This window comes from Propionibacterium acidifaciens (genome assembly GCF_003798325.1).
Taxonomy (GTDB): domain Bacteria; phylum Actinomycetota; class Actinomycetes; order Propionibacteriales; family Propionibacteriaceae; genus Propionibacterium; species Propionibacterium acidifaciens.
This window is the reverse complement of record NZ_CP033719.1, coordinates 2,011,610-2,126,952: the sequence shown is the minus strand read 5'-3', so window position 1 is coordinate 2,126,952 and position 115,343 is coordinate 2,011,610. Positions and strand designations below refer to the sequence as shown.

Sequence of the window (115,343 nt, the reverse complement as noted above, 5' to 3'; positions counted from 1 at the left end):
GAAGTCGCCGGCCATCCGCACCGTCCTCGGCGCCGGTCTCATGACCGACGTCGTCGTGGACGCGGCGACGGCGCAGGCCGTCGTCGAGGCCTGAGGGGCCCGACGGCTCAGACGCGGGCCGCGAGGAACTGGAGGACGGACTCGAAGAAGCGGCGCCCGTCGAGCGACGTGCCGATGAGCTCGTCGACGTTGTGCTCGGGGTGGGGCATGAGGCCCACGACGTTGCCGCTCCGGTTCGTCACACCGGCGATGTCGGCCCGCGAGCCGTTCGGGTTGTCGAGATAGCGGAAGACGACCTGCCTGTTGTCCTCGAGGGCCTCGAGGGTGTCGTCGTCGCACATGTAGTTGCCCTCGCCGTTCTTCAGCACGATGCTGATCTCCTCGCCGGGGACGAAGGCGCAGGTCCACGTCGTGTCGTCGGTCTCGACGCGCAGGCGCTGCTCGCGGCAGATGAACCTGCGGCACTCGTTGCGGATCATGGCGCCGGGCAGCAGGTGCGACTCGCACAGCACCTGGAAGCCGTTGCAGATGCCGAGGACCGGCACGCCCCGCCCCGCCGCCGCGATGACCTCGTCCATGACCGGAGCGAAACGGGCGATGGCGCCGCACCGCAGGTAGTCGCCGTAGCTGAAGCCTCCGGGCAGGACGACCGCGTCGACGTCCTGGAGATCGTCCGAGGCGTGCCAGAGGCCGACCGGTTCGGCGCCGCAGATCCTGATGGCGCGCAGCGCGTCCTGGTCGTCGAGGGTACCGGGGAAGGTGACGACGCCGATCCGCGCCATGTCAGTCCTCCTCGACGCGGACGGCGAAGGCCTCGATCACGGTGTTGGCCAGGAGCTTCTCAGCGGCCTCGTGGATCTGCGCCAGACGCTCGTCGGTGATGGCCCCGTCGACCTCGATCTCGAAGCGCTTGCCCTGCCGCACCGACAGGCCGTCGAAGCCGAGCCGCGCGAGCGAACCGGTGATGGCCTTGCCCTGGGGATCCAGGATCTCGGGCTTGGGCATGACGTCCACAACAACTCGTGACATGATCAGAACCTTATCGTGCGGGGCCGCTCAGACGGCCAGCCGCTCGCCGGTCAGCCGCCCGTAGGCCTCGAGGTAGCGGGCCCGGGTGGCCTGGACGATCTCGTCGGGCAGCGCAGGCGGCCGGGCGCCGGAGCCGCGGTCCCAGCCGGAGTCGTTGAGCAGCCAGTCGCGCAGGTACTGCTTGTCGAAGCTCACGAGGGAGCCGTCCTCGTCGTAGGCCCCGGCGTCCCAGAAGCGGGACGAGTCGGGCGTGAGCACCTCGTCGGCGAGCACGATCGTGCCGTCCGGGAGCTTGCCGAACTCGAACTTCGTGTCGGCCAGGATGATGCCCCGCTTGCGGGCCACCGGCGCGGCGGCGCGGTAGAGGGACAGCGTGAGGTTGCGGACCCGCTCGCCGTCGTCGGGCACCTCGAGGCGATCGACCATCTCGTCGAAGGTGACGTTCTCGTCGTGCTCGCCGACGGGGGCCTTCATGGCGGGCGTGAAGATCGGCTCGGGCAGCTCCGAGCCGTCGTGCAGGCCCTCGGGCAGCCTCACGCCGCAGACCATGCCGGTGCTCCGGTACTCCTCCCAGCCGGATCCGGTGAGGTGGCCGCGGGCGACGCACTCGACGGGGATCATGTCGAGCTCCTGGACGATGACGGCGCGGCCCTTGACGGCCTCGGGGACGTCGGTACTCGCCACGTGGTTGGCGACGATGCCCGAGAGGCGGTTGAACCACCACAGGGAGAGTCGGGTGAGGATGATCCCCTTGTCGGGGATCGTGGAGTCGAGGACATAGTCGAAGGCCGAGATGTTGTCGGTGGCGACCATGAGGATCCGCCCGGGGCGGTCCGGCAGCGAGTAGAGCTCGCGGACCTTGCCGGCGTGGAGGAGGGGAAGACCGAGATCTGCATACTGGGGGTCAGTCACGCGCCCATCCTATGCCGGAGAGCGCCCCCGGGGACGGCGGTTCACGGGCCGGCGCGATCGCGACGGGGCCATCGACGCCGTGTCGTGATGCGGACGCCGCAGACCGGTCGACCCCGGGGAGCGAACAGACCGGCCAGAGCGGAGCCGGGCGGGCTCCGGCCGACCGGGAAGAGGGCCCGGCCTGCGGCACGCACGGGCCGGTGCGGTCATCCGCGAGCCGGCTCACGCCCCCGGGCGCCGGACGCCCCGCGGAGCAGGGCCGCGGACGCCGCAGGAGCGGCGCCCGTCCCGTCCCAGCGGCCCGCGGGGCCCGGCGCGGTGCAGCGGTCGATGCCCAGCCCGTTGAAGGGGCCGATCGTCTCGAGCAGCTCGACGAGCGCGCCGGCCCCGAGGAGGAAGCGGGCGGCCTCGATCGTGTAGCGCCCGCACAGCCGACGCGGTTCGTGGACGATGCGCCAGGCCCAGCCCAGGCGCATGCGGTGCACCCAGCCGGGGAAGTACTGCTCGGCGTGGTCGAGCTGGTCGAGCCAGCCGCCGGCGGTGACGACCGCCGCGTCGGGCAGCCACTCGTGGATCTGCAGGGCGACCCTCTCCTGGAGTCCGGCCCCCAGTCCGATGACGACCAGGCGCGGCGCGACGTCGACGAGGGCCGACGGATCGGCCAGCAGGGCCTCGAGCCCCCCGTAGCCGTCGAAGACGATCGCGGGGTGCCGGCCGAGGCGCCCCGCCGCGGCGGCCGCGACGCCGGGGGCGGCCCCGATGAGGGCGACCCTGTCGTCCGGGGCGAGGACCTCGTCGAGGACGATCGGCAGCACCAGGTCCGCGGAACTCCGCCCGACCCGGTGGCCGTGGTGGTGCAGCACCATCTGGAGGAGGGTGCCGTCGAAGCCGATGAGCCGCATCCGGGACAGGGCGGGCCAGTCGGCGTGCAGGAGCGACCAGTGGTTGAGCCAGGTGACCACCGCACCGGGGCGCCCGGCCTCGCGCGCGAACCGCTCGAGGAACTCCCGGTCCAGGCCCCCCGGGCACCGATCCGTCATCGCGCTCAGCGCTCCAGGGTCGCCGTCGCGTCGAAGGTGAGCGAGGAGGCCATCCGACTGTTGGAGTGGGTCTCGACGCCGATGCGGTTGACGCCGTCGGTCAGCTGCGAGCGGTCCAGCTCCACGGTGAACATGTTCTCGTCGGCGGACGCGCAGGCGGCGGTGACCTCCTGCGTGGCGCTGTCGGTGAAGCTGATCACGTTGTCGGGCCTGCCATCGTGGTCGACGTCCCGGGACTCCATGCGCAGGCGCCCGACCTCGGTGCCGTTGACGCGGATCACGGCGCCGTCGTCCACGCGGACCCTGAGGGTCAGCCTCGTGGAGTCGGTGAGCGCGCCCAGGTCGACGTCGCGGCTGAAGTACGCGGTCCTCGCCACGCCCTTCTCGAGCGGGGTGTTGATCGTGCTGTTGCGGGAGTCCCAGCCGAACGGGGCCCTGCCGGTCCGCCAGCCGCTCAGATCGGCGTCCTTGCTCCAGCCGTCGTCGGCAGCGGTGGTCTCGTAGCGGTAGGACCACTCGGAGCCCGCCGGGACGATCTCGCCGGTGGCGGTGGTCGCGTCGACCGGGACCAGGGGCATGCCAGTCGCCGGAGCGGCGCCCGGATCCTTCGCGGAGCCGGTGCCGCCGTCGGCGCCACGGGCGTCGGCGGCCTCCCGGTCCCCAGCCCCCTGGTCGTCGGCGGCCCGGTCGTCGCCGGTCCGGTCATCGGCGGCCCGGTCATCGGCGCCGGCGGGATCGGTGGCCTGGTCGGCCTCGTCGGCGTCCTGACCGGCCTGGTCGGAGGCCCCGGCGCGGTCGGCCGCCCCGTCGGCGTCCTGGGCCCGCTCGATGCGGGTGACCCGGGCCTGCATCGTCATGGAGGCGCTGGAGCGGTAGTTCACGTGCTCCTCGACGGCGATGGTGTTCTCGCCAGCGACGAGCGAGTCGGCGGGCACGGTGACGACCGTGCGGTGGGCGCGCGCGTCGGAGGTCCTGGCGATCGCATTGGCGCGGGTGTCGGCGCGCACGGGGCCGGCGTCGATGCGGGTGCGGCTGACCTCGGTGCCGTTGACGTAGACCACCGCACCGTCATCGGCGACGTACGAGACGGACACCCCGGCGAGCGACGTCGTGTCGGGCACGGTGAAGGAACTTCGGAAGTACGTCGTGATCGGTCGACGCGAGGCGGCCCCGGGGGTGATCGTCGTGGTCAGCGCCGAGTCGCCGTAACCGATCGGGGCCGCGCCGGTGCTCCAGGCCGAGTCGTCGTAGTCGGCTGCCGTCCAGTCGTCGGCGGGGACGGTGGCACTGGGCAGGTAGGACCAGGTGCCGGTGTCGTCGAGCAGGACCGGGGTGGCGGGTTCGGCCCCGCCGGAGCCGGAGGCGGTGGCCACGGTCGAGGAGGCGCTGATGTTGCCGTTGTCGTCGACGGTGCGGACGAAGTAGCGCTGGTCGCCGCCGCGCGGAACGGTCAGCGAGGTGGCCGTCGTCGTGGCGATGGTGCGGTCGTCGCGCAGCACCTCGTACTTCGTGGCGCCGGGGACGGCGTCCCAGGCGAGGTTCACGGTGTCGGAGGCGGAGCCGGTGACGCGAAGCCGACCCGGGGCCTCGGTGGGCTCGTCATCGCGGGGGCCGTAGAGGGCGAAGCCGCCGTTCCACTGCCGGCCCGTGAGCGAGGTGTACGAGTTGGTGAAGTCGCCGCCGACCCACAGGGTGCCGCCGTCGGTGACCTTGAGGGCCCAGGCGCCGGTCGCGCGCTTGGAGCTCAGGTTGTAGGGGGTCCAGTTCAGCTGCTTGCCCGTGGCGGAGTCCCAGGCGCCGACCCAGCGGATCGGGTCGGCCTCGGTCCAGTCCTCACCGGGCAGGTTGTCCCAGCTGTAGGCGTCCTGGTAGGCGAAGTCGGAGCAGTGGCAGGACGCGTAGGTGACGCCGCCGTGCGACTCGATGGCCTGGATGTCACCGCCGTTGGCCAGCGTGACCGAGCCGGACTGACGGGTCATCGAGGCGATGTCGTAGCGGAACAGGCTGTGCTCGGAGCCGCCGAAGAAGACGTTCCCTCCGACGGCGTTGACGGACTCCTGGTACATCTTCTTCGGACGGGTGTACTTGTAGTAATCCGTCGTGACCGAGCCGACGAAGGTGAACGAGGTGTCGACCGCGGCGCCCGGGCTCGTGAGGATCGAGGCCGCCCACTTGACGGGGGTGCTCCGCGACTTCGAGAAGAAGCCGCCGGCGAAGTACTTGCCGCTGGACGGATCGACCGCCGAGCCCCAGACGCTGCCGTTGAACTCGGGGTTCCACGAGCGGTCGGGCCGCCCGCTCAGCGAGACGCGGGCGGCGGAGCGCCCGTAGGAGTTCGAGACGCCCTGACCGGACAGATGGGTGAAGGCGCCGCCGAGGTAGATGTTGGCGCCGTCGGTGGCCAGCGTCTTGACGGACAGGACGCCACTCGACAGGCGGTTGACGACCTGGAGGTCCCAGGACTCGTCCACGGCGCCGGTGGTCGGGTTGATGACGACCGTCCCGGAGTGCGCCGAGCCGTTGACAGAGGTGAAGTCGCCTGCGACGAGGAGCTCCCCGTTGGGCAGGGCCAGCAGGTCGTGGATCTGGTTGTTGAAGTCGAAGGAGAGCGCGCTGTTCCACTCGCCCGTGCTCGCGTCGAAGGCGGCGAGCGCCTTCGAGGGATGCACCTGGCCCGACGAGCCCTGCTGGACGCCGGTGAAGTTGCCGCCGACGAACATGGTGCCGCCGACCTGGGCGAAGGCCTGCACCTGGATACTGCCCTCGGCGACCGAGCCGGTGAGATTGCCGCTCACGCCCCAGCTCGTCCGCTGGGCGTACTCGGACGCGGCGTTGTCGGTGCGCGAGGGGATCGCGCTCGTCCCGGTGTCGGGGATGGAGGCGAAGCCGGAGTCGTCGGAGCTGATCCGCGGGCGGACGTACACCTCGGAGAACGGGAAGCGGTTTCCGCCGCTCCTCAGCTGGCGGACGAAAGTGCCGTCACCGGTGCTCGCACGGCTCGAGTAGGCCCAGCCCGTCTCGTAGTTGTTGGCCGAGGTGGAGCGCACGTCGAGCGAGGTGGTGCATCCGCCGAAGCTGTACCACTTGCAGTTCCTGTTCAGCGGCTGGTCCATGGTCTGCTGCGCCCCGGTCCAGGAGTCGTTGCCGAAGCGGTAGTCATAGGTCGTGTAGGTCTTGAACGGCCAGACCCAGCCCTGCGTCTGATGGGGCTTGATGTCGAGGGTCTGCCACTGGGAGCCCTTCGCGTCGGCCGCCCGCACGACGCGGTAGCCGTCGGGCAGGTCCGAGACCGGCTGGTCGTTCAGCAGCCCGTCGACCGTGGCAGCCGGCAGCTGGGCGACGTCGACGTTGCCGCCGGAACGGTCGCGGGTCAGTAGCAGCGACTGGTCGCCCCAGCCCTGGGTGTGGGTCTGCCATCCGTCGCGGCCGCGACCGATCATGACCCAGCCGCCGCCGTCCGTGCTCTGGTCGCAGAAGAACTGGCCGGGGGCGTCCATGGCGGGCGTCTGCAACCAGTAGGTGCCATCAGGGGAATCAGGGTCGTGCTGCTTGATCTCCCAGCAGGAGGCCGCTGCGGTTGCCTCGGTGCGGCCGTCGTGGGCGGTGGACTCGGAGCCCGCAGCGGCAGGCGCGGCACCGCCCTGGTCGGCGGCCGGATCGGCGACCGCAGGAGAGAGGCCGGACACGGCCATGGCGACAATCATGAGCGGCGTGACAAGGGCGGACACGCACATGCGATGGGGGCGCATATCTTCCTCGGGGTGGAGGGCGGCGCAGTGTCGAAACTGCATGACGGCCACCACTATGCCACGTCAGCGCTGCCACGAGAAGCTGTCGGAAGGATTGGACGATGCTGAGGATCGACTGTGAAAGACCCCTACGGGTCACCCTTGTCGTCTCCCGATCTTTGACCCTAGCATTGAACCGAGCCCTGACAAGTGCAGGGGTTCGCGCATGAGGCGGCACATGGCGCCGAGGCAGACTCCGGAGACGAGGATCCCGAGCCCGAGACCGAGGAGGGAGTCCCGTCCGAGGGCGAGGGCAACAAGACCTGACGGGATGCCAGCGCAGGCCCCGACGCCCAGCAGCGGGCGCAGCACGTCGGCGACGGCCGGGCGGACGTCGAGGAAGTGGACGACCTGGACCGTGGCCAGCGCGGCGTCGACGACCATGCACACCGCCCAGCTGAGCGCGGCACCGTCGATCCCCATGATCGGGACGAGCACGAGGTTGCCGAGGACGTTCACCACCAGGACGACGGCCTTGTTGAGGGCCGCCCAACCGCTGCGCCCGCTCATGATGAGCAGAGAGTGGATGTTCCCGGCGCAGAAGGTGACCATGGCGCCGCAGCACAGGATGACGAGCACCCACGACCCGGGCTGGAACTCGGGGCCGAGGATGAGCATGAGGCAGGGCGAGAAGATCGCCATGAGCAGGTGGATCGGGGTGGCGAAGAGCACCAGCCAGATCGTCGCCGTGGAGTAGAGGGCGCGCAGCTCCCCGATCCGCTCCATGTGCATGAGTCTGCTGAACTGCGGAGAGACGACGATGCGCAGGGCGGTGTCGACGATGAGACCCGCCTGGATGTAACGACTGGCGCCGCCGTAGACGCCAGCCGCGCCGTTGCCGGCGAGCAGGCCGACGATGAGGACGTCGAGCCAGGTCAGGCCCTGCTCGAGGGCGGCCGAGAGGGTGCGTGGCAGGGCGAATCCCATGATGGCGCGCCGCCGCCCCCGCCCGGGCCAGCGCTGCTGCGGCCCGGTCCGGTCCTCGGCGGGCAGGTGGCGGACCAGGAGGAACCAGCTGAGGACCAGGACGACGGCGAACGGCAGCGCCCACGAGAGGGACACGACGGTCAGCGAGCCGCCCATCGCGACCGCCGCGGCGACGAGCACCGGCCGCAGCACCGGCAGGGTGACGTTCTGCACCAGGACGTACTCGCGCATGTTCCCGAGGGCCCGCAGCGCAGCGGCGGCGACGACCGTCAGCGCGCCGACGGGGATGAACCACAGGATCGCACGGATCGCGTCGCGCACCGACGGATCGTCCCCGCCCCAGATGAGGGGCGCGACGAGCTCGAGGACGAGCACGACGACGAGCGAGATGACGACCGTGAGGGTGCCCATGTAGGCGAGGCAGGGGCGGATCTCCTCGGGACGGTCGACGCGCAACCGCGGCATGAGGTAGATCGCAGCCGAGTCGAAGCCCAGCTTGGCCATGGCCATGACGAGGGAGAAGACGCCTGTGGCCTGGGTCACGACGCCCGAGCCGGCCGAACCGAGGAGGCGGGCCAGCAGCACCGAGAGGAGGAAGCCGAGGACGGCGCTGAGTGCCGCCCCGACGAAGCCGACGATCCCGCCGCGGGCCAGCGCGACGCGGCTCTCCCCCTGCCCGCTCACCCGAGCGCCCCGTTCGGGGGTAGCATCACCCTGACCCGCCCGCTACACGTCAGTTGGTGCCCCATGCCCCTCACAACCGTCCGTTCCCGCAGAACGCTGCTCGTCGCGGCGATCGTCGCCGTGGTCCTGCTGCTCGTCGTGGCCGTCGCCGCCATCCGGTCGAGGACCCGGGCGACCGAGGAGGGCACCAGCGGCGCCTCCCCGGGCACCACAGCGAGCTCCTCGCCCGGGGTCTCCGCGTCGGCCTCGCCGTCCGAGAGCGCCTCGAGCGCGCACACCGAGCCGGCTCCGCCCCTGTCGCAGGACGAGGCCGCCGCCACGACCCGCGACGCACTGACCCGCACGGCCGCGGCGCTGTCCGACCCGGGCAACCCGGCGGATCTGTCCGGCGTGCTCACCGACGGCGAGCTCGACTCGTACGAGGCGCAGGCCGACGAGTTCGCGAGCACCGGCGTGCACCAGAACGGCGCCCCGACCATCGAGAACCCCGGCATCGTCGGGGTCTCGGACGATGGCGCGACGGTCTCGGTGCAGGCCTGCGTCGACTCCTCGTCCGTCCATGTGCTCGACGACCAGGGAACCGATCTGCACGCCTCCCAGCCGAAGCGCTCGCTCACCATCTTCATGCTCACGAACTCCAACGGCTCCTGGAAGATCTCCGGAGAGAGCTTCCCCGACGATCCGACGTGCTGACCGGCGGCGAGGGGGCCGACGCACCGCCCCCCTCGCGCCAGCGCACGAGGAGCGCGACGGCAACGAGCGAGACCATCATGCCCGTCGTCATCCCGTAGTAGAACGACTCCACGAGCGTGGCCAGGGCGATCCCGCCGAGAACCGCGCCGACGAGGTCCCGGCAGCGCCACGCGTAGCAGACCGCGGCGGCGAAGGTCCCCATGAACAGCACCGCACCGACGACGCCGTGCGAGAACAGGACCGTCCAGAACTGGCCCTGGGTGCCCAGCGAGGGGAGCCAGGGCGCCGCGGCCGGACGCGGGGCCCCGAAGCCCAACAGCGGCGAACCGCGCAGCTCGCTGAGCGTCTCGACGTAGTTGACGAGTCGGTCCCCCGTCGAGGTGCTCGCCCGGACGCGGCTGAGCAGTGACTGCCCCATCGGCGAGACGAACCAGACCAGCGCGGCGACCACGACGACGCCGGCGCCGGCGAGCACCTGGGGCAGGCGTCCGGAGCGGGTCCTCTGGAGACCCACCCACAGGGCGACGACCCCCAGACCGACGAACATGCCGCGGTTCTGGGTGGCCGCCGCCGGGACGATCGAGACGGCGACGAGGGCCGCCACGGGCCAGCGTCGCGGCGAGCGCTCCCGCCGCAGCAGCGCGGCATGGGCGAGCACGACGGGCAGGATGAGCGAGTAGACGTTGCCCCAGGTGTTCGCGTAGACGAACGGGGCGCTCGGACGCGGGTCGGTCCTGATCCACGCGTTCCGGTCCCACTGGGTCGTGGAGCGGTGGACGAAGTCGTGGATGAAGCTGTTGGAGGTCAGCGCGCCGGGCAGGACGTGGGACAGCGGCGTGTCGATCTGCAGGTTCGGGGCGAGTATGGCCAGGTAGCCGCCCAGGACGGTCGACAGGAGGAACCAGGTCATCGTCCCCCCGTAGACGCGCAGCGTGAGGGTGCGTCGGGCGTTGTAGGCGTAGCAGGCGAAGACCGTGGCGGCCAGGAGCATGGACAGCCGGTAGAGCGCGCCGATGACGCGCCCCGAGGTGTCGCACTCGACGATCGAGACCGCGGCCCAGACCAGGAAGAAGGCCCAGACCGACCAGCCGCGGGGGAAGTCGAGCCCCCGACGGCGCGCCATGAGGGCGAGCATGACGAGGGCCATGACGGGCCAGATCATGTCGCCGATGCCGAGGACCCACCAGAGGATGTAGCCGGCGAAGGGCAGGACGAACGGCCAGACCGGCAGCGCGGACGCCTCGGGGCGCAGCGTGGCCCGCGCCGGGTCGTCCCCGGTGCGGTGCCAGCGGCCGGCCGCCGGGGCGCTCCGCCAGGCCCCCTCGGCGGATCCGCCGAGGGGGCTCATCGCAGCCCCTTCGCGGCCCTGGCCGCCCTCGCGTAGCACCACGGCCCCTCGAGGAAGCCCCTGATCTCGGACCGCGTGAGGGAGCCCGGGGTGTCGTCGTCCGAGCCGGCGACGCGCTCCGAGCCGGGTCTGAGCCGGGCGGCGACGCCGGGCACGCGCCCGGCCAGGACGAGCAGCGTCGCGGGGCGCTCCAGCACCGACTTGACGATGAGCGCCGACATGCCGGAGCCGTTGCCGCGGATCTGGGCGTCCAGGCCGGCCGCGGTGCGGCGATGGCGGTGGTGCAGCACCGCATCGGGGGTGTGGACGATGACCCGCCCGGTGCGCAGCAGACGCGCGAACATGTCGAGGTCCTCGCCCCCGCGGGTCGGGGTGCCGGCACCGAGCCGGACGTCGAAGTCGCCGGCGTCGGCGAGCGCCTCGGCGCGGTAGGCCATGCTCACACCGGCGCCGACGCGGGCCGTCGTCACCGGGTAGAGGGGGCCGCCCTCGCCGGGCGCGCCGAAGCGGCGCACCGAACGCGGGGCCGGGCCGATCGTCCACACGCGCGGGACGTCGTCCTTGGGGAAGCCGCCGCGGGACTCGAACCAGCGCTGCGCCCGGTAGCGCAGCTCCGCCGGCAGGACCATGCCCGTCGTCGCGCCGATGACGCGGTCGGGGTCGGAGGCGAGGGGGTCGAGCAGGGCGACGAGCCACCCGGGATCGACGAGGGCGTCGTCGTCGGTGAAGGCGATGACGGGGCGCCGCGCCGCCGCCACGCCGGTGTTGCGGGCCCACGACAGGCCCGGGACGGCCTGCTCGACGATGCGCAGGCGCGCGTCCTCGAGACCGGCCAGCGCGGCGCGGGTGCGCCCCGTGGCCGGGGCGTTGTCGACGACGATGAGCTCGAAATCGGGGTGCGTCTGGGCGAGCAGCGCCTCGACGGCGGAGCGCAGCAGCTCGCAGTCGCCCGTCGTGCACAGGACCACGGAGGCGCCGAGCGAGGCGCCGGCGCCCTCGTCCCAGGCGCGCCGGGGAGCGGGCGGCAGCGCCAGAACCCGGGGGGCGGAGGCGGGTTCGGAGTCGGAGTCGACGGTGACGACCCCGGCGGTGCGTCCGCCGTCGCGCACGAGCACGAGGGCGGTGGCCTGCCCGGCCCCGCTGATGGTCCTCACCAGCCCGGTCGTCCGGTCCAGCTGGACGATGCGCGAGCCGGCCCCGTCGATCTCGTCGCGCGGGACGTCGGTGTCAGGCATACCCGCCCCTGGTCGCCTGGGCGAAGTAGAACCCGCCGTCGAGCAGGATCACGCCGACGACGTCGCGTTCGGCGACGTCCAGCTGGTCGAGCAGCTGGTGCAGCTCGGCGAGGGGGTCGCCGACCGCGGCGCCGATGAGGATGCGGCCGCCGGAGCCGAGGCGCTCGATGACCTCGGCGAGGGGCATGCGCCGATCGACGAGGACGGGGGCCGCGGCGCCCTGGACGCCGCGGGCCCGGCCGATGGCCTCGGCGAAGGCGAGCGCCCGGGCGTCGGCGCCGTCGGCGAGGACGATGAGCTCGTACTCCTTGCCGACGGCCAGGGCGGACACCTGGGCCGGGGCGTCCCAGCGCGCCACCGGGGCGACATCCTGGTCGGCGCTCCACACGGGCAGGCCGGTGAGGTCGGAGAGCTGGAGGGCAGAGAGCACGCGCCGCTCCCGGCGCTCGCGGACGAGGCCGATGGCCAGGCCGAGGACGACGCCGACGGCCAGCCCGGCCGCCAGGATCTTCTTCCGGGGCGGCGTCGTGTCGTCGGGCGAGTCCGCGGCACCGGTGAGCACCCGCGCCGCCGTGGTGTGGTAGGCGGCCAGCTGGTCCTGCTGCTTGGCGAGCTCGGTCAGCTCGGTCTGGATCGCCTCGGCGCGGGCCTGGCCGCCGGAACCGAGCCCGGCCGCCTCGGCGTTGAGGGCGTTGATCCGGTCGGTGATGGCGGCGGACAACTCGTCGGCGCGCTGCTCGATGAGGCCGGTGCGCTGGTGGATGTAGGCGGCGGTGATCGCATCGGTCACCGCGACCGCCTTCTCGCGGGTGCTCCCCGACCAGGAGATCGACACGATGGTGCCGTTCGTGTCGCCCTCGACCGTGAGGGCGCCCTTGAGGTCGTCGAGCGTGAGGTCGGTGCCGGGCATCGAGTCGAGCGCCTGCTGGAGGGTGACCGCTGACTTGGCGATGGCCTTCTCGGTCACCATGTCGGTGCTCGACAGCGAGGTGCGGGCGGCCGGCTCGAGGGTCGAGGACGGGGTGGTGATCGTCACCGTCGCGGTCGCGGTGTGCGAGCCCGGCAGGACGATGAGATACAGCACGGCGAGCAGGCCGCCGAGGACGATGCCGGCGACGACGGATTTCCAGCGGCGCGCCAGCTCGTGCCCCAGGATCTGGGGGCCGCCGGTGGGCGGCGGTGTGAGGATGCTCATGCGGTCTCTCCTTCGGAGGTACTGCTCGAAAAGACTCTACTGGGCGCGCAGCCAGGACCGGCGCGCCGCGAGACGTCTCGTGAGGACGGCGGCCCGGCGGGGGCCGAGGGCGGCGATGGCCGGCTCGACGGCAGCCGCGAAGCGGGCGAACCCGGCCTCGCGCTCGGCCGGGGGGAGGACGGCCATCGAGACGATCCGCTGGAGCCGGACGCCGGTGAGGCGCTCGGACAGCTCGGCGAAGGCGTCCTGCTGCCGCTCGTCGGCCCAGGAGGCGCTCCGCCAGCGGGCGGAGGCGGTGGTCTGCGCGGGGTGGACGCGGTAGACGAGGCCCCAGCGGCCGAGCCTGCGGATGCGGGCTCCGGCGCTGGCCGAGCGCAGCCACAGATCATAGTCCTCGGCGGGGACGTCGCGGTAACCGCCGACCCGCTCGAGCAGTCGGCGGGAGGCGACCATCGTGGGATGGCAGACCGGGTTGGTGAGGAGCAGGTGGAGGGCGAACTCGTCGGGCCCGATCGGGTAGGGCGCGCGCGGGACGACCCGGCGGAGGCCTCCGCCGGCCGATTCGCGGAGCTCGACCTGCTGGAGGAAGACCATGTCGTCGCCGTCGTCGAGGCGGGCCAGCGCGGCGCCGAAGCGGCCCGGCAGCGAGATGTCGTCGGCGTCCATGCGCCCGACGAGTTCGGAGTCGGTGGTCTCGAGCAGCTGGGTGAGGACGCGCGTGATGCCGCCCGGGCCCGGGGCGGCATCGACGAGTCGCAACCTGCGGTCGACGACGCCCCGCCGGGCGGCGCCGGCCAGGACCCGCTCGGCGGTGCGATCGGTGGAGCCGTCATCGGCGACGACCAGCTCGGCGTCGGGGGGCAGGGCGGCCAGCGTCGAGCGCACCGCCCGGGTGACGGTGCGCTCGGCGTTGTGCGCCGGCAGGAGGACGGACAGTCGCGGCACGTCAGCCCTCCCGGGCGGCTGCGTCGAGGGCGCGCAGATCGCGGTAGCGGCGCGTGAGGGAGAGCATCGAGTGGGCCAGGGCGATGACGGCGAGCAGCGTGTAGACCACGCGGAAGGGGGCGCCCAGACCGTACAGGAGGAACGACCAGCACAGCGTGCCGGGGTCGGTCGGCAGCAGGACGATGGAGCGCAGGGTGCCGCCGCGGGTCTGCTTGCGTCCGGCGGCCCGTACGAACTGCTCGGCGAGGATCTGGGAGAGGAACTGGCCGGAGGTGACCCACGCGTGGACGACGGCCACGAGCGCGAACCAGGGACGTCCGGAGTGCAGGACCGTGGTGACGGCCAGCGACAGGTGGATCGCCGGGGAGCGGAAGGCATCGGCGACGTGGTCGATCCACTCGCCCGTCCTGCTGGCGGCGTGCGTGACGCGCGAGACCTGGCCGTCGGCCGAGTCGAACAGATAGCCCAGGGCGAGCAGGACGGCGACGGGCAGTCCGACCCAAGCGGCCGGGCGGCAGACGAGGAGGACGACCATGCCGAGCGCCGACAGGAGGAACGACAGGGCGCTCACGGCGTTCGGCGTGAGCCCGGAGGCCGCGGCGAGGGCCGCCACGAGGCGGGCTCCGCGGCGGTTGACCCAGCGCGTGTAGGCGGGGACGCCGTCGCCCGGCTTCTGGGCCGCGTCGAGCTCGGCGCGGTAACGGCGGACGCGCCCGCCCCAGCCGGCGCGGGCGGCCACGGGCCCGGCGGCGCTCACCTGGCCCCCGCCTCGTGCGCGACCGCTCCGCGCTCGGCGTCCGCCGTCCCGTCGACGTCCTCGTCCGCGAAGTCCTCGGGGGCGATGAAGCGGCGCAGTTTCGTGCTGGAGGTGCTGGGCGTGTAGGGCAGGTAGAACACGGTGGCGCCGACCTCGGCCATCTCGGACTCGAGCTGGTCGCCCTTGGGGGTCCCCTTCCAGTCGTCCCCCTTGAACAGGACGTCGAACGGCTGGAGGCGCCAGGCCAGGCGCTTGTCCTGGTCGAGGTCGACCACGACGGCGTCGACGAAGCGCAGCGAGGCCACGAGCTCGCAGCGCTCGCGCAGCGGGATGACGGGCATGCGTCCCTTCATGCGGTAGAGGGACTCGTCGGCCGCCACGCCCACGACGAGGCGGTCGCAGTGCTTGCGTGCGGCGCGCAGCACGTTGAGGTGCCCGATGTGGAACATGTCGAAGCCGCCGGGCACGTATCCGGTGATGCGATCATTCTTCTCATGAGGGGTGTGCACGCACCCATTCTGCCAGGTATCAATTACCTCATTGACAGTCCTCCCACAGACAATTCCCAGAATTGTCGTGATCAGCGCGAACACCGGCATTCCTCCCCGGATGGCCGACTCTCGGGCGCGGCGCCGGCGGCGCGGAGGGCCCGTCGACGCCCACCCGACCGGAGCCCCGCCGGGGCGACGGCTCCCGCCCGGGTCGAGGGCGGCTCCGGGCCGGGGACCGGCCGTCCGTCCGCGGGTCCCGGAGTCGGCTGCCGCAGCGGGTTCGACCGGCCCCGGCGCCGGATGCCCGTCCCGCACGGGAGCAGACCCGACCGGACCCGGGACGCGCATCACCATCGCCCGCACGTCCGTCCCGCACGGGGGCGGGCCCTGCCGATAGGCTGGCCGCGGAGGTCGCATCGTGGACACACCGGCACTCATCGTGCTCATCACCGGCGTCGCAGCCGTCCTCGCGGCGAGCATCGTGGTCGCCCGCGCCCGCCGGCTCCGCGCGGACGATCGGCGCGCCCCGGCGCCCCGCCCCGGTCTCATCGAGGACGACCCCGTCACCGCCGCCCCGAGGGGCCTGACGCCCGGCATGGTCGACGCGCTGCTCAACGGGGAGACGACCAGCAGGGACGTCCTCATCACGCTCATCGACCTCGCCCAGCGCGGCTTCCTGGGCATCACCGCGCTCGCCCGCCCCGACCGGCCCGCGCACGACTGGGTGCTCACTCGCACGGCCAGGCCCGCCGGGGGCGAGGGCCTGCACGGCTTCGAGCACTTCCTGCTCGACCAGCTCTTCGTCGGGCCGGACGAGCCGATCACGCTCTCGAGCGTCGTCATCTCGGCGGAACGGGCGCTGCCGCGCGCGAGGCGGCAGCTGCACGACGACGCGATGGACCGCGGCTGGTTCCAGCACGGTTCGACGCGCACCGACCGCTGGGGCCGGGCGGGCGGCGTCGTCATCGTCGTCGGTCTCGTGCTGGCGGTGCTCGGCGTCATCCGGGTCATGGCCACGAGCCACTGGAGCGTCGTGGTCGGCCCGGTCCTCATCGCCGTCGCCGGTCTCGAGCTCGCCTCCCTGGGTCGCCTCCTGGGCAGGCGCACGGATGAGGGCGCGAGCACCCGCGACGAGCTGCTCGCCTACCGGCGGCACCTCGACTCGATGGGGCCCGAGCGCGTCCTCGTCGAGGACGCCCCGGCGGTCCTGCGCGACTCGCTCGGCTATGCGCTCGCCTTCGGCGGCGCCGAGAGGCTGGGGCGGGTCATCGAGCAGGTCGTCGACCGCGCCGAGCGCTGGGGCCGGGCGGTCGACCTGGATCTCGGCTGGTTCCGCACCCCGGGCGGGGAGCGCCCCGTGGGCGCCTTCGTCGTGGCGGTCACCGGCTTCGTCGACGCCGGGGCGCGTCTGGCGGACGAGGGCGACGGGGAGTTCTGAGGCGGCCCGGCCTCACCGCGCCCGGAGGGGCCCGAGGCTGCGCAGCAGGTGCGGCATCGTCGTCGAGGGGCAGGGGCCCCGGGCGTTCGCACCGGGAACCGAGGTGCCGCGCAGAGTGCACCGGGTCTCCGCCTCCACCGCCCGGTCGAAGGGGAAGTCACCGGGCAGGTCCTTCGCGCTCCTGCCGCTCAGCCCGGTCAGGCGCTCGTAGTGCCGCTGCGCGTCCTTCTGGTCCCGATAGTTCTGCACCTGCTCGTAGTGGGCATTGAGCCAGACCTCGAAGCAGGGCACGGAGACCACCCCGACGACTCTGCTCCCGGAGTCCTTCGACACCTTCCCACACCGGGCGAGGAAGTCCCGACGGTCGGCCCCGTCGTGGTCGACGACGATCCAGGTCTCGTCGTAGGCGCGGAGATCGGTCTCGCCCCGGACGAGGTTGCGCAGGATCGTCTCGGGTTCCTTGCCCTCCTGGCAGATGACCATGATGCTGAGGTTCGCATCGCGTGGAACCCTTCCCTTGAGCTTCCCAAGATAAGTCTTCTCGGTCCTGCCCCCCATTGGTCACCAGCAGGACGGTCCGCCGCTCGGGGCGGGGACGGGACGAACGACGGATGCGCCTGCCCATCGGGTCACTCCGCCCCGTCCGGGTCGGACACGATGCCGAGCAGACCCGAGAGGTCCACCCTGGGAAGCGCGCCGAAGCGGCCCGTCAGATAACGCTTCTGCTCGTTGTCGCCCCGGCGGGTGGCGTACGCCGAGAGCGGGACGAGCTCGCTGGCGCCGGCGTCGTCCTTCTCGCAGAACCAGACCTCGTCGCGGCCGAGGAGGCGGCTCGGCGCATTGCCGAGCAGGGCCGTGTCATGGCTGCTGAACAGGAGCTGGGCGCCGCGCGGGTTGACGTCCCGGTCCTTGAACATCGTGACGAGTGCCGAGCTGAGCGCGGGGTGAAGACTCGCGTCGAGCTCGTCGACGACGAGCAGACCGCCCCTGCGCAGGACGTCGACGGCCGGTGCCGCAGCGGCGAGCCACGCGACGGTGCCGTCGCTCTGCGAGCCGAGGGGGAGCTCGAAGGACTCCCCCGCCGGACCGGAGTGCGTGAAGACGAGGGACCGCGCCACCGGGGCGATCGCGTCCGCTGGGATCTCGGCGGGATCGTCCCCGGAGCCCGCGGCGAGGACGGCCCGCATTCTCTCCAGGATCTTCTGCGGGACCTGCTTCTCCTCGACCCGCACCGACGCGACCCCGAGGTCGGCGACGTGGGCCAGGACGTCGACGATGCCGTTCCAGCGTTGCGGGTCCTCGATCATGCGGGACATGAGCCACTGGAGGCGCACCTGCTGGTCGTCGTCGCTGCGGCCCACGACGCTTGTCGAGGCGCCTGTGCGCAGGCCACGCGCGATCGGCTGCAGGGCGTCGTGCCGGTACCGGGCGGCGACCGCGAGCAGGAGGTCGCCGGGGGTCACCAGCCTGCGGACCTCGGCAGTGGGGCCCTTGAGCGAGGAGCCCGCACGCACCACGATCGGGGCCTCGGGGCCGGTTTGCTCGCGGACGAAGAGCCTGCGCCGGGTTCCCCTGGGACAGGAGTGGAGGGACTCCCTGCGGATGCCCCAGGCCATCGCCTCGAGCTCGTAGTGGTAGCGCACCTCGTCGACGGTGAAGTCGACGTCGTAGGCCGTGGGGGTCTGCGCCGCGGCCGCCGCGGCGTACGGCCAGTGGAGGCGCGTGCCCGGCTCGGCGATGGCCCGGCCGAGCAGGCCCACGGCCGAGAGGATGGTCGACTTGCCGGAGGCGTTCGGACCGAAGACCGCGGCGACCCGGCTCGTGACGTCGCTCCAGGTACGGCCCGCTCCCGGGGTCTGCGTCCTCAGCGACGGGCTGACGAAGGAGAGACCGGCCTCGGTGGCGAAGCACTGGTGGTTGGAGACGGTGAAGTCGAGCAACATGCTGACAGACCAGCGCGAGAAGTGAATCCAAAGCCCTTCTTGGGAAAAATTTTTCATATGAGTTCGAAAAACAGCCCCGCGGCACCGCTCATGCGGCGCCATGGGGATGGGTGGATCCGACGGCGCGCACGCGGGGTTGCGGATCGACGGCCGCGCCCCCGCCCGAACCTCATCCGGTCGGCGGGCGCGGCAGAACGCCGGGGCGCGCCCTCGCACCGCCCCCGCCGGGCCCTCGCCGACGCCGGGCCTACAGCAGCGCGCCGGGCCGGTAGGCGGCCGCGTCCGGGTCGGCGGCCACGATCGGCTCGATGCGGGCGACGAGCCGCCCGACCTGGTGGCGGGCCGCCCCGGTCAGCTCCAGCGGGGCGCTCACCAGCTCGGCGAGCTCGTCGCGGCTCAGCCGGAGGCGGCCGTCGGCGGCCAGCCGGTCGAAGAGCGGGTTCCCCCGGGCGCCGGTCTCGCGCAGCTCGAGGGCGACCGCCACGGCGTTCTCCTTGATGGCCTCGTGGGCGTCCTCGCGTCCGACGCCCTTGCGGACGGCCGCCATGAGGATCTTCGTCGTGGTGAGGAAGGGCAGGTAGCGGTCGAGCTCGGCGGCGATCATGGCGGGGAAGGCGCCGAAGTCGGCGAGCACGGTGAGGAAGGTCTCGAAGAGGCCGTCGAGCGCGTAGAAGGAGTCGGGCAGGGCGACGCGGCGCACCACCGAGCAGGAGACGTCGCCCTCGTTCCACTGGTCGCCGGCCAGCTCGCCGATCATCGAGGCGTAGCCGCGGAGGACGACCGACAGGCCGTTGACGCGCTCGCAGCTGCGGGTGTTCATCTTGTGGGGCATGGCCGAGGAGCCGACCTGGCCGGGCCTGAAGCCCTCGGTGACGAGCTCGTTGCCGGCCATGAGGCGGATCGAGGTGGCCAGGTTCGAGGGGGCCGCCGCGGTCTGCGCCAGGGCGGTGAGCGCGTCGAGGTCGAGGCTGCGCGGGTAGACCTGACCGGTGCTCGTGAGCACGTGGTGGAAGCCCAGGCCGGCGGCGATGCGCCGCTCGAGCTCGCCGAGCCGTTCGAGGTCGCCGCCGAGCAGGTCGAGCATGTCCTGGGCGGTGCCCATCGGGCCCTTGATGCCGCGGGCCGGGTAGCGGTCGATGAGGTCGTCGAGACGGGCGTGGGCGATGAGCAGCTCGTCGGCGCAGGTGGCGAAGCGCTTGCCGAGGGTGGTGACCTGGGCGGCCACGTTGTGGCTGCGCCCGGCGATCGGCTGGTCGGTGTAGCGGGCGGCGAGCTCGGCGAGACGGGCCAGGGCCGTCACGACGCGCGAGCGGATGAGCCGCAGGCCGTGCAGCACCTGCATCTGCTCGATGTTCTCGGTGAGGTCGCGGCTCGTCATGCCCTTGTGGATGTGCTCGTGGCCGGCCAGCGCGTTGAACTCCTCGATGCGGGCCTTCACGTCGTGGCGGGTGACGCGCTCGCGGGCGGCGATCGAGTCGAGGTCGACCCGGTCGGTCACCGTGCGGTAGTCGGCGATGACGGCGTCGGGGTCGTCGCCGCCGAAGTCGACGCCGAGATCGCGCTGGGCCTCCAGCACGGCGATCCACAGCCGGCGCTCGGAGACGATCTTGTGCTCGGGCGACCAGATGCGGCGCATCGCGTCGGAGGCGTAGCGGGTGGCCAGCACGTCGGGGACGGTCATGTTCCCTCCTTCTCAGCCCAGTCGGGCGGCGATGGCGTCGAGTCGGGCCTGCGAGGCGATGTCGGAGCGGGCGAAGCCGTCCGTGAAGTCGATCCGCGCGATGTGGGCGTACGCCCGCTCGCGGGCGTCGGCGATGTCGGCGCCGGTGGCGACGACCACGAGGACGCGCCCGCCGGCCGAGACGAGGCGGCCGCGATCGTCCAGCGCTGTGCCGGCGTGGATGACGTGGACGCCGTCCGGGGCGGGGGGCAGCCCGATGACGCAGCCCTTGACCGGGGAGCCCGGATAGCCCCTCGCCGCCAGGACGACGCCGACGCAGGCCTCGTCCGAGACCTCGGGGGCGCCCCGGTCGGCGAGCGCGCCGGTGGCGGCCGCGTGGAGCAGGGCGCCCAGGCCGGTGCGCAGACGCGGCAGGATCGCCTCGGTCTCGGGGTCGCCGAAGCGGGCGTTGAACTCGACGACCCGCGGGCCGGCCTCCGTGAGGGCGAGGCCGACGTAGAGCAGGCCGGCGAAGGGCGTCCCGAGGGTGCGCATCCGGGCCAGGGTGGGTTCGACGACCTCGGCCATGACCTGCTCGACGGTGCCGGCGGGCAGCCAGGGCAGCGGCGTGTACGAGCCCATCCCGCCCGTGTTGGGCCCCTCGTCGCCGTCGCCGACGCGCTTGAAGTCCTGGGCCGGCGGGAGCGGGACGGCGGTGGTCCCGTCGGTGATGACGAACAGGCTGGCCTCGGGGCCGTCGAGGTACTCCTCGATGACGACCCGCCCGCACTCGGCCGCATGGTCGAGGGCGGTCCGGCGGTCGTCCGTCACGACGACCCCCTTGCCGGCGGCCAGACCGTCGGCCTTGACCACGTAGGGGGCTCCGAACTCGTCGAGCGCGGCGGCGGCCTGGGCCGGCGCCGTCGCGACGCGGGAGCGGGCGGTCGGCACCCCGGCGTCGGCCATGACCCGCTTGGCGAAGGCCTTCGAGCCCTCGAGACGGGCGGCGGCCGCGCTCGGGCCGAAGCAGGCGATGCCGCGCCCGCGCACGGCGTCCGCGACACCGGCGACGAGCGGGGCCTCGGGGCCGATGACGACGAGGTCGACGCCCAGCTCGGCGGCCAGGGCCGCGACGGCCGTCCCGTCGAGGATGTCGACCCGGTGGTTCGTCGCGAAGGAGGCGGTGCCGGGATTGCCGGGGGCCACGTGGACGGCGGCGACCGCCGGATCCTGGTCGATGGCCAGGGCCAGGGCGTGCTCGCGGCCGCCGGAGCCCACGACGAGGACGGTGATGGGATCGGATCCAGAGCTCACGGCGGCAGTCTACCGGCGGGCCAGCCCGTGGTCGCGCGCTCGTCCGGCGGCGCGACGGCCCGGTCGTCCTCGTGGGGCCTCGCGGGGACGGGCCCCTCAGCCGATCACGCGGCGCGGCGCGCGCCAGAGCCACGGCAGCCAGCGCCGGGTCGCCCACCACAGGGCGATCGAGCCGGCCAGCGCCACGAGCGTCCCCGCGACGAGATGAACGGCGACGGATCCGATGCCGAGGCGCACGAGCACGATGCGGGTGGCGGCCAGGGCGAGGGTGTGGGCCAGGAAGATGACCATGGACCGGCGCCCCAGGTAGCCGACGAGACGGGAGACCGGGCGCACCCGGTCGAGCAGGATCGACAGGGCCCCGACGGCGACGACGCCGGCCCAGGCGCAGACGAGGCCCTCGCCGATGCTGACCGGGGTGCGTCCGAACTGGGTGGTCGTCGGGGCGGCGGGCCGGCCGAGGGCGACGAGGAGCCCGTAGCAGAGGGCCGACACGACGAGGACGGCGGCGACGCCGCCGGTGCCCAGACGCGCGCGGGCCCGCGCGTAACCGGCAAGGGTCACGGTGGCGGCGGCGAAGAAGAAGAAGCTCAGGCCGAGCCCCTGGAGGAAGATGCACGGCCCGAACAGGCCCCAGCAGCCGATGCTGAGCGCCGCCGCGCCGAGCAGCGAGCAGAGCCCGCGCAGCCGGGAGCGCCAGGGCTGGGCCGCCGTGACGAGCACCGTCATGACCATGATCCACGGCAGGAACCACATCTGGTTGGCCGGCCGCCACAGCGCGAAGACCGAGCCGAGGGTGCGCTCGCTGTTGACCGAGCCGGCCAGGGCGTACTGCATGAGGCCCTGGACGACGCTCCAGAGGACGTAGACCCAGGCGAAGTCGCCGAGACGGGCGCGCAGATAGCGCACCGGCCCGCGCCTGGCGAGCGCCGCCTCGACCATGAGGCCGGCGGCGGCGGCGAACAGGGCGACGTGCACCATGTAGACCGCGCGATCGGCGGCGAGGTAGGCCGACGACCCCCCGTCGACGAGGCCGGCGCTGCGGACCCCGCGAAGCACGTGCCCGAAGGCGATGCCCGTGATGGCCAGCCCGCGGGCGACGTCGACCGATCCGTCGCGCCGGTTCGCGGGCAGTGGGGGTGTGCTCACGGGGCGTGAGGCTAGCACGGGGCGGCCCCCGACGGATCGCGCGGACCGCGGAGGATGGACGCCGGAGGAGCGGGCGCGGGCCGGTCCGGCGGGACTCGCCCCTGGGCACGACGAACCAATGTTATTAAGAACAATTCTTAATTGAGAACAGGTTAGTGTATACTTATCCTCACTGTGCTGCAGGACACTTCCCGGACTCCGGATCCATACGTCGAGGAGCATGGAGCATGACCGGTTCGACGATGCATGACGACACGCTCGGCGCGCCCTCCGACGGCCGGACCACCGAGACTTCGGCGAGCCCGCGGAGCCTCCCTCTGGCGCCCATCCAACGCGCCTACACGATCGGACGCGCGACGGACCAGCCCCTGGGCGGGGTCGACTGCCTGTCCTATTTCGAATTCGTCGGCGGCAGCATCGACACGGCCGCGCTCCAGACACGGGTGGACCGTCTGCGCCGGCACCCGGCACTGCGCGCATCGATGGACCTGTCAGCGGGCCTGCTGCGCGAGAACGACCTGACCGCCCCGACGGTGGTGGTGCACGATGCGACGGCCTCGCAGCAGAAGGCCGACCGCGTCCGGAGACGGGTCCGCGACCGCCTGAACCGCAGCGTCCTGGACGTCGAGCACGGCCAGGCCTGGGCCGTCGAGGTGACCCGGGCGCCGCACGAGTCGATCATCCACATCGTCATCTCGCTGGCCGTCACCGACATCCACGGAGTCATCCGGATGATCGAGGAGCTCGCGAACGACGAGGAGCTCCCGCGCATCGGGTTCGCCGAGCTCGGGGAGAAGCTGGCCCCGCCCCGGAAACGCAGGCTGCACGCGGTCGAGGAGGACTCCGGACCGCTGCCCGAACCACCGGATCTGTGCGTGGCCTACGACAGCGTCCCCGGCACGAGGATCACCCGCCACCGCAGGAGGCTCGACAGGGAGCACTGGGAGCGCTTCGGCCGACTCGCCGCACGGCTCGGCACGAGCAAACCGGTCCTCCTGCTGACCCTCTACGAGACGATGCTGGCGCGCTGGTCGACCACCGACGAGTTCATCGTCTCGCTGCCCGGTCTGGACGTGCGTCGCAGCAGGGGCCAGATCGCCGACCGCACCCGCGTCCACGCCATCCGGGCAGCGGTCGACCCCGGCAGGGATCTCGACGAGGCGACCACGGCTGTCGCCGGGGAACTGCGCCGCCGACTGCTGAGCGGCACCAGCGCCCTCGACGAACTGCGGGAGGCCCGCGCGCACGGGCACAGCGGCATGTCGCCCTTCGTCTTCACCTACAACGCCGAGGCCCCGATCTTCTCCCCCGCCGTGACCCGCGTCCTCGGCAGGCAGGAGGTGACCCGATCCTCCACCCCGCAGGTGGCCCTCGACGCCCAGGTGATCCAGTTCGACAGCGACGGGGCGGAGATCTCCTTCGACGTGCGCGACGGCGCGCTCCGCGCGGGCGACCGCGCCGGGGCGCTCATGCTCGACAGCTTCTACGAGTCCATCGTGCGGGTCGCCGAGCTGGACCCGCAGCGGCCCTGGCCGAGCCTGGACGAGCTGGTGCGCCTGCCCGCCGAGCTGGAGGCCCGGCGCGAGGCGCTCAACTCGACCGATCCCCTGCCCGGGCGCCGACTGCACGAGCTGTTCATGCGTCACGTCGAGGAGGAGCCGCGGGCCACGGCGCTGCTGTGGCACGACGATGGGGGCGCCCACGAGATGAGCTACGGGCGGCTCGACGAGGCCGCCCGCCGGATCGCCCATCGGCTGGCACCGGTGACCCGCCCGGGCGAGCTCGTCGGCATCAGCCTGCCGAAGGGCCCCGAGCAGGTCATGGCCGTCCTCGGCGCGCTCTACAGCGGCTGCGCCTATCTGCCGTTGTCCGTCGAGCTGCCGCCGGCGCGCAGGCGGGCCATCGTCTCCTCCGCCCGGCTCGGCGTCACCATCGACCGGGGGCTCGTCGAGGCGGCGATGCGGGCCGACGCCCCCGCCGGCGACCCCGTCCGCCCGACCGGGCCCGACGACAGCGCCTACGCGATCTACACCTCGGGCTCCACCGGGGAGCCCAAGGGCGTGCTCATGAGCCACGCCGCCGCCGCCAACACGGTCCAGGACGTGGCGGGGCGGCTGGCGCTGGGTCCACGGGACCGCGTCCTGGGCGTCTCGTCGCTCGACTTCGACCTGAGCGTCTTCGACATCTTCGGCCCGCTGTCGACCGGCGGCGCCCTGGTCTGCATCGACGAGGACGAGCGCCGCGACGCCTTCGCCTGGTTGCGGCTCGTCGCCGAGCACCGCGTCACCATCTGGAACTCCGCGCCCGCCCTCGCCGAGATGCTCTGCGCGGCGGCCGGTCCGGACGAGCGGCTGCCGCTGCGGGCCTGCCTGTGCTCCGGCGACTGGATCGACCCGGGGCTGGGCGAGCGGATGGCGGGGATCGCGCCCGGCTGCGTCCTGGCCGCAATGGGCGGGGCCACCGAGGGGGGCATCTGGTCGAATCTGCACCTCGTGACCGGCCCCGACGACCTGAGCCGGGACTGGCGGGCCGTGCCCTACGGCCAGCCGCTGCGGGGCCAGGCCTACCGCGTGGCGGACCGGCACGGCCGGGACTGCCCGCCCGGGGTGGCGGGCGAGCTGTGGATCGGCGGCGCCAGCCTCGCCACCGGCTATCTGAACCGGCCCGAGCTCACCGCGGAGCGCTTCCCGACGCTCGACGGCCGACGCTGGTACCGCACCGGGGATCTGGGCATGTGGGACGAGGACCTGCTGCTGCACTTCCTCGGGCGACGCGACAGCCAGGTCAAGATCCGGGGGCACCGCATCGAGCTCGGCGACGTCGAGCAGCATCTGCGCTCCATCGACGGCGTCCGCGAGGCGGTCGTCGTGCCCACCGCCGACAGGACGGCGCTCATCGGGCTGATCAGCCCGGCGGGGGGCCACCCGGTCGATCCGGACCGGATCGTCGAGGCCCTCGCCGAGCGGCTGCCCTCCTTCATGCTTCCCCGCCGGATCAGGACGATCGACCGCATGCCGCTGTCGGCCAACGGCAAGATCGACCGCGGGAGGGCGGCCGCCATCGCCCTCGACGACCGGGAGCGGGCCGGCTCCCCCGCGCCGTCGGGGGACTCGTCGGCGCCGCCGGAGGACGACGACGCACGGCGGATCGGCGCCGCGTGGAGCCGGGTCCTGGGGGTCCCGGTCACCGGGGACACCGACTTCTTCGCCGTCGGCGGCGACTCCCTCGACGCCACGAGGGTCTGCGCGCGGCTGCGCGCAGACGGCTACGGGGTCACCGTCGCGAGCCTGTTCACCAGGCCCCTGCTGCGCGACTTCGTCGCATGCTGCCGACGGAGCGCGGCACCGTCCGAGCCGTCCCCGGACGACGCGGCGCCGCTCGGCGGGGAGGCCTTCCCCCTGTCCCCGCTGCAGCGGGGCTACGCGCTCGGGATGGACGGCCTGCCCGGCACGGTACGGGCGCGCACCCAGTACGCGGTCGTCCTGGCCGGCGACGGCCCCATCGACGGCGCCGCATTCGCCGACGCCGTCACGGCGCTCGTCCACGACTGCGCCGCGCTGCGCTGCATGCGCGAGGGCGACAGCATGCAGCGGGTGCGCGCCGACGCGCCCGTGCCCGTGCTCACCGCCAGTGGGCCCCTGCGCGAGGACCTCGAGCGCAGAAGGATCGGGGCCGGGCACGTCATCGAGGTGGTGCTGCCGGACGGCACCGCCACGCGGTGCGAGGAGATCGGGCTCCTGGTCGACTACCTGTGCCTGGACGCCCCGAGCCTGTCCCTGCTGATCGGCGCGATCTCGGAGCGCCTCAGCGGCGGCCCGGGGCGCCTCGGGAGCTCCGCCGAGGACTTCGCCCGCTTCTGCACCCGGTTGGAGCGCGCCGCCCGGGACGACGGGTCATCGGCCGCCGGCCGCCGGCTCCCCGACGGGCCGGACGTGCCCGCCCCGGGACTGTCCGGGCAGGAGGTCGGCTTCACCAGCCTGCGCGCGGCGCTCCTCCGGGACTGCCTCGCCGCCCGGCGGGCCGCCGAGCAGCAGGTGACGCTGAGCGCCCAGGTGCTGGCCGAGCTGGGGGCCGCGCTCACCGCCGCGAGCGGCCAGGAGTCGGCCACCATCACCCTGCCCATGCAGCACCGCCCCGATGACGCCCCGGAGACGGCGCTCGGCTGCTTCACCAGGCTCGGCCACTTCGTCTGCGGCCCCCGGCCGCAGCCCCGGGCCTCCCACCGGGCCATCGGCGAGGCGCTGTCGAGCACGAGGACCGGCGTGGAGGCCGGCGCGACCGGGCGGCGCAGCGCGTTCGGGGTGGTGTTCACCTCCACCCTCGGTCTCGGGGCGAGCGGGCGGACCGGGCTCCGCCCGGTCTGGTCGCTCACGAGCACCCCCGGCGTCCTCATCGACTGCCAGCTCACCCAGGGCCCCGGAGGCGCCGAGGTGCGCTGGGACCACCCCCGCGACACGCTGGACGAGGACTGGCTGCGCGCCGCCTTCGAGGACTTCTGCGCCCGCATCGGCGCCCGCCCCGAGTCCTCGGGGCGCCACCCGCGCACCGGGCGGAGCTCGGTGCACCGGCTGCTGTCGGCCGCTCTCGAGCAGCTGGGGGACGTCGACTCGGCCGTCGTCGGGGCCTGGCGCCGGGCCACGGCGGGGCACGGCCCGGCGGACGCCCCACTGGACTGGCAACCGCAGGACGCCCTGCTGCTGGCCGACTGCGCGGCCGGCCGCCGACCCGTCGAGGAGCTGCTGCGCAGCCCCAGGCTGTCACCGGTCGGGCTCATGCGCTCCCATCCCCGGACCGGCACCATCCTCCAGGGCCTCATCGGCGAGATCCGCGACGACGCCCGGTCGCGCAATCGACCGCTCGTCGTGGTCGAGCTGGGCGCGGTGGCCAAGCCCTCGGCCATGGCCGCCCTGCGCGAGCAGGGGGTCGATGCGCTGTGGGTGGTCGTCGAGCCCGACGATCTGCTGCGCGAGCAGGCGGCCCGGGAGGGCATCGACGCCGTCCGCCGGGTGCCGCCGCTCGTCGCCGACGTCGTCATCGGGCTGGGCGTGCTGCACCGCGACCGCCGTCTGCTGCACGAGCTGGCCCACGTGCGGCGCGGCCCCTCCAGCTGGGCCCTCATCGCCGAGCCCACCGAGCTCACCGCGCACGGGCTCGTCTCGGCCGGGCTGCTCGACCCGGGCCTGCTCGACGGCACGGCCCTGCACGACGGCTCGCACTGGTGGATGCGGCTCCAGCAGGCCGGCTGGTCGCCCCGCTCGGCGCGCGTGCTCGACGACGGGCTGCTCGTCGTCCGAGCCCGCGCCGGCGCCGACCGCGCCGACCCGCCCGGGACCGACGGCCCGGCCCCGCTCGGGGCCGCCACCGCCGAGCAGCCGCCGCGACCCGCTCAGGACGACGCCGGGTCGCCGGCCGCCCCTCGGCCCGGCTTCGAGAAGACGCATGCCGCGGCTCTGGCCGACGCCACCCGGCTGTGGCGCGAGAACCTGCCGCTCGGCGAGGACCCCGATCCGGGCACCGACTTCTTCGCGGCAGGCGGCGACTCCCTGCGCGCGACCCGTGTCGTCAGGGGGCTGCAGGCCCTCGGCTGGCGGCGGATCCGCATGGTGGACGTCTTCACCACGACCGATCTCGACGAGTTCGCCACCCGCATGGCCGAGAGCGGGCGCGAGGCCGCAGGCGGCGCCCCGGCCGGCCCCGACCCGACGTCCGCCGCGTACCCCCTCAACGCGGTGCAGCGCGCCTATCTGACCGGACGCGACCCCGAGCAGCTGCTCGGCGGCGTCGCCGCGCACTGCTACTTCGAGTACGAGGCCGAGCGCCTCGACCCTCACCGTCTGGAGACGGCGGTGGGCGCCCTCGTCGCCCGCCATCCCGCGTTGCGCACCGTCACGAGGAGCACCGGGAACGGGCCCGTCGCGACGGAGCTGCCGGCCGCCGACTGGCCGCTGGTCGAGTCCAGCGCCGATCCCCGGGACGAGACCCTCGCCGAGGTGACCGATCCGTCGGCCCACGGCCCGCTGACTGTGCGCGTCCACGAGCACGGGGACGGAGCCACCATCGGCATCGGCATGGACAATCTGATGCTCGACGGCGCCTCGATGATGATGGCGCTGCAGCAGCTCGGGGAGCTCTACGCCGACCCGCCCGAGCACGTCGACCCGATGCCCGGTCCCGCCGCCTACCGGAGAGCGGCCGACCAGACGGACGGGCCCGAGATCCAGCGGCTCGACCGCCGGCTCGACAGACTCCCCGCCGTGCCCCTCCTGCCCTCACGCGACCAGCTGCTGGGGCTGCGCAGCCCCTCCTTCGAGCGCGTCCGGGCCGAGCTCGACGGGCGGGACTGGCGAGCCGTCGTCGAGCGCGCCGCTGAGCTACGGGTCACGCCCGCGGCCATGACCCTGGCCGCGTACGCGGCCGAGCTGGCCGGGCTCAGCGGCCTGGACTCGGTGACGGTCAACGTCACCCGCTTCGACCGCGATCCCGCCCTGGCCGGCATCGAGCAGGTACTCGGCGACTTCACCAGTCTGAGGCTCATCCCCTGCCTGGACACGGGCGACCCGCTGCCCGAACTCGCCCGGCGCGTCCAGACCGAACTCGCCGATGCGGCGGACGACCCGGCCGCCGGCACCACCGCCCTGCAGCGGCGCATCGTCGCCCGTACCGGCGACCCGACGGCGGCCATCCACCCGATCGTGTTCACCTGCGGCCTGGGCCTCGGCGCTGCCGGGGGGACGGACGTCCCCGACCCCCGCGAGCTCGGCTTCGCCAGCCTGCGCCATGCGCGCTCCCAGACGCCCCAGGTCGTCCTCGACCTGCAGGTCTTCGCCGCCGACGACGGCCTGCACCTGAGCGCCGACCACGTCGTCCAGCTGGTCGAGCCCGCGCTGGCGCGCCGTCTCGTCGAGGGCGTCGCGAGGCGACTCGTCTCGCTCGTCGACGCCCGGCGCGGGCCCTCCCGGGCCCCGGCCGACGAGCTGACCCGGACCGTCACCGAGGCCTGGCGCGCTGCCCTGGGCACCGAGCAGGTCGACCCGACCACCGGCTTCTTCGCGGCCGGGGGCGACTCCCTGCGCGCCACCCGCTGCATCCGCGAGCTCCACGACCGCGGCCTGGGACAGGCCGGCCTGCGCATGCTGCTGGCCAGTACCGATCTGGCCGGCTTCGTCGAGCTGCTGCGGCGGGCCGGCGCGGGCCAGGACGGCGGGCACCGGACCCCGCCACCGCTCCCGGACCGCGCGGATCGGCCCGTCACGCCCGATCCCGGGGAGGCCCGGGCGGCGGGCGCCGCCGGGGCGACGTCGTCCGAGCCCGCGGAGGGCACGCCGTTCCCCCTCACCGAGGTGCAGACCGCCTACCTGGTGGGCCGCACTGGCGCCTACAGCGACGGCGGGCTGGGATGCACCGGCTACGTCGAGTTCGATCTCGACCTCGCGGGACTGGGCATCGGCGATCTGCGCGACCAGGGCGAGCGAGCCGCCGTGATGGACCGGCTCACGCAGGCCTGGGACCGGGTCTGCGCCGCCCATCCGATGCTCCGGGCCGTCATCGGCTCCGACGGCACGCAGTCGGTCCGCCCCGGCATGCAGGTCCCGATGCAGATCGAGCTCGACCCGGACGACGAGCGCGGCGAACGGCTGCGCCGCGAGCTGTCGGCCCGTCAGTACCAGATCGACTCCGACCGTCCGATGATGGACATCGTCGCGCGCATCACCGACGAGGGCGTCGTCGTGCACCTGTCGATCGACCTGCTCATCACCGACTACACCGGAATCCGCTCGCTGCTGCACGATCTCGACCGCGCGCTGGACCACCCCGATGAGCGCATCGCCCCGCCCAGCCTGAGCTTCGCCGCCTACCAGAGGCTCCGCCAGGCCCGGGCGGCCACGAGCGGGGCCCGCGCAGAGCGCGAGCGCGACCTGGCCTGGTGGCGCGAGCGGATGACCCGGGCCCCCGAGCCGTTGCGCCTCGCCGCGCCCCTCGAGAGGCCCGAGGAGGGGGCCGTCAGCCGACGCCGCAGCCATCACCTGCCCGGGCCCGCCTGGGAGGCCTTCACCGCCGCCTGCACCGAGCACGCCCTGACCCCCTCGTCGGTTCTGCTGGCGCTGCTGGGCGCCGTGGGCCGCCGCTACGGCTCCCAGGAGGAGTCGCTGGTCACCGTGACGGCCGTCCAGCGCGAGCAGCTGGCCCCCGACATGGCGCGCATCGTCGGCGACTTCACCACCGCGGTGCTCGCCCGGGTCCGATGCACGCATCACCTGCTCGAGGACGCACGGGCCACCCAGCAGGAGATCTTCGACGCCCTCGAGCACGGCTCGGTCTCGGGGCTGGAGGCATCCCGGATGATCGGGGCCCGGGACGGGGACGGGGCCCGGCGGGCACGGACCGTTCCGGTCGTCTTCACCTCGACGGTCGGCGCCAGTCCGCTGCCCGGGCCCCGTCGGCTGCGGGTCCGCCCCGGCAGTGGCATCAGCGCGACGCCGCAGGTGCTCCTCGACGTGCAGATCACCCCGGCCGGCGACGGCGTCACCGTCGACTGGGACAGCCGGGTCGGCGGTTTCGACGAACGCCTTCTCGACGAGGCCTTCGCCGACTACTGCGCCGCCGTCGACGCGCTGTGCACCGGCGATCGGTGGCCCGACGGGCCGGCACTGCCGCAGCGGGCCCCGCAGCCGGTCGAACGGGTCGGGCGCGGGTCCGCACGGCTGGAGGGCTCCGTCGTCCTGCAGGCCGACGCCGACCCGGAGGCCGTGGCGCTCATCGACGGGTCGGAGCGCCTCACCCGGGGCGAGCTCGTTCAGCGCGCCAACGCGCTCGCGACGAGCCTGCTCCACGGGGGCCTCGGCGTCGGCTCGCCGGTCATGGTGCGGCTCGGGCCCGGCGCCGGGCAGATCGTCGCCGAGCTGGGCGTCCTGCTGGCCGGCGGCTGCTTCGTCCCGATCGACCCGCAGTGGCCGCCGGCCCGGACCGCCGAGATCAGTGCCGCGCTCGCCAGCGCCTGGGGGGCCGCCCCGCTCGTCGTGGACGACGACGCCGTCCAGGCCGCCTGCAGCCCGCAGGCCCCGCCCGCCGCCGGGGCCCCGTCCGCCGTGGACGCGGGCCCCGAGGAGACCGCCTACGTCATCTTCACCTCCGGCTCCACCGGCACGCCCAAGGGCGTGGCGATCAGCCACGAGCAGGCGCTCACCACGCTCTCCGACATCGCGGGACGACTGCGTCTGGGGCCCCGCGACCGCGTCCTGGCCGTGTCCCGGCACAGCTTCGACCTGTCGGTCTTCAACGTGTTCGGCGTCCTGGGCGCCGGCGGGGCGATCGTCGTGCCGCGCTGCGGACAGTCGGCCGACCCGCAGATCTGGGCCGAGGAGATCGCGACGAACTCGGTGACCCTGTGGAACTCCGTCCCGGCCCAGCTCACGATGCTCCTGGACGAGGCCGGGGCCGCCCCGTCCAACCCGCTGGGCAGCATCCGGGCCGCCCTCGTCTCGGGCGACTGGATCCCCGTCGACCAGCCCGCACGGCTGTGGTCGCTGGTTCCGGGAGCGCGCTTCCTGGCCCTCGGCGGCGCCACCGAGGCGTCCATCTGGTCGAATCTGCACGAGGTGGCCCCTGGCGAGCACCACGAGCGGTCCATCCCCTACGGACGGGCTCTGAGCAACCAGGGCCTGTGGGTGCTCAACCCCGACGACGAGCCGACGGGCGTCGCCCAGCCCGGAGAGATCGTACTGGCCGGGGACGGCGTGGGGAGGGGCTACATCGGCGTCCCCGCGACGGCGGACGGCGCCTTCTTCACCCACCCGGTCGCCGGCGAGCGCTGTTATCGCACCGGCGACCGCGGACGCCTGCTGCCCGACGGCGAAGTCGAATTCCTGGGACGGCTGGACGAGGGGCAGGTCAAGCTCAACGGGCACCGCATCGAGCTGGGCGAGGTCGAGCGTGCGCTGCGGCTCGTCCCGGGCGTGTCCGATGCGCTCGCGGCGGTCGCCGGGGACGAGGACCGGCAGGGCCGCTTCCTGGTGGGCGCCGTCGTGGCCGAGAGCCGGGCCGATGAGTCGGACCGGCTCGTCGGACGGGCGCTGGCCGCCTCGCACGAGGCGGCGCGGATCGACGAGCAGGCCCTTCGTCGGCTGGCGGCGCTCGTCAACGACACCGTCCACGCCGTGATGGCCCACCACCTGGCGAGGGCCTGTCACGGTCCGGCCACGGTCGAGCGGATCGCCGACGCGCTGGGGGCCTCGGGCCGGATCGACCTGCTGCGCCGCTGGGTCGCCAGCCTGACCGGGGCCGGGCTGGCCAGCACCGCCCCGGACGGGACCGTCTCGTTCGGCCCGACCAGGCCGCTGGAGAGCATCTGGCCCCAATGGGACGAGGTGGAACGACTGGGCCGCGAGCAGCACTACGGCGAGAAGATGCTGGACTACGTCGGGCAGTGCCTGCGCCGGATGCCCGGACTGCTCAACGGCAGCGTCGACGCCCTGTCGCTGTTCTTCCCGCAGGGGCGCACCGATGTGGCCGCCGACTCCTACCAGGGCAATCTGGTCAGCACCTATCTCAACGGCCAGTGCTGCGCCGCGATCACCGCCATGGCGGACCGCGCCGTCCGGGACGGCCGGGCACTGCGCATCCTCGAGATCGGCGCCGGCGTCGGCGGGACGACGGCGCCGGTGGTCGAGGCGCTCGGCGGGCGGCCCTACGAGTACCTCTTCACCGACCTGTCCGAGTTCTTCCTGCACGACGCCCGACGCCGCTGGCCGCAGCTGCGCACCGCGATCCTCGACATCAACGATCCTCGGCAGATCGACGCCCTCGGCAAGGACTTCGGCAAGGACTTCGACGTGGTGCTGTCGGCCAACACGCTGCACAACGCCGTCGACATCCCCGCCTCGCTGCGCGCGCTGCACGAGCTGCTGCGCCCGGACGGGGCGATGGTGGTCATCGAGTCCACCGCGCCCCTGCCGGCGCTCATGGCGTCGATGGAGTTCAAGTTCAAGGCCGGCCCCTCGCAGATCCACGACGAGCGCCGCCTCACCGGGTCTCCGTTCCTGACCCGCGACCAGTGGGAGCGGGTGCTGGGCGAGATCTTCGCGGGCGTCCACTCCTACCCGCCACGGGGTCACGGCCTCGAGGCGGGCGCGCAGAGCATGTTCTGGGCAGGCGTCCACCGGACCGGGCTCGATCTGGAGGCGGTGAGCGCCGGCGCGGCCGAGCGCCTGCCCGCCTCGATGCGACCCCGCCGGCTCGTGGAACTGCCCGGGATCCCCCTCACCGCCAACGGCAAGCGCGACCGCAGGGCCGTCGCGGGGCTGGCGACGGGGCCGGGCGGCCCGACCGTCGACCCCGGAAGGAGGCAGGGCGCGACCGGACCGGGCACGAGAGCCCCGGATGGGCCGACGACCGCCGCGCAGGCGACGACCGCCCTCCCGGCGCCGGGGAACCCGCCGTCCGCGGCGCCCGACGCGTCCGTCGCACCGTCGCCGACCCAGGACGTGACGGCCGATCCGTCGGAACGGATCAGGATGGTCTGGCGGGAGGTCCTCAACCTCGACCCGTCGAGCGCGATCGCCGAGGACTCCGACTTCTTCGCCCTCGGCGGCGACTCACTGCTCCTCGCACGCGCCGTCGGCCAGGTCCGCAGGGCCCTGACCGATCCCGAGACGACCACCTGGGACCACGTGCTGCGCACGGTCGTCGACGATCCCACGCCGCGCGGCTTCCTGAGAGCCGTCACCGCCTCCGGTCCCGGCCCCCGGCTCCCGGCGACGCCCGGACCCGCCGTCGGGCAGGAGCGGCCGAGCGCGCCGGTCACCACGCCGGTCGACGGCCGGGGGCGGCCGAGCACGCCGACGGGCCCGACGGTCACCACGCTGGTCGACGGCCGGGGGCGGCAGGCCCGCGGGCGGCCCGTGCTGGTCCTCGTCCATGACGGCTCGGGCGGGCTGGGCCCCTACGAGGATCTGGTCGAGCAACTGCGCGCCGACGGGAGTCACGAGGCGATCGGACTGAGTCGCTCCACCGACGACGGCTATCTGCGGACCCCGCCCGAGCGGCTCTTCGGCGAGCTCGCGGACCGCTACGCCGCCGAGATCGCCGCCCGGGGCGACCGGCCGGTGCACCTGGTGGGCTACTGCATGGGCGGTCTTCTCGCCACCGGCACGGCCTCCCGGCTGCTCGCCCGGGGACTCGACGCATCGGTCACCGTCATCAGCTCCTACCGGATGCCGTTCACCGTCGGCAGCGAGCTGCTCATGGACTTCGCCCTGGCCAGGCTGCTCCACCGCGAGCCGGCGCAGGCCGGCATCGTCCTGGCCGAGGACGAGCTGGGCAGGGCCCTGACCGCCGCCCGCGAGGCCGGCAACGAGGTCATCACCGACGAGCTGCTCGCCCGCCACGGGGACCCCTCGCTGCGCGAGGCCCTGGCCCGCGCCCCGCGCACGGTCGACGAGCGGCTGGCCCTGCTGGCCGCGGACTCGGACGGCCAGTGGTCGACCGATTCGCTGAGGGGCGCCCGGCAGGTCTTCGCCCAGTCGATGGCGGCCGTCGCGGCCTGGGACGAGCCGGCCTTCCTCGGCCGGATGCAGTTCATCCGCCAGCGCGGGCGCATCGGCTTCCTGCCCGGACTGGGCGCCGACATGACCCGGTTCTGGCAGGAGCAGTGCCTCGGCGAGCTGCGCATCGACGAGGTCGAGGACAATCACTTCGACTGCCTGAGCGGCCCGCGCGCCGCGCGCATCGCCCGGCTGGTCATCGAGGAGAGCGGTTCATGAGATTCCTCGTCATCGGGGCGACCGGCACCGTCGGGCGCGCCGCGGCGGCCGAGTTGGCCCGTCTGTGCGGACGCGGGGACGCGATCGTCCTGGCGGCACGGGACCGGGAGCACGCGGAGGAGCTGGCCGCCGCGCTCGCCCCCGGCAGCCCCGCGGAGCTGTCGGCAACGACCGTGCGTCTTCCGGCGGCGCCCGACGAACCGGCGCTGGGCGGGACCGACGCGGTGCTGTGCTGCGCCGGGCCGGCGGTTCGTCTGGCGGAGGATCTGGCGCGGGGCTGCATCGAACGCGGCATCGCCTATGCGGACGCGGGCGGCAGTCGGCGCCTGCTCGACGCCCTGGACGGGCCCGCCCGCGAGCGCGCAGTACCGGTGCTGCTGGGTGCGGGCGTCCAACCGGGCCTGCTCGGCGCGATGATCCGTTGGGCGGGCCAGGAGGGATCGCGGCGGATCACCGTCCACTGCGGCGGGCGCCAGCGGCTGACGCGGGCCGGCGCCGAGGAGTACCTCGCCTCGCTGTCGAACGATCTCGGCTGGCCCCGCGGCCGGTGGGTCGACGGCTCGATCATCGCAGGCGACGACCCCGGCCGGGCCGTCCTCCCGTCGATGTACGGCCCGGGGGCCTCACGGCATCTCCATCTCGACGAGGAGTGCGCCGACGCGGCCCGGGAGCTGGCCCTCACCGAACTGACCGCCTACACCGTCATCGGCGACCCGGTCACGGCCTCGGCGCTGCGCGCGGTGATCGCCGGTGAGACGGATCTCGGCGAGGCGATCGCGGCCGCCTCCCCCGCCGAGCCCGTCTTCGCCATCCACGTGGTCGGGGAGCAGGGCGCCCTGGAGTTCTCGTGCACCGACAGCTACGCCGCCAGCGGGCGCATCGCGGCCCGCACCGTGCGCCGCATCGGCGACGAGGAGCCCGGAGCGCGCTGGGCCTCGACCAGCCCCGCCTGCGAGGACTGGCGCGAGGGGCTCGGAATACGCAGTGCGCCCGCCGTCGCAGAGCCGAGGAGAACGGGCCCCGCCGTCACCGCGCGGACGGCCGAACGGGACAACCGCCCGCGCGCGATCGTCGTCGGCGGCGGCTTCGGCGCCCACTACGCCAGGGCGCTGGCCCGGAAGGACTCCCCGGCGCGGCTCGTCGGCGTCGAGGGAAGGGGAGGCGCCCGCAGCAGGGCGCTGAGCGAGGAGCTCGCCGTCCCCCTGCTGCCCGGGGCGGACGCGGCCGAGGCCGAGCTGGCGGTCGTCGCGGTGAGCAGCGACATGATCGGCGGCCCCGGCACGGACATCGCCCGAGGTCTCCTGGAACGAGGGATCCGCGTCGTCCAGGAGCACCCCGTCGACGGGCGGATCGTGGCCGAGCTCACCCGGACCGCCCGCGAGAACGGCTCGGTCTACCTGCCCACGGGCTTCTACGAGCACCTCGACAGCTCGCGCGAGTTCGTGAGGGTCTGCACACGGCTGCGCGCCGACGGCAGGCTCATCCATGTCGAGGCCCGTACGAGCGTTCAGCTGCTCGAGCGCTGCCTGCTCGTCCTGGCCGAGGCGATCGGCGCCGCCCCCACCGGCGCGCCCTCTGCCGCCGCAGCGAGCGGCCCGGAGCGGATCCTCGTCAGCGGGCTCTGGGGGCCGACACCGGTCGATCTCATGGTGCACAACCGCTGGGACCCCGAGGACCCCGACAACCACTGCCAGCCGGATCTGCACGCCGTCGTGACGACCCTGGACGGGGAACTGCGCTGGGACCATGTGCACGGCCCGCTGCACTGGCTGCCGCGCATGCACCTGAACTCGGGGCGCCTGCACGACCCCGACTCCCCGATGTGCTCCGCACTGGGACCCGACGAGCCGATCCGCGCCCGGGAGATCCTCGGGCGCCTCTGGCCGGCCGCGATCCACCGTGCGGTGAACCGTCTGGTGCAGGCCCCAGCCGGCCGCCCGCTGGTGGACCAGCGCACCCTCCAGACCCTTGCGTGGTGGGCGCGGCTGCGCTCGGCGATGCCCATCCCGACTCCGATCGCCTCGGTCGATCCCGAGCCCCTGGAAGTGGGGCGTCCCTGCTCATGATCGTCGTCCTCGAGTTGTTCCCCCATGCCGGCGGCATGGCCCACCAGTACGCGCCCCTGAGCAGGCGTCTTCGCGGGCTGTGCGCCGGGTACGGGGCGGAGGTCGACATCCGGGTGGCCGACTACCGGGCCGACGGCCCGGCGCGCGACGTGCAGCAGATCGCGCGCTCGTGCGCCGAGGAGCTGGCCCGCGGCGACGGCCCCGTCGTCCTGGCGGGCCATTCCCTGGGGGCCTTCGTCGCCTACGAGACGGCCCTGCTGCTGGCCCCGACCTCCGGGACGCTGTCGCTGGTCGTCAGCGGTCAAGTGGCGCCGCAGCTGCACCGCGGGGGCTCGCTCCACCTGGCCTCCGACGAGGCGCTGGTCGAGGAGCTGACCCGCGTCGACGGCGGGAACCGGGAACTCTTCGCCGATGCGCAGATGCGTTCGGCCTTCCTGCCCTCGATCCGCGACGACTACCGGCTGGTCGAGACCTACACGCCCTCCGAACCGGGCGCTCCGCTCCAGCGGATCGTCGCGGTCAAGGGGGACCGGGACGGGGAGCTCGACGTCCACACGATGGCCCTGTGGCGCCGCCACGCGCGCCAGTGGTGCGGACCGATCATCGTCCCGGGCTCGCACATGCACCATCTGAATCCGCGGGGACACCTGGCGGAGATCCTGACGGGGGAGGTTTTCCGATGCCTGACAAGGCCGGTTCCGGAAACGGCATGACCGGTTCGACCGCACTGCGCGAGGTCCTGGGCCCGCACCTGAGACCGCTGGCGATCGCCGCGCTGATGCAGGTGATCGCCTCGGCCGCCTCGGTCGTTCCCCTGTGCGGGCTGCTCGTGCTCATCGGGCGCCTCACCGGGACGGCGCCGGGCTCGCCGTGGAACGCCCTGCTCGTCTTCCTCATGGGGCTGGCCTGCTCCGCGGGGCTCAACTCGCTCGCGCTGCTGGTCTGCCACTTCGTCGACACCGGCGTGCAGGCGCGGCTGCGCCGCGCGCTGGCCGACAAGATGGGACGTCTGCCGCTGTCATGGTTCGACGAGCGCTCGACGGGCCGGGTGCGCCAGCTCGTGCAGAACGACGTCGGCTCGATCCACCAGCTGGTGGCCCACACGATCGTCGACACGCTCGCCGGCGCGCTGACTCCGGCCGCCGGCCTCGTCTTCTGCCTGTGCATCGACTGGCGCCTGGGGCTGGCGAGCCTGGTCCCCTTCGCGACGTACCTGCTCCTCTACTCGTTGCTGGCCGCGCGCGGCAACCAGGAGACCGTGGCCGCCATGCACCGCGGCCTGGAGCGGGTCTCCAGCGCGATCGTCGAGTACGTCAACGGCATCGGCGTGCTGAAGATCTTCGGTCGTCCCGACGAGGGCTCGGCCCGCTTCGCCAAGGAGTCGGCCGACTTCCGCGAGGAGTTCGGCGCCCTCGTCGCACCGCAGATGCGCGCCCACGCGATCGCCGTGACGGCGATCTCGGCGCCGTTCGTCGCGCTCGTCATGCTCGCGGTGGGCGCCTGGACGGTGCACTCGGGCGCCACGAGCCCGTCGGAGGTGCTCGTGACGCTCGTCGCAGCGCTGCTCATGCCGGCCGGCTTCCAGACCCTGGCGGCCTCCGGACAGGCCCGTTCCCAGGCGATGGACGCGGCGCGGCGCATCACCGAGATCCTGCACGGCCCCGAGCTGGCGGCACCGGACCGCCCGGTCCGGCCCGACGGCACGGACATCGAGCTGCGCGGGGTGTGCTTCGGCTACGGCGAGGACGACTCGGACGCCATGGCCCTGCAGGACATCTGTCTGAGCGTGCCCGCCGGCAGCGTCACCGCCGTCGTCGGCCCCTCCGGCTCGGGCAAGTCGACCCTGGCCGCGCTGCTGGCCCGCTTCCGCGACGCCGACTCGGGCTCGATCAGCATCGGCGGGGTCGACGTCCGTGAGATCGACGAATCCGTCCTGCGCGCCACGGTCGGCACCGTGCTGCAGGACCTCCAGCTGCTCGGGATCTCCGTCGCCGACAACATCCGGCTCGGCAGGCCGCAGACCCCCATGGAGAGGGTCGTCGAGGCCGCCCGGGCCGCGGCGATCCACGACGAGATCATGGCGCTGCCGCGCGGTTACGACTCGGTGATCGGCCAGGACGCCCGTCTGTCGGGCGGCCAGGCCCAGCGGGTGTGCATCGCCCGGTCGATCCTGGCCGACGCCCCGATCCTCATCCTCGACGAGGCCACCTCGGCGACCGATCCGGAGTCCGAGACCCGCATCCAGGAAGCCCTGGACAGGCTCGCGACGGGCCGCAGCGTCGTCGTCATCGCCCACCGGCTGCACACCATCGCCGGGGCCGACCAGATCGTCGTCCTGGACCGGGGGCGCGTCGTCGAGCGGGGCACCCATGCGGAGCTCATGGCCGCCGACGGCCTCTACCGCAGCCTGTGGGACAGCGCGAACGCCTCGTCGGAGGAGACCCGGGAAGGAGCGGAGGCACGATGATCCGCAAGCTCAGCCTCATCGCGGGGCCCGGCGGCAGGAACCCGCTCGGCTCCACGATCGTCCTGGCGGTGCTCGCGGCGATCGCCCAGGGCACCGCCGCCATTCTCATCGTCCCGACCATCCGGGCGCTCTTCGCCTCGCCGACCGGCGCCGTGCGCTGGCTCGTCGTGCTGGCGGTCGCCTTCCTCGTCCAGGCGGTGCTGCTCTCCCTGGCCACCTGGGACGGCTTCAAGGGATCGCTGCGCATCATCGACGTCATGCACGAGCGCCTCGGGCATCGGCTGGTGAAGCTGCCGCAGAGCTGGTTCGACGGCCGGGCCCCGGCCAGGGCCTCGCAGATCACCGTCAGCGGCACGATGTTCGTCGCCACCGTTTCGATGGACGTCATCGTGCCCCTCATCGTCGATCTGGCCGTGCCGGCGACGATCGCCGTCGGCGCGCTGGTCATCGACCGGCGCCTGGGGCTGGCCCTCATCACCTCCTGCCTGGTCGTGTGGGTCTCGGCGCGGCTGAGCTCCTGGGCGGAGACCCGCGCCGAGGAACGGGTCCGGGTCCAGCAGCTGGACACCGACCAGCGCCTGCTCGAGTTCGCCCGCAACCAGGTGGCCCTGCGCTCGGCCGGCGTCAGAGGCACCGCCTACGAGCCGCTGGCCGACGGCATCGAGAACCAGCGCCGCGCCATGCGCAGGGCGGTCGCGGCCTCGATCACCGGTTCCATCGTGCAGAGCGTCGTCACCGACTGCGTCTTCGGGGCCACGGTCTCCCTGGCGGTGTGGCTGCTGCTCGGCGGCGCCGACACGGCCACGATGATCGCCCTCATCGGACTGGTCGCCCAGTTCATCGGCCCGCTGCGTCTGCTGGCCAGCTTCGCCGTGACGCTGCGCAAGGCCGAGGAGGAGGTCGGCGCGGTCCAGGAGCTGCTCGACACCCCGGTCATGCCCGAGCCGGACGAGCCGAGGCCCGTGCCGACCGACGCCCGGCTGAGCTTCGACGACGTGCGCTTCGGCTACGACGCGGACGCCCCGGTCCTCGACGGGCTCAGCGCGCAGATCCCGGCCCGGGCCATGACGGCCGTCGTCGGCCCCTCCGGCTCGGGCAAGACCACCATGCTGCGCCTCATCCCGCGCTTCTGGGACGTCGACTCCGGCTCGGTGCGCATCGGCGGGGTGGACGTGCGCGAGATCGGCGAGGACGCGCTGCACCGCTCCATGTCGATGATCTTCCAGGACGTCTACCTCTTCGACGACACGCTCGAGGCCAATGTGCGCTTCGGCGACCCCGAGGCCTCCCCCGAGCGGTTGACCGAGGCGATGCGCCGGGCGCGGGTCGACGAGATCGCCGAACGTCTCCCCGAGGGGGCCCGGACCCGCGTCGGCGAGGGCGGCCTGCTGCTGTCCGGCGGCGAGCGCCAGCGGGTGTCCATCGCCCGTGCGCTGCTGCGCCGGGCCCCCGTCGTCCTGTGCGACGAGCCGACGAGCGCCCTGGACTGGTCGACCCGGCGCGCCGTCCAGGACGCCCTGGAGCAGCTGCGCAGCGGCTCCACGCTCGTCGTCATCGCCCACGAGCTGAGCACGATCCGCGGCGCCGACCAGATCCTGGTGCTCGACCGGGGACGGATCGTCCAGCACGGCCGGCACGACGGGTTGATCGCCGAGGGCGGCATGTACGGCCGGTTCTGGGACGAGAGGGCCCGCTCGGCGTCCTGGCGGATCGGCCGCCACGAGGCATCCGCGGACGAGCGGACGCCCAAGGACGAGCAGACGCCCAAGAACGACCAAGCGCCCGAAGACGAGCAGACGTCCGCGGGCGAGAACGAGAACGAGAACTGAACAGAGGCACCGCATGACCACCACCCACAACCCGACGAACGACTCGCCGACGAATGACTCGCCGAACGCCCTGACGACGCGGGACATCCTCACGGCCGCCGCCATGCTCGTCCTGGCGATGGCCGCCAACTCACTGGTCGGCTCGATCCTCCTGCCCATTCCATTCATGTACCTGTACGTCTCGGCGGCCGGCGAGATGTTCCTCAGCGCCATCTTCTTCACGGTCGCCGCCCGACGGATCGACAAGCACGGGCTCTTCCTCATCTGGGTCACCGTGCAGGGCCTCGTCTACGGGCTCTTCGGCTACCCCTTCCTGATCCCCTATTTCCTCGCGCTCGGCGCGCTCTGCGAGCTGACGATGATCGGGGCGGGGAGCTACCGCTCCCCGCTGCGCATCGGGATCGGCTGGTCGGTCCTGTCGGCCGGCATGGTCTTCGGCAATGCGATCCCGCTGTGGTTCGCCTGGGACAGCTTCACCCAGCGCGCCGCGACCAGCGGTTTCTCCCAGGAGCTGTTCGACATGCAGGTGCGCATGGTGCACAGCCCGCTGCACATCTGCGCGGCCATGCTGATCTCGATCGCGGGCGGCGCCCTCGGCATCGGCTTCGCCGACCGGATCATGCGCCGTCATTTCCGCAGGGCCCGGATCGTGGCATGAGCCGGAATCCGTGCGCCGGGGCGGACGGCGGGCACGAACGGCTGGTCAGGATGGACGTGCGCGCGGTGCTCTGGCTCGTCCTGTGCACCATGGTCGCGTCCTATCTGACGCCGGGCCTGCAGGCCCACGCCGGGCTCGCCGTCGCCCTCGTCGCGCTGGCCTGCGCGTTCGGGCGGGCGGCCCTGGGACTGAAGCTGCTGCTGGCCTACGTCCTCGTCACCGTCTGGCTGCAGGTCGACGTGCGCTTCGGCATCATCGTGCCCCCTCCCCTGGCGCTGGCCCTGGTCCACCGGCTGATCCCGATATTCGTCGCGCTCGGGCTGCTGTTCGCCCTGCCCGCCGCCAAGCTCACCGCCGGCATCCGGCAGCTGCCCATCCCGGCCGGCGCCCAGCTCATGCTCACCGTCATGCTGCGCTTCGTGCCGACCGTGATCGCCGAGACGGCCGGGATCCGCGACGCCATGAGGGTGCGGGGCCTGCTCGGCTCGCCGCTGACCGTCCTGCGGAGTCCCCTGCGCACCGTCGAGTACGCCGTCGTCCCCCTCATCTTCCGCGAGCTGAAGCTGGCCGACGAGATATCGGCGGCGGCGGTGGTGCGGGGCATCGAGAGCCCCTGCGTCAAGCACGGCTACTACGTCAACCGGATGCGCCCCGCCGATGCCGCCTTCATGTTCGTCTGCCTCGCGTTCACGGCGGCCGCCGTCGCGGGCCCGCGCCTCATCGCCCGCTGAACAGGAGCCGTATCCCACCATGAACGGATCGATCGCCTTCGACGGGGTCCGCTTCGAGTACCCCGGCCGGCCCGAGCCGGTCGCGGATCTCTCGCTGCGGATCGCCGCCGGCGAGCTCGTCGTGCTGACCGGCCCGTCCGGCAGCGGCAAGACCACCCTCACCAGGCTGGTCAACGGGCTGCTGCCCCACTTCCACCCGGGACGGCTGACCGGGCGCATCCTGCTCGACGGGCGCGACCTGGCGGAGCTCGAGAACTGGGAGCGGGGCCGTTCCATCGGCAGCGTCTTCCAGGACCCCCGCAGCCAGTTCTTCTCGAACGAGGTCGCCGGGGAGATCGCCTTCGGCTGCGAGAACTACGGCCTGCCCCACCGCGAGATCGTCGAGCGGGTGCACGAGACGGCCGGGGCGCTGCGGCTGGAAGGCATCCTCGGGCGGGCCCTCCGGGGACTCTCCTACGGCATGCGCCAACGGGTCGCCATCGCCTCGGCCCGGGCCGTCGACCCGCGGGTCTACGTGCTGGACGAGCCCTCGGCGAATCTGGACCTGGACTCGACCGAGGACCTGCACGAGCTGCTCCGAGGGCTGAAGGAGCGGGGCAGGACCGTCATCGTCGCCGAGCACCGCCTGCACCACCTCATGGACCTGGCCGACCGGATCGTCTGCCTGCGCGAGGGGCGGATCGAGACCGAGTTCACCGCGGACGAGTTCGTCGCGCTGCCCGAGCAGCGGCTCGTCGAGATGGGCCTGCGCATGCCCTCGCTGGAGGCGCTGCGCCCCCGCCCCTGCGAGCGACCCGAACCGCCGGCCGCGGCCTCGCCGATCGTGGAGGCCGTCGGGCTCCGGCGCCGCTACGGCCGGACCAGGGCCCTCGACGGCGTCGACCTGCGGCTCCTCCCCGGGCAGATCACCGCACTCGTGGGGCCCAACGGGGCGGGCAAGAGCGTGCTCGGCAGGACCCTGGCCGGCCTCGTCAGGCCCGACTCGGGCGAGGTGAGGTTGCGGGGCGGGCCCGCCCGCCGCTCCCGGCGGCGCCACGAGGTCTGGTACATCGGGCAGGACCTCGACAGCCAGCTCTTCGGCGAGAGCGTGCTCGACGAACTGCTGACCGGTCGTCGCCACCGCGACCGGCTGCACGGGAGGGCGACGGGGATCCTGCGCGAGCTCGGTCTTGACGGACTCGCCGGGCAGCACCCCTCGACGCTGTCCGGCGGGCAGAAGCAGCGGCTCGTCCTCGGCGCGGCGCTCATGGACGAGGCACCCGTCCTCATCCTCGACGAACCGACCAGCGGCCTGGACGGGCGCACGATGCGCTCGGTCAGCGCTCTGCTGCGCCGCCTGGCCGGGCAGGGACGCACCGTCGTGCTCATCACCCACGACGTCGAGTGCGCGCTCGAATGCTGCACGCGCGTCGTGCGCATGGAGGCCGGACGCATCACCGACGACACGGCTCTGCGCTCGGTCGGGCAGCTGCTGGCGCTGGCGGGCCGGCGCGCCGCGCCGGGGCCGGAGCCCGAGAGGGGGCCCGGCCGATGAGCGGGGCGATCGGGGCCCCGGGGCGCGGCGGGCCGGGGCTCAGGACCATCCTGATCCACGGCGGGATGCACGACTCGTCGTCCCGGCGCCTCGGGTGCCGGGCGGGGCGCGACGAGCACCGGGGGGAGCACGGCCCCGCCCGATCCCGCTGATGCCGCGGTTCCCGGTCGACGACCGATCAGGGCCGCAGGATCAACGGCTCCCGGAGACGAGCTCCTCGGGCCGCCTTCAGATGAGCTCGTTGATGATGATCGTCTGGTCGCGGCCCGGGCCCACCCCGATGCCGGAGATGCGGCAGCCGATGCGCTCCTCGAGGTGGCGCACGTAGGCCCGGCAGTTGGCCGGCAGCTCGTCGAAGCAGCGGGCGCCCGAGATGTCCTCGGTCCAGCCGTCGACGTACTCGTAGATCGGCTTCGCCCCCGTCAGCTCGTTCATGGTGGCGGGCCACTCGTCGAAGCGCTTCCCGTCGACGTCGTAGGCCACGCACACCGGGATCCTCTCCCAGCCGGTGAGCACGTCGAGCTTGGTGAGGAAGATGTCGGTGCAGCCGTTGATCTTCGCAGACTGGCCGACCACGAGCGAGTCGAACCAGCCGCAGCGGCGCGGACGCCCGGTGGTGGCGCCGTACTCGCCACCGTCCCGGCGCAGCCTCTCCCCGTCCTCGTCGAACAGCTCGGTGGGGAAGGGGCCCTCCCCGACACGGGTGATGTAGGCCTTCGAGATGCCGATGACCCGGTCGATGCGCGTGGGGCCGACGCCCGAACCGGTGCAGGCGCCGCCCGCGGTCGGGTTGGAGCTCGTCACGTACGGGTAGGTGCCGTGGTCGACGTCGAGGTGGTGCGCCTGGGCGCCCTCGAGGAGGACGACCCTGCCCTCGTCGAGGGCGTCGTTGAGCAGACGGCCCGTGTCGACGATGGAGGGGGCGAAGCGATCGGCGTACCCGAGCAGCTCCTCGGTGACCTGCTCGGCGTCGATGGGATGGCGGTTGTAGATCTTCGTGAGGATCTGGTTCTTCTGGTCGAGGCTGGCCTCGACCTTGTCGTGCAGGCCGGCCGGGTCGAGCAGGTCCTGCATGCGCAGGCCGATGCGGTTGACCTTGTCGGAGTAGGCCGGGCCGATGCCGCGACCGGTCGTGCCGATGCGTCGTTTGCCGGCGAAGCGCTCGCTCACCTTGTCGAGCGTGCGGTGGTACGGGGCGATGATGTGCGCGTTGGCGCTGATGAGCGGGGGGGCGACGTGCACATCGCGCCTGACCAGCTCGTCGAGCTCGGCGGCGAGCACCCCGAGGTCGATGACGACGCCGTTGCCGATGACGCAGGTGCAGTCGGGGTTGAGGATGCCCGAGGGCAACAGGTGCAGGACGAACTTCTCACCGTTCACGACGACGGTGTGTCCGGCGTTGTTGCCGCCGGAGTAACGGACGCAGTAGTCGACCCGCTCCCCGATCTGGTCGGTGGCCTTGCCCTTGCCCTCGTCGCCCCACTGGGCGCCGATCACCACGATGCCTGGCATGTATGCCTCCCTGGTCGGTGGTCGGGGCGTCCGCCCCGACGCACGAAAGCCCGCTGTGCTGCGCAAGCGCACCGCATCCGCATCGCATCGGGCTCTTGCACAGGGATTCTAAGGGCCGCCGGGCGGCACCGTCGCGGCCGCCCCGCATCTGGACGCCCGACCGGTGCGCCGCGGCGCGGGCGCCCGGGCCACAATGGGGGCCGAGGACGACGGCAGGAGGACGAGGATGCGGCTCATCGCCGACGTGGACACCGGCATCGACGACGCGCTGGCCCTCGTCCTGCTCGCCGCCCGGCCCGACGTCGACCTGGTGGGCGTCTCGACGACGACCGGCAACACGACCGCCGCCCGGGCCGCCCGCAACAGCGCCGCCGTCCTGGCGCTGGCCGGCCGCCCCGGGGTCCCCGTCTGGACGGGCTCGGGCCGCCCCCTCGTCGTCGAGCCGGAGACGACGCCGCAGACCCACGGCGACGAGGGCCTGGGCCGTGCGGCGCTGCCGGACGCGTCCGGCGCCCTGCACCCCGGCGACCCGATCACCGGACTGTGGCTGCCGCAGCTGCGCGCGCACCCCGGGGAGACGACCCTGCTCGTCACCGGCCCCCTGACGAACCTGGCCCTGGCCCTGCGCGCCGAGCCGCGCCTGCCGCGGCTGGCCCGTCGGGTCGTCATCATGGGCGGGTCGTTCAACCACCCGGGCAACACGCTGCCGACCTCGGAGTGGAACGCCTGGTGCGATCCGCACGCGGCGGCGGAGGTCTACGCGGCCTTCGAGGGCCTGCCCGCCGAGCGGCTGCCGCTCGTGTGCCCGCTCAACGTCACCGAGACCGTCGAGCTGCGCCCCGGCGTGCTCGACGGGATCGCCGGGCGGATCGGGGTCGACGCCCCGCACCTGGGCCCGGACGCCCCGCGCCCGGGCGCGCCGAGCCGCACCGGCAGCGCCCTGTTCGATCTGCTCATCGACGCGCTGCGCTTCTACTTCGAATTCCACGCCGACCACGGCTGCGGATACCTGGCGCAGGTCCACGACCTGCTGGCGGCCGAGGTGGCGGTGGGCGAGCCGCTCGGCGCCCGGGCCGAGGCGCTGTGGGTCGGCGTCGAGACAGGCGCGGGCATCACCCGCGGCACGACCGTCGCCGACGTGCGCCGCCTGCTCGGCCGCGCCCCCAGCGCCCGGGTGCTCACGGACGTCGACCCGGCGGCTGCGATCGACGCGCTCGTGAGGGCGGTCGTCTCGCTGTCCACCCGCGGAGGGGGTGCGGGGACGGGCCGTGGGGCGTCAGCCGTGGCCGAGGGCCTTGCGACGTAGTCGCCGGGCTCCTCCCCACGTCCCCATGGCCCCGGCCCGGGACCGCGAACCGGTCAGGACATGGCGGGGCGCACCCGCCAGCGGGTCCGGCCCGCGGCCCGCCGGTCCATGCCGGGGGCGGGAGGGGCGACGGGTCGAGGGGCCGGGGGCCTCGACGTCGGGCCGGGATCAGTTCCACCGGTAGCCCGGGAGCTGCCCGGCCCAGGCCGTGAGGAACTCGGCCGAGGCGTCGAGGGCGCTCTCGGTGGACTTCTCGACCTTCGCCTCGAGTTCGCGGCCGAGCTCGCGCAGCTCCTGGGTGGAGCGCAGCGAGTCGAGGACCTGACCCTCGATCTGGGCCCACATCCACTCGATCTGCTGGTCGGCGCGGTAACGGGCCAGGCCGGTGGTCCCGTCGATCCAGGCGCGATGCTCCTCGACGGCCTTCCAGACGTCGTCCAGGCCGTCGCCGGTCAGGGCCGAGCAGGTCATGACCGGGGTCCGGCGGCCGGTGGACTCGTCGTTGATGAGCTTCATGGCGATCGACAGGTCCCGCGCCGTGACGCGGGCCTCGCTCGCATTGTCGCCGTCGGCCTTGTTGACGGCGATGACGTCGGCGAGCTCGAGGATGCCGCGCTTGATGCCCTGCAGCTGGTCACCGGAGCGGGCGAGGGCGAGCAGGAGGAAGGTGTCGACCATGCCCGCCACCGCGACCTCGGACTGGCCGACGCCGACCGTCTCGACGATGACGGTGTCGTAGCCGGCGGCCTCGACGATGATCATGGCCTCACGCGTGGCGCGCGCCACACCGCCCAGATGGCAGCCGGACGGCGAGGGGCGGATGTAGGCCCGGTCGGACTCGGCGAGCTTGCCCATCCGCGTGCGGTCGCCGAGGATCGAACCGCCCGTACGGGTGCTCGACGGGTCGACCGCCAGCACGGCCACCCTGTGGCCGCGTTCAATGAGGCGGCATCCCATGGCGTCGATGAAGGTCGACTTGCCGGCGCCGGGGACACCCGTGAGGCCGACGCGCGTGGCCCCGCCCGCATGGGGGAGCAGCTGCGCGAGCAGCCTGCGCGCCAGGGGACGATGGGCCGGCAGGGCGGACTCGACCAGCGTGATCGCCCTGGCCATGCCGGCGCGCTGGCCGGCCAGGACCTGGCCGACCAGCGCATCGACGTCGATGCTCCTAGGCATTCGCCGGAACCTCATCGCCGAGGGCCCGGAGCAGCTCCTTGAGCAGGCGCACCGCCGAATCCGGGATGACCGTGCCCGGCGGGTAGATGTCCACGGCGCCCGCATCGCGCAGCGCCTGGAAGTCCTGCTCGGGGATGACGCCCCCCACGACGATGAGGATGTCCTTGCGGCCCAGGGCGTCGAGCTCGCGGCGCAGAGCCGGGACGAGCGTGAGATGGCCCGCGGCCAGCGAGGACACGCCCACCACGTGGACGTCGGCCTCGATGGCCTGCCGCGCCGTCTCCTCCGGCGTCTGGAACAGCGGGCCCACGTCGACGTCGAAGCCGAGATCGGCGAAGGCCGTCGCGACGACCTTCTGCCCGCGGTCGTGACCGTCCTGGCCCATCTTGGCCAGCAGGATGCGGGGGCGACGGCCCTCGGCCTGCTCGAACCGCTCGACGAGCTCGCGCGCCTCGTCCACCTCGGGGGACTCCTTCACTTCCTTGGCGTAGACGCCGGAGATCGTCCGGATCTGCGCCGTGTAACGACCGAAGCTGCGCTCCATGGCGTCGCTCATCTCGCCCACGGAGGCCATCGCGCGACCCGCCTCGATGCAGAGCTTGAGGAGGTTGCGATCGGGATCGGTGGGATCGGGGTTCGCGGCGGCCCAGGCGAGCTTGTCGAGGGCCGCCCTGGTGGCCTCCTCGTCGCGCTCGGCGCGCAGCTTGACCAGCTTGGCCTTCTGCTCGGCGAGCACCTGGGAGTTGTCGACCTTGAGGACGTCGATCGGGTCCTCGTGCTCGAGACGGTACTTGTTCACACCGATGAGCGGCTGACGGCCGGAGTCGATGCGCGCCTGGGTACGAGCCGCGGCCTCCTCGATGCGCATCTTCGGGATCCCCTGCTCGATGGCCTTGGCCATGCCGCCGGCCGCCTCGACCTCCTGGATGTGGCCCCAGGCCTTGAGGGCGAGGTCCTTGGTGAGTTCCTCGACGTAGGCCGAGCCGCTCCACGGGTCGATGACGCGGCAGGTGCCCGACTCCTGCTGCAGGAACAGCTGGGTGTTGCGGGCGATGCGGGCCGAGAAGTCGGTCGGCAGGGCGATGGCCTCGTCGAGGGAGTTCGTGTGCAGCGACTGGGTGTGCCCCTGGGTCGCGGCCATGGCCTCGGCGCAGGTGCGGACGACGTTGTTGTACACGTCCTGGGCGGTCAGCGACCAGCCGGAGGTCTGCGAATGCGTGCGCAGGCTCATCGACTTGTTGTTCTTCGGCCCGAACTGGTGGACGAGCTTGGCCCACAGCATGCGGGCCGCGCGCATCTTGGCGACCTCCATGAAGAAGTTGGTGCCGATGGCCCAGAAGAACGACAGGCGCGGGGCGAACTGGTCGACCTTGAGGCCGACGGACTCGCCGGCGCGGATGTAGTCGACACCGTCGGCCAGCGTGTAGGCCATCTCGATGTCGGCCGTGGCACCGGCCTCCTGCATGTGGTAGCCGGAGATGGAGATCGAGTTCCACTTCGGCATGTTCGCGCTGGCGAACGCGAAGATGTCGGAGATGATCCTCATCGAGGGCTGCGGCGGGTAGATGTAGGTGTTGCGAACCATGAACTCCTTGAGGATGTCGTTCTGGATCGTCCCCGCCAGCTGCTCCATCTTGACGCCCTGCTCCTCGGCCGTCACCACGTAGAGGGCGAGGATCGGCAGGACGGCGCCGTTCATCGTCATCGACACGCTCATCTGGTCGAGCGGGATGCCGGCGAACAGCTCGCGCATGTCGTAGACGGAGTCGACCGCCACACCGGCCATGCCGACGTCGCCGCCCACCCTCGGGTTGTCCGAGTCGTAGCCGCGGTGGGTCGGCAGGTCGAAGGCGACCGACAGGCCCTTCTGGCCGGCCGCGAGGTTGCGGCGGTAGAAGGCGTTGGACTCCTTCGCCGTGGAGAAGCCGGCGTACTGGCGGATCGTCCACGGGCGGAAGGCGTACATGGTGGCGTACGGGCCGTGCGTGAACGGCGGCAGACCGGCGTAGGTGTCGAGCCAGTCGACGCCCCGGTAGGCGTCCTCTCCGTAGAGTGTGCCGACCGGGATCTGCTCGGGGGTCAGCCACTTCTCGCCGGTGCCGGCCGCCTCGGCCAGTCGTGCGAAGTCCTCGGCGGCGGAGCCGGGAACCGGGCTGTCGCCGAGACCGATGGAATCGAAACGAGGAAGAGTGCTCACTTGGCCACCCCCATGACATCGAACGTGCGGGTGAGGATGTCGACGACATCCATCCCCATGAACAGCCGGCCGTCGAAGATTCCGGCGGCCTCGTCGTCGGAGATGCCCAGCTCCTTGTAGGCGCCGGACAGGTAGACGGCCCTGGCGCCAGCGTCGCGAAGGGCCCTCGCGACCTCGACGCCCTGCTGCGCGTAGACCTTGGCGGACGAGCACAGGTCGGCGACCTGGGCGCCACTGGCCTTGAAGGCGGCGACGATCTCGTCGACCGTGCCCCCCTCGGCCTCCGGGGTCTCCATCCCGGCGACGTGCCAGATGGGGGCCGAGAAGCCCTCGCGCCCGCCGAAGTCGCGACGGGTGCCCAGGCAGGCAAGGAAGACCTTCGGACGCTCGCCGTTCGCGGCGGAGCGGTCGACGAGCCGCTCGAAGGGCTCGGCGTCGCGGTGCCACTCCAGGCCGCCGCGTGCGGGCGCCGGCGGATAGGGCTTGACCTCGATCGTCCGGGCGTCCAGCATCGGGAACTCGCTCACCGCGGTGATCGGCTGCTTGCGGTTGGCCAGACGCTTGGCGCGCTCGGCGTTGCAGGCCGCCAGGACCTCGGCGACGTGGCCTCCGGCGAGGGCCGCGGCCATGCCGCCGGCGGCCTCGACCTTCTGGAACTCGGCCCAGCCGGCCCTGGCCAGCGAGTCGGTCAGGGACTCGACGTAGAAGGAGCCGCCGGCCGGGTCGTTGACGCGCCCGATGTTGACCTCCTCGGCGAGGATGATGCCGGTGTTGCGGGCGATCCTGCGGACGAAGTCGTCGGGCAGGCCGAAGGCGGCGCAGAACGGCAGGGTCGTGATGGCGTCGGCGCCGCCGACAGCGGCGGCGAAGGTGGAGATCGTGCCGCGCAGGATGTTGACGTAGGGATCCTCGCGGGTCAGCTCACGCCAGCTCGTGACGGCGCTCTGACGGGCGCCGCGCTTGTCCTCGTCCACGCCGAAGACCTCGCCGATCCGCGACCAGCACGTGCGGAGCGCGCGCAGCCGGGAGATGGTGAGGAACTGGTCGTGGGTGGCGGTGACGCGGAACTCGATCGCCCGGAAGGCCTCGTTGACGTCGACGCCCTGCTCGACGAGTGCACGCACGTACTCGGCGCCGGTGGCCAGCGCCCAGGCGAGCTCGGCCACGTCGCCGGCGCCGGCATTGTGGTAGATCGTCGAGTCGACGGTGATCGCATTGCCGTTCGGGTAGGCGGCGGTGCGCCGGACCCATTCGCCGAGCCCCGACAGGTCGGCGGCGGAGCCCCGGAGGGCGGCCAGGCCGGTGGGGTCGATGCCGAGGTTGAAGAAGACGTGGTCCTTGGGCCTGTCGGAGGCCTCGTAGACGGCCAGGAGCGCCTCGGCGGCGGCCTTCTGGTCCTCGCGGGAGGAGACCTCGATCTTCGCCATCTCGAGGAGCACGTCGGAGAGCACCTCGGCCACGTCGGAGGGCCCGACGGCATCGGAGCCGACGCGCAGCCAGATGGAGGTGACGCCGCGCTCGAGATCGGTGAGGACCGCCTTGCGGGTGAAGGCCGCATCGGAATCCTCGTGGAGAGCGCGCACGTCCCAGGCGTCGGCCTCGCCGTTGCGGACGGCGGCGCCGCGGGTGAAGGGGGCGACCCCGGGATAGCCCAGTGGACCGGGGACGTCATCGCGCCTGTACATCGGCTTGACGTCGATGCCGTCGACGGTGTGGACCGTCAGACGCTTCATGCACTGCTCGAAGGTCAGCTGCTTCTCCGGGGGACGACCACGGTTGAGAACCTTGGCCACCTCGATCTCCCACTGCTCCTCGGTGGCTGCCGGGAAATCGCCGGCGAGACTGAGCTGCGTGGGCGTGGCCTCTTCGGCCGCGGGGGCGCCCGATTCGGTGTTGCTCATTCGACTCCTGCTCCTGAAGGGTCAAGGTGCGCTCTGCGGTAGGGCGCACCGGGGACTGGCTGCCGACCGGTCATCGGCGGGCGCCGAGCACGGGACCCGAGCGCCCGTCCGCGGCCTCGACTCCCGGACCTGCGGGTCCGCCGGTGACTCCCACCGGCTCGCCCGGCAGACGCTCGCCGGAACCGCTGGCACTGATCCGAGGGAACCGACGCCGACGATGATGCGCATCGCCGGGCACCGATCGCCTCGATCCGTGGACCCTCCGCGGGGCACGTTCCGCAGCAGCTGGCGCTGCTGCGGCTGGCAGGTCTTCGGGCTCATGGGCATTCGGGATCGCTCCCGGTTCCTACGCCACCGCTTCCCAGGCCGAGCGGCCCAGTGCCCGTTGTGGCGTTGTTCCCATATACCGCTGCGGGACAGCTCCGGCCTCTCACCGGAATTCCCTCTTGCGACGACCCACCTGACGATGGGTCGAACCAGCACTTCTCAATGTACACAAGACGACGCCACCGCATACCCCCGGGGCCCATGGATTCGGCCCGTGCACACCTCGGCGGGCAGCGGTGAGCGCCCGGCTCCGTACGGGCAACGGCGATCGTCCTGCGGTTTCCGGGAGAAGTGCGGTCGGGAGCGGACGGCCCCGGATCACGACCGGCGGGAGCGGCTCCCCGCCATCATGACCGCGCGGGAAGGCGGTCGGGCCGCGTCTTCGAGACGCCGACCACCTGGTCGAGACCATGGCCGCGCGGGAGGGCGGTCGGGAACCGCCGGCCTCCGGACCCGCCCGCCCCGCGGTGAGGCCGCACGAGCACCGCAGGGCGGACGCCCGTCACCGCACCGGCCCGCCCGGCCCTGCGGTCGTCGTGCGAAGACGCCCGGGAGCCGCGGGAGTCCACCGGCGGAAGCCCTGCCTCACCTTCTGAGATGGCAACGAATTTCCTTGTGGAGTTCGCAAAGAATTTCACACAAAGGTCTTGTATTTTTCAGTCCGTTCATGGGTATGGTGACCGCGTCCGCACCATCGCAGGAGGCCGTCATGCCCATCACCAGTCGTCGTCACCGCCGGGCCGGCAGGACACTCGCCCTGGTGCTGTGCGCGGCGATGTCGGTGCTCGGCGCGAGCTGCTCGAGCGGTCAGGGCGCACCGTCGCCGAGCGAGCCGCCGCCGACCTCGACCGGCGCCGACCCGATGCCCATGACGGGCACCGAGTTCCCGCTGAGCATCACCGACGTCAGCGGCCGGAGCGTCGACTTCGAGTCGGCGCCGCAGCGGGTGTGCATCCTGGCCGGCACCGCCATGAACATCTGGTACGACGTGGGCGGCACGGCCGTCTGCTCGGTGCAGATCACCGACAACGTGAAGACGGTCCCGGAGAACGACGCGGCGATGCGGGCGGTGCCGACCGTCGGCGCCACCTCGAACGTCGACATCGAGGCCGTCAGCTCGTACGAGCCCGACCTGGTCATCGTCATGGGCAGCGCCCAGGACACCGTGCTGTCCCGGCTGCGCGAACTGGGCATCCGCGGCCTTCAGGTGCGGGCGCGCTCCCAGGCCGAGCTCGACTCGATCTACCGGGCGTTCGGCGTGCTCACGGGCCACCAGGACACGGCCGCCGAGCGCATCGACCGGATCAGCGAGCAGGTCGACGAGGTGGTCGGCCGGCTGCCGGACGAGTCGACGTCGGTCGTCATCGTCTACGTCACGGCCGCATCGCTGGCCGTGAAGCTCGACGACTCGATCGCCGGGCAGATCGCCCGCACCCTGCGCCTGACGAACATCGCCTCGGGGTCGACGCCCGACAACCCCGACTCGGAGACGACGCCCCTCGACATCGAGGCCATCGTGGCCGCCCAGCCCGACCACGTGCTCGTCACGAGCATGGTGGACACCGACGCCGACGCTCGGGCGCGCATGGCCGAGGAGTTCGCCTCCAACCAGGCCTGGCAGGCGGTCGACGCCGTCCGGGAGGGGCGCGTCTCCTATCTGCCCCAGGAGTACTTCCTGCTCAACGGCGGCCCCTACTACGGCGACGCGGTGGCCTACCTGGCGGCCTGCGTCCATCCCGACGTCTACGGCGACGCCGAGCAGTACGCATGAGTGCGGCGACCGCCAGCGGGGGCGGGCGCTCCCCCGGCACGACCCGCCGCAGCCTCCCCGAGCGCAGCTGGTTCCGCACCGGCGTCTTCGTGGCACTGGCCGTGCTGCTCGTCACCGGGGCCCTGTACGCCATCGGGGCGGGGTCCGTCCACCTGTCGATCGGCCAGATGCTCGACGCCCTGACCGGGCGCGACGCCTCGCTGCGGCGGATCGTCTGGGACATCAGGCTGCCGCGCATGCTGCTCGCCGCCCTGGTCGGCATGAACCTGGCCGTCAGCGGCCTCATCCTGCAGGCGGTCATGAGCAACCCCCTGGCCGATCCGAGCATCATCGGCGTCTCCTCGGGGGCCGGGCTGCTCGGCATCGGCGTCATGCTCGTCGCCCCCAGTCGTCTCGCGCTCGTCACGCCGGCGGCCTTCGCCGGTGCGATGGGGGCGGCTGCCGCGATCTTCCTGCTGGCCTGGGAGGGCGGCATCCAGCCGCTGCGGATCATCCTGGCCGGGGTGGCCGTCTCGGCGCTGTGCGGGGCGGGCATCTCGGCGTTCATGGTGCTCTTCTCGGACCGGGTGGCCGGCGCCCTCATGTTCATGAACGGTGCGATGTCGATGCGGGGGTGGACCGAGGTGCGCGGCCTGTGGCCGTACTCGCTGGTCGCCCTGGCGCTGGCCCTGTGCTTCGCGCGGCGGCTGAACGTTCTGGTGCTGGGGGACGACGCGGCCGGTTCGATGGGCATGAACGTGCAGGCCAACCGCGTCTTCTTCACCGCCCTGGCGGCGGTGCTCGCCGCGAGCGCGGTCAGCGCCGTCGGGCTGCTGGGCTTCGTCGGGCTCATCGTGCCGCACCTCGTGCGCATGGTGCTGGGCCCCGACCACCGGCTCACCGTGCCCGGCTCGATCCTGGCCGGCGCCGCCCTGCTCGTCGCGAGCGACACCCTCTCGCGCACGGTCTTCTCGCCGATCGAGATCCCGGTCGGCATCACGATGACCGCCCTGGGCGTGCCCTTCTTCCTCTTCCTGCTGAGGAGGGCCCTGTGAGCAGCGCGGGGAACCCGGCGAGCGGCCCGGGGAACCCGGCGAGTGCCGGCCTGTCGGTGCGCGGCCTGGTCGTCGAGCTGGGCGGGCGGGAGATCCTGCACGGCATCGACCTCGACCTGGCGCCGGGGCTCGTCCACGGGGTCGCCGGGCCGAACGGCTGCGGCAAGACGACGCTGGTGCGCGCCCTGTGCGGCACCGCCCCCGCACGGGGCCGGGTGCTGCTCGACGGCGAGCCGGTCGCCTCGATGAGTTCGCGGCGGCGCGGCCGGGCGATGGCCGTGGTCTGGCAGAACGCGCAGGCCGGCCCGGATGCGCGGGTGGCCGACATGGTCGGATACGGGCGCTACGCGCACCAGAGCTGGTTCGCGGCGCGCGACACCGGCGGACGGGCCGCGGTGGAGGCGGCGCTGGACCGCACCGGGCTCGCTCCGCTGGCCGACCGGCGGATCGGGACGCTGTCGGGCGGCGAGCGGCAGCGCGTCTGGCTCGCCGCCGCCCTGGCGCAGGAACCGCGGGTGCTCCTGCTCGACGAGCCCACCACCTACCTGGACGTCGCCCACCAGCTCGAGATCCTCGATCTGGTCCGCGAGCTCAACGACGAACGCGGACTGACCGTCGTCATGGTGCTGCACGACCTGACCCAGACGGCGCGCTACTGCGACAACGCCGTCCTCATGACCGACGGGCGCGTGCGGGCCACCGGCGCCCCGGCGCGGGCGCTGGACGCCGAGACCATCGAACAGGTCTTCGGCGTGGACACCTGGATCAGCGCCGACCCGGTCAGCGGGCAGCCGGTCGTGGTGCCGCGGTCGCATCGGGCCACCGGCCCAGGAGCCCCACCGGACCCCGCCCACCGGGCGGGGGGCCATCACGGCGAGGAGAAACGATGAGAGCAGGGATGCCACTGGTCCCCCTTCTCGCAGCGGCCCCGGCGCTGCCCCTGTCGGCCTGCTCCGGGTCGTCCGGCGACAGTCGGGACAGCGCCTCGGCGCAGCGGAGCAGCGCTCGGGCGGACACGACGAGCGCGGCGTCGAGCGCCTCCGGCGGGTCCCCGGGCACGGCCGCTGGGACTCGGCGCAGACCGAGACGGCCGAGCTCATGACCGCCACGCAGGAGTACTTCCAGAGCACGTACGGCGTCACGATCGAGGAGGAGGTCACCGGCTGAGCCGGAGTCACCACGTGCCGCCCGGCTCGGGGCGGACCCCCGCCGCGCTGTTGCCGTCACGGGCGGGGCCGGCGGCATCCCCACGTGCCGGCCGGCCCGGGGCGGGCCGGCCGGGAGGCGCCATCGCCACGGCCCGGTCCGGCGGGCGGCTCCGCCGGCCGCCTGCCGGACTCAGGCCGCGGCCAGTGCCGCCCGGTAGCTCGGCTCGCGTCTCTTGATCGCCGCGATGACGCGTCCGGTGAGCGGCACGAGGGCGTACTGCAGGGCGATCTTGTACAGATAGCCGACGATCGTGTAGTTCACGACCTGCCCGACCGCGGTCAGGCCGATCGCGTGCGCGGCGATGAGGCAGAACAGCAGCGTGTCGATGAGTTCGCCGGCACCGGTCGACGAGACGAGTCGGCCGTACAGGCCCTTCTCGTGGTTGCGCCGCTTGCCGAGCCACATGATGAGGGAGTTGGTGCTCTGCCCCCCGGCGAAACCGACGACGCCGGCCAGGACGACCTGCCACACCGGGCCGAGGGCCAGCCGGAAGGCGGCGTCGCGGGCTGCGTTGCTACCGTCCGACAGGCCCGGCAGCACGATGATCACCCAGTAGATCGACGAGCTCACGATGTTGACGGCGAAACCCGTCGTGATGGCCTGGCGGGCGGCCCGGGGCCCGTAGATCTCGGTGATCGAGTCGCCGAGGACGTAGCTGAACGGGAAGATGAAGAAGGCGCCGTCGGTGAGGATCGGGCCGAGCTGGACGGCCTTCGATCCGCCGATGCCCGACAGCACGATGACGACGGCCATGGCGGCCAGCATGATCGGGTAGAACCGGGCGCCCGTGCTCGCATAAGCCGGCTCCGCGGCTGGACGCCCGGTGGCGGAGGCGGGGCGTTCGCCGCCCGCGTCGGGGGGCTGAGCGGATCGGGCTCCAGCGGGTTCTTCTGCCACGGGCGGCAGTGTATTCGCACCCGCCCGGGGCCGCGTCGTGTCCGGCGCTCGGACGCGGCCGCCGTCCCGCCGGGTCGGGAAGGAGCCCCGGCGGAGTCGCCACGATGGCGGGCACTGATGCCGTCCCGCCGGGTCGGGGAGGGAGCCATGACGCGGTCGAGGAGGCCGCGCGGGGCCCGCCCCGACCATGGCGAGCGGCGCGGCCCCGCAGCACGATGCGACCGCCCCCATCGGCGCCCCGCGCACCGAGGCCGTGCTCGGTCCCCGGGCGAACACGGCACGGCCGCACACCGCCCGGGGCGGGGCGCCGGTCCGGAGCCCCGGGCGGGGCCCGGACACGGGACGCGACGCCGTGTCATTCAGGCGACGCCATGCCGTTCAGGCAAGGCTAAGCTGATGACGTGAAGATCCGTCCTGCTGCCGGCGGGGCACGGCGGCCGCTCGGCCGACGCGGGCAGCCCGGGACGAGGCGGCGGTCGATCCAGGGGGAAACGGTCTTGCGCATCACGATCATCAGCGTGTGTCCCGATCTGCTGTCGGCCTTCATCGCGGCCGACCGGAAGCTGGCTCGGACCCATCCCGGGGCCTGCGAGCTCCGGCTGTTCAACGCCACCAGTCCCCCATCGCCGCAGGATGCGGCGCGGCTGCCCGGGGCGGTGGCGAACAGCGACTTCCTCGCCATCGACCTGAGCGGCGCGCCGCGGGCCTGGACCGACGCGCTGGCCGGGCCGGTGGCGGCCTACGAGGGCGACCTGCTGCCTCCGGGGCATCTGTTCACCGACAGGCTGCGCCTGGGCGCCGTGCGACCCGCCCCCGGCGGCGTCCCCATCGGGCCCGCCGGCCCTGGTGCGCAACCGACCAGCGCCGAGGGCGCCGAACCAGAGCGGTTCCGGGCCGACCTGGCCAACCTGTCAACGCTGCTGCGGTGCTTCCACGCGATGACCCCGGTGCACACCATGGCCTTCCTGACGCTGCTCCTGCACGAGTACGGCGGGCACCCGGAGATCGCCGTGACACCGGCCGAGTACCCGGGTGACGGCATCGTCGCGGTCGACCTGGCCGGCGGACGCGAGTTCACCGACGTGCGCCGTTACGCCGAGGCCGTCGGCGGGCCCGGGCGGCGGCAGGTGGCGCTCGTGCTGCATCCCGGCAACGGGTACCCGATCGACTCGACGGCGGCGACGAGGGCGGTCGTCGAGGCGCTCGGCGAGCACTGCTGGGTGCTGCCGCTGGCGGTGCGCGACGCCACCCGCACGGTCGACGACCTGCGTCGCCTCATGGCCGACGCCGGCATCGTGCCCGATGTCGTCGTGAACATGCTCAGCCTGCGGCTGGGCACGAGTTACGGCGGCGGCACGGGCGGCGCCGGGGCCGAGCTGCTCGACGAGTGGGGCGCCGCGCACGTGCACCCGATCCTGCTGACCCGCATCACGATCGACGACTGGCTCCGGCTCCCCTCGGGGCTGAGCCCGGCCAAGGTGATGGTGTCGATGATGCTGCCGGAGCTCGACGGCTGCATCGACGAGATCCCGGTGGCCGCGATGAGCGCCCCACGGGTCGACGAGCGCTACGGCGTCGCCCTCAACGCGCTCACCCCGATCCCCGAGCAGGTCGACCGCCTGGCCGGCCGGGTCGCCGGGCTGCTGCGGCTGAGGCGTCTCGACCCGGCCGAGGCGCGCGTGGCGATCATCGGCTACGACTACCCGGCCGGCGAGAGCAGGCTGCTGGGCGGCTCCTTCCTCGACGTGGCCGCCTCGATGTCGGCGGTGCTCGCCGAGCTGGCCCGCACCGGCTACCGGGTGGGCACGCCCGGTCCCGACGAGCTGCTGGACCGGTTGCTGGCCCGCGCCGTGAACTCGCCCCGGTTCGGCGCGCCGGACGCCCCGTTCGTCTATCCGAGGGCGCAGGCCCGGGCCGACCTGGGGGACGAGCGGGCCTGCGCGCAGGTGGACGAGGCGTGGCCGGCCGACGGGCCGAGCGCCCCGATGACGACGCCGGAGGGCGACTTCATCATCCCGGCGCTCGAGTTCGGCAACGCGCTCGTCGGCATCCAGCCCGGGCGCGGCGGCGGCGCGACGGCCGATGCGCAGGCCCATGACAAGACGGCCCCGCCCCACCCGCAGTACCTGGCGTTCTACACCTGGCTGCAGAAGGTGTGGCGCCCGGACGTCATCGTCCACGTCGGCACGCACGGGACGATGGAGTTCCTGGGCGGCAAGGAGAACGCGGTGAGCACCCGCTGCTACCCCGACATCATGATGGGCTCGGTGCCGCACGTGTACCTCTACTACGCCGGGAACCCCGCCGAGGGCCTCATCGCGGTGCGCCGCTCGCACGCGCAGATCGTCAGCCACCAGCCGGTGGCGATGGTGCCCGGCGGGCTGCACGACACGCTCGCCGAGCTGGACGAGCTGGTGGCCGAGTACCGGCGCAGTCTCGCGCTGGCGCCGGCGACGAGCGCGGAGCTGCTGGAGGAGGTGCGCAGGCGCGCCGAGGCCGAGCACCTGCCGACCGACCCCGACGAACTGGAGTCCCGCCTGGACCGTCTGGCGCAGTCGCTGACGCCGATGGGGCTGCACGTCTTCGGCCGGACGTGGACCGCGGCGCAGACGCGCACGATGGTGCACGGCGCCCTCGGGCACGGCACCGCCGAGCTGCCGCCGGCCGTCGAGGTCGTCGCCGAGGCGGAGGGCCTGGACCCGGCCACGGTCGACGAGCTGCCGCGCACCGAGCTGACCAGGCTGCGGGAGCGGGCGACGCAGCTGATCGACGCCGCGCTCGACGAACCCGAACCGGCCCGCCCGGCCGCCGGCCCCGGGCCCCGGACCGGAGCTCCCGCAGACGGCATGCCCCCGCAGATCGCCGAGCCGCTCGGCCTCGCCGCCGCTGCGGCACCGGCCCGCCCACGGGGGGACGAGGCGCTCGGCGCCCTGGCGGCACGGGCCCGCGAGCTGAGATCGGTCCTCGGCGGCAACGACGAGTGGGATGGACTGCACCGGGCGCTGACCGGTCGTCATCTCACGGCGCGGCTGGGCGGCGACGTGATCCGCGACCCGCGCATCATGCCGTCCGGCCACGGCATCTACCAGTTCGACCCGCGCCGCGTCCCCACCCCGGTGGCCTGGCGCCGCGGCGAACGCATCGCCGCGGACATCCGCGCCGCATGGCGCGCCGAGCACGACGGCGCCGATCCGCGCTGCGTCGGCGTCGTCCTGTGGGGCCTGGAGACCACCAGGACCCAGGGCGAGGCCTTCGCGCAGGTCCTGTCGCTGCTGGGCGCCCGTCCGGCGGCCCGGCCCCGGCCCGGCCGGCCGCGCTTCGAACCGATCCCGGCCGAGGAGCTGACGGCACCGCGCGTCGATGTCGTCGTGACGATCTGCGGCTTCTTCCGCGACCTCTTCTCGGGCCTCATCGACGAACTGGACGAGCTGGTGGCCACCATCGCCGCCCTCGACGAACCCGACGAGATCAACCCGGTCGCCGCCTCGGCGCGCGCCCTGCGCGGCGAACTCATCGCCGGCGGCCGCAGCGCCGACGAGGCCGGCGAGCTGGCCAGCAGCCGCATCTTCGGCCCGGCCAGCAGCTACTACGGGACCGGCATGACCGGCACCGTCGAGGCCGGCGAGTGGGACGACGCCGAGGACCTGGCCCGCGAGTTCGCGCACGCCAACGACCACGTCTACTCGCGCCGCCGGTCGGGCGAACGCGTCGACGGGCTCTACGCCAAGGGCCTGGCGCGGGTCGAGGTCGTCTCGCAGGTGCGGTCCTCGAACGAGTACGCGATCACCGACCTGGACCACTACTTCGAGTACCTGGGCGGTTTCTCGGCGGCCGTGGTCCAGGTGCGCGGCGAACGCCCGATGACCCTGGTCGCCGACACCAGCGGAGCCGCCGTGCACACGAGCACCGCGGGCGAGGCCACCGCCGACGGCCTGCGCACCCGCCTGTTCAACCCGGACTGGCAGGACGCCATGCTCGCCCACCGGCATCGCGGCGGCACCGAGATCGCCAAGCGCGTCACGAACCTGGTGGGGCTGGCGGCGACGACCGGGCAGGTCGGGGACTGGATGTTCGACGAGGTCTTCGATCGCTACCTCGCCGACGAGCGGATGCGCGAACGCCTCGTCGACAACAACCCGCACGCCGCAGCCGACATCGCCCAGCGCCTCACCGAGGCCTCCGAGCGCGGGCTGTGGTCGGCCGACGAGGACCGGCTGGACGCGCTGGACGCGCTGGGTTTCGATCTCGAGGCCGCCCTGGAGGGCGACGGGACCGAGGCGCAGTGAGCCGTACCCCGGGCGGGGCGCCGAGGAGGCCTCCGCTGTACCCGTTCACCGCGATCGTCGGCCAGCGGGCGATGCGGCACGCCCTCGAGCTGGTGGCCGTCTCGCCCGGGATCGGCGGCGTGCTGCTGCGCGGGGAGAGGGGCACCGCGAAGTCGACGATCGCCCGCTCCCTGGCGGCCCTGCTGCCGGCCGGCTCGATGCGCACCCTCGCACTGGGCGCCACCGAGGACCGCGTGCTCGGCGGGCTCGACCTCGAGGCGACCCTGGCGGACGGGACGCCGCGGCTGATGCCCGGGCTGCTGGCCGAGGTGGACGGCGGCATCTGCTACGTCGACGAGGTGAACCTGCTCGACGACCACCTCGTCGACCTGGTGCTCGACGCGGCCGCCTCCGGGCTCGTGCGGGTCGAGCGCGAGGGTCTGTCGGCGAGCCGGCGGGCAGCGTTCTCGCTCGTCGGCACGATGAACCCCGAGGAGGGGGCGCTGCGCCCGCAGCTGCTCGACCGCTTCGGCCTGTGCGTCGACGTGCGGGGCGAGACCGACCCGGCGGCCCGCGTCGAGGTGATCCGCCGGCGCCTGGCCTTCGACGCCGACCCGGACGCCTTCATCGCCCGGTGGGCGACGGGGGAGGAGGCCCTGGCCGAGCGCCTGCGCGAGGCCCGCGCGCTGGTGGCCCGCGTCGAGCTGCCGCAGCCGGTGAACGACCTGATCGTCGACCTGTGCCGACGGGCGGCCTGCGCCGGGCACCGCGCCGACGTCGTCATGGCCGGCGCTGCCCGCGCCGAGGCGGCCCTGGACGGTCGGCCGGTGGCGACGGCCGGTGACGTCGAGGCCGTCGCCGAGCTCGTCCTGGCCCACCGGCGCCGCGCCGCGCCACCGCCCGGTGCTCCCCCTGCTCCCGCGCCGCAGGACCCGGACCGGCCGGGCGAGGACGCGCCCGGCGGGCGGCCGGACGGGCCCGAGCCCGGCCCCGGGCGGGGACGGGACCGCGAGGGGCGGGGCCCCGAGCACGGGCCGGCGCCGGACCGCACCGCCGAGATCGGCGAGCCCTTCGCCGTCCGCGAGCTGCGGCTCGGCGCCGACCGGGTTCCGCGCACCGGCTCGGGGCGGCGCCAGGAGACGGTCAGCGCCGACGGGCACGGCCACTACGTCACCGCCCGCCCCACCGGGGATGCGCACCACCTGGCCCTCGACGCGACGCTGCGGGCCGCGGCCCCGCACCAGCGGGACCGGCGGGCCGGGCTCGGGCCCGGCGACCCGCGCCTCGAGCTGGCCCTCATCGTCGAACCGGACGACTGGCGGCGGGCCGAGCGCACCACGCAGGTCGGCTCCGCCGTGATCCTCGTCGTGGACGCCTCCGGCTCGATGGGCGCCCGCGGGCGCATGGTCGCCTCGAAGGGCGCCGTGCTGAGCCTGCTGCTCGACTCCTACGTCCGCCGCGACCAGGTGGCGCTCGTCGCCTTCCGCGGCGCCGGGGCGGAGGTCCTCGTGCCGCCCACCGCGTCGGTCGAGCTGGCCGAGCGCCAGCTGCGCCGGATGCCGGTGGGCGGACGCACCCCGCTGTCGTCGGGGCTGGTCGCGGCCGACGGGCTGGCCGCCGCGCTGCGCCGGACGAATCCCGGCCAGCGGCAGATCATCATCGTCGTCACCGACGGCCGCGCCAATGTGGGGCTCGACGGCGGGGTGTCCCGGGGCGCCCAGGACGAGGCGCTCGCGGTGGCGGCCCGGCTCGCCGGGAACGGCTGCACCTGGCTGGTCGTCGACACCGAGCACCCCACCGGGCGCCGCACCCGGACGGCGGCGGGTCTGGCCGCGGCCCTCGGGGCGCGCCGCCTGTCCGTCGAGGAGCTGCGCGCCGACGAGCTGGCCGACCTGGCCCGGACCGCCCGCCGGGACTCGACCACCGTCGAGACACCAACGCCGTTGGCAAGGAGCTGAGACCATGGAACGACCCGTCTACCCGTTCACCGCGATCGTCGGCCAGGACCAGATGCGCCTGGGGCTCGTCCTGGCGGTCATCTGCCCCGAGCTCAGCGGCATCCTCATCCGCGGCGAGAAGGGCACCGCGAAGTCCACCGCCGTGCGCGGCCTGGCCGCCCTGCTGCCCGAACGCGACGAGGTGGTCGGGAACCCCTACCACCTGTCCCCGGACGAGTTCGCCGCCTACGCCGACCAGCTCGGCCTGGAGCCCGCCGCGCCGCCCGCCGTCGAACGCCGCCGGGTGCAGATCGTCGAGCTGCCGGTGGGCGCCACCGAGGACCGGGTCACGGGCAGCCTCGACATCCAGGCCGCCCTCAGGCAGGGCGCGCGCCGCTTCGAGCCGGGGCTGCTGGCCGCCGCGCACCGCGGGATCCTCTACGTGGACGAGGTGAACCTGCTCGACAACCACGTCGTCGACCTGCTGCTCGACTCGGCGGCGATGGGGGTGTCCACCGTCGAGCGGGAGGGGCTGTCGGTGACGCACCCGGCCCGGTTCTCCCTCGTCGGCACGATGAACCCGGAGGAGGGCGAGCTGCGCCCGCAGCTGCTCGACCGCTTCGGCCTGTGCGTCACGGTGGCCGGGGAGACCGACCCGGCGGCCCGCGTCGAGGTGATCCGCCGGCGCCTGGCCTACGAGGACGACCCGGTCGCCTTCGCGGCGGCCTGGCGGGAGGCGGGCGACGAGCTGGCCGCGCGGATCGACCGCGCCATCGGCCTGCTCCCCGAGGTGCGGGCCGGCGACGACGCCCTGGGACGGGTGGCGTCCATCTGCATCGAGGCTGGCGTGGACGGTCACCGCGCCGACATCATGATGGTGCGGGCCGCCCGCGCCCTGGCCGCCTGGGACGGCCGCGCCCGGGTGGGGGCCGACGACCTCGACCGGGCCGGCCGCCTCGTCCTGCCGCACCGCATGCGCCGCCGTCCGTTGGAGGGCATCGGGTCCTGAACCGCGTCGCGGGATCGTCGGCGTGATCCGCGTCGACGGAGGGCACCGGGCGGCCCTGAACGCCCCGGATACCCTCCCGGGTATTCTTGGGGCACGTCGGAGGAGGGAGCCCGCATGACCGCGACGACGCCGACCGATGCCGGAACCGATGACGACCTGGCAGCTGTGATCAGACGCCTGCAGCGCGCCCAGGGCCAGCTCGGCGGCATCATCCGGATGATCCAGGACGGCCGCGACTGCAAGGACGTGGTCACCCAGATCGCCGCGGTGAGCAAGGCCGTCGACCGGGCGGGGTTCGCCGTCATCGCAGCCGGGCTGCGCCACTGCATCGCCGACCCGCGGTCCGGACCCGACCCGGCCGAGATGGAGCGGCTCTTCCTCTCACTGGCCTGAGGCCCGGGCGGCGGCCGTCCCGGACGACCAGGTGGCCAGGCCGCCGTCGAGGCTGCGGGCCCGGCGCCCGTGCCGGGCGAGGATCCGGCAGGCCGAGTAGCCGCGCAGTACACGACGAGCTCCCCGTCGGGCAGCCCGCCCAGCCGGTCGCGCAGCTCGTCCGGCGGGATGGGCAGCGAGCCGGGGATGGCCCGCCCGGGCGTGCTCGGCGGGCGAGCGGACGTCCAGCACGGCGGCGCCGGCGGCCGCGTCGGGTTCGTGCCACTGGAGGTTCTCGGTCGGCCCGTCGCGCAGGTTCTCGTCGACGAGGCCGAGCATGTTCACCGGGTCCTTCGCCGAGGAGGACTGCGGCGCACAGGCCGGTTCGAGGCGCCCCAGCTCGGCCGCCCGCGGACCGCCGGCCATCACCGCCGCGATGACGTCGATGCGCTTGTCCACCCCGGCCGGGCCGACGCCCTGCGCGCCCAGCACGTCGTCGGTGTCGGCGTCGACGACGAGACCGAGGTTCATCTGCTCTGCGCCCGGGCAGTGGCCGGCGTGATCGCCCGGATGGGTGCGGATGATGCGCAGCCGCCTGCCGGCGGCCCGGGCGCGTCGCTCGTTCCAGCCGGTGGCCGCCGCCCGGAGCCCGAGGACGCCGACGATGAAGCCGCCCGGCACCGGCCGCTCCGCCCACGATGACGATTCTCATGACACCATCGTGTCATATACCCCTGGGGGTATACAATCGGACATGGCCGGGCAGCCGCCCGTCCACCGCCGCACCGAATCGTCGAGGAGTGCTCATGTGCCGACCCGTCACCTGCAAGATCTGCGGCAGGACCACCTGGGCCGGATGCGGCCGGCACATCGCCCAGGTGAAGGCGCAGGTGCCGCCGCAGCGCTGGTGCGACGGCGACCACACCGCCGAGGAGGTCGCGGCGACCCGCAGGCCCGGGCCGCTGGGACGGCTGCTCGGGCGCTGAGCCAGGGCACGGGCCCACGGGTCGCGGACCGGCCGGAGGCCGCCCGGGCCCTGTCCCCGTCCCGAAACCACTGGCCAGAAGGGCATCGGGCCGTGCACACCGCAGGGCGGCCGCCATGGCCGCGACCGGCCGACCGTGACGGCGGCGGCCGGGAAGGATCGGGCCGGGCCGGAGTAGACTCGTCGCCCGTGTGCCCGCTCACGCAGGCATCCGGCCCGCGGCTCCCCGCCGTCCGTCGGCCGTCACCATCGCCATGTTGGAGTCCCATGCCCGTCCGCCAGGATCTGCGAAACGTCGCCATCGTCGCCCACGTCGACCACGGCAAGACCACCCTCGTCGACGCCATGCTGTGGCAGTCCGGCGCCTTCCGCGAGGGCTCCGACGTCGAGAACCGCGTCATGGACTCCATGGACCTGGAGCGCGAGAAGGGCATCACCATCCTCGCGAAGAACACGGCCGTGCGGCACACCATGACCGACGGGCGCGAGCTCACCCTCAACATCATCGACACCCCGGGCCACGCCGACTTCGGCGGCGAGGTCGAGCGCGGCCTCGAGATGGTCGACGGGGTGCTCCTGCTCGTGGACGCCTCCGAGGGCCCGCTGCCCCAGACCCGCTTCGTCCTGCGCAAGGCGCTCGACAAGAAGCTGCCTATCGTCCTCGTCATCAACAAGGTCGACCGCCCGGACGCCCGCATCGGCGAGGTCGTCGACGAGACCTACGAGCTGTTCCTGGACCTCCTCGACGACGAGGACGCCGGCGGTCTCGACTTCCCGATCGTCTACTGCGCCGCCAAGGCCGGGCGGGCCAGCCTCACCGCCCCCGCCGACGGCGCCCTGCCGGACTCGACGGACCTCCAGCCGCTCTTCGACGTCATCGAGGCCTCGATCCCCGCCCCCGCCTACACCGAGGGCGCCCCGCTCCAGGCCCACGTGACCAACCTCGACTCCTCGCCCTACCTCGGCCGCCTCGCCCTGTGCCGCGTCGTCGAGGGCACCGTGAGCCGCGGGCAGACCGTCGCCTGGTGCCGCCGCAACGGCACCGTGCAGGACGTCCGCCTGTCCGAGCTGCTCATGACCGAGGCCCTCGACCGCGTGAGCGTCGAGCAGGCCGGCCCGGGGGACATCATCGCGATCGCGGGCATCCCGGAGATCACGATCGGCGAGACGATCTCCGACCCCGACGACCCGCGCCCGCTGCCGCTCATCCACGTCGACGAGCCCAGCCTGTCGATGACCATCGGCATCAACACCTCGCCGCTGTCCGGCCGCTCCGGCACGCAGCTGACGGCCCGTCTGGTGAAGAACCGCCTCGACGCCGAGCTCGTCGGCAACGTCTCGATCCGGGTGCTCGGCACCGACCGGCCCGACACCTGGGAGGTGCAGGGCCGCGGCGAGCTGCAGCTGGCCGTGCTCGTCGAGATGATGCGCCGCGAGGGATTCGAGCTCACCGTCGGCAAGCCCGAGGTCGTCACCCGCCGCGACGGGGACGGCACCCTGCTGGAGCCCACCGACCGGCTCACCGTCGACGTGCCCGAGGAGTTCCTGGGCACCGTCACCGAGATGATGGGCACCCGCAAGGGCACCATGGACCAGATGATCAACCACGGCTCGGGCTGGGTGCGCATGGAGTACGTCGTCCCCTCGCGAGGGCTCATCGGCTTCCGCACCGAGTTCCTCACCTCGACCCGCGGCACCGGCATCATGAACCACGTCTGGGAGGGCTGGACGCCCTGGGCCGGCGAGATGCGCAACCGCCCCACCGGCTCGCTCGTGGCCGACCGCCAGGGCGTCGTGTCGAGTTACGCCCTGTTCAACCTGCAGGAGCGCGGCGAGCTGTTCGTCGGGCCCGGCGACGAGGTCTACGAGGGCATGGTCGTCGGCGAGAACTCCCGGCCGGACGAGATGGACGTCAACCCGACCAAGGAGAAGCATCTCACGAACGTGCGCTCCAGCACCGGCGACGAGCTCGAACGCCTCATCCCCCCGCGACGCATGAGCCTGGAGCAGTCGCTGGAGTTCTGCGCCGCCGACGAATGCCTCGAGGTCACCCCCGACGCGGTGCGCGTGCGCAAGGTCGTCCTGGACGCCCGGGACCGCGCCAAGGTGCGCATCAGGAACCGCAACCAGGACGCGAACGCCTGAGCCGGGGCCACCGCTCCCCTCGTCCCCTCCCGCCTCACTTTTCGTCCAACACCCGGGACATGCCCGAGGTGCGAGCACAGAAGCGAGGTGCGAGCGGCACAGACCGGTTCAGAGCGAACGGCGACGCGGGCCGACGGGGCGACGGCGCAGCCCTGCGGGCGGCCTCACGTGGAGCCCGATGTCGGGGTCGACGAGCGCCTCCTGAGCCGCGTCCACCCCGTCGACGACGAACTGCGCATCGACGGGAACGGCGCGTCCGACCAGGCCGAGGCCGATCGGGCCGTCCTGCCAGTGCAGGGCGCTGGCCCCGATGAAGCCCACCGGATCGCCGTCGAGCAGCAGCGCCGAGCCCGCCGCGGGCAGCCGGGAGCGCATGCCGTCGAGGTGCAGACGCACGAGCCGGCGCGGCGGGCGCCCCACGGAGTGGATGCGGGCGACGGTCTCCTGCCCGCAGTAGCACCCCTTGTCGAGAGCCGTCGCGTAGAGGCCGAGCTCGTTGGGCAGGGTCCGCTCGTCCGTGTCGACGCCGATGCGCGGGACGCCGGCGGCGATGCGCAGGGCCTCCCAGGCCCAGATGCCGGCGGCGCGCCCGTCGTCCTCGTCGATGCCGGAGGCGGCGATGCGGACGGCACCGGCGCCGAAGGGCGCGGGCAGGTCGGGGGCGAGCCCGGCCGGCGCCTCGCCCGCCCCGGCGCCCACCCACAGGACGTGGGCGTCGGGGCGTCGCTCGACGGCGACCCTGGTGCGGAAGACCATCGACGAGAGGAAGTCGCCGAGCGCACCGTCCGAGCCGGCTCCCCCGAACAGCCACAGGCGCCGACCGTCCTCGACGGCGTGCAGGACGTGCACGACGTGGCCGGACGGGTCGAGCACGAGCGCGTCGACGGCGGCACCGGCCCCGAGACCGGTGAAGACGCCCGTCGTGAGCGAGTGCAGCCACTCATGGCGGGCCGGACCCGCCACGGCGAGGACCTCGCGGCGGCCCAGCTCGACGACAGCGGAGCCCTCGACGATGGCGCGCTGCTCGGCCATGGGCTCGCCCCGGTGCCACAGCAGGCCCTCGTCGGGCCCGGCGGGGACGAAGACGGCGCTCATGCCGTCCTCCGGGCGCTCGTCACGGCGTCCTCCGCTGGAGGCGGGCCCACATGTAGGGCTGCAGCGGCACGTCCTTGGCGGCCCGGTCGAAGGTCCACATGAGGTCGGACTCGACGTTGCCGTACAGGCGCCGGCCGCCGGTGTACTCGAGCGCGGCGTTCCTGGTGCGGGCCACGACGTCGGTGACGAGCTCGATCCTGGCGCCGTCGACGCGACCGTTCCAGACCTCGCTCCAGCCGTCCGGGTGCGACAGGACGACCTCGACGCCGCCGTCCGCCACCGGGCGCCAGAAACCGGTCTCCATGCCCAGCGGTGCGATGGGACGACCGGTCTCGTCGGCCACGTAGGTCTGCGAGATGTAGTGCAGGTACGGCTCGCCGTTCGTGGCGAACTCGACCTGCTGGCCGAACTCGAAGTCGCCACGACCGGGCCAGTCGCCATGGCCGTTGCCGGCCCAGCGGCCGATGAGCCAGGCCAGCGGCATGAGCGCCGGGTTGAGATCCTCGGGGATCTGGAAGGGCATGGTTCAGCGTCTCCTGTCGTTGCGGATGAGCGGCCTCGACCGGCGCAGGTCCCGCGCCTCGCGACGGTGCAACCAGCGCACCACGGCGACCAGCAGGGCGACGGCCGAGGCGGCCACGGCGGCCACCGCGAGGAGGAGAAGGACCAGGTCGAGCATCGCCACCCGATCAGTCTAGGTCGCCGGCTGGAGCCGCCCCGCGGACGCGGGAGCCGCCCCACGAACGATCCATCCCGGCCGCCCCCACGAACGAGGGGCCCGGCCGTCGAGTGACGGCCGCCCCCTCGCGGGCCGGTCCGGGCAGTCAGATGACCGTGTTGGTCGCGTGCCGCTCCCTGATGACCTCGGCGTTCTCGGCGACCCGCCTCCTGCTGAGCGGGTAGAGGAACAGGAGGACGAGCGCGGCGACGAGGCAGCAGCCGGCAGGCAGGCCGGCGGCCAGGTTGTAGATGCGGTCGACGACTTGGGCGGTCTGCTGGGCACCGCCCCTGTTGGACTCGACGTAGCCGATGATCGACAGCATGGAGCCGCCGACCAGGCCGCCGATGCCCTGGGCGACCTTGCGGGCGAAGGAATTGACGCCGTACACGACGCCGTCCTCGCGATCGCCGGTGAGCACCTCGTGGTTGTCGATGACGTCGGTGATGAAGGCCCACACCATGAGGTTGAAGACGCCGGCGCCGAGGGAGCCGAAGAACAGGCCGACGAGGTAGACGGCCGGGCTGTGGGTGTGAACGAGGAACAGGGAGCCGTAGACGACGACGGCGAACAGCAGGGCCGTCACGGCCGACTCCTTGCGGCCGAACCGGCGCACGATGGCACCGGCGAACGGCGCGATGAGGATGACCGTCGTGAAGTTGAACACGAGGGCGATCGACATCATGGTCTTGTTCTGGAAGTAGTCGTTGTACAGATAGGTGAGCATCGTGCCCGACAGGTTCTGGTTGATGACGACGACGAGGTCGACGATGACCAGCACGAGCAGGGCCCTGTTGTGGGCCATGTCCCTGAGCATCTTGCCGAAGGGCACGGGCTCGGACTTCTCGACGCGGACGCGCTCGGTGGTCAGCCGGGTCAACGCGACGTAGCAGACGGTTCCGAGGGCGGCGAAGACAGCGGCGCCGAAGAAGAAGCGGGCGCCGTTGATCTGCTTGGAGTTCCCGGCGTACATGACCAGCGGGACGATGTAGGAGACGATGGCCGAGCCGACGGCGGCGCCGACCGAGCGCCAGGTCGACAGGGCGGTCTTGTGGTCGGGGTCGTCCGAGATGGCCGAGGCCATCGAGCCGTACGGGATGTTCACGAACGAGTAGAGGATGCCGAACGCCAGATAGGTGACGAAGGCGTAGACGATGCGCGCGCCCAGCGGAACGCCGGAGATGAGCGGCACCCACAGGATGATGGCCGAGACGAGCAGCGGGTACTTCATGCGGATGATCCACGGGGTGAAGCGGCCCTTGCTCGTGAGCTCGGAGTTGTCGGCGAGCCGACCCACCACGACGTCGATGAAGGCGTCGAAGAAGCGGGCGATCATGAACATGACGCCGACGATGGCGCCCTTGATGCCGAAGACGTTGGTGTAGAAGATCGTGAGGAACGAGTTCACCAGGTTGAAGGTGAAGTTGTTGCCCGTGTCGCCCAGGGCGTAGCCGATCTCGTCTTTCATGCCGAAGGGCGCGGCCTCGACGACCGCGAACTTCTGGCCTCCTGCGGGAATCGTCATCGGTTCCTCTCTTCCCCTGTCCAGTCGGAGCGGACCCCCGGCGGCCGCACGCGCACCCTTGCGAGCGCATGGGACGGGTCCGGACGGGCCGGGCCCTCTCGGAGCCTGTGACGGGACCGCTCGTCGCCGAGCCGCCCCGTCTCCGTGCCGGCGCCGTGCCGGCTCCCCGGAGCCGGATGGGTCCCCACCGGCTCCGAACGGGTGTCACGGACTGATCGGCCGAGGAGCGCCACGGCTCGTCCGGGGGAGGGAGCCCGATTCACAAGGCCGATGCTCTCAGCCCGTGTCGTGCACACGGCGCGCATTGCCAGCACTTGCCATCCGGCGCGCCCCGCGGAGCACCCGGGACGATCCGGCGTCCATTGCACTCTCGCCTCTTCTGACAAAGGATGATGCACCTCGAGGAGCCCGTCGTCGGGTCACGGGGCGTCAGCGCACCCCACGCGGATGGCAACCTCGTGCCACGATGCGGGGTCGACCGCCGGACGGGGGCGCCGGTGGGCCGCGCCCGGCGCACCGGGCCGGGCGCGAACCCTCCGCGGCGCCCGGGCGGCCGGCGGTGGGACCATTGGGGTCATGCGAGTCGTCCTGCAGCGCGCCCTGTCCGCCTCGGTGAGCGTCGACGGGGAGGTCGTCGGCTCCCTGCCCGGCCCCGGGCTCGTGGCCCTCGTGGGCATCACGCACGGCGACACGCCGCGAACCGCGGCGGACATGGCCGCCCGGACCCTCAGGCTCCGCATCCTGGACGGCGAGCGCTCCGCCTCCGACCTCGGCGCGCCCGTCCTCGTCGTCAGCCAGTTCACTCTCTACGCGCGCACCCGCAAGGGCCGTCGTCCCAGCTGGAGCGCCGCGGCCCCGGCCCCCGTGAGCGAGCCCCTCGTGGAGGCCTACGTCCGGGCGCTGCGCGAGGCCGGCGCCCACGTCGAGACGGGCCGCTTCGGGGCCCACATGGAGGTCGCGCTCGTCAACGACGGGCCGGTGACGATCCTGCTCGACAGCGCCGACTGATCGCCGACCGGACCGACCGGCGGTCGGGCCGCCGACGGATGACGGCTCCCCGACGATGGGGTGGGACCCGCTCAACTATCCTGAGGCGGGATCGACGACAGGAGGCGGACATGGCCCATGTGCTGTTCGTCTGCCCCGCCGGTCTCATCCCGCCGGAGAACCTCGTCCTGCTCCAGCACGAGCTCGTCGTCGCGGCCAACGGCACCGAGGCGCTCAACAACCTCGAGATCACCGACGCCGTCGTCGTCGACGCCCGCGAGGAACTCGCCGCGGCGCGCAGCTCCTGCCAGGTGCTCGCCGCGGTCGGCGTCGAGGAGCCGGTCATGCTGCTCGTCGCGCCCGAGTCGCTGTCGGTCGTCTCCCCGGAGTGGGGCATCGACGACCTCATCCTCGAGAGCGCCCGGCCGGCCGAGTGGGAACTGCGTCTGCGCCTGCTCATCGCCCCGCACGCGCACAGCACCCTGTCGAGCGGCTCCATCGAGATCGACGAGTCGGCCTGCACCGCCACCGTGGACGGCAACCAGCTCGACCTGACGTACACGGAGTTCGAGCTGCTGAAGTTCCTCGTCGCCCACCCCGGCCGGGTGCTCAGCCGCGAGGAGCTGCTCAAGAACGTCTGGGGCTACGACTACTACGGCGGCACCCGCACCGTCGACGTGCACGTGCGGCGGCTGCGCGCCAAACTCAGCACCGAGTACGACCAGTGCATCGGCACGGTGCGCAACGTCGGCTACCGCTTCGATCCCCGCGCGTAGCGCGACTCCTCCCGGTCAGCCGCGACGCGAGACCGATCCGGACTTCGATCCCCGCGCGCAGCGCGTCTCCCGGATGGTTCTCCGGGAGCCTTGTGCCGTGGCTCCCCTCGACCCCCGCGCGCAGCGCGACTCGGGCCCGGGCACCTCGATCCCACCGGGCACCTCGACCCCCGGGCGCAGCGCGGCCCGGCCTCGGAGGGCCCGCCGGACCCGTTCGCCGGCGGGTCATACTGGGGCCATGCACGACATTGCGCTGACTCCCGCCGCGCGGGCGAGCCTCGAGACGATGCACCGCCGCATCGTCCGGCTGGGCCTGCTCGACGACCGCCCCGAGCGCGTCGGCTGGATCAGCTCCGACGGTACCGCCACGACGGGCACCGTGCTCACCGCCGAGGAGGAGCTGCGCGGCGGCCCGCTGCGCTACCGGACCCGTTCGGCCATGGGCGCCGCGGCGCTGCCCGAGGGCTACTACTCGGTGCGCATCACCCACGAGGGCCTGCGCATCCAGCAGTGGGACGCCGAGGACCATCTGCGCCGGGTCCTGAGGATCGCGCGACGGGCCGGCCGGGGCCGCTACGGCATCGGCTTCGTCCCCGCGGTGGAGGGCGAGGCCGCCCAGCCGCTGGGCGGCGACTTCCGGGAGATGCCGGTCGAGGCCATCGTCCACCTGCGACGACTGCGCGCGCTGGCCGCCGACCCGCCGCGGGTGTTCGTCGTCGAGGTGCGGACGCTGCGCGCCAGGCTCGTCGCCGACAAGCCCATCCGGACCCTGCCGCTGAGCGTCGATCCCGGACTGGACGCGATCTACCAGCAGGAGTTCACCGGTGTGGACGCCGTGCGCCGCGACCGCGCCCTGGGCCGCACGAGCTCGGGGCTGAGGCCGCTGGGCACTGCCCGCTTCGACGAGCGCTGGCCGCATCTGGCGCGCAACACCTGGCCGGCCGGACCGGAGTCGTGGCGGCTGCTCGGCGCCCCGGACGGCACGACCGTCATCATGTCCGAGGGGCTGGCCGACCCGGTCCCGGACGACGGCCTGCGCATCGAGCTGTTCGCCGAGGTCGACGCCAGGATCGCGCCCGGCCCCGAGCTCGAGGACTACTGGATCTTCCACGCGCTGCGACGCGTGGCGAACTTCGCGATCAACGGCGGCCTCGTCTACGAGCGCATCACCCGCCGAGGCTTCTTCGTCATGCAGCTGACCGACGGTCCCGACGAGCTGCGCGGCCCCGGCGGCAGGGTCGCCGCGCTGCTCGGGGCGCCCTCCGATCTGCTGGCTCGCGAGCAGGTCTGGGGAGCCCTCGAGGTCGCGCTCGTCGGCGTCGCCCTTCTCGACCCGCGGCAAGCGGAGGGGCTCCGCGACGAGGGGGCCCGCGAAGCGTCCTGGCAGGCGCTGCTCGAGGCCGGGCGCGGCGCGCTGGGGCGCAACAATGCGCTGCGCATGAGCGGGAAGGCGCCCCGCCCGGTGCAGGAGTGACGCCGGAGCCGCTGGGCGAGCGACCCGTCGGCCTCCCCCGTCGGCCCGGGAGCCCTTCGCCCCGCCTCGCATCCCCGCTCCCACCCACCTCGTCTCCTGCTCAACACCCGGGCATGTCCGAGGTGGAAGCGCGAATGCGAGGCGGGAACGGATGAGGGGCGGCCCGGCACGCGGACGGGACGGTCCCGGAGCCGCGTCCGCAACGGCGGAGCACGCATCCGGGACGCCTAGGCTTGTGACCATGAGCACCGTCATCACGCCTCCGGCGATCCGCCTGTCCGAGCCCGACGCCGAGCTCGTCCGCGTCCTCGCGGACGACGTCGCCGCGGCCGACGGCGTGATGCCGCTCAACGAATCGGCCCGGCTCTCGCTCGGCGGGGCCGTCCCCCTCCACAGCCACTGGCTGGCACGCGAGTCCGACGACGGGGCCGGGCGCGGCCTGCTCGGCTACGCCCACTGGGACGGCCGCGAGCAGACCGTCCAGCTCATGGTGGCGCCGGGGGCGCGCCGCCACGGCATCGCGACGAGGCTCGTCCGGGCCGTCGTCGGCCACACCACCCTGTCGTGCGCGAGGGACGAGAAGGCCCCGATCCCCGCAGCCCTGAACTGGTGGGCCTTCGGCGACCTCCCCGCCGCCCGGGGGCTGGCCGCGGGCCTCGGACTGAGCCCGGTGCGCAGTCTGCTGGTCATGAGCATGGCGACGCCCGGCGACGACGAGCACGGCGCGCGCCCGCCCGAGGGGTTGACGCTCGACTCCTACCGCGACGACGACCTCGAGCGCCTCGTCGAGGTCAACCGGGCCGCCTTCGCGCACCACCCGGAGCAGGGCGCGATGACCGCCGAGGACGCCCGCCGTCGCATGGGCCAGGACTGGTTCGACCCGGCGGGGCTGATCGTCGCGCGCGAGGCGTCCGGGCGGCTCGTCGGCTTCCACTGGACCAAGGTCGAGGGCGCCGGCGAGGACAGGCGCGGCGAGGTCTACGTCATCGGCGTCCATCCCGACTGGGCGCGCATGGGCATCGGACGCGCCCTGCTCGATGCCGGTATCCTGCGGATGGAGAACCAGGGCGCCAGGGCGATCGACCTGTACGTCGAGGCCTCGAACCCGCCGGTGGTGCGCATGTACCGGTCCGCGGGCTTCCGGGTGGTCTCCACGGACATCGCCTACGCGCGCGTCCCTGCCGAAGCGGACCAGGAGCAGAACCGATGAACGGCACCACGGATCGGAGCACCGCGGAGCGGACCACGTCGTCCGAGGACCGGACCGACGAGCTGCCGAAGGACCGCTACTCCGAGCGCGAGTTGAGCTGGCTGGCCTTCAACAACCGCGTTCTCGACCTGGCCCGCGACGCCGGGCGCATCCCGCTGCTGGAACGCGCCAAGTTCACGGCGATCTTCAGCTCCAACCTCGACGAGTTCTTCATGGTCCGCGTCGCCGGCCTCAAGCGCCGCATCGACGCCGGCGTGGCCGTCCCCTCGGTCACCGGTATGCGGCCGCGCGAGCTCTACGACGCGATGCTCACCCGCGTCCACGAGCTGGTCGCCTCGCAGGCCGCGCTCTTCCAGGACGAGATCCTGCCGGCGCTGCGGGCCGAGGGCATCGACCTGCTGCGCTGGGGCCAGCTCACCGCCGACGAGCGGGCCCGCATGGACGAGCTCTTCACCGAGCGCATCTACCCGGTGCTCACGCCGCTGGCCGTCGACCCCTCGCACCCCTTCCCGTACATCTCGGGCCTGTCGCTCAACATCGGCGTGCTGCTGCGCAACCCGGCCAACGAGGCTCGCCAGTTCGCCCGCATCAAGGTGCCGGGCATCCTCGACCGCTTCATCCGGCTGGCCCCCACGCGGTTCGTCCCGCTCGAGGAGGTCATCATCAAGCACCTGTCCGAGCTGTTCAGCGGCATGCAGGTGGCCAGCTCGTGCGTCTTCCGCGTCACCCGCAACGAGGACGTGGAGGTCGAGGAGGACGACGCCGAGAACCTCCTGTTCGCCCTGGAGAAGGAGCTGCTGCGCCGCAAGGTCGGACGCCCGCCGGTGCGTCTGGAGGTCGAGGAGACCGTCTCGGACGAGCTGCTGGAGCTGCTCGCCGGCGAGCTGGACATCTCGGAGAGGGAGATCTTCCGGCTGCCCGCCCCGCTCGACCTCACCGGCCTGTTCGATCTGGCGGACGTCGACCGCGAGGACCTCAAGTACCCCAACTTCCTGCCGAAGACGCACCCCGACCTCGCCCCGGTCGAGACCTCCAGCGAGGCCGACCTGTTCAAGGCGATCAAGCGCCACGACGTGCTGCTGCACCACCCGTACGACTCCTTCGCGACGAGCGTCCAGCGCTTCGTCGAGCAGGCGGCCTCCGATCCGCACGTGCTGGCGATCAAGCAGACGCTCTACCGCACCAGCGGCGACTCCCCCATCATCGACGCCCTCATCGAGGCGGCCGAGGCAGGCAAGCAGGTGCTCGCGCTCGTCGAGATCAAGGCCCGCTTCGACGAGCAGAACAACATCGCCTGGGCCCGCAAGCTGGAGCGGCACGGCGTCCACGTCGTCTACGGCATGATCGGGCTGAAGACCCACTGCAAGCTCATCCTCGTGGTGCGCGACGAGCCGGACGGGCTGCGCCGCTATGCGCACATCGGCACCGGCAACTACAACCCGAAGACGGCCCGTCAGTACGAGGACATGGGTCTGCTCACCTGCAACCCCATCGTCACCGACGACGTCTCGCGGCTGTTCAACCACCTGTCCGGCATGACGGCCGAGACCTCCTACCGCCGGCTGCTCGTGGCCCCCAACGGCGTGCGCAGCGGCATCATCGAGGCCATCGACCGTGAGATCGAGCACGAGCGGGCGGGCCGGCGCGCGCGCATCCGCATCAAGGTCAACTCGATCATCGACGAGCAGGTCATCGACGCCCTCTACCGCGCCTCGCGGGCCGGCGTCCAGGTCGACCTGTGGGTGCGCGGCATCTGCGGCATCCGTCCGGGGGTGCCCGGCCTGAGCGAGAACATTCGCGTCATCTCGGTGCTGGGGCGCTTCCTGGAGCACTCGCGCATCTTCTGGTTCGAGAACGACGGACACCCCGCGGTGGGGATCGGCTCGGCCGACATGATGCACCGCAACCTCGACCGCCGCGTCGAGGCGATCGTCTCGATCACGAACCAGCGCCACATCGACGAGATCGGGGAGCTGTTCGACCTCGCCTTCGACGAGGACTCGGTCAGCTGGCGGCTCCACGACCGGCTGTGGCGGCCCGACACGCGCGACGCCGACGGCGGCCCGAAACTCGACATCCAGGAGCACCTCATCGCCAGGACGGCCGAGCGCCGCCAGACCACCCGCACCCCGCGCCGCACGCTGTTCATCCAGCGTCCCGGCGTCCTGCCGGACCGATGAGCGCGATGCTGGAGGGCGAGCCGGTCATCCGGGCGGCCGGCGCGGTGGTCCTGCGCACGAGGGGCGGGCGCACGCAGGCGCTCATCGAGCACGTCCCCCGCTACGGCACCTGGGGCCTGCCCAAGGGCCACCAGGAGAAGGACGAGCCGCTGCCGGTCACCGCGGTGCGCGAAGTGGACGAGGAGACCGGCGTCCGGGTGCGGCTCACGCGGCCCCTGCCGCCGCTGGACTATCTGGTGGACGGCGACCACAAGCGCGTCGACTGGTGGCTCGGCGTCGCCGAGGACGGGACGGTGGGCCCGCGCGACGACGAGGCCGACGAGGTGCTGTGGACCACCGTCGGCGAGGCGGACGCGCTGCTCGCCCACGACGACGAGCGGGCGCTGCTGGCCCGCGCCGCCGGGCTCCACGAGCAGGGCCCGACCGGGGTGCTCGTACTGACCCGGCACGCCAAGGCGAGCCCGCGCAAGGCCTGGAGGGGCGACGACTGGCTGCGCCCGCTGGCGCCCCGCGGCGAGCGGCAGGGGGCGCGGTTGCCCGCCCTGTTCGCCGCGTACGGCGTGAACCGCATCATCACGAGCACGTCGACGCGCTGCGCCCAGACCGTCGAGCCCTACGCCGAGGCCGCCGGGCTGGTCCCCGAGCTCGTCGCCCTGCTGAGCGAGGAGATGGCCGACGGCAACGACGAGCGGGTCGCAGCGTTCATGGCCGAGCTGCGGCGGGCCGCCGGAGCCGATCCCGGCATGCGCCCGGTCGTCTGCGGGCACCGTCCCGTGCTGCCCGCCATGCAGGCCGGCCTGGACGTCGAGAGGACCTCCATGCATCCCGGTCAGTCCCTCGTCCTCCACGTCGGGGCCGACGGGCGGGTCCTGGACGTGGAGTCGCACCCGGCCGTCGGGTGAGCAGGCGCCCCGGGACACCGCGCGGGCGGAGCCGGCCCCGGACCCGGACGACACAGCCGAACAGTCCGGGCCGGACGCCCACCACCGTCCGAGGACCCGTCCCGCTCCACGAGGGCGCCGGCGGGCGGCGTTCACGCAATGTTCGCCCGGGCCCTCCCGCCGCACCGGGCGCGCCGCATAGCCTCGGTAACGGCGGACGGCACGCGTCCGCCTCCGAGCCCGAGGACCCGCACCGGATGAACCGAGCAGCAGCGCACGGAGCCGCCCCGGCCGCCGACCCCGGCGGCGTGACAGCCCTGCCCGCCGTCGCGGGCGGCGGCGACCGGGCCGCGGCGGCCCTGGCCCGCGCCGGGGCCCTGCTGACCGTCCTCGTCCCGATGGCGCTCATCACCCTCCTGGCCTGCCAGTCGGCGACCTCGCCCGAGGGCTCGGCCACCGGCCTGGGAGCGCTGCTGGTCGAGGTGCTCTGCTCCGCTGCGATCGCCGTCGCCGTGGCCGCGCCCGTCGGCGCCGGCGCCGCGCTGTTCGCCACGCGGATCGCGCCGCGCCGGGCGCGCCGCCCGCTCGGGGCGCTCCTCGACGTCCTGGCCGCCGTCCCCGCCGTCGCGTACGCCCTGCTCGCCGCCGAGCCCCTCACCGGGGGCGCGGACGGCCCGGCGCGGACCGTCGTCCGCGGGCTGGTCCTGGCCGTCATCGTCACGCCGACGATCGCCTCGGGCGCCCGGGAGGTCTTCGCGCGGGTCCCGTCAGCGCTCGTCGAGGCCTCGCTGGCCCTCGGCGCCACGCGCTGGGAGATGATCCGGCAGGTCGTCCTGCCCTCCTGCGCGCGCGCCCTGCGCTCGATGACCGCCCTCGCACTCTCGCGCGCCCTGGCCGAGGCCCTCGCCCTGACCGTCCTGCTCGGCGGCGTCCGCCCCGACCAGCTGCGGGCGATCCCGGCCCGCGCCGCCTCGCGCTCCGACGCCTGGCGCCTCACCCGGCTCGCGGACGACGACATCCTCGGCAGGCTCGTCCTCGCCGCGCTCATCATCGTGCTCATCGACCTCGCGGCCGGTCTCTCCGCCCGGGCCCTGGTCGCCGGGCGCCCGCCGGTGCGCCCGCGCCGCGCCCGCCCGGGGCGCGGCATCCCGGCCGAGCTCGCCGCCCTCGACCGGGCCCTCGACGCGTCGCCGACCGCCGTCCGCCTGCCCCGCTGGACCGGCGCCGTGCTCGTGCCCGCCTGTCTGCTCGTCGCCGCACTGCTCGAGGCCCTCTCGTCCGACGGCGGTCCGCTCGGCGCGCTCATCGGCGGGGCCTTCGCCTGCCTGCTCGTCCACCCGCTCCTCGTCCTCGCCGTCGAGGGGCCGCGCAGCGCGGTGGACGCGGGCTGCCGCGATCTGTGCGCGGCGGCGTTCGCGCTGGCCGTGCTGCCCCTGGTCGTGCTGCTGGCGAGGGCCGCCGCCCCGGCGGGCGGCACGACCCCGGCGGCCCCTCTCCTGGGCGCGGTGGTCGGGACGCTGGTGACCATCACCGCCGCGATCGCCGTCTCGGTGCCCGTCGGCCTGGCCTGCGCCGTGTGGGCGGCCGAGTACGCGGAATGCCGCGCGGCCCGCATCGTCTCGTCCCTGACCGACGCCGCGGTCTCGGCGCCCTCCCTCGTCGCGGGCCTGCTCGCGCTGGCCCTGCGCATCGTGCTGGTCGGCCCGGGCCGCGCCCCGGCGGCCGCGGGCGCCGTCCTCGCGCTGTGCGCGCTGATGATCCCCTACGTCGCGCGCGGCGCCGTCCAGATGCTCGGCCTCGTGCCCGCAGCGCTGCGCTGGGAGGCGCTCGCGCTCGGCGCCGACAGATGGCGGGTCATCCTGCGCGTCGTACTGCCGACGGCCTCGGCCGGGCTCGTCTCGTCGACCGTCCTGGCGGTCTCCCGGGCGATCGGCGCGGCCTCCCTCGTGCTCGTCGTGGCGGGGCCGGTCGAGCGGCCGTCGCCGAGCGCCCTGGCGGACTGGATCGCCGGGGCGGCCGCCGCCGGGACCGCCCCCGGCCCGTGGACGGGGGTGCTGTGCCTGGTCGCCGTCGTCGTCGCGCTCGACCTGGTCGGCCGGGCCGTCGCGGCCCGGATCGGCCCGAAGGACGCCGCATGAGGAGCACTGATGGCCAGACGCGTTGAACTGAGGCATCTGAGCGTCCGCTACGGGGCGCTGACCGCCGTGCAGGACGTGAGCATGACGATCGAGCCGCGCACGGTGACCGCCTTCATCGGCCCCTCGGGGTGCGGCAAGTCGACGATGCTGCGCGCCATGAATCGGACGCTCGAGCTCATCCCGGGCTCCCGCGTCGAGGGGCGCGTCTTCATCGACGGCACCGCCATCCACGGGTCGGCGGTCGACCCGGTGCGGGTGCGCCGCGTCGTCGGCATGGTCCACCAGCAGCCGAGGCCCTTCCCCACCATGTCGATCCGCGACAACGTGCTGGCCGGCGTGCGCCTGGCCGGCCGCCGCATCGGGCGCGGCGAGGCCGACGCCCTCGTCGAGTCGTGCCTGCGCAGCACGAACCTGTGGGAGGAGCTCAGCCGACGGCTGGACGAGCCCGCGACGAGTCTGTCGGGCGGCCAGCAGCGCCGGCTGTGCATCGCCCGCGCCGTCGCCGTCGAGCCCGAGGTGCTCCTCCTGGACGAGCCCTGCTCGGCCCTCGACCCCCTCTCGACGCTGACCATCGAGGAGCTCATCGGGCGGCTGCGCGAGGACCGCACGGTGGTCGTCGTCACCCACAACATGCAGCAGGCGGCGCGGATCAGCGAACGCACGGCGTTCTTCAGCACCGACGGCCCCGGCACGCCGGGGCGCCTGGTCGAGTACGACGACACGGCGACGGTCTTCTCGAACCCCCGTCACCAGCAGACCGAGGACTACATCACCGGCCGCTTCTGAACCACGGGCCGTTTCCGAGCGGCCGCCCCGCTCCCCGCCCGACCCAGTATCACTCCGCTCCCACCTCACCCAGGTGCTCCCACCTCGGACACGACCCGGGTGTCGGCGCAGAAGTGAGGTGGGACGGCGGGACGAGAACCGGGCGGGACCGCTCGGACCGGCCAGACCTCCGTCAGACCGGCCAGGCCTCCATCCGCCAGGCGGCGTCCCAGAACATCCACTCGTAGCGGCCGGCCTGCTCGCCCGCCGAGGCCATGCGTCCGCGCAGCGACCCGTCGCCCTGCTCGGCGACGCGGTCGACGATGGCGCGCACCCGCAGCGTCTGCTCGGCGAAGGCCGGGTCGGCGTAGGTGCCGATCCAGTCCCCGTACGGGTGGTTCGTCAGGTCTCCGGCCGCGGCGAGGATCCGCTCGCCGACGTCCTGGTAGATCCAGAAGCACGGCAGCACCGACGTGGCGGCCACCCCGTACTCGCCGCGGGACTGCGCCAGGAGGAACGAGGTGTAGGCCGCGCAGCTGGGCGAGGCGACGGCGTCCGCCATGACGTCGACGTGCCGGGCGTGCAGGGCGCGTTCCACGACGATCGAGTCGCGGGCCCTCTCGGCCCAGAAGACGAGCTCGTCGGGATCGTCCGCCAGGGAGGCGACCCGGGCCAGGACGCGGGCGTACTGGCCCAGGTAGAGCGCGTCCTGGCGCAGGTAGTGGTCGAAGCGCTCGCGCGGCAGGGAGCCGTCGGCCAGGGCCCCGAGGAACGGCAGCTCGTCGATGGCGGCCCGGATCGGCGCGATGCGCGCCCAGAGGCGTTCGGTGAAGCTCATCGGTCCTCCTGCGGCCAGTACGCGTGGAAGTGGTGCACGGGGCCGTGCCCGTGCCCGACGCCCAGCGCATCGGCCGCTGCGATGGCGTCGTTCAGGTAGGCCTTCGCGGCGCGCACGGCGCCGAGCCAGCCGTCGTGGCGGGGTCGCAGCGCGGCGATGGCCGAGGACAGCGTGCAGCCGGTGCCATGGGTGTTGCCCGTGTCGATGCGTCGGCCGCGCAGCAGCACCGGGCCGTCCTCGTCGACGTAGACGTCGGTCGCCTCCTCGTCGAGGTGGCCGCCCTTGACGAGCGCGCGCCGCACGCCGAGGCCGCGCAGGGCGCGGGCCTGGTCGACGAGCTCGTCGATGCCGGTCGCCGGGTCGGCGCCGAGCAGGACGGCGGTCTCGGGAAGGTTCGGGGTGATGAGCTCGGCGACCGTGCACAGGCGGCGCACCTCGTCGACCGCGTCCTCGTCGAGGAGGGCGTCGCCGCTCGTGGCGACCATGACGGGGTCGAGGACGGTGCCGGTCAGCCGGGGCAGGTAGTCGCCGACGGCACGGGCCAGTCCGGCGGTGGCGAGCATCCCGATCTTCGTGGCGTCGGGTGCGATGTCGTCCAGGAGGGTGTCGAGCTGGGCGCGCACGAAGTCGACGGGCACGGCGTGCACGCCGGTGACGCCGAGGGTCGACTGGGCGGTCAGGGCGGTGATGACGCACATGCCGTAGGCGCCGTTGGCGCTGAAGGACTTCAGGTCGGCCTGGATCCCGGCCCCTCCGCTGGGGTCGGAGCCCGCGATGGACAGGGCGGTGACGGTCATCGCAGCCCCTCCCGCCAGGCGGCGAGGAGCTCGGCCGCGGCCCGACGGGGGTCGGGCGCGCAGCAGATCGCCGAGACGACGGCGCCCCCGGCGAGGCCGGCGGCGGCCAGCGGGGCCATGTCGGGCGCCTTGACGCCGCCGATGGCCACGGCGGGCAGCTCGACGAGGGACGCGGCACGGGCCACGCCGGCGACGCCGAGCCCGCCGGGCGCGTCGGTCTTGGTCGCGGTCTCGCGCACGGTGCCGATGCCGAGGTGGTCGCAGGCGCCCTCGTCCTGCGCCGCGATGACCTGGGCGTCGGTGCTGGCCGACAGGCCGAGGAAGGCGCCGTCGCCGATGAGGGCGCGCACGAGGAGCGCGGGCAGGTCGGACTGGCCGACGTGGACGCCCGCGACGCGCGCCCCGAGCTCGCGGGCGGCCAGGAAGACGTCGACGCGGTCGTTGACGAGGACGGGCACGCGCGAGCCGACGGCGCGGCAGACCTCGATGACCTGCCGCAGGAAGGGGCCGCCGTCGGCGTCCTTGGCGCGCAGCTGCACGCAGGTGGCGCCGCCGTCGACCGCCGCGACGACGGTCTCCAGGACGCTGCGCCCGGCGCCGGCGCACTGGGCCTCGTCGGTGACCAGGTACAGGCTCAGGTCGGGTGCGGGCCTCATGACAGCGGGATCCTCTCGAGCTCGGCGCCGTCCACGGAGGCCAGGGCGTCGAGGAAGGCGGGCTGGAAGGAGCCCGGCCCCGAGGAGCTCCTCTCGGCGATCTCCGCCGCCGCCGAGTAGACGACGTGCGCGGCGGCGACCGCCTCGAGCGCGTCGACGCCGACGGCCCGTCCGGCCGCGAGGAAGGCGGCGAGGACGGCGCCGAGGGCGCAGCCGCCGCCGGTGACGCGGGTGAGCATCGCCGAGCCGCCGCCGACGCGGACGACGCGGTCGGACGAGACGATCGCGTCGACGGGGCCGGAGACGGCCACGACGGGGCCGAAGCGTTCGGCGAGGGAGCGGGCGGCGTCGAGCGCGGACTCGACGTCGTCGGCGCTCTCGACCCCTCGTCCCCCCGTTCCGGAGCCGGCCAGGGCGATGATCTCGGAGGCGTTGCCGCGCACGGCCGTCGGCCGTTGGGCGATGAGCCGGTGGGCCAGCGCCGTGCGCTGCACGAGCGTGCCGACGGCCACCGGGTCGAGGACCCACGGGGTGCCGGCCCGGCGGGCGGCCACGGCGGCGTCCATGGAGGCGCCGCGCTGCTCGGGGGTGGGCGTGCCGACGTTGATGAGCTGTCCGTCGGCCGTGGCGGCGAACGGCCCGGCCTCGCCGATGATGTCGACCATGGCGGGCGCCGCGCCGAGGGCGAGCAGGACGTTGGCGGTGAAGTTGGTGACGACCGAGTTGGTGATGCACCCGACCAGGGGCGGGGCGGACCTCAGCCTGTCGAGCACGGTGCGGGCGGTTGCGTGGTCGATCATGGCGACATCCCTTCGTCAGTGCTAACTGGACAGGTTCGACGGGTGTGATCTCAGCCATCGGGGCACCCCGTGTCACCGTGCACGGTAGCAGCCGCGGCGGACCCCCGCGAGGCGGGGGCCCGCGCAGGGGCCGTCGGGCGCGGCCCGCCCCCGGGGCTGGGCACGCCGAGTGAGTGGGGCGGATCGTGCAAGGGGCGAGAAGTGCGAGAAGTCGACGGGCAGCCCCGCGGGGCGGGGCCCGCGGCCCTGGTCGTTCCGCCGGGTCCCGAGCCGCACCGGTCCCCCGTCCCCGCCCCGCTCATGCGCTCCCGAGACCGTCCCGGGCGTCGGCACGGTCTCGGGAGCCGACGAGAAACCCGGCGAGCCCCACTGCCGCGCCGGGGAACCGGGGGAACCGCCAGGACGCGTGGAGCGCGTCGGGGCAGGGCCCTGGCCGGGCGGGAAGGCGCTCGGCCGCGGCGGGGCGGGACGCTCAGCCGCAGCTCACGACGCCCGCCCGCTGCTTCAGGGTCAGCACGCGCGCGGCCTTGTCGGTGATCTGCGTGGCGAAATCCTGGTCGGACCGGGCCGCCTCGAGGGTGTTCCGCACCATCTCGTTGACGGTGGACGGGTCGACGTCGAGGGCCAGGTCGCCGCCGGCGCGCAGGAAGCGCGTGCCGCGTCCGGCGACGTCGTACGCGTCGAGGGCGGCCGCGGCGCCGAGATCGTCGGAGACGATGACGCCGCCGTAGCCGAGCCGGTCGCGCAGCAGGTCGGTGACGATCGCGGACGAGAACAGCGCCGGGTTGTCGGGGTCGATCTGCCGGTAGATCGCCGAGCCCACCATGATCGTGTCCGTACTGCCCGACAGGGCGGCGAAGACGCCGACCGTGTCGCTGTCGGCTCTCGTCGTGGTGTCGACGGCGACCGCCTCGTCGGTGTTGGCGGTCACGTCGCCGAGACCCGGGAAGTGCTTGATGCTCGTGGTGACGCCCGCGGCGTGCATGCCCGCGATGACGGCGCCCGCGTTCGTCGTGACGTCGGAGGCCGTCTGGCCGTAGCCGCGACCGAGCTGGCCGATCGGCTGGTTCCGGGTGCTCATGTCGGCCGTGACGACGTCGGCGACCGGCGCCAGGTCGAGGTCGACGCCGGCCCGCTCGAGCTCGCCGGCCCACGTGGTCCAGTCGCTCGTGATCCGGTCGGCGGGCCGGCCGGCCTGCTCCTCGGCCGACGGGATCGGGGTGAAGCCGCTGCCGCTCAGGCGGGTGACCTCGCCGCCCTCCTGGTCGGCGGCGATGAGGGCCTCCGAGTCCTGTTCACGCAGGGCCCCGGTGAGCGCGGCGGCATCGTCGGCGTCCAGCGAGCCGGGCTCGGTCATGAGGATGACCGAGCCGACCATCTGCTGGCCGAGCTCGCCGGCGGCGACGCTCGGGGTGCGCTGGGTGATGGCGCCCATGTAGAGCGTCTGCACCTGGGCGGACAGGCTCATCGAGGCCGCCTTGGCCGAGCAGGCCGCGTCGGGCGAGGCGGCGCCCGAGCTGATGGCCGACGGCGGAGCGCTGGTGCTCCTGGTCTTCTCCGGCGTCCCGGCCGTCCCGCTCGGGGACGGTTCGCCGCCGCCCGAGCCCCAGGGGCCCATCGCGCAGCCGGCGGTGGTCATGGCGAGCAGGGCCGCGCCGACGAGACCGGTCGCGACGCGCCCGCGGCGGCGCACTGCTCCCGTCGTCCCGCCGGCCCTCACCGCGCCCCCTCGCACTCGGCGGCCGCGGCGAGCAGGGCGTTCTCGACGACCTCGGCGAGCTCGGGGTGCGCCCAGTACTGGCCGCGGGCCATCGTCCCCACGTCGATGCCGAAGCTCATCGCGGCGACGAGCAGCTGACCGAGCTCGGGGGCCTCGGGGCCGATGACGCCGGCGCCGAGCAGCAGGCGCGTCGCCGGGTCGACGAGCAGCTTCACGAAGCTCGTCCTGTCGTCGAGGGCCCAGCCGTAGGCGACCGTGTCGTAGGGCTGGACGACCTTGACGTACTCGGTGCCGGCCTCGCGCAGCGCCTCCTCGGTGGCGCCGACGGTCAGGACGGGCGGCTGGCCGAAGATGGCCTGCGGGACGGGCTCGGCGGGACGGGCGATCGGCTCGTCGGGGTGCAGCAGGTTGTGCTGGACGACGCGGGCCTGCGCATTGGCGACGTGCTTGAGCAGGTGGTGGTCGCAGACGTCGCCGAGTGCCCAGATGTGCTCCCGGCTGGTGCGCTGGTGCTCGTCGACGACGACGAAGCCGGCCTCGTCGACGTCGACGCCGGCGCGATCGACGGCCAGCTGGTCGCCGTTCGGCACGCGCCCGGTGACCACGAGCAGGGCGTCGGTGTTGTAGCGGTACTCGGTGTCGGACGGATCGACGAAGCGCAGCAGCAGCCCGCCGCGCTCGGCGGGTTCGACGGACGAGAGCCGCTGGTTGAGGCGCACCGCGAAGTGCTCGGCGGCCAGCTGCGTGGCGCGGGCGGCGATCTCCCCGTCGATGCGGCGGAGCAGGCGGTCGGAGCGGTTGACGAGGGTGACCCGGGAGCCGAGCGAGGCGAAGATGTGGCCGAACTCGATGGCCTCGACACCGCCGCCGACGACGACGAGGCGGTCGGGCAGCTGCCTGACGCGCAGGATCGTCTCGGAGGTGTGGATCATGCCGGCCAGGTCGGGGTCGTCGAGGCCGGCCGCGGCCAGCGCGCGGGGGCGCGAGCCGGCGGCGATGACGAACTGGTCGGCGGTGATCGTCCGGTGGCCCACCTGCAGGGTGTGCTCGTCGACGAAGGCCGCCGCCTCGCGCAGCACGGTGACGTTCCGGTTGGACTCGCGCCAGGCCAGGCCGGCCCGCGAGATGCCGTCGGTGCGCCCGAAGACGCGCTGCTGGAGCGCTCCGAGGTCGACGCCATCCAGGTGGAGGTCCACGCCGAGGCGCCGGGCGTGCTCGGGGGCCGCGGCCATCGTGGCGGGCACGACCATCATCTTCGTGGGGATGCAGCCGACGTTCAGGCAGGTGCCGCCGAACCAGAGGTCCTCGCCGACGCCGCGGTCGACGAGGGCGATGCTCCGGTCGTCGAACCGCTCGTCGACGATCGAGTTGCCCGACCCGGAGCCGATGATGCAGATGTCGAAGTGGTCTTCGGTGTGCGCGTGGGCCATGCGTCCATCCTTGCACGGACTCGTGACGGGACCGGAGCGCATGGACGCCGCGCGCCCGGCCGGGGGCCGGGGCTGCGGCCGTGCCGTGGGGCTGCTGACGGGTGGTCGACTGCCCTGCGGTTCCCGCGGGAAGTCCCGCAAGGATCGCAGAGCGGACCTCTTTCTCGCGTTTCTCGCGTCCGAGGCACTGCTCTTGGGTCCGAAGCACTGCCCGGAATATCGAATTGAGAGATCAATCATCCCGGGTTCCGGGACCTTCTCCGCGCCTCGTCCTTTGGTGGTTCACTGATCTGTGAGTCGGGCCCGCCCCCCTTGTGGCCTGTGGTTTGGTCGAGGAGTCGTCGTGGTTGATCTCGGTGCGTATGAGGAGCCGGTTGCTTTTGATGATGGTGTGGCTGACGCGTTGAGGTCTGCGGCGTCGGCGCTGTCGGGGACGTTGTCGGGGCAGGCGGCCTCGCGGTCGTCGTGGGCGGCGACGGCGTCGACGGATTTCGAGGGGCATTACGCGGACGTGTTCGACGCGAACGCCCGGGCGGCCTGCGATGACTGCTCGAACATCGCGTCGGCCCTGGACGCGCTGGCCGCGGACGTGCAGACCATGAAGGACGCGGCCGCGTCGGAACGCGACCGCCGACGCCAGGCCAAGGAGTGGGCCGACCGGCAGAAGGACGAGTGGGCCCCGAAGAGCTGGATCGACGACCATCTGGGCCTGGACAAGCCGCCGGCGGGCCCGCCCGAGACCCCGGTGGTTGACGCGCAGGCCCCGACCGTGGCCACGTGGTCCGAGCCGGCCCAGGGCCAGGCGGGGGGCGTGTCCTCGGCCCGGCCCGATGATCTGCGGACGTACTCGTCGAACGTGACCGGCGCCAACGACACGGTCACGACCCAGAAGGGCACCCTCGACGGGGCGCTGTCTGATTTCGCGGACAGGTGCTCGTGGTGCAGCATCGACACGTCGGGGATCACGACCGCCCTGGCCGCGTTCGGGGCGAACAACACGAACGAGACCCGATGGGTCGACACGGTCGCGGCCGCGTTCGAGGCCGCCGGCGGCTCCGGGGCCATCTCGGCGGTCTCGGACGCGGCCCTCGACGCGTCCTTGCAGGCCGCCGGCGTGACCCAGTCCCGCCAGCCGGTCGACGTGACCGCCCCCACCATCCAGGGCGACCCGCAGACGTCGGGGTATGCGGACGACCCGGTCAACACGACGACCGGGAACTTCATCGAACCCGAGACCGACCTCGCCTTCAGCGGCGGGTGCGCGTCGTTGGGGTTCGACCGCGTGTACAACTCCCTGTCGGCCGGTGTCGGGGCGTTCGGGCCCGGCTGGGCCTCCACAGCCGACCAACGGCTGCTTGTGACCGAGGACGGCGCGGTGTGGGTACAGCCCTCCGGCCGGCATGTCGTGTTCCCGAGACTCGGCAACGGCTGGGACCGGGCCCACAACGACACCTACTGGCTCCACACCACCACCGACACCACCGGCCCCACCCCCGGCGACGCCCCCACCACCGGCGCCGCTGGTGGTGCCGGGGTGTTCGTGGTGTCGGACAATGCCGGTGGCCGGTGGGTGTTCGACCGCGCCGGCAGGCCCGTCTCGGTCAGCCGGGGCCCAGGCACCAGGGTGGATCACCGGTGGGACGGGGACCGGCTGGTCGGCCTCACCCACGAGCGGGGACGGGCCGTCACCATCGAATGGAACGACCACCACACGCGGATCACCGCCCTGACCGCCAACGACGGACGCCGCGTCGACTACGGCTACGACCCGGCCGGCAGACTCACAGAAGCCGCTTCTGCCGGCGGAACCCGTACCTACGGGTGGAACGAGGCCGGTCTCATCGCCACCGTCACGGACCCGGATGGTGTGGTCGAGGCCGCCAACACCTACAACGAGCACGGGCAGGTGACATCGCAGCGGTCCCGGTTCGGCCGCCTCTCCCACTACACCTACCTGCCCGGCGGTGTGACACAGGTCGCCGACGAGGACGGGGGCCGGGCGAACACCTGGATCCACGACCAGACCGGCCGCCTGGTGGGGATGGTGGACGCGGACGGGAACCGCCAGTCCATCGGCTGGGACCAGTGGGGCAACCGAGTCCAGATCACCGGCCGCGACGGCCGGACCACCGTGTGCCGGTACGACGCGCGAGGCCGGCTGATCACACGCCAGGAGGCGTCCGGCGCCCGCACCGACTACGAATGGGACGAGGCCGACCGGGTCGTGCAGGTCACCGTCACCGACACCACCAGCAGCAGCCATGGAAACACCAGCAGCGCCGGTGGGTCGGGGCCGTCGGTCACTTCGTACGAGTACGAGGGGGCCGGCCGGAATCCGTCGACGGTGACGGATCCGGAGGGCGGGGTGACCCGCCTGACCTGGGACCAGAACCTGCTGACCGAGGCGACTGACCCGGCCGGTGTGCGGGTGCGGCTGGGTTACGACGGGCACGGCGACCTCGTGTCGACGACGAACGCGGCCGGGGACACGGCCCGACTGGTCCGTGACGGGGCGGGCCGGGTCGTCGCGGCGATCACCCCGCTGGGACACCGCACCGAGTACCGCTACGACGAGGCCGGCCGGCTCGCCTCCCGCCAAGACCCGGACGGGGCGCTCTGGCGGTACGAGCACACGACCGGCGGCAGACTGTCCGCGGTGGTGGACCCGGACGGCGGGCGCACCGTCACCGAGTACGGGCCCGGCGGGGTCGAGGAGGCCACGACCGACCCGCTGGGGCGGCGTCTGGAGCAGGAGTGGGACGACCTGGGCAACCTGGCCGGGGTGCGGCTGCCGGACGGGCGGGAATGGTCGTACGTCCATGACGGGCTGTCGCGGCTGACCGAGACGGTGGACCCGGCCGGCGGCCTGTGGCGCCGCGAGTACGACGTCAATGGCATGGTTGCCGCAACGGTGGACCCGACCGGGGTGCGCAGGGGGCTGGCGTGGGCCGCGGACGGGTCCGTGACGGTGTCGGACGCGTCGGGGACGGCTCGTGTGGGCGTGGACGGGCTGGGACGCCCGGTCTCGGTATCAGTGAGCAGTGCCCCCGCGCCGGGCGAGGCCGTCCCTATGGGCATGAGCCTCGAAGAAACTGTCGGCACGGGTGCCCCCGCGCCGGGTGGGGCCGGCCCGGATGGCCCTGACGCGCGGGTGGTGGTGCGTGATCTGTGCGGCCGGCCGGTGGAGGCGTTGGACGCCGATGGTGGGTTGACGCGGCTGATGCGCGACGCGGCCGGCCGGCTGGTGGAGGAGATCTCCCCGGCGGGCAGGAGCACCCGGTACGAGTGGGACCGGTGCGGACGGCTGTCGGCCGTGATCGGCCCGGACGGGGCACGCACGACGATGGCCTATGACGCGGCCTCGCGTCTGATCGCCCAGGACGGGCCCGGCGGGCGGGTGCGGGTCGCCTACGACCGGTGCGGGCGGCTGTCCACGGTGACCGCCCCCGGGCGGGGGAAGACCACGTGGGGCTATGACCGGGCCGGCCGGGTGCGCTCGGTCCGGTCACCGGCCTGGGGCCTGGTGCGGTTCGGCTACGACCCGGCGGGCCAGCTGACGGCGGTGACGAACGCGCTGGGCGGGGTCACCCGGTACGACTACGACGAGTGCGGGCGACTCGTGCAGGTCACGGATCCGCTGGGCCATGTGACCCGGCGCACGTACACGGCCGCGGACCGGGTCGAGACGCTCGTCGACCCGCTGGGACGCACCACGCAGGCGGGCTACGACGCGGCTGGCCGCCAGCTGTGGCAGACCGACGACACCGGGGAACGCCTGGCCTTCGGCTGGGACGAGGCCGGACGCCTGGAACGGGTCGCCACGGGCGGGGAAGGCCTGCCCGGCCAGACCTGTTGCGCGCTGACCCGGCCCGGGCGGCGGGTCCTTCGCGTGACGGGGCCGGGCGGGGCCCGCGACGAGCTCGTCTTCGACCGACTGGGCCGGCTGGCCCGTCATGCCCGTGGCGGGCGCACCGTGGGCGAGTGGTCGTGGGACCCGGACGGGGCCTGCACCGCTTTCACCGGCCCGGACGGGCAACGGGTCCGGTACGCCTACGACGACGCCGGGGCTCTCGTCCGGGTGGAGGGCACCGCGTTCGGCCCGGTGACGGTCCGCCGTGACACGGCGGGGCGCCTGACCGGGATGGACGGGCCGGGCCTGACCCAGCGCTGGGACCGCGACGAGACAGGACACGTCATCGCGTACAGGCGCACCAAGAACGGCGTCACCACGAGCAGCCGGGTCAGCCGTGACGAGTCAGGACGCGTGACAGCGGTGGACGGGCCCGACGGGACCGTCCGGTACGGCTACGACCCGGCCGGACAACTGGCCAGGATCGAAGGGCCCGACGGCCGGCGTGAATCCTTCACCTGGGACAAGGCCGGCCACCTGACCCGCCGCAGCGTTGAACGGCCCGGCGCCAGGCCCGAGACCACCCTCTACAGCTATGACCCGGCCGGGCAGCTGGCGTCCACGGACGGGCCCGACGGGCGGACCCTGTACACCTGGGACGCGGCCGGGCGCCGTACCGGCCAGGACGGGCCCGACGGGCACTGGTCCTACTCGTGGGCCCCGTCCGGGCACCTGACGGCCGTCACGAGACGGACCCCGCACGACGCCCGCACGTGGCGGATCAGCCGTGACGGGCTCGGCCTGCCCCGCCGCATCGACGACACCGACCTGGCCTGGGACCTGTCCGGGCCCGTACCGGCACTGACCCGGTTCGGCACCCACACAGTGACCGGCCTGCCCCGGGCCCTCGCCATCGACGGCACCCTGACCAGCACCGGCTGGCGGCCCGCCCGCCCGACCAGCGCGGACGACCCGTGGGCGCCTCCGCCACCGGTTGTCGAGACCGACGGAGCCCGGCTGGGCGTCGGCGGCGCCGTGGGCCTGGGCGGCCTGGAGATCCTCGGGGCCCGCGTCCACGACCCCACCACCTTCTCGTTCCTGTCCCCCGACCCCCTCGACCAGCCGCCCCTGGCCCCCTGGGCCACGAACCCGTACTCCTACGCGGCGAACAACCCACTGGCCTTCACCGACCCGACAGGCCTCAGACCCCTCACCGACACCGACTTCGAGGCCTACAAACACGACCACGGCGGCCTGGGCGGCTGGATCGCCGACCACAAGGACTACCTCATCGGCGGCGCCATGGTCATCGCCGGCGGCGTCCTCATGGCCACCGGCGTCGGCGGACCCCTCGGCGGCATGCTCATCGGCGCCGGAGCCGACACGATCATCCAACGCGCCACCACCGGCCAGGTCGACTACGGACAAGTCGCCGTCTCAGGCCTCCTCGGCGCCGCAGGCGGAGGCGCCGCCAGTGCCCTCCTCAAGGGTGGCGGCCGACTCGCCACCGAACTCGGCGCCACCGGGCTGCGTACCGCGATCACGACCGGCGCCGCGTCCGGTACGGCGTCCGGCGCCGGCGGATCAGGCTACGGCTACCTCACCGGCCCCGGCCCCCACACAGTGAGCGGCTTCCTCACCAGCACCGCCACCGGAGCCGTCGAAGGCGGACTCCTCGGCGGCGCAAGCGGCGCAGCAGGCCACGGGCTGTCCACCACAGGGAAAAACGTCCTCGGACACTTCGAGCCTACACCAACCACTCCGCAAGGAACAAGCTCAGATACCATTGCCGAGATGCTCAACAGTGCATCGCAACCTGGAAGAACCGCAGGAGTTTTAGATATTGATGGAGAACTGACCCCCCTCACCTCAGGACGTCCTTCCCTTCCAAACTATATAGCCAGTGGACACGTGGAAGGTCAAGCGGCAATGATAATGCGACAACAACAAGTCCAATCTGCCACCGTGTACCATGATAATCCAAATGGCACCTGTGGCTATTGTTATTCACAACTACCAACACTGCTCCCCGAAGGGGCAGCGCTTGATGTAGTCCCCCCAGCCGGCACAGTCCCTCCTTCTAACAGGTGGCACAATGGCGGACCATCATTCATCGGAAACTCATCAGAACCAAAGCCATGGCCAAGATAAAACAATGTCAACACAGGACAAATAAGGAGATGGAATTGCACACCGATCACTAAAGTCGATAAACTTATCCTATGGCAAACTCCGCAGAAACTCAGCTTCTTCATTACCCAAACATGAAATTTTTGCCAGGCTAAAACCAGAACGCTCCAATTCCATGAGATGGGAAACAAGCAATCACGAAGCCAGTATTACTCTTGCGTCGGGGTAGCTGTAGATGTTTTATCAATAGTTATGTTTCACATGCTGGATATTTACATAATGCATTTTAGCTGTATAGCAATAGCTTGGGGGAGATATGGGCAATGACAGTCAACTGACAGTTGTCGAAGATGTCAAAAAAGACGAGTTCGTCACACAGGTACGTAGAGATGTCGAGACTTCGCAATACTTAAATGAATTAAGAGCAAATATTAGAGAGGGGCAGGGATATGTTGAGATATCTCGACATTCATTCGATTACCCCGCGTTATGTGTTTGCTATATGGATAGAGTGGGCGTCATTCAAGCATTTCCCAACGCTGAAACATCATTAATTCTAAAGGGTACGGGTATATTTAAGACCGACGAGATCATCGATCTGCCTGTTATGGGAGAGATGACACCGTTTACTGGCGATTTTATCATAAGCGCAGACGTAATAATAGAAACCGTCAGACAATTTATTGAAAATTTTGACTTGGACGCCGTTGGAGAATGGTATAGATTATAATCTATGGCTGACATGAAACGAAACCGTAATTTTCGTGGATTTCCTGTGCCGTTTCGGATGCGATCGGGGCGTGCGGGTCGGGGTCACCCAGGAGGAAACCGCCGTCCTGATCAGATGGAAGAAGCGGCCCGACAATCATGTGCCGGCGCGGATGAAAGCAGAAGCGATCCTGTACGCCTCCGAAGGAGTCAGCACCAGCATCATCGCGAAAATTGGTCGAGCGGGCCGAGAGGACGGTGCAGGAATGGCCGGCCGAGTGGCAGGCCACCAGGATGTGCTCGGTCCTGACCGGCCATGCGGGGAACCGGGACGCGGCGGAACCCGCCCGCGCCCGGAAGCAAGAACTCAAGAAAATCCTCGCCCGGCCGCCCTCCCGGACGGGCATCCACGCCGAGTTCTGGGACGTCCCGGCGATACGTGACGTCGTGAAGACCCTGTTCGATGTCGAGTACCAGGCGGATTCTTCGTACCGGCTGCTCCTGCGCTTCTGCGGGCCGAGCCCCGAGCTACCCGGACCCGTTCGACGAGCACCGCGACGAGAAAGCCATCACCAGACGCATGACCGAGGCGACGACCCGAGTCAAAAGCTTGTTGGACGCCGGCTGGGAGGTCCACACCGCAAGACTGAGGCCCGCCCCGAGCACGAGGCCTGGACCCGCCGCATGCAGCCCCCGGAGGGGCAGCGCACCAGAGCGGTCCGTGGACCGGCAGAGGACGTCCCAGTCCTTCTTCGGCGCCCCCTCCCCGACCAGCAGAACAGTCACGCCGTACCCGACCGAGGGGAACCAGAACACCTGGCAGACGATCCTCGCGCTGGAACGACTCCAACGCGAAACCAAGACCGACCGGCTCGCTGTCGTCCTGGACGACGCCCGATTCCACCACGCGAAAGCGTTGACCGGCCTCCACGGGCCCGGCCGGCTGCTGGAACGCATCACACCGATCCATCCGCCGCCGTACGCGCCCGACCACAACCCGGCCGGGCACGTCCGGAACACGGCCAGGAACGACATCGCGACCATTCAGCACGAGACCCCCGAAGAAACCCTCGGCGCGTTCGCCTCACACGTCACCGGCCGCGCCTTCGACTACGACTCCGAGCACCTCCCACCCCGCGAAACCAGAAACGATCCTGTTTCATGACGGCCATAGAAATGAGGTGAGTCATAAATGCTAATTCGTGACCTGCTGACTTATCCCACGAAGCTATCTACGATCGATGCACCGATAATAACTGATATAAATCCATTTGAGTTTCAGGACGCACTGCTTGAGGCTGAATTTCTTGACGTCTTGATAGACTCGCGGAGACAAATCGTCGGCGTTCTACTGGAATTCCGGACTGCGTTGCAGTTTCAGGATGGGATAGCGGGATTGTATGTGGCTCGCGGTACAAGGGATCTTTCGTGGCACAGTGACCTGTCCAGACGAGAGGGAATTAGGGCATTTCCCATCGGAAGGTCATCGACCGTGAAACACGGAAACAACGTGGAATTTTTCATTTCTGCAATGTGGGATCTGTCGCTGTCCGTGCTCTCCGAGGACGCCGAGTTCGCCGTTCTCGATGTTCCAGGCATGACGATAGCTCCACCGGACTACACAAAGTCAGACATTTCCGCCATTGAGGCCGCCATGCCGTCCTGGGGTTCCCCGTGCCAAGTAATCGAGAAAGCCTCGTGGAGAGGATTCGATGCCCAGCAGTGAGTTCTATGACCATCATGAATCGGGACCGTGTTTCGTGGGTTCCCTGTGCTGTTTCGGATGCGGTGGGGGCGTGCGGGTCGGGGTCGCCCCGGAGGAAGACCGCCGTCCTGGTCGGGTGAAGGAAGCGTTCCGACAGTCGCGTGCTCGCCGGGATGAAGGCAGAGGCGGTCCTGCACGCCTCCGTGGCATCGATGCGGGCATCATCGCAGAGACGGTCGAGCGGGCCGAGAGGACGGAGAGAACGGTGCAGGAATGGCCGGCCGACTGGCGGGCCACCAGGATGCGCCCGGTCCCGGCCGGGCCCGCCGGGAACCAGAACGCGGCGGAACCCGCCCGCGCCCGGAAGCAAGAACCCAGTGGCGGCGTGTCCGGGGGATTGTCGAGGAGACCGGTCAGTTGAGGGGCTCTCGCGTCGTGGGGCGGTCCCGGGGGCCGGGTCGGGCACCCGTACGGGTCTTCCGGCCGGGGTGCAGGCGTCCTGGAGGTCCGGCCCGGCCCGGTGGTGCCCGCCCGAGTGCGGGCCCGGCTCGTGCTTCCGGTCCCGGCACGGCACGGGAGCGCCGTCCACGACCAGGGTCCGGGGCTGGTCCGGGTCGTCTGCGGCCGGCACGAGGCCCGACCGGCCCCGAACGACTCGGCCGGCTCGGCTCGGGCGCGGTCGCGCCGCAGGTGGGCCGGCGCGGCCCCGATCTCTTCCGCCTGGCTCAGTGCCGGTGGCCGCCCAGTGGTCCGCGGGGTACGGGGGGGTGATTGTGGACGAGGGCCTGGTGGGGGACTGCGATCGCCTCGGCCGGCGGGCCTGTTGCACGATCCATGCGAGAACCCGTCCTGAGAACATGGGATGCTGGATGACCCGATCGCCCCAGCGGCAGGTCCCCGCCTCCCACCAGGACACGCCCGTACCGGCAGAACAGCCAAAAGAATCAACCCCTCAAATCAGGGTCTTGAACAACCCTCCCCCGCTCGGCGATCGACTACCGCACACCAAACGAAATCGACACCGAACCCAGACGCCACAATCAGACAGTCTGAACCAGACGTTCACCACTGTCCGAGAAACCCACTTCACTCCAGTGTCGCCGGCCAAGGAGTGTCGGTGGCTGGGCCAGCTGTGGTCGGCATGATGTCCTGCGCCCCCCGACATGGATCATCCCGAACGTCGTGAAGGAAGTGGAATCACGGATCGAAGCATGGGCAGCCGGATCGGCGTGCCGACCGCTGACGGTGCTGCCTTCGACAACTGCTCTGCACAGCCCTTCACGGACGGCGAGGAAACCGAGGTCCGGGCGGATCATCACCTGCCGGTGAAGTCCGTTCACAGCCCCTGCCGCCCGGCCGACGAGTGACTGCGCTTCTGCACGGAGCCCTGAACAAGCCTCAGGGCCTCAGAGCCTCAGGCGAGCGGTGCGGCGAACCGCCTGCAGTAGCCGACATCGACGGGGCACGGGACGCCCTGCGCATTGGCGAGGGTGGTGGCCACGGTGGCTCCGAGTTTCGCGATGGCATCGTCGGTGAGGCTGGTGGCCCACTGCTCGTCGCCGGTGCGGGTGAGTTCCTCGATGATCTCGACGGCGATCCCGGCGACCTGGATGAACCGGCCGACGGCCAGCACCGTACCGGGCAGCAGGGCCACCTCCTGGGCCTCTTGGACCGCGGACACCGGCGCCAGGTCCCGTCCGGTGTGAGCGAAGACGACGGCGATGCCCGGACTGGTCAGCCCGGCAGTGGCGACGACCAGGTCTCTGCTGGTGGCGGTGATGCCCTGAGGCACCACGACACCGGCCGCGGTGCCCTGCGGGCTCGTGACGCCGCGGAAGGTGACGGCGCCGGTCGGTGGGAGCCGGCGCATGCCCTCGACGGCGCGTTCGAAGCGTTCCTGGGGAGTCGGCTGCTGGGGTGTCGTCATGCGTTTCTCCTGCCGGGTGGGGGGTTGCCGCCCATGATCCCACACCAGACGCGGACCGGCGGACATGCCGGGGGCGTCCCCGCAGCTGTTCGTCTGGCCCTGCCCGCGCCATGGGAGGATGGATCGACCCGCCACCGCAACCCTCATCGACAAGATCCTGGGGCACAAAAAAGGCCCAACTCAGGTCCGATGCGGGAACCACCGCGGATCACGACCCGCGAACGCGAGGTGCTCGGACTCGTCGGGTCGGGTCCGAACGACGCCGGGACCGAGCGCGAGCCGGTCATCCCGCACGGCACGCTGAAGAGCCGCATCGCGCGCCTGCTCACCACGTTGGGCATGCGCGACCGGCCACAGCACGTGACCATCGCCCACGAAGCGGGTGCGTCCCCGACCGGCCCTGATCCTACTGCGCAATCCCCCGCGAGGCTCGAATCTCATCCCCGAACCGCAACCACAACGGACACCCCTGCACAATCCAAGGGCCCGGCCTCCACAACCGCACCCATGAACACGAACCAGAAGCAGCAGCCCCGTGCACTGAAGAATCGGACGAGCTTCACCTCACTTCCGACATCACACGCTCAATATCATGGGTCATGATGGCGCCACGCTGTACACAATTGCTCATCGACACGAGTCGTGGGAGGTCGACACGCACTTTCACCGTATGGACACGGAAGCCATCATCCCAATCGATAATCAGATCTCCAGTCAGACTGACGCAATCAACCATACAGACCTTACAACGCTTGATCGTACGTCGGCCAGGAACCCAGTCGGTGTGGGCTGGAACCCTGAATCGGAAGCACGAATCCGGATAGTATATCTTTCCCATTGAATCAAGACGACCGCCGGGAATCGAGTCAATCCCCATGCGCAGGCCCTCAGCGACAGACAACAGCGCCCCCTCGTAAACCCCATCAAGCACTGGGCAACAGCGAGCAGAGATCTGCAGAGCCTGGTCATCCACCCTTCCGAGGAATTTCTTTTTTGGAATCAAGTCCACGCCGCGCGAGAACTTCCGTTTCCCAATCTCTGAAGCACCGAAAAAATTACCTTCGATCAATCTGTCCCGACAAAGCGCCCGACAAAATTCGCGCTCAATCGTGGCCCATGCCCCGGCGTCCCACACAAAGGACCCCTCCAACCCGGACAGAACCAATGACCCGGCATCTTGATCCAAAATTCGAGCTAAAGCATCAACAAAATTCCTCGGAGAGCGAACTCCGCCCAGTCGAGCAAACGAACGTCTTGCCAGAGCAAAGGCGGAAACGTCAACGAAACAGCAATTCGCCTGGACTCGATATCTAGTAGCAGATGTTCCAAACCTGAACGACACCACTTCAGCTTTTGTTCTTCTGCGCTCAATCGAGATGGAGATGTTCACCTCATCATCAAGTTTTCTCGAAAGCCCCTTGCGAATATCGTTGGAAAATTTTATAATCTGATTAGAAATCTTGGTGCATTCACTTTCTTTCGCACTGGGAAGAGGCCACACGACAAGCCCTTTCGGGCTACTGGGTACCGCCCTGTTCACCTCAATTGCATGCGGTTCCAAATCATCCCAAAAATTCAACGACACGAAATCATTGAAATAGTCTGCATGGTTTTTGTAGCATCCCTCGAGGGAATCGATCCTGACGTCGTCCGTCATATAGAGCGTAGTTTTACTAATTTCATTGATGACCGAGATGGTCCGGTATCGGTTCTTGGAACGAGGTGTCTCAAATCGATGACTCATCAGTTCTCTGCCCCCGGTTCAGCCAACTTGAGAGTGCTTCCTGAGAGAGCCGTCATAGGAGCCCCGTAGCCGACACGAACAGCCTGCCCCATCTTGCCGCAGTCTGCTGCGTAAACCGAACTTTCAGAACCAATATGAACAAGCTTTCTCAAGATATTCTCAAGTCTCCCTGTAATCATGATGGACCCATTGAAGCCGATTCGCTCCCCATTCATCATATGAAATCCAGAACCAATGATCTTGAATTCACCCGTTCCGGGTGTCACACTTCCTTGAAGTGCATGCTCCAATGAAAACCAATGGCCATCCAGATCGAGAGTATCAGAATCAGAAGGCGAAACCGGAAGGACCTGAGTCACCCTCATCCTGGGAACAGGCTTTTCAAAACAAGTTGAAGCTCTAGCAAAACCATCTGACGAAGAATTCCCGTTCATCGTGTACTCTATTGATATAAGCCGCCGAACATGACCTTGTTCGACCAAGGAGACCGGAGACATCGTACAAGCCAAATCGTCGACTTCAGCAAGACCGATAAGGTGTTCATTGCCACGGACGTCATCAATCACGTTTATGCGCTCATCCATGCCAATCAAATTTTCTCCAGGATAGAGGCCGCGGACATCAGCTTCAAGCATATGGCCAAGCGTTTCATGAAAGAAGAAACCCGCAGACCGAGGAGGAAGCAAAACCCCTCTCAAGTGAGAACGTGTGCATCGCGATCCCGTCAGCACAGGCAAGCAAGCGCTTTCTTCCACATACGAGTACAGCCTCTCGAACATTCGATGCAGAGAGTCCCACAAGTTCAAGACGATCGGCGCTTCAGCCAAGTATGAACCCCACAACCGCGAGGTTAAAGAAATTTTTATTGAATTACAGCTCCTCTCATCCTTGCCATTTTCCCAAAAAATCCGTTCCATACGATCTTTCACAACTATACTCAGTTTAAAATCACTAAATCTGGATAGGCGATTCTGAAATTTCATGCACAAGTCAGAGAACGCCTCACGATTCACGCGATCCAATCGCAATAGACAGTCTTTCTCTAATATTTCACCGGCCGGATTAATCTGAACTCTTCCACGGAGATTCCTCCACGAGTACGATCCACTGATCGCATTCCGCCAGCATGAGACATTCCCGCGCACAAACACGATGGAATCTTCGCGGATCTCTCGGGTGATCACCTTGCCCCCTCATGAAAACTTGTCAGAAAGATTGTTGCTGAATCTCCCCCGGAGGACTAGAATGCCGACGCTCCACAGAATCAGAGCAACCGCAGCCGAAACCAGGCAGTAACGACCGAACCACTGGAAGGGGCTCACAAAATATATGATCGGTAGGTTGACCCCCATGGGAAGCAACATGCCCAGTGGGCTGGCCTGGATGTCGGCATCAGAACTCGCATTGAGCAGAAACACCAAGGCCATTGATACTGCGACCGCCAGTATCACGAACAAGAACACCCTGAGAAAGAGTTGAAGCTCAACGGGAATTCTTGAGACGAAAAAGATATAACCGAGGGTTCCTATCGTGGTACAAATCACGGAGACGATCAAAGGTACAACGATTTTAGTCAATGAGTACAGAGCAGGACTTCCTCCGCTCAAGATCGTGTAAGCAAGGACACCGCTTCGCTTGTCCTTCGCGATTGAATCAGAGTACACATCCATGAAGGATATGATTCCGATCAGGCTGAGAAGAACAAGACGTACAAAGTCCGAGCCAAAGATCATAGAGCTCGAGCCAGACTCAGAGATCCGCATGAGCAAGATGAGGACTGCTATCCCAATCAGGTTCCAGAAAACTCTTCTAGGACTGTTGACGATGGTATGAATGTCGCGATACCAGTAAGCCTTAATCATGATGGATCCTGAGAACCTGTACCTTCTGTCATGTGCAGGTAACGTCCTGTGAATTCTTCAAGGGAAACCGGGCCACGAACAAGATCATCATCCACAATGTCACCGTTCTGCAACGTCACCACGCGCGATGCCACTCTTCGAGCGAACTCTAAATCATGTGTGACAAAAAGGCATGTTCTTCCTTCGGCCTGCATTTCATTCAACAGGGAGATCACAGCCTCTCTGGTAGCCGGGTCTATCGAATTGGTCGGTTCATCGAGAAGGATCAGGCGAGGTTCCAGACATAATCCGGCAACCAGCTGTGCCCGCATCTCAAGCCCTGCAGACAAAGCGAAGATTCGTTTGCTCGCATGCTCAATAAAATTCAGACGGTTCATCCAATAATTTTTCCGATCGTCAAAACCGTCAATTTTGAACAACCTCTTCCTGAACTCGAGATTCTCGTGAAGAGATGCTTGCCTGTCTAAGCCAAATTTGTCGGACAGCAAAAAAATCTCTCGATAGGAGGCAATGTCACGAACATTGATCCGGACTCCTCCACGCGAAGGTTTCAACACTCCATAAAGAAGTTTCAACAATGTTGTCTTCCCAGCTCCGTTGTGTCCCAATACCCCGACGCACTCCCCCTTGTTCACCGTCCAAGAAAAATTATTGAACACATTCGCTGCCTTCCTGGAGTAAGAAAAGGTGAGGTCATTGACCGTGATGACTGGCATTTTTGCTCCAAAGGGTGAGCTCTGGCCTTTCAGAGAGCCAGGGGCAATGTGAAACTCGTGCCGAATTGACGAGTCCTTCGGCATAGCATCCTGAGCAGCGATCCTTGAACGTGCACTCCGAGCATTCGACAGAATTCGGCGGTTCAGTTCCACGGAAAATCCGGTTACCCTCCAGCAGGATTTCCTTCCAGCCCTGCGTCCGCAAGTTCCCGATGAAACGCTGCAACATGGGGCAAGGTTTCACATCAAGATCTGGGTTGATACAAATAATCTTTGTTCCAGCCCCACAAGTAGGACCATCGACACCACCGGAAAACTGCTCCTCCAAGTTTCCGATTCGGAAGTGATCAGTCTGCAGCTCCTTCTTCAGCTCAGCAATGAGGCAGTGCACGGCATTGAAGTCCCACCTACCCTCATTACTGATGGAAAGAGCGCGGCCCTGCATGGACACCGCTCCGAGCCTGAATCGGTGCACTCCGATCTCACGCATGACAATCGCGAGATCCTTTATCTCCTGTTCAGACTGATCCAGCAAAGAAACGGCAACCGCCACGGGGACTTTCTGAGCCACCGAATAAGAAATTGTAGAAACCGCTTTGGAAAATGAATTCCCGTTCCCTCTGATCCGATTGTGGCTCTCCCTCAGCCCATCAACACTCACCTGCAGCGAGCCCTTCGCCCCACCGATCCTTCTTATGCATTTCCGCGTGGCTTCTGTATCAATCATTCCACTCGTAGTGATGGTCACGGCAACACGGTTTTCAACGAAGAACTCGACAAGCTCAAGAACATCAGGGTGAACAAACGGTTCTCCACCGGTCAACTGAACACCTCGTATCCCTACCCGGTCAACCAGATCAGCGGCCAGCACGAACAACTCCTCTGACTTCATGGAAGAACCGTGACCCGCAGAGAGGAAGCAATGTCGGCAACTCAGCGGGCAACGATACGTGAGCTCCAGAATCGCATATTCTGGAGTCATCATTTCACGAGACCCCAAGACCCGAGGCATGGCATACTCCGGCTCAACCAGCAAATCAAGCGCACCGATACTCATCAACCTGTCGATGAAAGACCGAACGAACCCGCCAACCCTGTTCGGATCATCATGGTAGACCTGCAGAAGTTCATCTATTATGTCACGGACCGTTCTTGAGCCATCACAGCGACTAATTATCTCCCACGCCTCATCATTCATCCCTGCATAAACATATCCTCCCTTGTCGGGTACCGCCAACAAGGAGACATCCGGCTGCCGCTTTATCCAAGCGGCAGCCGGAATCCTCGCGTAGCGGGTGTCATCCATCATCGAGTCTCAGCCGAGGCCGACAGCCCACCAGCCACACAGGGCAGGCAGCGCCTCGACACCACCCGCCTCATAGGCGGCCACTGCGATCTCGATTTCGATGGCGCACACGGCCAAATCACTCTTGAACAACTTGGGCTCATTCATCTTCATCATCCTTTCCTGATGCTCAGCACCCCGAATCGACCGTCGAAACGGAGGCCATGCGGCACCCCCACGTCCACAACCGTGTGGCATCCGCCCATGCGACAACCTCTCCATGCTCAATAGATCGCCGCATGTCCAAGGTATCCTGCTCAATCGGCCTGTCAAGGGATCCAGTCGCTTCCTCCCGGGCACCAGACCCTGAGTCCCGCGCTCGGTCCACCCCCAGAACGGGCAGGGCAGACCGTACCTTCTTCGGCTCATCCCTACGGGAACCTCACGAACGTTCTCAGAAATCGATCCGCGTATCCGGTCAGGGATTGGGATAATTGTCACTGACCCGACCCTGAGAACATCTCCGCGGCCAGGGCGGACCGAGGTGATGAGCCGGGTCGCCGCAGGAACCGAGGATCCCGCCCCTCCACCGCCCGTGGAAAGATGCTGTCATGAGCAGTCAGACGATCCGCAAGCAGGACGATTGCCCCGGCGCGACCCGGCTCGAGGCGCAGGGCCTGGCCTGGCTGGCCGAGGCGATGCCCGACGGCGGCGCCCACGTCGTCCCGGCGACGATCGGCGAGGGCTGGATCGAGGAGCCCCGCCTCGCCCCGACGCGGGTGAGCGCCGCCGCCGCGGAGGCCTTCGGACGCGCCCTCGCCGTCACGCACGCCGCCGGCGCCCCGGCCTTCGGCGTCGCCCCGCCCGGCTGGGACGGCCGCACCCGGATGGGCCGCTCGGACGTGCGGATCCGGCCCTGCGAGCCCGAGCCGGAGGGTGCGTCGCCGCGCCGGTGGGGCGAGTTCTTCGCCGACGACCGCCTCGCCCCCTATCTGCGGCCCTGCCGCGACAGCGGAGCGCTGACCGCCGGCGGCGTCGCCGTCCTCGAGCGGGTCTGCGAGCGACTGCGCGACGGCGACTTCGACGCCGCCCAGCCTGAGCTCGTGACCCGGGCGGCCCGCGAGCGCGGCGACCGGGTAGCGGTCGCCCGCACCCACGGGGACCTGTGGACCGGCAATGTCCTGTGGACGCCCCGCGGGCAGACCCTCGCCTGGGCGCCGGGGCGGGCAGGCCTGGGGCCGGCCGCGGGCGGCGCCGCCGGCCCGGGCCCGCGGCACGGCGACATCGTGGGCGTCCTCATCGACCCGCTCGCCCACGGGGCGCACGCCGAGACCGATCTGGCCGCCCTCGGCGTGTTCGGGCAGCCGTACCTGGAGCGGATCATCGCCGGCTACGACGAGGCCTCGCCGCTGGCCGACGGCTGGCGCGAGCGGGTGGGCCTGCACCGGCTCCACATGCTCGTCATCCATGCCTTCCTCTTCGGCGGGCCCTACGGCGCCGAGACGGTGTCCGTGGCGCGGCACTACGCCTGACGCACGAACGGGGCGCCCCGGTGGACGACGGGGCCGAGCACCCCCCCGGTCGGAGGGCCCGCCCGGTGGCCGGGACGACCCGGCGAGGCCCCTCGTCGGGAGCGGCATGGAACGGCCCGCCCCGTGGGCGGGGTCGATCTCGGGCCGGCCGCCCGGGCTCGGCCCCGCTGCCGGGTTCGCGGTACGACTCGTCCTGCGGCGCACGGGCCGCCCCGGGACAGGAGACGACGACCCGACGGCCCGGCCCAACCGCCGGAGCTGAACGCCGCATAGCCATCAGCGCCCAGCAGGCGAGCGGCCGGCTCGGAGCAGCTGATGCCGACATGGAGGCTTGTTCACAGCACGGCAGGACGAAAACCTGACCGGGGGAAACGCTTCTGCGAGCGACTCCTGCGAACACGCCTCGCAACGGGCACCCTCGGACTGGGAACTCGTGGTCGGGGAGACGACGGCCCGGCGGTCCGGCTCAGTCGCCGGAGCTGAACGCCGCGTTGCCATCAGCGCTCAGCAGGTGGGCTGCGGGCTCGGAATAGCTGGTGCCGACGCAGTGGACGCCCTCGAAATGGAAGCTCGTGATCGAGGCGAGCGAGCAGGTGCGGGTGCCGGGCAGGTGCGCCGGCCGTTTGCCCTCGAGCGCGCGACGGGCGATCCAGATCGGCGACTGGTGCGAGACGACGAGTGCCTGTCCGCCGGGGCCCGCCGCCAGGGCGGCGTCGGCGAGGGCCGCCGTCATGCGCCGTGCGATGTCGGCGAAGGGCTCCCCCCAGCTCGGCCGCAGCGGGTTGAGCATCATCGGCCAGTTGCGGGGCCGCCACAGGGCGGCGTGGTGCCTGCCGAAGACCTGCCCGACGAAACGGTTCCCGGCCTCGGTGAGGCGCTCGTCGGTGACGACCTCGAGCCCGGGCCGGGTGGCGGCGAAGGGCTCGATGGTCTCGACCGCCCGCTGGAGGGGGCTCGTGCGCAGATGGGTGAGCGGCACGTCGACGAAGGCCTCGGCGACGGCCCTCGCCATGGCCAGGCCGTTGGCCGACAGCCGGAACCCGGGCAGCCGTTCGTACAGGATGCCGTCGGGGTTGTGCACCTCGCCGTGCCGCATCGCGTGGACGACGGTCCGCTCACCCATGGTGCTCCTCCGATCCGCTCGGCCGCCCCGGGGCGGCGTGGTCCGACGGCCCGTCCTCCCTCAGCGGGCGCTGCGCCGCCGACGGCGCAGCGAGGGCCGTATGACCGGCTTGCCCGCGGCCCGCAGCCCCTCGGCGCGCTCGACGGCGAAGGCCGCCAGGGCGTCGGCGAGCTGCACCTGCCCGGGGTGGGCGGCGACGGCGTCGACGCGAATGCCGTGCTCGCCGCAGGTGTCCGCGGTGGCCGGGCCGATGACGCCGATGACGGACAGGGTGTGCGGCTTCCCGGCGATGCCGACGAGATTGCGCACCGTGGTGCTGGAGGTGAAGGCGACGGCGTCGAAGCGCCCCGTCTTGATCGCCTCGCGCACCGGCGCGGGCGGCGGGGCGGCGCGCACCGTGCGGTAGGCGATGACGTCGTCGACGTCCCAGCCGAGCTCGGTCAGACCGGCCGACAGTGGCTCCGTGGCGATGTCGGCGCGCGGGATGAAGACCTTGTTGATGGGGTCGAGCACGTCGTCGAAGGCCGGGAAGGCCGCGGCGAGCCCGGCGACGGTGGTCACATCGGTCGGGTGCAGGTCGGGGACGATGCCGCGCCGGGTGAGCGCCTCGGCGGTGTCCTGCCCGACGACGGCGATGCGCAGGCCCGACAGGGCGCGCGAGTCGAGGCCGTACTGGGCGATCTTCTCGAAGACGGCGTTGACGGCGTGCCTGCTGGTGAAGATGATCCACTCGTAGCGCCCGTCGACCAGGCCGCGCAGGGCCTTGTCGAGCTGGGCCGGATTGCGGGGCGGCTCGACGGCGATGGTCGGCACCTCCTCGGCGGTGGCGCCGTAGGAGGCCAGGCGCTCGATGAGCTCGGTGCAGTCCTGGCAGGTCCGGGGCACGAGCACCCTCCAGCCGAACAGCGGCTGGGTCTCGAACCAGTCCAGACCGGGAGCCCGGTCGGCGAGCTCGTCGCCGATGAACAGGAAGACCGGCTGCTCGCCGCCCTCATCCGGCTCCTCGAGCCCCGTGAAGTCGCCGACGACCCCGGCGCGGGTCTCCTGGTGGAAGGTGCCGCCGGCCAGGGTCAGGAGCGTCTTCTCGTGCAGGTCCTTGCCGGCGGCGAGCGCGGACCGGGCGACGACGGGCACCTGCCGCAGCTGGCATCGCACGGCGAGCGCGCCGAGCGTGGGCAGCACGACGTCCTCGTCACCCGGGTCGACGAGGACGAGGCGGGCCGGGCGGTTGCCCAGCTGCACGCCGGCGAAGTCGGCCGCCGCGACGAGCGCGGGGACGCCGGGCAGGATCTCGATGGCGTGGCCGCCCCGGGAGCAGGCGCCGGCCTCGGCGGCGATGCCGCCCTCGAACAGCGGGTCGCCCTCGACGAGGCGCACCACGGTGCGGCCCCGGGACGCGTACCTCATCTCGAGCTCGGCGGGGTTCTCGGCGTCGAGGGCCACCCTGCACCCGGGCCGGACGGCGATGGCGGCGCCGAGCAGGGCCTCGTGCAGGAGCGTGCTGGTGATCAGCACGTCGGCGCGCTCGATGGCGCGCAGGCAGGACAGGGTCAGCTGATGGATCGCGTTCGGCAGGGCGCCCGCGAAGATGACGCGCCCGGCCACGCCGGGGCGCTCGACCTCGTCGGCGCCGGTGCTGTCGTGATTCATTGGCTGGCTCATCACGGGCCTCCCCCTGACGCCCCTGCGAACGCACTGCGACGCGGACGATCGAGGAACGTGCCGCGGGCGCTGTCGCGCGAGGACGCAGGAGCGGCCCGGTGCAGTGGGGGTCGGAGAACTTACTTGCCGGCGCGACGACGCTGGATGCGCGTCTTCTTGAGAAGCTTGCGGTGCTTCTTCTTCGCCATGCGCTTGCGACGCTTCTTGATGACCGAACCCACTGTGGACCTTCCGTAGTCTTCGGGTCGAGACCCGATGTCTTCCCCACCGGGGGCGGCGACCTGACGACCGAGCCCCCGACGGCAACGGCATGAGTGTACCCGTACCCGAGCCGTCGACGAAAATCCTCGGGCCCTGTGGATGCCACTCGTGGCGGGACTCGACCCGGGACCTGCGATGGCCCCGGGGCCCTGCCCGGAAGCGGGCGCGGACACCGCGCAGCGGGCCCGGCGCGGCGCCGGTGTCCTTCCACCTGCCCGCGCGGCGCGGTGGGCGGGCCTGGTCGGTGGACTGGCGGACTTCCCCGGGCCGGGGCTCACAGCTGGCAGACCCAGGCGTCTGCAGAGGTCCTGATCGACGTCACGACCGAGAGCGCCTTCGACAGCGTCCGGCCCGCAGGTCCCAGCGATGCCGAGAGCAGCCCCATTCGCCCCACCACCGCCTGCATCTCGTCCAGGGAGCCGGTGTCGAGCCCCGTCGTGATGCCGACGAGCTCCTGCTTCACCTGGTCGGCCAGATCCTTCCGGCCCGGCTCATGAAAGGATGAGACTGCCTTGGGGAGGTCATCGCTGGTCCGCCTCCAGGCCCGGCCCGGCTCGTCCGCAGCCGCATCGAGTTCCGCGCGGGGCCCTTCGCAGTTGCGGAAAACCAGGACAAGGGCCTTCGCGGTGGGAGTGCTCCCCGATGGGATCCGGTTCATCTGCCGCGCGAGCGCGGTACCGAAATCGTTCATCGCCGCAGTGAGCCGGTTGGCCTGGGCGACCAGATCCGTCAGGTGCTCGTCCTGCAGCCCGTCCACGATCTTGACCAGGCCATCATCGTCGTTGCCCGCTGGGCCACGCGGCTCGGTTCCCGGGACGTTCTGCTCGAGATCGATGATGCGGTCCGTCAGGGCCTCGGCCACCGCCCTCGCCGCCTTCTTGAACCCGGGCGTGTCGACCACCAGGTCCTCAAAGGGGTTGTTCGGGCCACTGGCGGCTGTCCATCGACTCATGGATCTCCTGGCACACCGGGTTGTCGACGATGTCAGGGGCCTCCCACCGCGGGTCCTTCACCAGCAGGGTGAGCAGCCCGTCGTACTCGCGGGCCGCGCCTCTCGCGGCGAAGAAGGCGAAGAAGGTGAAGTCCTCCTGGCAGGCCGGCGATCTGACGCAGCCGGGTGTCACCATGGCGAGCGGGAACGTCGTGCGTGCCACCTGCTCCTGCAGGGCCTTCCTCCAGTCGGCGCCCCAGCCCAGCACGTCGCGGTCGATGACGAGTTCGATCGGGCGCCCCGGATTGAACTCAGTCGCCTGCCCGACCTGATGAGCGAACCCGGTGATGACGCCGTCCAGGACTTCATCATCGGCGTGCACGTAGCTGAGGAAGATCGTCTCCGCGGCATCCCGTTCAGCCGTCTGCATTCCAGTCGCCCCGTCGTTGATCATGGCCGTACCTCCCGTGCGCTGAATCAGCGTTCGTGCCATCGGCGGTACGCCCTGGGCCGGATCGTCCGCGGCCACGATGCGGCGTAGCTCGTCCTGCGAACGCAGCGCTGCCAGCGGGAGCGCCCATGCGGTCTCGTCGATCTGGTGACAGCGGCTGCCCGTGCACACGATGAATCCGCGGTGCAGGCCTTCACGCCCGTGATCCGCCATGGCGCGCGGTCCCCTCGGATCGGCGGATGAGACCGACGTGGCCGGCTTCACCTCGACACCGACCCGGCGGCCCCGGCCATCGACCAGGACGATGTCGACCTCTCGCCGGGTCCTGTCGTCGCGCCGGTAGAAGACGTCCACGTGCTGACGCGCCCAGCCGCGTGCCGCGTTGATCTGGGTGAAGACCCAGGTCTCCAACGTCTGGCCGAGCAGTTCCGGGCTGGTTTCAACGCCGTGCCCCGCGCGTTCCAGCGTCTCGCAGACCATGGACGAGTCGGCACCGTGCACCTTCGGCGCGGCGCGGCCGGCCCTGGAGACCCCTGCTCCGATGTTGGGCAGCTCGGTGATCATGAACCTGCGTTCGAGAATGCCCAGGTAGCGGCTGATCGTCTGGCGATCCACGCCGAGTTCCCGCGCCAGCCGGGTGCGGTTGAGCCGACGGGGATGCGCAGCACCGAGTCGAGGACGCGCAGGGCGATGCCGGGGTCGAGACGTTCGCCCGGCAGCACCTGTTCACCGAGGATCGACGGATTGTCAGACGCCACCCTGGCATTGAGGGCGCTGCGCGTGAGTCGCACGGCGGGCAGGCAGTGGGAGGGGATGCCCCCGGTACGGAGCATGATGCACAGGTCGGCGCGTTCGTCCGCGCCAACGCTCGCATCACAGAACTCGGCGTCGAACAGCACGTCGACGATCGACGGCACTGCTCGATCCGGATGAGCGTTGAGCTCCATCGCGGCGAACGGATCCAACCGGATCCGTACCGACCTCCCGGTGAGCGGATCGGAGCCCGCCATCGTGCCGCGCCCGACGCTGGCAGAACCCGTGAGAAGAAGATGATGCCCCTGCGGCAACTCGTCGACGAGGCCCTTCGCCGCGAGACCCACCCCGGGAACGAGCTGTGCCTCGTCGATCACGGCTGGGAGTTCGAGCGTCCGGATCCACCGATCGGGATCGGCCTCGGCGCTCCTGCGCACATCGGGCTCGGTGAGCGACCGACAGCTCGCATGGATACCCTCACCGGCCAGATGTCTGGCGAGACTCGACTTGCCCACCGCCCGACGCCCCTCGAGGATCGCCACCTGCTGGGAGGCTCGCGTGACGAAGACCTGTTCCACGGCACGGTGACGACAGGAGTACTCCGACATGGAATTCTCTTGCGCCGGGTGCAGGAATTCTCCTGCACCCGGCGCAAGAGAATTCTGGACGGGCTCCTCGGCGCCGACTTCTCCGAGCCGAGGCTCAGCCGAGCTCGCCGGCGCGACGCACGCAGGCGTCGACCGCGTCGGCGACGGCGGCGCGCACGGCCCGCCGGTCGAGGACGCGCAGCCCTGCGGCCGTGGTGCCGCCCGGCGAGGTGACGGCCTCGCGGGCCAGCGAGGGGTGCTGGCCGGTGCGTTCGAGCACGAGGGCCGAGCCCTTGACCGTCTGGACGACGAGCTCGGTGGCCAGCGCCCGCGGAAGGCCCTGGGCGACGGCCGCCTCGACGAGGGACTCGATGCCGTGGAACACCCAGGCGGGTCCGGAGCCGGAGATCGCCGCCAGCGCGTTCTGCTGCGACTCGGGGATGACGACGGCCCTGCCGACGGCGCCCATGAGCGCAGCGGCGACGTCGAGGTCGTCCCCGGTAGCCTCGGCCCCGGCGCTGATGCCCGCCATGCCCTCGCCGACCGCCGACGGCGTGTTCGGCATGACGCGCACGACCCGCGCGCCGGGCACGAGGTGGGCCTCGAGGGCGGCGGTGGACAGGCCGGCGCACAGGCTGATGACGAGTGTCCCGTCGCCGATCTGCTCGCGGACGCCCTCGAGGAGCTCGGCGGCGGCGCGGGGCTTGACGCCGAGGACCACGGCGTCGGCCCATGCCGCGGCCTCGGCGTTGGAGTCGAAGGCCCGCACGCCGAGCCGGGCGGCCAGCTCCTCGCGGGTGCGCGGCGTGGCGCTCGTCACGCCGATCAGCCCGGGCTCATGGCCGGCGGCGACGAGCCCGGCGGCGATGATGCCGCCCATGGTCCCGGCGCCCAGGAAGCCCAGGCGCAGCCCGGCGGCGGGCGCCGACCGGGCCGGATGCGCCTCGGTCATCGTCAGGACCTGTTCGCCACGACGAGCTCGGCGATCTGGATGGCGTTGAGCGCGGCGCCCTTGCGCAGGTTGTCGTTGGCGATGAACAGGACGAGGCCGTGCGGACCCGGGACCGACTGGTCCATGCGGATGCGCCCGACCAGGCTCGGGTCGATGCCGGCGGCGTCGCGCGGGGTCGGGACGTCCACGAGGCGGACGCCGGGGGCCCTCCCGAGCAGCTCGCGGGCGCCCTCGACGCTCACCTCGCCGGAGAACTCGGCGTTCACTGACAGACCGTGGCTGGTGAAGGTGGGAATGCGCACGCAGGTGCCGGACACGGCCAGCCCGGGAATGTGGAGGATCTTGCGGGACTCGTTGCGGAGCTTCTGCTCCTCGTCGGTCTCGAGCGAGCCGTCGTCGACGAGGTTGCCGGCGAAGGGCACCGCGTTGAAGGCGATCGGGGCGACGTAGGGGCCCAGGTCGTCGGGGCGGGCGATGGCGTCGCCGTGGAAGGTGAGCTCGTGGATGTCGCCCTCGCAGGCCGCGCGGGTCTGCTCCTCGAGGGCGCGCACGCCGGCCAGGCCCGAGCCGGAGGTGGCCTGGTAGGTGGACACGACGAGGCGGGCGAGGCCCCAGGCGTCGTGGAGGGGCTTGAGGATCGGCATGGCCGCCATCGTCGTGCAGTTCGGGTTGGCGATGATGCCCTTGGGCGGGTCCACCGCGTCGCCGGGGTTGACCTCGGAGACGACGAGCGGGACGTCGGGGTCCATGCGCCAGCAGGACGAGTTGTCGACGACGGTGGCGCCGGCGGCGGCGACCTTCGGCGCGTACTCCCTCGAGGCGCTCTTGCCGGCCGAGAAGATGGCCACGTCGAGACCGTCGAAGCCGGCCGTCGCCATGTCCTCGACGGTGATCTCCTGCCCCTTCCAGGGCAGCGTGCGCCCCGCGCTGCGCGCCGACGCGAAGTAGCGCATCCGCGTGACGGGGAAGTTCCGCTCGTCGAGCAGCGTGCGCATGACGCCGCCGACCTGACCTGTTGCTCCGAATACACCAACTCGCATGGCCCCAGCCTAACCGCGCGCACCGGCGACCGCGCCGGGGTCTCGTCCTCGTCGGCGCCGCCGGGACCGGCGGGCGGGGATCACAGCCAGCCGACGACGCCGTGCAGGAGGGCGTAGCCGACGAAGCTGAACACGTCGAGCAGGGTGTGCGCGACGATGAGCGGCCACAGGCGCCTCGCCCTGGTCCAGTACAGGCAGCAGGCGGCGCCCATGACGGCGTTGCCCAGGAGGCCGCCGAAGCCCTGGTAGAGGTGGTAGGAGCCGCGGAGCAGGGCACTGACGGCCACCGCCGCGCCCGGGCGCCAGCCGCACTGGCGCCAGCGGGTGAGCAGATAGGCGACCATGACGGTCTCCTCGAGCAGGCCGTTCGCGAAGGCCGCCAGGACGTACACGGGGATGGTCCACACGTGCTCGGCCAGGTTGCCGGCGGCGACGTCCGTGTTGATGCCGAGCCGGCGGGCGAAGAGGTAGAAGGCCAGGCCGGGGATGCCGATGGCCGCCGTCAGGGCCACGCCGGCGCCGACGTCCCGGCCGGGGCGCGTCCGGTCCAGGCCGATCGCCCGCCACGGATCGTGCCCCGGGCGCCGGACGGCGGTGAGCAGGTACAGGACGATGACCACCGGCGCCGCGAGGAAGAGGTAGTCGGCGAGCTTGTAGCACAGGTCGAGCCAGGGGCGGTCCGGCGTCGTCGAGCCGTTGATCGTCGTCGTCTGCTCACCCAGGGCCGGGCCCAGGGTCAGCTTGTCGAGGATCGACAGCACCGCGTAGACGGCCGACCGGCCCAGGCACACGGCCAGCACGCCGAGGGTCTCCAGCCCCAGACGGGCGCGGCGCCGGGCCGCCGCCGCGCCGCTGGCGACGGGCCCTCCGGCGCCCGTCGGAGACTCCCCCGGCCCGGGGTCCGTCCGTCCGCCGCTCATCGGCGCCCCAGCAGGCTGCGCGCGTAGAGCGCCCCGTCGGACGGGTGGTCGGCCACGCGCCGGAGGAAGCGGGCGTACCCGTCGGGGCCGAAGGGGATTCCGGTGCGCATCGTCCGGCCGATGTCGGCCAGACGGCGCTGCTCCCATGGGCGCACCCCGTGGAGCATCTGGAACTCGTGGTCGCCGGGCCCGCGGTGGTTCCGCCGGGCCAGGTCGAGGGCGATCTCGACGAGCCGCGGGTCGTGCGTGGCGACCATCGGGTAGGCGTCGGAGGCCATGAGCACCGTGAGGCAGCGCACGTACGACAGGTCGACGGCGTGGCGGCTCGTGAACGCATCGCGGCCCTCGCCCCGGTCGCCCTTGCACAGCCGCAGCCGGACGCCGTCGACGGCGAGGGCGCGGCAGTCGGACTCGGTGCGGCGCAGCCCGGCCAGCAGGGTGACGCCGGTGCGCGGGAAGTCCTCGCGCAGCCGCCCGGCCAGCGCGAGCGTCTCCTCGACGACGTCCTCGCGGCCCTCGCGACCGGCGTCCATGCGGAGGGTGACGTCGGCCCCGGCGCGCTCGGCCGCCGTACAGATGC

83 protein-coding genes, 1 pseudogene and 2 riboswitches (2 of these 86 running past the window's edge) are annotated in these 115,343 nt (G+C 71.7%); of the genes and pseudogenes, 35 read left to right on the top strand and 49 right to left on the bottom strand.

The genetic code is table 11. The annotated features are described in order from the left end of the window. Positions 1–94: the 3' end of a sugar-binding transcriptional regulator gene (locus EGX94_RS08930; protein ID WP_021798654.1), read on the top strand. 893 nt of this gene lie to the left of the window's left edge; 94 of the gene's 987 nt are visible here — the last part of the coding sequence; its start codon lies beyond the left edge, outside the window; its stop codon occupies positions 92–94. Positions 95–107: 13 nt separating this feature from the next. On the opposite strand, the gene purQ is transcribed toward EGX94_RS08930, so the two are convergent. From purQ to EGX94_RS08900, 5 genes and pseudogenes are all read right to left on the bottom strand, one after another. Continuing rightward, positions 108–782: a phosphoribosylformylglycinamidine synthase subunit PurQ gene (gene purQ, locus EGX94_RS08925; protein WP_021798656.1), complete on the bottom strand. Its 675-nt coding sequence runs from the start codon at positions 780–782 to the stop codon at positions 108–110. 1 nt (position 783) lies between these two features. Continuing rightward, positions 784–1,941 (bottom strand): annotated as a pseudogene (locus tag EGX94_RS08915) (phosphoribosylaminoimidazolesuccinocarboxamide synthase). A 206-nt stretch (positions 1,942–2,147) separates the two neighbouring features. Further along, positions 2,148–2,981, bottom strand: a complete 834-nt coding sequence (locus EGX94_RS08910) for a WecB/TagA/CpsF family glycosyltransferase (protein WP_123826209.1) — start codon at positions 2,979–2,981, stop codon at positions 2,148–2,150. Positions 2,982–2,986: 5 nt separating this feature from the next. Further along, positions 2,987–6,709, bottom strand: a complete 3,723-nt coding sequence (locus EGX94_RS08905; protein ID WP_196807731.1) for a fibrinogen-like YCDxxxxGGGW domain-containing protein — start codon at positions 6,707–6,709, stop codon at positions 2,987–2,989. A 156-nt stretch (positions 6,710–6,865) separates the two neighbouring features. Next, positions 6,866–8,380, bottom strand: coding sequence for an oligosaccharide flippase family protein (locus EGX94_RS08900; protein WP_021796796.1), 1,515 nt, complete (start codon positions 8,378–8,380; stop codon positions 6,866–6,868). A 63-nt stretch (positions 8,381–8,443) separates the two neighbouring features. Between EGX94_RS08900 and EGX94_RS08895 the strand changes: the two genes are divergently transcribed. Next, the gene (locus tag EGX94_RS08895) at positions 8,444–9,073 is read left to right on the top strand and encodes a hypothetical protein (RefSeq protein ID WP_051245357.1); all 630 of its coding nucleotides are present in this window, start codon (positions 8,444–8,446) and stop codon (positions 9,071–9,073) included. On the opposite strand, the gene EGX94_RS08890 is transcribed toward EGX94_RS08895, so the two are convergent. From EGX94_RS08890 to EGX94_RS08865, 6 genes are read right to left on the bottom strand one after another with little or no spacing between them, the layout of a single operon-like run. Beyond that, complete coding sequence (locus EGX94_RS08890) at positions 9,009–10,421, bottom strand: O-antigen ligase family protein (protein WP_021796801.1); 1,413 nt, start codon at positions 10,419–10,421, stop codon at positions 9,009–9,011. The two genes, EGX94_RS08895 and EGX94_RS08890, sit on opposite strands and share 65 nt — an antisense overlap. Then, entirely contained in the window at positions 10,418–11,656 is a 1,239-nt protein-coding gene (locus EGX94_RS08885) for a glycosyltransferase family 2 protein (protein WP_021796798.1), read from the bottom strand. The genes EGX94_RS08890 and EGX94_RS08885 overlap by 4 nt, the downstream gene beginning before the upstream one ends. Continuing rightward, entirely contained in the window at positions 11,649–12,851 is a 1,203-nt protein-coding gene (locus EGX94_RS08880) for a GumC domain-containing protein (RefSeq protein WP_021796794.1), read from the bottom strand. The genes EGX94_RS08885 and EGX94_RS08880 overlap by 8 nt, the downstream gene beginning before the upstream one ends. Before the next feature lie 36 nt (positions 12,852–12,887). Next, positions 12,888–13,796 (bottom strand): glycosyltransferase family 2 protein, encoded by a 909-nt coding sequence (locus EGX94_RS08875; protein ID WP_021796800.1) that lies wholly within the window; start codon positions 13,794–13,796, stop codon positions 12,888–12,890. A gap of 1 nt (position 13,797) precedes the next feature. Further along, positions 13,798–14,553, bottom strand: coding sequence for a CDP-alcohol phosphatidyltransferase family protein (locus EGX94_RS08870; protein ID WP_226906019.1), 756 nt, complete (start codon positions 14,551–14,553; stop codon positions 13,798–13,800). Beyond that, positions 14,550–15,062, bottom strand: a complete 513-nt coding sequence (locus EGX94_RS08865) for an adenylyltransferase/cytidyltransferase family protein (protein WP_226906018.1) — start codon at positions 15,060–15,062, stop codon at positions 14,550–14,552. The genes EGX94_RS08870 and EGX94_RS08865 overlap by 4 nt, the downstream gene beginning before the upstream one ends. 400 nt (positions 15,063–15,462) lie before the next feature. Here EGX94_RS08865 and EGX94_RS08860 point away from each other — a divergent pair, with 400 nt between their 5' ends. Beyond that, positions 15,463–16,482: a DUF2207 family protein gene (locus EGX94_RS08860; protein WP_021796370.1), complete on the top strand. Its 1,020-nt coding sequence runs from the start codon at positions 15,463–15,465 to the stop codon at positions 16,480–16,482. Positions 16,483–16,494: 12 nt separating this feature from the next. Here EGX94_RS08860 and EGX94_RS08855 read toward each other — a convergent pair whose 3' ends face one another. The 5 genes from EGX94_RS08855 to EGX94_RS08835 form a co-directional block, all read right to left on the bottom strand. Next, positions 16,495–17,040 (bottom strand): RloB family protein, encoded by a 546-nt coding sequence (locus EGX94_RS08855; protein ID WP_021796369.1) that lies wholly within the window; start codon positions 17,038–17,040, stop codon positions 16,495–16,497. 71 nt (positions 17,041–17,111) lie between these two features. After that, the gene (locus EGX94_RS08850) at positions 17,112–18,425 is read right to left on the bottom strand and encodes an AAA family ATPase (RefSeq protein ID WP_043120156.1); all 1,314 of its coding nucleotides are present in this window, start codon (positions 18,423–18,425) and stop codon (positions 17,112–17,114) included. A 247-nt stretch (positions 18,426–18,672) separates the two neighbouring features. Further along, complete coding sequence (gene purB, locus EGX94_RS08845) at positions 18,673–20,106, bottom strand: adenylosuccinate lyase (RefSeq protein WP_123826207.1); 1,434 nt, start codon at positions 20,104–20,106, stop codon at positions 18,673–18,675. 12 nt (positions 20,107–20,118) lie between these two features. Next, positions 20,119–21,378, bottom strand: coding sequence for a phosphoribosylamine--glycine ligase (purD, locus tag EGX94_RS08840; protein WP_028706272.1), 1,260 nt, complete (start codon positions 21,376–21,378; stop codon positions 20,119–20,121). Between the two features lie 117 nt (positions 21,379–21,495). Further along, positions 21,496–22,548 (bottom strand): acyltransferase family protein, encoded by a 1,053-nt coding sequence (locus EGX94_RS08835; protein WP_021796804.1) that lies wholly within the window; start codon positions 22,546–22,548, stop codon positions 21,496–21,498. 227 nt (positions 22,549–22,775) lie between these two features. Here EGX94_RS08835 and EGX94_RS08830 point away from each other — a divergent pair, with 227 nt between their 5' ends. Genes EGX94_RS08830 through EGX94_RS08795 form a run of 8 tightly spaced genes read left to right on the top strand, consistent with a single transcriptional unit; the run spans position 22,776 to position 44,591 of the window. After that, entirely contained in the window at positions 22,776–35,306 is a 12,531-nt protein-coding gene (locus EGX94_RS08830) for a non-ribosomal peptide synthetase (RefSeq protein WP_192962642.1), read from the top strand. Then, entirely contained in the window at positions 35,303–37,372 is a 2,070-nt protein-coding gene (locus tag EGX94_RS08825; RefSeq protein ID WP_021798911.1) for a Gfo/Idh/MocA family oxidoreductase, read from the top strand. Before EGX94_RS08830 ends, EGX94_RS08825 begins: the two co-directional genes overlap by 4 nt. Then, positions 37,369–38,085: a thioesterase II family protein gene (locus EGX94_RS08820; RefSeq protein WP_021798909.1), complete on the top strand. Its 717-nt coding sequence runs from the start codon at positions 37,369–37,371 to the stop codon at positions 38,083–38,085. The genes EGX94_RS08825 and EGX94_RS08820 overlap by 4 nt, the downstream gene beginning before the upstream one ends. Beyond that, positions 38,052–39,839 carry an ABC transporter ATP-binding protein gene (locus EGX94_RS08815; RefSeq protein ID WP_081660532.1) on the top strand — a complete coding sequence of 596 codons (1,788 nt, stop codon included), beginning with the start codon at positions 38,052–38,054 and terminating at the stop codon, positions 39,837–39,839. Before EGX94_RS08820 ends, EGX94_RS08815 begins: the two co-directional genes overlap by 34 nt. Continuing rightward, on the top strand, positions 39,836–41,668 hold the full coding sequence (locus EGX94_RS08810) for an ABC transporter ATP-binding protein (protein ID WP_021798913.1): 1,833 nt from the start codon (positions 39,836–39,838) through the stop codon (positions 41,666–41,668). The genes EGX94_RS08815 and EGX94_RS08810 overlap by 4 nt, the downstream gene beginning before the upstream one ends. Positions 41,669–41,681: 13 nt before the next feature. Continuing rightward, positions 41,682–42,326, top strand: a complete 645-nt coding sequence (locus EGX94_RS08805) for an MptD family putative ECF transporter S component (protein ID WP_021798908.1) — start codon at positions 41,682–41,684, stop codon at positions 42,324–42,326. Further along, positions 42,323–43,057 (top strand): energy-coupling factor transporter transmembrane component T family protein, encoded by a 735-nt coding sequence (locus tag EGX94_RS08800; RefSeq protein ID WP_051245359.1) that lies wholly within the window; start codon positions 42,323–42,325, stop codon positions 43,055–43,057. The genes EGX94_RS08805 and EGX94_RS08800 overlap by 4 nt, the downstream gene beginning before the upstream one ends. A gap of 19 nt (positions 43,058–43,076) precedes the next feature. Continuing rightward, on the top strand, positions 43,077–44,591 hold the full coding sequence (locus EGX94_RS08795; protein ID WP_123826203.1) for an ABC transporter ATP-binding protein: 1,515 nt from the start codon (positions 43,077–43,079) through the stop codon (positions 44,589–44,591). 228 nt (positions 44,592–44,819) lie between these two features. On the opposite strand, the gene EGX94_RS08790 is transcribed toward EGX94_RS08795, so the two are convergent. Further along, entirely contained in the window at positions 44,820–46,103 is a 1,284-nt protein-coding gene (locus EGX94_RS08790) for an adenylosuccinate synthase (RefSeq protein WP_021798178.1), read from the bottom strand. Positions 46,104–46,329: 226 nt separating this feature from the next. Between EGX94_RS08790 and EGX94_RS08785 the strand changes: the two genes are divergently transcribed. Further along, positions 46,330–47,409 carry a nucleoside hydrolase gene (locus EGX94_RS08785; RefSeq protein WP_021798179.1) on the top strand — a complete coding sequence of 360 codons (1,080 nt, stop codon included), beginning with the start codon at positions 46,330–46,332 and terminating at the stop codon, positions 47,407–47,409. A gap of 168 nt (positions 47,410–47,577) precedes the next feature. On the opposite strand, the gene meaB is transcribed toward EGX94_RS08785, so the two are convergent. Genes meaB through mutA form a run of 3 tightly spaced genes read right to left on the bottom strand, consistent with a single transcriptional unit; the run spans position 47,578 to position 52,683 of the window. Then, on the bottom strand, positions 47,578–48,585 hold the full coding sequence (meaB, locus tag EGX94_RS08780) for a methylmalonyl Co-A mutase-associated GTPase MeaB (RefSeq protein ID WP_021798180.1): 1,008 nt from the start codon (positions 48,583–48,585) through the stop codon (positions 47,578–47,580). After that, positions 48,578–50,782, bottom strand: a complete 2,205-nt coding sequence (gene scpA, locus EGX94_RS08775; protein ID WP_021798175.1) for a methylmalonyl-CoA mutase — start codon at positions 50,780–50,782, stop codon at positions 48,578–48,580. Before scpA ends, meaB begins: the two co-directional genes overlap by 8 nt. Continuing rightward, positions 50,779–52,683: a methylmalonyl-CoA mutase small subunit gene (gene mutA, locus EGX94_RS08770; RefSeq protein WP_021798181.1), complete on the bottom strand. Its 1,905-nt coding sequence runs from the start codon at positions 52,681–52,683 to the stop codon at positions 50,779–50,781. The genes scpA and mutA overlap by 4 nt, the downstream gene beginning before the upstream one ends. A 285-nt stretch (positions 52,684–52,968) precedes the next feature. Beyond that, positions 52,969–53,179, bottom strand: a riboswitch (cobalamin riboswitch). A gap of 540 nt (positions 53,180–53,719) precedes the next feature. Here mutA and EGX94_RS08765 point away from each other — a divergent pair. The 3 genes from EGX94_RS08765 to EGX94_RS08755 are packed head-to-tail and all read left to right on the top strand — an operon-like array spanning position 53,720 to position 56,705. Then, positions 53,720–54,781: an ABC transporter substrate-binding protein gene (locus EGX94_RS08765; protein WP_021798176.1), complete on the top strand. Its 1,062-nt coding sequence runs from the start codon at positions 53,720–53,722 to the stop codon at positions 54,779–54,781. Next, positions 54,778–55,815, top strand: coding sequence for a FecCD family ABC transporter permease (locus EGX94_RS08760; protein WP_021798174.1), 1,038 nt, complete (start codon positions 54,778–54,780; stop codon positions 55,813–55,815). The genes EGX94_RS08765 and EGX94_RS08760 overlap by 4 nt, the downstream gene beginning before the upstream one ends. Beyond that, a complete protein-coding gene (locus EGX94_RS08755; protein WP_021798177.1) occupies positions 55,812–56,705 on the top strand; it encodes an ABC transporter ATP-binding protein in 894 nt (297 codons plus the stop codon). Before EGX94_RS08760 ends, EGX94_RS08755 begins: the two co-directional genes overlap by 4 nt. Before the next feature lie 448 nt (positions 56,706–57,153). Here the strand turns inward: EGX94_RS08755 and EGX94_RS08750 are convergent, their stop codons facing one another. Beyond that, on the bottom strand, positions 57,154–57,921 hold the full coding sequence (locus EGX94_RS08750; RefSeq protein ID WP_021798747.1) for a queuosine precursor transporter: 768 nt from the start codon (positions 57,919–57,921) through the stop codon (positions 57,154–57,156). A 497-nt stretch (positions 57,922–58,418) separates the two neighbouring features. Between EGX94_RS08750 and EGX94_RS08745 the strand changes: the two genes are divergently transcribed. The 4 genes from EGX94_RS08745 to EGX94_RS08730 all read left to right on the top strand — a co-directional run bounded on the left by EGX94_RS08745 (position 58,419) and on the right by EGX94_RS08730 (position 65,525). Further along, positions 58,419–62,207: a cobaltochelatase subunit CobN gene (locus EGX94_RS08745; protein ID WP_123826201.1), complete on the top strand. Its 3,789-nt coding sequence runs from the start codon at positions 58,419–58,421 to the stop codon at positions 62,205–62,207. 71 nt (positions 62,208–62,278) lie between these two features. After that, entirely contained in the window at positions 62,279–64,144 is a 1,866-nt protein-coding gene (locus EGX94_RS08740; RefSeq protein WP_123826465.1) for a VWA domain-containing protein, read from the top strand. Between the two features lie 4 nt (positions 64,145–64,148). Next, complete coding sequence (locus EGX94_RS08735; RefSeq protein WP_021798892.1) at positions 64,149–65,132, top strand: ATP-binding protein; 984 nt, start codon at positions 64,149–64,151, stop codon at positions 65,130–65,132. 114 nt (positions 65,133–65,246) lie between these two features. Continuing rightward, positions 65,247–65,525 carry a metal-sensitive transcriptional regulator gene (locus tag EGX94_RS08730; RefSeq protein WP_021798899.1) on the top strand — a complete coding sequence of 93 codons (279 nt, stop codon included), beginning with the start codon at positions 65,247–65,249 and terminating at the stop codon, positions 65,523–65,525. Here EGX94_RS08730 and EGX94_RS08725 read toward each other — a convergent pair. After that, positions 65,514–66,185, bottom strand: a complete 672-nt coding sequence (locus tag EGX94_RS08725) for a rhodanese-like domain-containing protein (RefSeq protein WP_021798897.1) — start codon at positions 66,183–66,185, stop codon at positions 65,514–65,516. The genes EGX94_RS08730 and EGX94_RS08725 overlap by 12 nt on opposite strands. A gap of 125 nt (positions 66,186–66,310) precedes the next feature. Between EGX94_RS08725 and EGX94_RS08720 the strand changes: the two genes are divergently transcribed. Together EGX94_RS08720 and typA are read left to right on the top strand one after the other, a co-directional pair. Beyond that, positions 66,311–66,490 (top strand): hypothetical protein, encoded by a 180-nt coding sequence (locus EGX94_RS08720; RefSeq protein ID WP_021798895.1) that lies wholly within the window; start codon positions 66,311–66,313, stop codon positions 66,488–66,490. A 266-nt stretch (positions 66,491–66,756) separates the two neighbouring features. Then, positions 66,757–68,634, top strand: coding sequence for a translational GTPase TypA (typA, locus tag EGX94_RS08715; protein ID WP_021798896.1), 1,878 nt, complete (start codon positions 66,757–66,759; stop codon positions 68,632–68,634). A gap of 108 nt (positions 68,635–68,742) precedes the next feature. Here typA and ygfZ read toward each other — a convergent pair whose 3' ends face one another. The 4 genes from ygfZ to EGX94_RS08700 form a co-directional block, all read right to left on the bottom strand. Next, the gene (gene ygfZ / locus EGX94_RS08710) at positions 68,743–69,729 is read right to left on the bottom strand and encodes a CAF17-like 4Fe-4S cluster assembly/insertion protein YgfZ (protein ID WP_021798900.1); all 987 of its coding nucleotides are present in this window, start codon (positions 69,727–69,729) and stop codon (positions 68,743–68,745) included. A 19-nt stretch (positions 69,730–69,748) separates the two neighbouring features. Further along, positions 69,749–70,252 carry an FABP family protein gene (locus EGX94_RS08705; protein ID WP_021798893.1) on the bottom strand — a complete coding sequence of 168 codons (504 nt, stop codon included), beginning with the start codon at positions 70,250–70,252 and terminating at the stop codon, positions 69,749–69,751. Positions 70,253–70,255: 3 nt separating this feature from the next. Beyond that, on the bottom strand, positions 70,256–70,414 hold the full coding sequence (locus tag EGX94_RS13455; protein WP_155944972.1) for a hypothetical protein: 159 nt from the start codon (positions 70,412–70,414) through the stop codon (positions 70,256–70,258). A gap of 139 nt (positions 70,415–70,553) precedes the next feature. After that, a complete protein-coding gene (locus EGX94_RS08700) occupies positions 70,554–71,972 on the bottom strand; it encodes an MFS transporter (RefSeq protein ID WP_021798894.1) in 1,419 nt (472 codons plus the stop codon). A 576-nt stretch (positions 71,973–72,548) separates the two neighbouring features. On the opposite strand from EGX94_RS08700, the gene dtd reads away from it, so the two are divergent. The 8 genes from dtd to EGX94_RS08660 all read left to right on the top strand — a co-directional run bounded on the left by dtd (position 72,549) and on the right by EGX94_RS08660 (position 82,404). Beyond that, positions 72,549–72,980: a D-aminoacyl-tRNA deacylase gene (gene dtd, locus EGX94_RS08695; RefSeq protein WP_021796636.1), complete on the top strand. Its 432-nt coding sequence runs from the start codon at positions 72,549–72,551 to the stop codon at positions 72,978–72,980. Positions 72,981–73,090: 110 nt separating this feature from the next. Next, positions 73,091–73,735, top strand: a complete 645-nt coding sequence (locus EGX94_RS08690) for a winged helix-turn-helix transcriptional regulator (protein WP_021796638.1) — start codon at positions 73,091–73,093, stop codon at positions 73,733–73,735. 238 nt (positions 73,736–73,973) lie between these two features. After that, the gene (locus EGX94_RS08685; protein ID WP_021796639.1) at positions 73,974–75,209 is read left to right on the top strand and encodes a hypothetical protein; all 1,236 of its coding nucleotides are present in this window, start codon (positions 73,974–73,976) and stop codon (positions 75,207–75,209) included. Positions 75,210–75,450: 241 nt separating this feature from the next. Then, positions 75,451–76,419: a mycothiol synthase gene (gene mshD, locus EGX94_RS08680; protein WP_051383735.1), complete on the top strand. Its 969-nt coding sequence runs from the start codon at positions 75,451–75,453 to the stop codon at positions 76,417–76,419. Then, the gene (locus tag EGX94_RS08675) at positions 76,416–78,599 is read left to right on the top strand and encodes an RNA degradosome polyphosphate kinase (RefSeq protein ID WP_021796635.1); all 2,184 of its coding nucleotides are present in this window, start codon (positions 76,416–76,418) and stop codon (positions 78,597–78,599) included. Before mshD ends, EGX94_RS08675 begins: the two co-directional genes overlap by 4 nt. Further along, positions 78,596–79,501, top strand: coding sequence for an NUDIX hydrolase (locus EGX94_RS08670; RefSeq protein WP_081660536.1), 906 nt, complete (start codon positions 78,596–78,598; stop codon positions 79,499–79,501). Before EGX94_RS08675 ends, EGX94_RS08670 begins: the two co-directional genes overlap by 4 nt. Positions 79,502–79,737: 236 nt before the next feature. Then, positions 79,738–81,618, top strand: a complete 1,881-nt coding sequence (locus EGX94_RS08665; protein WP_123826199.1) for an ABC transporter permease subunit — start codon at positions 79,738–79,740, stop codon at positions 81,616–81,618. Positions 81,619–81,627: 9 nt separating this feature from the next. Next, complete coding sequence (locus EGX94_RS08660; protein WP_021798734.1) at positions 81,628–82,404, top strand: phosphate ABC transporter ATP-binding protein; 777 nt, start codon at positions 81,628–81,630, stop codon at positions 82,402–82,404. A 172-nt stretch (positions 82,405–82,576) separates the two neighbouring features. Here EGX94_RS08660 and EGX94_RS08655 read toward each other — a convergent pair whose 3' ends face one another. The 6 genes from EGX94_RS08655 to EGX94_RS08630 all read right to left on the bottom strand — a co-directional run bounded on the left by EGX94_RS08655 (position 82,577) and on the right by EGX94_RS08630 (position 88,624). Then, on the bottom strand, positions 82,577–83,221 hold the full coding sequence (locus EGX94_RS08655; RefSeq protein ID WP_021798743.1) for a TenA family protein: 645 nt from the start codon (positions 83,219–83,221) through the stop codon (positions 82,577–82,579). Beyond that, on the bottom strand, positions 83,218–84,018 hold the full coding sequence (gene thiD / locus EGX94_RS08650) for a bifunctional hydroxymethylpyrimidine kinase/phosphomethylpyrimidine kinase (protein ID WP_021798732.1): 801 nt from the start codon (positions 84,016–84,018) through the stop codon (positions 83,218–83,220). Before thiD ends, EGX94_RS08655 begins: the two co-directional genes overlap by 4 nt. After that, positions 84,015–84,674, bottom strand: a complete 660-nt coding sequence (gene thiE, locus EGX94_RS08645; protein ID WP_021798729.1) for a thiamine phosphate synthase — start codon at positions 84,672–84,674, stop codon at positions 84,015–84,017. The genes thiD and thiE overlap by 4 nt, the downstream gene beginning before the upstream one ends. Beyond that, complete coding sequence (gene thiM / locus EGX94_RS08640; RefSeq protein WP_043123246.1) at positions 84,671–85,474, bottom strand: hydroxyethylthiazole kinase; 804 nt, start codon at positions 85,472–85,474, stop codon at positions 84,671–84,673. Before thiM ends, thiE begins: the two co-directional genes overlap by 4 nt. Further along, a riboswitch (TPP riboswitch) is annotated at positions 85,465–85,554 on the bottom strand. Its footprint overlaps the gene before it by 10 nt. 392 nt (positions 85,555–85,946) lie before the next feature. Then, entirely contained in the window at positions 85,947–87,194 is a 1,248-nt protein-coding gene (locus EGX94_RS08635) for a glycoside hydrolase family 3 N-terminal domain-containing protein (RefSeq protein ID WP_021798739.1), read from the bottom strand. Beyond that, a complete protein-coding gene (locus EGX94_RS08630) occupies positions 87,191–88,624 on the bottom strand; it encodes a mycothione reductase (protein WP_021798740.1) in 1,434 nt (477 codons plus the stop codon). Before EGX94_RS08630 ends, EGX94_RS08635 begins: the two co-directional genes overlap by 4 nt. A gap of 343 nt (positions 88,625–88,967) precedes the next feature. Here EGX94_RS08630 and EGX94_RS08625 point away from each other — a divergent pair, with 343 nt between their 5' ends. From EGX94_RS08625 to EGX94_RS13450, 5 genes are all read left to right on the top strand, one after another. After that, a complete protein-coding gene (locus EGX94_RS08625) occupies positions 88,968–94,625 on the top strand; it encodes a DUF6531 domain-containing protein (protein ID WP_021798742.1) in 5,658 nt (1,885 codons plus the stop codon). A gap of 295 nt (positions 94,626–94,920) precedes the next feature. Beyond that, a complete protein-coding gene (locus EGX94_RS08620; RefSeq protein ID WP_021798737.1) occupies positions 94,921–95,334 on the top strand; it encodes a hypothetical protein in 414 nt (137 codons plus the stop codon). 441 nt (positions 95,335–95,775) lie between these two features. Next, on the top strand, positions 95,776–96,477 hold the full coding sequence (locus EGX94_RS08610; protein WP_021798730.1) for a transposase: 702 nt from the start codon (positions 95,776–95,778) through the stop codon (positions 96,475–96,477). Positions 96,478–96,504: 27 nt separating this feature from the next. After that, a complete protein-coding gene (locus EGX94_RS08605; RefSeq protein WP_123826197.1) occupies positions 96,505–97,038 on the top strand; it encodes a hypothetical protein in 534 nt (177 codons plus the stop codon). Positions 97,039–98,228: 1,190 nt separating this feature from the next. Next, positions 98,229–98,384, top strand: coding sequence for a hypothetical protein (locus tag EGX94_RS13450; RefSeq protein ID WP_155945033.1), 156 nt, complete (start codon positions 98,229–98,231; stop codon positions 98,382–98,384). A gap of 47 nt (positions 98,385–98,431) precedes the next feature. Here EGX94_RS13450 and EGX94_RS08595 read toward each other — a convergent pair whose 3' ends face one another. The 7 genes from EGX94_RS08595 to EGX94_RS13445 form a co-directional block, all read right to left on the bottom strand. Further along, positions 98,432–98,944 carry a hypothetical protein gene (locus EGX94_RS08595; RefSeq protein WP_021798071.1) on the bottom strand — a complete coding sequence of 171 codons (513 nt, stop codon included), beginning with the start codon at positions 98,942–98,944 and terminating at the stop codon, positions 98,432–98,434. Between the two features lie 559 nt (positions 98,945–99,503). After that, a complete protein-coding gene (locus EGX94_RS08590; RefSeq protein ID WP_021798078.1) occupies positions 99,504–100,688 on the bottom strand; it encodes a hypothetical protein in 1,185 nt (394 codons plus the stop codon). Then, entirely contained in the window at positions 100,688–101,323 is a 636-nt protein-coding gene (locus tag EGX94_RS08585) for a metallopeptidase TldD-related protein (RefSeq protein WP_123826193.1), read from the bottom strand. The genes EGX94_RS08590 and EGX94_RS08585 overlap by 1 nt, the downstream gene beginning before the upstream one ends. Positions 101,324–101,881: 558 nt before the next feature. Continuing rightward, a complete protein-coding gene (locus EGX94_RS08580) occupies positions 101,882–102,550 on the bottom strand; it encodes a hypothetical protein (RefSeq protein WP_028706692.1) in 669 nt (222 codons plus the stop codon). Next, entirely contained in the window at positions 102,547–103,266 is a 720-nt protein-coding gene (locus tag EGX94_RS08575; RefSeq protein WP_192962641.1) for an ABC transporter ATP-binding protein, read from the bottom strand. The genes EGX94_RS08580 and EGX94_RS08575 overlap by 4 nt, the downstream gene beginning before the upstream one ends. Beyond that, on the bottom strand, positions 103,244–104,575 hold the full coding sequence (locus tag EGX94_RS08570; protein WP_021798068.1) for a radical SAM protein: 1,332 nt from the start codon (positions 104,573–104,575) through the stop codon (positions 103,244–103,246). The genes EGX94_RS08575 and EGX94_RS08570 overlap by 23 nt, the downstream gene beginning before the upstream one ends. Positions 104,576–104,581: 6 nt before the next feature. Next, positions 104,582–104,719: a hypothetical protein gene (locus tag EGX94_RS13445; RefSeq protein WP_155945030.1), complete on the bottom strand. Its 138-nt coding sequence runs from the start codon at positions 104,717–104,719 to the stop codon at positions 104,582–104,584. 443 nt (positions 104,720–105,162) lie between these two features. Between EGX94_RS13445 and EGX94_RS08565 the strand changes: the two genes are divergently transcribed. Beyond that, on the top strand, positions 105,163–106,083 hold the full coding sequence (locus EGX94_RS08565; RefSeq protein ID WP_028706691.1) for a fructosamine kinase family protein: 921 nt from the start codon (positions 105,163–105,165) through the stop codon (positions 106,081–106,083). Between the two features lie 466 nt (positions 106,084–106,549). Here EGX94_RS08565 and EGX94_RS08560 read toward each other — a convergent pair whose 3' ends face one another. From EGX94_RS08560 to EGX94_RS08515, 10 genes are all read right to left on the bottom strand, one after another. Continuing rightward, a complete protein-coding gene (locus EGX94_RS08560; RefSeq protein ID WP_021798392.1) occupies positions 106,550–107,206 on the bottom strand; it encodes a histidine phosphatase family protein in 657 nt (218 codons plus the stop codon). Positions 107,207–107,266: 60 nt separating this feature from the next. Beyond that, complete coding sequence (locus EGX94_RS08555) at positions 107,267–108,856, bottom strand: uroporphyrinogen-III synthase (RefSeq protein ID WP_021798390.1); 1,590 nt, start codon at positions 108,854–108,856, stop codon at positions 107,267–107,269. 131 nt (positions 108,857–108,987) lie between these two features. After that, positions 108,988–109,089, bottom strand: a complete 102-nt coding sequence (locus EGX94_RS08550) for a 30S ribosomal protein bS22 (protein ID WP_002550589.1) — start codon at positions 109,087–109,089, stop codon at positions 108,988–108,990. A 314-nt stretch (positions 109,090–109,403) separates the two neighbouring features. Next, positions 109,404–110,081: a hypothetical protein gene (locus EGX94_RS08545; protein ID WP_123826191.1), complete on the bottom strand. Its 678-nt coding sequence runs from the start codon at positions 110,079–110,081 to the stop codon at positions 109,404–109,406. Beyond that, a complete protein-coding gene (locus EGX94_RS08540; protein ID WP_192962640.1) occupies positions 110,038–111,126 on the bottom strand; it encodes a DUF4143 domain-containing protein in 1,089 nt (362 codons plus the stop codon). Before EGX94_RS08540 ends, EGX94_RS08545 begins: the two co-directional genes overlap by 44 nt. After that, positions 111,072–111,872 (bottom strand): AAA family ATPase, encoded by an 801-nt coding sequence (locus EGX94_RS08535; RefSeq protein WP_021798398.1) that lies wholly within the window; start codon positions 111,870–111,872, stop codon positions 111,072–111,074. Before EGX94_RS08535 ends, EGX94_RS08540 begins: the two co-directional genes overlap by 55 nt. A gap of 94 nt (positions 111,873–111,966) precedes the next feature. Further along, on the bottom strand, positions 111,967–112,803 hold the full coding sequence (proC, locus tag EGX94_RS08530) for a pyrroline-5-carboxylate reductase (RefSeq protein WP_021798391.1): 837 nt from the start codon (positions 112,801–112,803) through the stop codon (positions 111,967–111,969). A 2-nt stretch (positions 112,804–112,805) separates the two neighbouring features. Next, positions 112,806–113,843, bottom strand: coding sequence for an aspartate-semialdehyde dehydrogenase (locus EGX94_RS08525; RefSeq protein WP_021798394.1), 1,038 nt, complete (start codon positions 113,841–113,843; stop codon positions 112,806–112,808). A gap of 80 nt (positions 113,844–113,923) precedes the next feature. Then, complete coding sequence (locus tag EGX94_RS08520) at positions 113,924–114,763, bottom strand: CPBP family intramembrane glutamic endopeptidase (RefSeq protein WP_021798393.1); 840 nt, start codon at positions 114,761–114,763, stop codon at positions 113,924–113,926. Then, positions 114,760–115,343, bottom strand: the 3' portion of a protein-coding gene (locus EGX94_RS08515) for a proline dehydrogenase family protein (protein WP_028706683.1). It continues 349 nt past the right edge of the window; 584 of the gene's 933 nt are visible here — the last part of the coding sequence; its start codon lies beyond the right edge, outside the window; its stop codon occupies positions 114,760–114,762. The genes EGX94_RS08520 and EGX94_RS08515 overlap by 4 nt, the downstream gene beginning before the upstream one ends.

What these genes read in the sequence shown, in the direction of transcription:
- EGX94_RS08855 (WP_021796369.1), bottom strand. Translation starts at nt 17,040, where the DNA reads ATGGGGGGCAGGACCGAGAAGACTTATCTTGGGAAGCTCAAGGGAAGG.
- EGX94_RS08810 (WP_021798913.1), top strand. Translation starts at nt 39,836, where the DNA reads ATGATCCGCAAGCTCAGCCTCATCGCGGGGCCCGGCGGCAGGAACCCG.
- EGX94_RS08830 (WP_192962642.1), top strand. Translation starts at nt 22,776, where the DNA reads ATGACCGGTTCGACGATGCATGACGACACGCTCGGCGCGCCCTCCGAC.
- EGX94_RS08675 (WP_021796635.1), top strand. Translation starts at nt 76,416, where the DNA reads ATGAACGGCACCACGGATCGGAGCACCGCGGAGCGGACCACGTCGTCC.
- EGX94_RS08785 (WP_021798179.1), top strand. Translation starts at nt 46,330, where the DNA reads ATGCGGCTCATCGCCGACGTGGACACCGGCATCGACGACGCGCTGGCC.
- EGX94_RS08815 (WP_081660532.1), top strand. Translation starts at nt 38,052, where the DNA reads ATGCCTGACAAGGCCGGTTCCGGAAACGGCATGACCGGTTCGACCGCA.
- EGX94_RS08800 (WP_051245359.1), top strand. Translation starts at nt 42,323, where the DNA reads ATGAGCCGGAATCCGTGCGCCGGGGCGGACGGCGGGCACGAACGGCTG.
- EGX94_RS08885 (WP_021796798.1), bottom strand. Translation starts at nt 11,656, where the DNA reads ATGCCTGACACCGACGTCCCGCGCGACGAGATCGACGGGGCCGGCTCG.
- EGX94_RS08520 (WP_021798393.1), bottom strand. Translation starts at nt 114,763, where the DNA reads ATGAGCGGCGGACGGACGGACCCCGGGCCGGGGGAGTCTCCGACGGGC.
- EGX94_RS13450 (WP_155945033.1), top strand. Translation starts at nt 98,229, where the DNA reads ATGGGCAGCCGGATCGGCGTGCCGACCGCTGACGGTGCTGCCTTCGAC.
- EGX94_RS08690 (WP_021796638.1), top strand. Translation starts at nt 73,091, where the DNA reads ATGGCCCATGTGCTGTTCGTCTGCCCCGCCGGTCTCATCCCGCCGGAG.
- mutA (WP_021798181.1), bottom strand. Translation starts at nt 52,683, where the DNA reads ATGAGCAACACCGAATCGGGCGCCCCCGCGGCCGAAGAGGCCACGCCC.
- EGX94_RS08720 (WP_021798895.1), top strand. Translation starts at nt 66,311, where the DNA reads ATGTGCCGACCCGTCACCTGCAAGATCTGCGGCAGGACCACCTGGGCC.
- EGX94_RS08525 (WP_021798394.1), bottom strand. Translation starts at nt 113,843, where the DNA reads ATGCGAGTTGGTGTATTCGGAGCAACAGGTCAGGTCGGCGGCGTCATG.
- EGX94_RS08565 (WP_028706691.1), top strand. Translation starts at nt 105,163, where the DNA reads ATGAGCAGTCAGACGATCCGCAAGCAGGACGATTGCCCCGGCGCGACC.
- EGX94_RS08570 (WP_021798068.1), bottom strand. Translation starts at nt 104,575, where the DNA reads ATGATGGATGACACCCGCTACGCGAGGATTCCGGCTGCCGCTTGGATA.
- EGX94_RS08545 (WP_123826191.1), bottom strand. Translation starts at nt 110,081, where the DNA reads ATGAGTCGATGGACAGCCGCCAGTGGCCCGAACAACCCCTTTGAGGAC.
- EGX94_RS08740 (WP_123826465.1), top strand. Translation starts at nt 62,279, where the DNA reads ATGCGGCACGCCCTCGAGCTGGTGGCCGTCTCGCCCGGGATCGGCGGC.
- EGX94_RS08685 (WP_021796639.1), top strand. Translation starts at nt 73,974, where the DNA reads ATGCACGACATTGCGCTGACTCCCGCCGCGCGGGCGAGCCTCGAGACG.
- thiM (WP_043123246.1), bottom strand. Translation starts at nt 85,474, where the DNA reads ATGATCGACCACGCAACCGCCCGCACCGTGCTCGACAGGCTGAGGTCC.
- EGX94_RS13445 (WP_155945030.1), bottom strand. Translation starts at nt 104,719, where the DNA reads ATGAATGAGCCCAAGTTGTTCAAGAGTGATTTGGCCGTGTGCGCCATC.
- EGX94_RS08705 (WP_021798893.1), bottom strand. Translation starts at nt 70,252, where the DNA reads ATGCCCTTCCAGATCCCCGAGGATCTCAACCCGGCGCTCATGCCGCTG.
- EGX94_RS08890 (WP_021796801.1), bottom strand. Translation starts at nt 10,421, where the DNA reads ATGAGCCCCCTCGGCGGATCCGCCGAGGGGGCCTGGCGGAGCGCCCCG.
- EGX94_RS08700 (WP_021798894.1), bottom strand. Translation starts at nt 71,972, where the DNA reads ATGACGATTCCCGCAGGAGGCCAGAAGTTCGCGGTCGTCGAGGCCGCG.
- thiE (WP_021798729.1), bottom strand. Translation starts at nt 84,674, where the DNA reads ATGAGGCCCGCACCCGACCTGAGCCTGTACCTGGTCACCGACGAGGCC.
- EGX94_RS08595 (WP_021798071.1), bottom strand. Translation starts at nt 98,944, where the DNA reads ATGACGACACCCCAGCAGCCGACTCCCCAGGAACGCTTCGAACGCGCC.
- EGX94_RS08730 (WP_021798899.1), top strand. Translation starts at nt 65,247, where the DNA reads ATGACCGCGACGACGCCGACCGATGCCGGAACCGATGACGACCTGGCA.
- EGX94_RS08655 (WP_021798743.1), bottom strand. Translation starts at nt 83,221, where the DNA reads ATGAGCTTCACCGAACGCCTCTGGGCGCGCATCGCGCCGATCCGGGCC.
- EGX94_RS08790 (WP_021798178.1), bottom strand. Translation starts at nt 46,103, where the DNA reads ATGCCAGGCATCGTGGTGATCGGCGCCCAGTGGGGCGACGAGGGCAAG.
- EGX94_RS08795 (WP_123826203.1), top strand. Translation starts at nt 43,077, where the DNA reads ATGAACGGATCGATCGCCTTCGACGGGGTCCGCTTCGAGTACCCCGGC.
- EGX94_RS08535 (WP_021798398.1), bottom strand. Translation starts at nt 111,872, where the DNA reads ATGTCGGAGTACTCCTGTCGTCACCGTGCCGTGGAACAGGTCTTCGTC.
- EGX94_RS08805 (WP_021798908.1), top strand. Translation starts at nt 41,682, where the DNA reads ATGACCACCACCCACAACCCGACGAACGACTCGCCGACGAATGACTCG.
- purQ (WP_021798656.1), bottom strand. Translation starts at nt 782, where the DNA reads ATGGCGCGGATCGGCGTCGTCACCTTCCCCGGTACCCTCGACGACCAG.
- EGX94_RS08610 (WP_021798730.1), top strand. Translation starts at nt 95,776, where the DNA reads ATGTCGAGTACCAGGCGGATTCTTCGTACCGGCTGCTCCTGCGCTTCT.
- EGX94_RS08630 (WP_021798740.1), bottom strand. Translation starts at nt 88,624, where the DNA reads ATGGCCCACGCGCACACCGAAGACCACTTCGACATCTGCATCATCGGC.
- EGX94_RS08620 (WP_021798737.1), top strand. Translation starts at nt 94,921, where the DNA reads ATGGGCAATGACAGTCAACTGACAGTTGTCGAAGATGTCAAAAAAGAC.
- proC (WP_021798391.1), bottom strand. Translation starts at nt 112,803, where the DNA reads ATGACCGAGGCGCATCCGGCCCGGTCGGCGCCCGCCGCCGGGCTGCGC.
- EGX94_RS08580 (WP_028706692.1), bottom strand. Translation starts at nt 102,550, where the DNA reads ATGATTAAGGCTTACTGGTATCGCGACATTCATACCATCGTCAACAGT.
- EGX94_RS08850 (WP_043120156.1), bottom strand. Translation starts at nt 18,425, where the DNA reads ATGTTGCTCGACTTCACCGTCTCCAACCACCAGTGCTTCGCCACCGAG.
- EGX94_RS08555 (WP_021798390.1), bottom strand. Translation starts at nt 108,856, where the DNA reads ATGAATCACGACAGCACCGGCGCCGACGAGGTCGAGCGCCCCGGCGTG.
- meaB (WP_021798180.1), bottom strand. Translation starts at nt 48,585, where the DNA reads ATGCCTAGGAGCATCGACGTCGATGCGCTGGTCGGCCAGGTCCTGGCC.
- purB (WP_123826207.1), bottom strand. Translation starts at nt 20,106, where the DNA reads ATGACCGTCCCCGACGTGCTGGCCACCCGCTACGCCTCCGACGCGATG.
- EGX94_RS08760 (WP_021798174.1), top strand. Translation starts at nt 54,778, where the DNA reads ATGAGTGCGGCGACCGCCAGCGGGGGCGGGCGCTCCCCCGGCACGACC.
- EGX94_RS08670 (WP_081660536.1), top strand. Translation starts at nt 78,596, where the DNA reads ATGAGCGCGATGCTGGAGGGCGAGCCGGTCATCCGGGCGGCCGGCGCG.
- mshD (WP_051383735.1), top strand. Translation starts at nt 75,451, where the DNA reads ATGAGCACCGTCATCACGCCTCCGGCGATCCGCCTGTCCGAGCCCGAC.
- dtd (WP_021796636.1), top strand. Translation starts at nt 72,549, where the DNA reads ATGCGAGTCGTCCTGCAGCGCGCCCTGTCCGCCTCGGTGAGCGTCGAC.
- EGX94_RS08665 (WP_123826199.1), top strand. Translation starts at nt 79,738, where the DNA reads ATGAACCGAGCAGCAGCGCACGGAGCCGCCCCGGCCGCCGACCCCGGC.
- EGX94_RS08735 (WP_021798892.1), top strand. Translation starts at nt 64,149, where the DNA reads ATGGAACGACCCGTCTACCCGTTCACCGCGATCGTCGGCCAGGACCAG.
- EGX94_RS08575 (WP_192962641.1), bottom strand. Translation starts at nt 103,266, where the DNA reads ATGCCAGTCATCACGGTCAATGACCTCACCTTTTCTTACTCCAGGAAG.
- EGX94_RS08585 (WP_123826193.1), bottom strand. Translation starts at nt 101,323, where the DNA reads ATGCTTGAAGCTGATGTCCGCGGCCTCTATCCTGGAGAAAATTTGATT.
- ygfZ (WP_021798900.1), bottom strand. Translation starts at nt 69,729, where the DNA reads ATGAGCGCCGTCTTCGTCCCCGCCGGGCCCGACGAGGGCCTGCTGTGG.
- EGX94_RS08660 (WP_021798734.1), top strand. Translation starts at nt 81,628, where the DNA reads ATGGCCAGACGCGTTGAACTGAGGCATCTGAGCGTCCGCTACGGGGCG.
- EGX94_RS08560 (WP_021798392.1), bottom strand. Translation starts at nt 107,206, where the DNA reads ATGGGTGAGCGGACCGTCGTCCACGCGATGCGGCACGGCGAGGTGCAC.
- EGX94_RS08910 (WP_123826209.1), bottom strand. Translation starts at nt 2,981, where the DNA reads ATGACGGATCGGTGCCCGGGGGGCCTGGACCGGGAGTTCCTCGAGCGG.
- EGX94_RS08605 (WP_123826197.1), top strand. Translation starts at nt 96,505, where the DNA reads ATGCTAATTCGTGACCTGCTGACTTATCCCACGAAGCTATCTACGATC.
- typA (WP_021798896.1), top strand. Translation starts at nt 66,757, where the DNA reads ATGCCCGTCCGCCAGGATCTGCGAAACGTCGCCATCGTCGCCCACGTC.
- EGX94_RS08895 (WP_051245357.1), top strand. Translation starts at nt 8,444, where the DNA reads ATGCCCCTCACAACCGTCCGTTCCCGCAGAACGCTGCTCGTCGCGGCG.
- EGX94_RS08590 (WP_021798078.1), bottom strand. Translation starts at nt 100,688, where the DNA reads ATGAGTCATCGATTTGAGACACCTCGTTCCAAGAACCGATACCGGACC.
- EGX94_RS08820 (WP_021798909.1), top strand. Translation starts at nt 37,369, where the DNA reads ATGATCGTCGTCCTCGAGTTGTTCCCCCATGCCGGCGGCATGGCCCAC.
- thiD (WP_021798732.1), bottom strand. Translation starts at nt 84,018, where the DNA reads ATGACCGTCACCGCCCTGTCCATCGCGGGCTCCGACCCCAGCGGAGGG.
- EGX94_RS08880 (WP_021796794.1), bottom strand. Translation starts at nt 12,851, where the DNA reads ATGAGCATCCTCACACCGCCGCCCACCGGCGGCCCCCAGATCCTGGGG.
- EGX94_RS08765 (WP_021798176.1), top strand. Translation starts at nt 53,720, where the DNA reads ATGCCCATCACCAGTCGTCGTCACCGCCGGGCCGGCAGGACACTCGCC.
- EGX94_RS08825 (WP_021798911.1), top strand. Translation starts at nt 35,303, where the DNA reads ATGAGATTCCTCGTCATCGGGGCGACCGGCACCGTCGGGCGCGCCGCG.